Origin of the sequence: Alishewanella sp. BS5-314, from assembly GCF_025377695.1 — a bacterium.
Lineage (GTDB): Bacteria > Pseudomonadota > Gammaproteobacteria > Enterobacterales > Alteromonadaceae > Alishewanella > Alishewanella aestuarii.
The window spans coordinates 1,690,558-1,805,900 of record NZ_JACEHJ010000002.1 but is presented as its reverse complement, the minus strand read 5'-3'; the positions used below and the strand labels follow the sequence as shown (position 1 = coordinate 1,805,900).

The following is a 115,343-nucleotide window of genomic DNA, read 5'->3' as shown; positions in this document are numbered from 1 at the left end:
TGATATGGCGCGGCAGCTGGAAGATATGGGCTGTGATTCGATCTGTATTAAAGATATGGCTGGCCTGTTAAAACCCTATGACTGTGAAGAGCTGGTTACCCGGATCAAAGAATCGGTCAAGATCCCCCTGGCGATGCAATGCCACGCCACCACTGGCTTAAGTACGGCGACCTATCAAAAGGCGGTGGACGCCGGTATTGATATGCTCGACACCGCAATCTCGTCCATGAGTATGACCTATGGCCACAGCGCCACTGAAACCCTGGTTGCCATTACCGAAGGCACTGAGCGCGATACCGGTCTGAATATGGAATTATTGGCGGAAATCGCTGCCTACTTCCGCGATGTCAGAACCAAATATGCGCAGTTTGAGGGCTCGCTCAAAGGCGTCGATGCTCGTATTTTGTTGGCGCAGGTGCCAGGTGGCATGCTGACCAATATGGAAAGTCAGCTCAAAGAGCAGGGCGCACTGGAAAAGCTGGATGCGGTATTAAAGGAGATCCCGCGGGTACGCGAAGATCTGGGGTATATCCCGCTGGTGACACCCACCTCACAAATCGTTGGTACTCAGGCCGTATTGAATGTGCTGACCGGCGAGCGCTATAAGAGCATTACCAAAGAAACCGCCGGTGTGTTAAAAGGCGAATATGGCGCGACGCCAGCGCCGGTAAATACGGAGCTGCAGCAAAAAGTGCTGGCGGGTGGCAAGGCCATTACCTGCCGGCCGGCCGATGTGTTAACGCCAGAGTTGGATAAACTTACCGCCGAACTGACTGAACTGGCCAAGAGCGAGCAAATTGATTTAGCTGCGGCGCAAATTGATGATGTGTTGACCTATGCGCTGTTCCCGCAAGTTGGCCTGAAATTCCTGAAAAATCGTAATAATCCTGCCGCCTTTGAACCTGCTCCACAAGCTGCCAGCAGCAAGGCTGCCGCTACGCCGGCGGTAAAAGCTGCGCCTGCTGCCGTTCAGGGCCCTGCCAGCTATAGCGTGCGGGTTGATGGCAAGGTGTATGAAGTGGAAGTGGCACCCAGTGGCGAGCTGAGCAGTATCAAGCCAGTGGTATCAGAGAATATCCCGGGCAGTGCTTCGGTTACCGGTAGCACCACCTTAAATGCGCCCTTGGCCGGTAATATCTGGAAAGTCGTTACCAAAGCCGGTGCCGCGGTAAAACGTGGCGACGTGGTGATCATTATGGAAGCGATGAAGATGGAGACGGAAGTGCGGGCAGTAGCCGATGGTGTGGTAGCGAAAATTCATGTTGCTGCCGGAGATGCCGTGTCAAACGGCGATGTGCTGATCAGTTTTGACTAGGACAGCGTTAAGTAAGGATCGGAAATGGAAGCTTTGCAAACGCTGGTTGCCTCAACCGGCCTGGTGAATTTTAGCGCCGGCCAGGTGGTGATGATGCTGGTGGGTTTGATTTTGCTGTATCTGGCGATCGCCAAAGGCTTTGAACCGCTGTTATTAGTGCCTATTGGTTTTGGCGCTATCCTGACCAATATTCCGCTAGCCGGCATGGGTGAGCCTGGTGGCATCCTCTATCTGTTTTATGAAATGGGGATTGCCTCTGGCTTGTTTCCACTGCTGATCTTTCTGGGCGTAGGCGCTATGACCGACTTTGGCGCCCTGATTGCCAATCCGCGAACCATGTTTCTCGGCGCCGCCGCCCAGTTTGGCATCTTTGCCACCCTGTTTGGCGCCATCGCACTGAATTGGGTGCCGGGTTTAAGCTTTACCCTGAAAGAGGCCTCAGCTATCGCCATTATCGGCGGTGCTGACGGGCCAACGGCGATCTTTCTGGCCTCGCGGCTGGCGCCGGATCTATTGGGGGCTATTGCTGTAGCTGCCTATTCCTATATGGCACTGGTGCCGCTGATCCAGCCGCCTATTATGCGGGCCCTGACTACAGTAGAGGAGCGGAAGATCCAGATGACCCAGCTGCGGGTTGTCAGTAAGCGCGAGAAAATTGTGTTCCCGCTGTTACTGCTGATTCTGACCATTTTGTTGTTACCCACCGCAGCACCGTTAGTCGGGATGTTCTGTCTGGGCAACCTGATGAAAGAATGTGGTGTGGTCGACCGGCTCAGCAAAACGGCGCAAAACGAGCTGATTAATATTGTCACCATCTTCCTTGGTCTGGCAGTTGGCTCGCGCTTAAGTGCGGACAAGTTCCTGACCACGCAAACCCTTGGGATCCTGGTGCTGGGCATGGTGGCCTTTGCTATCGGTACTGCCGCTGGGGTATTGATGGCCAAGCTGATGAATAAGGTTTCCAAGCAGCCGATTAATCCGCTGATTGGTTCTGCCGGCGTGTCAGCTGTGCCGATGGCGGCAAGGGTATCGAATAAACTGGGGCTGGAAGCCGACCCACACAACTTCCTGTTGATGCATGCCATGGGACCCAATGTGGCCGGCGTTATAGGCTCTGCGGTCGCCGCCGGTATTTTGCTGGCGCTGGTAGGTTAGTCCGCCCAGTCTCATTGCCGAGTCATCTTGCATAAAACCAACAGCCCCGTTCCGGGGCTGTTGGTTTTTTACCTGGTGAGAATTTTAGGTTTTCTATTGCGCCAAGCCTTACCTGGCTGTGATGTCCTGACAGCCTGACATTATCAAATGTATGCTGCTGTCAGGTGATAATCAGGGTGCTGTTTGTATGCTGTCCGCTGTCTGGCGGGCAGCCAGATATTGTTGCTGCTGCTCAGCTAACTGGCTTAGCAGTCGGGTCGCATTCTGGCTAAATTGCTGCTTCGCCTGGCCGGTTAACGGTGTGGCCTGAGGTAACTTTACGGTACGCGGGTTGCGGTGCACCCCATCAACAATAAACTCATAATGCAGGTGGGCACCGGTAACCCGGCCGGTGGCACCTAAACGGCCAATGGTTTGGCCCTGGCGCACCCGTTGTCCGCTTTTCACGTCACGGCGGGATAAATGCAGATACTTGGTCACGATATTATTCGAGTGCTGAATAAACACATAGTGGCCGTTAAGCTCATTATAAGCCGAGTGCGTAACCCGGCCATCGCCGGCCGCCATAATGGGCGTGCCGACAGGCGCCACATAGTCAGTACCATTATGGGCCCGCACTGTACCTAATACCGGATGTAAACGGCGTGGATTAAAGTTGGAGCTGACATACTGGAAACTGACCGGTGCGCGTAAAAACGCCTGGCGCATACTCTGTCCATCCGGTTTGTAGTAGTTACCATCGGTATGCAGTACGGCCTGATAATGCTGTCCCTGATTGGTAAACTCTGCAGCCAGGATGGTGCCGCTCCCCAGCGGTTCGCCGTCCAGAAATTCTGCTTTTAACAACACGGCAAAATGATCGCCGGCGCGTAGATCCAGCGCAAAGTCAATGTCCCAGCCAAAGATCCCGGCCAGTTGCATAATCTGGCCTTCTGATAAACCCGCCGCTAATCCGGCCTGCCAGAAACTGTGACGAATTTCACCGGCCAGAAACTGTTGCTGCCGTTCGACCGGTTTACTGACTTCGTTGGCAACAAAGCTGCCATCGGGTTGGCGACTGATCTCCAGGCTTTGCAGCCGGTTGATGGCATAGCGTAGTTGCTGTAATTCACCGGTCTGATCCAGGCCGAATTCCAGTTGCTCGCCCGGAAATAAGCGGGTCAGGGTACGGGTTTGCCGGCCCAGATCGAGAATTTGTTGCATGCTTTGCTGGCTGGCACCGGCTTTACGGAACAAGGCCGATAAAATATCGCCGGATTGTACTGTTACGGTTTGCCAGTTTAACGCTGGTGCGGTGTTTTCGGGCTCGTTGGGCTCAGAGATAGCTGTTGCATTGCTGGCTGTAGTTGCATTAGCCGCGGTTGGTGCCTGGGCGCGCTGCACACTATCCCACTGTAATTTAATCACCGCATCCGGCGTATCACTATTGCGTGATGCCGATGCCTGCTCTGACGGGATCAACAAGATCAGGGCCAGTAAGACAGAAACCACAAGGATCAACAGACGGTGACGGGACGGAAGTTGTGAGACCAGTTGTTGCATCGGAAAACCCCCGCTTGCTGAAAATGCACAAAAACCGAGCATAAACCCTTTTTTTCGGTGATACCAGACTTTTCTGCGTTTCGTCATGGCGGAACATCAGCTAGAATGGCTGTTCTATGAGCGAAAAAGCAAGATTGCAGGAGTATAAAATGGCCGATTGGGCACAGGCATTAGCAGAGCTGAAACGCGGTTGCGAAGAAATTCTGCTGGAAGAAGAGCTAATTGCCAAATTAAAAGAAGGCAAGCCGCTAAAGATCAAGGCCGGCTTTGATCCCACCGCTCCTGATTTGCATTTAGGCCATACGGTACTGATTAATAAATTGCGGACTTTCCAGCAGCTGGGCCATGAGGTGATTTTCCTGATCGGTGACTTTACCGGCATGATTGGTGATCCAAGCGGTAAAAACGTGACCCGCAAGCCGCTAAGCCGCGAGGATGTGCTGGCAAACGCCGAAACCTACAAAGAACAAGTGTTTAAAATTCTTGATCCGGCGAAAACCCGGGTTGCCTTTAACTCGCAATGGATGGGCGAGTTGGGTGCAGCTGGCATGATTAAGCTGGCGTCGCGTCAGACGGTAGCGCGGATGCTGGAGCGCGACGATTTTAAAAAGCGCTTTGCTAACAACCAGTCGATCTCGATCCACGAGTTCCTCTATCCGCTGGTACAGGGCTGGGACTCAGTAGCATTAGAAGCCGATGTCGAGATGGGCGGCACCGATCAGCGCTTTAACCTGCTAATGGGCCGTGAGCTGCAAAAAGAAGAAGGTATGCGGCCGCAAACCGTGATGATGGTGCCGTTGCTGGAAGGTCTGGACGGCGTGCAGAAGATGTCCAAGTCGCTGGGCAACTATGTAGGCATTACTGATGCACCGAGCGAGATGTTCGGCAAAATTATGTCGATTTCTGACGATCTGATGTGGCGCTACTATGATTTGTTAAGTTTCCGGCCGTTAGCGGAAATCCAGCAGTTAAAGCAGGATGTGTTAGCCGGTGCCAACCCGCGCGATGTGAAGATTTTGCTGGCGAAAGAGATTATTGCCCGTTTCCATGATGAGTCGGCTGCCGAAGCGGCGCATCAGGATTTTATCCAGCGCTTTAGTAAAAATGCGTTACCGGATGATATTCCAGAGGTGGTGGTCAGCACTGACACTGCCAGTATGCCGATCGCCAATCTGTTAAAAGAAGCCGGCCTGGTCGACAGCACGTCAGAGGCGATCCGGATGATCAAGCAAGGCGCGGTTAAGTTAAACGGTGAACACAAGATTGATGATACCAAGCTGGAGATTGCTGCCGGCAGCAGTGAAATCTATCAGGTAGGAAAACGTAAGTTCGCCAAGGTTAGCTTACAAAAGGTGACCTAAGCATCTATTGCCGTCTGGCAGCTTGTGCTGCTGATATTCGCAGCAGCAAAACAGCCGGCAGTTTAACGACGCCGGCTGTTTGTTTTTTAGCGCCTGGCGCAGCAAACGTAAAGGGAGTGTTATGTTACGAGCAGTGATCTTTGCCGTCTGGGCGCTAGTTAGTCTGCATGCCTGTAGTCTGCTGCCGGATTATCATAGCCGGCCCTTAACTGATGCCGAGCAGCTGGTGATGGCGGGCCAGTACGGGCAACTGGTACTACAGTGGCCGGAACAACGCAGTGAACGGCTGGCGCTAAATAACAAAAGACGCTTTCTGGCTTATGCCGGTCAGGGCGAGTTGCTGATCGATCTGCAACAGGCGCAGGAGTTACAACTCAGGCTTAATCAGCAGCTGCTGACGCTCAAAGCCACCGCGCAACAACAACGGATTGATATTTCGAAGCTAACCCGTAATGGCGAGAACCGGCTGGAGTTGGTCAGTATCAAGCCGGCCAATGCACAGGTACAAATTCGCATCCCTTATCCGACATTACGCAGCGATCTGATCTCTTATGCCACCGCCTTTAGTGCCGTCGACCAGTTAATTGAGCAGGAGATCACTCAAGGCTTTCCCGGTGCTGTGCTGCTGGTGGTAAAGGATGGCGTGATTATTAAACACAGTGCCTATGGTTATGCCGAGCGCTATCAGGCAGATGGAACACTGCTTAGCCAGCCGCGGCTGATGCAAACCGATACGCTGTTTGATATCGCCTCTAACAGTAAAATGTATGCCACTAACTATGCACTGATGCGCCTGGTCAGTGAGGGTAAGCTGGATGTGACCAGGCCGGTGCAGCAATATTTGCCTGAGTATCAGGGCGATGGCCGGGAACAGCGTACGGTCAGCGATCTGCTGTACCACACTGCCGGCTATGCGCCCGAGGTACATTTTTTCCGCCCGGATAACCGCCATGGCCCGCAGTTCTATTCGTTAAATAAAGCCTATACCGAGCAGCTTATTCTGACTCAGGTCCCGTTTGCGACTGAGCGTGGCACAGCCGCAGTCTACAGTGATGTCGACTATATGCTACTCGGCATGCTAATTGAGCGACTTACTGGCCTGCCACTGGATCAGTATTTGCGTCAGCAGTTTTATTTACCGCTGGGGTTATCCCATACCCTATTTAATCCGCTACAACACGGCTTTAGCCGCGAGCAGATCGCCGCAACGGAGCTCGATGGTAACAGCCGTGGCGGTCGGGTTAGTTTTCCGGCCAACCGCCGCGGCGTGATTGTCGGTGAAGTGCACGACGAAAAAGCCTTTTATTCATTTCAGGGCGTGGCAGGCCATGCCGGTTTGTTTAGCACTGCGGCCGAATTGGCGCAGCTAATGGCGATATCTTTGCATGGCGGCGGTTACGGCTGGCAGCAATTTTTCACCCCGGCCACGCAAGCACAGTTTGTTGCACCGTCACCTTATGATCATCGTTTTGGACTAGGCTGGCGCACCGCAGTGCAGGGCGATTTAAACTGGCATTTTGGCGCTTATGCCAGTGACAGCGCCTATGGTCATACCGGCTGGACCGGCACTGCGACGGTGATCGATCCGGAGCATCAGTTGCTGGTGGTGCTGCTGACCAATAAGAAACATAGCCCTATTATCAATGACGGTGACAGCTATTATTTTAGCGGTGACCGCTTTGAAACTGGCCGCTATGGCTCTATTTTAACCTTGATTTATCAGGCTTTAGAGTAAAGGGATAGTGCATGTTTTTGATTGACCAGCTTATTTTGGTTGCAGCTGTACTGATTTTACTGGGTATTTTGTCCAGTAAGCTGTCGGCACGTTTGGGCTTACCTATGCTGGTACTGTTCTTATTGGTTGGCATGTTAGCCGGTGAAGAGGGCTTTGGCCGACTGGCCTTTAATAACCCGCAATTTGCGCATGCGGTCGGTACCATAGCACTGGCTTTTATTCTGTTCGACGGTGGTTTACAAACTCCCCTCAGTGCGGTGAAAAAGGTGTGGAAGCCTGCGTCGATTCTTGCGACCCTTGGGGTATTGGTGACGGCGCTGATCACCGGTGTGGCGGCCAGTTATATTCTGCCGATCAGCCCGCTGGAGGGCCTGCTCATCGGTGCTATTGTGGGGTCAACTGACGCGGCCGCAGTATTTTCACTTTTACGCAATGCCGGTATTAACCTGAATGAACGCCTGAAATCCACGCTGGAAATCGAAAGCGCCTCTAACGACCCGATGGCGATCTTCCTGACCGTTACGCTGCTGGAAGTGCTGGTAAATGGCTTAAAACCCGGTGTTGGTGTGTTACAGCTGTTCTTTTTACAAATGGGTGGCGGCGCTCTGGTTGGCCTATTGATTGGTTATCTGACGCTGCAGCTACTGCAACGGATCCAATTACAGGCCACAGGGCTCTATCCGGTATTGGTGGCGGCAGCCGGTCTTCTGGCCTTTGGTCTGGCAGCTAACCTTGGAGGCAGTGGTTTTTTAGCGATCTTTATTTGCGGGGTGTTAATCGGTAACAATAAATTCGCCTTTCAGAAAACCACCTTTTTATTCCACGACGGCCTGGCCTGGTTGAGTCAGATTATGATGTTCGTGATGTTGGGCTTGTTGATTAACCCCAGCTCTCTGTTGGATGTCTGGTGGCAGGGGCTGCTGATCGCAATAGTGTTGATCTTTGTCGCCCGGCCTCTGGCCGTGTTGCCGGTATTACCCTGGTTTGGCTTTTCACTGCGGCAGATGACCCTGGTGTCCTGGGTTGGGCTACGTGGCTCAGTGCCGATTATCCTGGCGATTTTTCCACTGATGTATGGCTTACCCGGAGCTGAGCTGATCTTTAATGCGGTGTTTTTCGTGGTATTGATTTCCGCCACCTTACAGGGTTCTACCCTGGCCTGGGTCGCGAAAAAACTGCAGCTGATTGAACCGGTACAACCGAAAGCTGCGGCAACCCTGGAAATTACCGCCCTGGGCGATGTCGATGCCGAAATTGTCGAGTATACCCTGTCAGCACAGTCGCGCGCGGCTAATCGTCGCCTGGCGCGGATGGCGTTGCCGGAGGGAGTGGTGGTCGCGATGATTACCCGCGACGAGCAGATCATCCCGCCGCGGGGTTCAACGGTGCTGCAAGCCGGCGACCATCTGTTTGTCGTGTTAAAGAAAGATTTTAAACCCATGTTAGAGCAAATCTTTGCCGAGCCTGGCTATATCCATCCGGCGTTGCCGGCCAGTTTGCGCTTAAAAGGCGCCAGCAAACTTAGTGATCTCGAATGGTGCTATAACCTGCAGCTGCCAGATCCTCGTAGCGAACTGAGTCTGGAACAGCTGTGCCGCGAGAAACTGGCTGGTAACATTGTGGCCGGAGCTGACTTTATGCTTGGTACGCAGCGGCTGGTGATAGAGGAGGTGGCGGCAGATCGCATTACCACAGTGCGGCTTGATAGCCAGTCAGTTAACAACTAAGGTTATTGCTAGCCAGATTTAAGCCAGAACTTTGTTAAAGATCAAGATTGCAGTTGGCTAAAGCCCGATAATACAACGATTACTGCAACAGAGAGACGATAATGAATTTCAAACTGATTATGGTGTTTGTTGATATTGATAAAACCGACAAGCTGTTAGATGTTGCGCGCGATGCCGGGGCGACCGGCGCCACCATTATCAGTAGTGCCCGCGGCGTTGGCTTAAATAAAACCATTGGCATTTTTGGCCTGGAGTTACTAAACCCGCGCGATGTCATTCTGGTGCTGGTTGAAGAGCGTCGTGCGGCGCATGTGCTGGACGAACTGGTACGCGTCGGCGGCCTGGACGAAAAGCTGGATACCGGCATTGCCATTATGTTGGATGTAGAAAAGGCGCTTGGCCTGACCGAACATATCAAAAAGCTGGAACAGCAAAAGCCGCTGGACGCCTGATAAGCAGCCGTTAGCGGCCGTATGCTAACTGAGTAGCCAATACACCACCGGCAGGGTCACTAAGCCAGCCAGAATACCAAAACCGATCACGCCGCTGACTAAGCGTGGCGCCAGACCTGCCATAATGGCGATAGCGCCGGCCGAAATCATTGGCGGCATCGCCGCCTGAAAGATACTGATTTGTACCGCCAAACCTTCCTGCCCCAGAGCGCGCCAAATTAGCCAGGCACTGATTGGCATCAAAGCCAGTTTGATGCAGAGTGCGCTAATCAGGGGTGACACTTCAGCTTTACTAAAGCGGAAACTGAGCTGAAAGCCAACCGCAATCATGACCACCGGTACCAGGGTCGCAGCCAGATTATCCACCAGTGATACTGCCAGTGGCGGCAGACTAAAATCTCGGATCAGCAAGCCAACGATCAACGCTATAAAGGACGGAAAACCAATAATCTTCAGCAAAATCGCCTTGGGTGTTGGCTTGGTCATTGTTGGGCTATAGATCGCCGCCACGATAGTGACATAGGTTGCCAGCGCAATAAAGGAACCAATCTGGTCATACACCACGGCATAAGGCATGGCAGTTTGGCCAAATAGTGCTTCGGTCATTGGGAAACCGAGGAAAGAGGTATTGCCCAGCGGCAGGATCACCAGCAAGGCACCGGTGACTTCGCGCGACCAGCCAAATAACCGGCTGAGTAGCAATACTGTGGCCACCACCACCAACAGCAGCAACCAGGGGGTGACAGCCGGGATTAACAGGGCAAAGGAGAACTCCAGCAACTTGATATTTTTCAGGATCAGCGCCGGTAATGCCACATAGAGCACATAGATATTCAGCACCAAACCACTGTTGTCCGGCATGGCGGGTAAACGGCGTAACAGCATGCCAATAAGCAAATAGGCCAATACCAGGTAAAAATTTTCCATCTTCTACTCGCTGTTGGTTAAAGGGGCTGAGCGCGAAATTAACTGTTCTTTAGCGGCTTTACTGAGTTGCTTGATTTGATACTCCGCTTTACTGGCGCTGGCGCGACAAGGGTAAGGCTGTTGATAAACCAATGTCAGTGGGCCCTTACCGCGCAACGACTTAGCACCACCGGCTAATTCGCCCCGATGTTGGCGCAGGCGCCGTACCGGGTCGGTACTAATGCCGGTATAAAGTTGCCCTTGTGCGGTACGGATCAGATAAAGATACCAGTCGGACACGGCATCATATCTCCGGCGCCGCCGCCCTGCTATAATAGCCGGCTGACACAGCTTGACGAAAAACTAGTTCGGAACATCGCATGCAATTTCAAACCCTGGCTCTGGCAGAGCCTATTCTACGTGTTTTAGCTGAGCAGGGCTATCAGGCTGCTACGCCAGTGCAGCAGCAAGCTATCCCGCCGATCCTCAGTGGCAAAGATGTGCTGGCTGGCGCCCAAACCGGTACCGGCAAAACGGCGGCTTTCACCTTACCATTGCTGCAACAACTGCTCAATGCGCCGAAAGTCTTACAACCGGCCCAAGTCAGAGTATTGGTGTTAACGCCCACCCGCGAGCTGGCGCAACAGGTATTTGAAAGTGTACAAACCTATAGTCGCTATTTGTCAGTGCGTAGTGCGGTATTTTATGGCGGGGTGTCAATACGGCCGCAATATGATGAGGCTGAGCAAGGGCTGGATATTCTGGTCGCCACGCCGGGGCGTTTAATTGATCATCTACATCAACAGACCATTGATTTAAGTCAGCTGGAAGTGCTGGTGCTGGATGAAGCAGACCGCATGCTGGATATGGGGTTTATTGTTGATATTAAACGCATTATGGCCAAGTTGCCGGCACAGCGGCAGACCCTGCTGTTTTCGGCGACCTATTCCAAAGAGATTAAAATTCTGGCCGATGAGCTGTTAAATAAGCCGGTATTAATAGAGGTGGCCACCGCCAACGCGACTGCCGATCGCGTCACCCAACAAGTTTATCTGGTCGATCGTCATCGCAAGCGCGAATTGATTTCGCATATGATTGGCATGCAAAACTGGCCGCAGGTGCTGATCTTTGTCCGCACCAAACACGGTGCCGACCGGCTGGCGAAACAACTGCAAAAAGACGGCCTGACCACAGCTGCGATCCATGGCGATAAGGCGCAGGGGGCAAGGCAACGTGCACTGGATGAATTTAAGCAGGGTAAGGTGCGGATTTTAGTTGCGACCGATATCGCTGCCCGTGGTTTGGATATCAGTGAGTTACCCTATGTGGTGAACTACGATCTGCCACAGGTTGCCGAGGACTATGTACACCGTATCGGCCGCACCGGGCGTGCTGGTTTAAGTGGCGTAGCGGTCACGCTGGTGGGGCCGGATGAACTCGGCGCTTTGCAGGATATTGAAAAACTGACCCAGCAGGTCCTGCCAACCCAGATCGTACCAGGTTATGAGCACGACCCAAGTTTTCAGCCACCAGAAGAACAGCTAGCGCGTAAACCCGGGCACAGACCCGGCGCACGGCAGGATGGCCCGGCGAAAAAGCAATCTGCCGGTAAACTGAAAGCCAAACTCAGAGCTAAAGCACTGGGTAAGGCCTAACGACAACACAGCGACACAACAGCTTCACAACAGCGGCAGCAGCGGGTGCGGCCGCTGCTGCTTATTCAATCAGACTCAGAATATCTGCCACCAGATCATCCATCGCCAACAGACCAACCAGCTTATTATCACTGGTTACCAGTAAGCGCTTCAGTTTATGCTGGCTCATCAGGGAGGCCGCATGTTTTACTGCCAGCCGTGGGCTAACGGTAATCGCGGGTTTTACGCAAACGTCATACACATTAATCAGGTCGATATCGCCTTCTTCGGCAACAATGGTTTTCAGTACATTGGTATAGGTAATCAGGCCATAGGCATCATGCTCGGCCTGACGGTCTACAACTAAGGATTTGATATTGTGCTTCTTCATTAAGCTGAGGGCTTCACGCAGGGTGCTAAAGGGTGAAATGGTAATCACATTTTTCACCATCAGATCCTGAACCAGTTTCACAGTCATCTTATTGCTCCTAATCCTGCTGCCGTAAATGTTGTTCAAACTTCATCACCTGCGCCATATCCAGACCGGTCAGATGGTCAATCGGTACAGTAAAGGCGATGCCGCGTGACTTGCCGTCCTGCACCAGTATCTGCTGCATCTGCTTCAGAATCGGCATTGACAGGTGCTTGGCGACGACCATCAGCAGCACCGACTGGCTACCCTCAAAGGTCATACCGAAGAAGGTTTTCTTCTCTTCGCCGCCAATGCCGCGGCCGGATAAAATGGTGATCCCGGTGGCACCCGCTGCCTTGGCATCATCTATAGCTTGTTGCTCCAGATCCTCTGGTGCAATGACCACTATGGCAGAAAATTTCACGCTGCTACACTCCTGACTTTACTGAGTTGTTCCACGACAATCGCATACATCATCACGGTGATAATCGGGAAAATAGAGGCAAAGGCGATCAGGCCAAAGCCATCAATTAATACATTGCGCCCTTCAATCGCCGTGGCCAGACCAATGCCCAGGGCGGTAACCAGCGGCACTGTCACTTCTGAGGTGGTCACGCCACCTAAATCAAAGGCCAGGGCAATAATATATTTCGGTGCCATGGCCGTAAGCAGTACGACGACAATATAACCGGCCATAATATAGTAGTGGATCGAATCACCGCTGATTATCCGGTATACGCCAATGCTGATGCCGATAGCCACACCCAGTGCCACTATCAGCCTGATCACTGAGCCTTTCAGTTTGCCCTTGGCGGCTTCTTCGGCCTGATTACCAATGGCGATTAATGCCGGTTCAGCCATGGTGGTGGCAAAACCAATCATAAAGGCAAATAACAGGATCAGGCTATTCATACCGCGATTAATCAGCTGCTCAGCCATCAAGGTGCCGACCGGAAATAAACCCAGCTTAAGCCCGAGCACAAAGGCATAAAGACCAAACAGCACCATGGCAAAACCCAAAGTCACCTTTAACGGGTTTGCCAGGGGTCTTTTCAGCACCAGATACTGGAATACCAACACCACCAAAATCATCGGCAAGATATCTTTGACCATAGTGGCCAGATCCAGCAGCACTTTTAACAGCCAGTGTGGCTGCGTTTCAGCGACCGCTGCGACTGTCGCAATGCCCGCACTGCTAAACTGATACACCCAGATGCCATAAAGTTGCACACTGATCATCGGTACCATCACCGCCAGCGCCACCAGGCCAAAGCCATCAGTAAGCGGATTTCGGCCTTTAATCGAGCTTGCCAGACCCAAACCCAATGCCGCGATAAGTGGTACTGTGACGATATTCGTCGTCACGCCGCCAGAGTCATACGCCAGACCAACAATTTCAGCCGGTGCGAAAAAGGTGACAGTAAGGACAATGATATAGCCGCCAATCATTAACCAATGGATCGGCCAGCCAAGGATAATTCGCAATACACCAATTGCCATCACCAAACCGACCGAGCTGGCGACAATCAGGCGCAGGGTCAGGCCATCGACCCGGCCTTCACTAATCAGCTGTGCTTGTTCGGCAACGGCAATTAGGGCCGGCTCGGCAATTACGGCGGCAAACCCAATAGCAAAACCAAAAAACATCAGTAACGGCAGCGAGCCTTTGCGGGCAAACTGGTTGGCAAGATTTTTACCGACCGGAAAAATACTCAGCTCCAACCCCATCAGAAACAGCGCTATGCCAACTGCCACCACCAGCAGGCCGATAATCATACTTAGCGGATTTGCCGGGATCGATTGAAAGACGCCTAGCTGGAAAATCAGCACCACCAGTACTATAGGTAACAGGTTTTTTAGAGCATGTACCAGTTGATGGAGAAAGGGTTGCAGCACCGGTTGTCCTTTTGGTTGGGCATATTAAGATTTAGCTTAACGTAAAGGTGTTAGCCTCGTCTAATGCAATAATCCGGCAGAGTTAGTTCCAGATCAAAAAATGGGTATTTGTGGCGCTATCAACCCGTTCTATATTAATAAGGTTAACTCATAGAGTAGCTTTTGCACATTTTGCCGGCTATCCATTAGCAGTAACAGCTCAAGCTGTTGCTGCCTGACATCGACCCGATAAAATAGCAGATTATGTTTATCCAACTGCCATTGCCGGTATTCGGTTAAGCCCAGCTTGAACAAGCGTTCGCTAATTGGCGCAATCAGTGGCTGCATGGGTAAAGTCGTGGCGATTTGCTCTTTAATGCCAGCCAGCGTTTGGTTCGCCAGTTCTGCGGAATACTTTTCGGTTAAAAATGCCTGCAACCTTTGCCGGGATAAACGAAACAGTGGCGAGGCGACCAGCTTGTAGCCACTAGTCAAAGGCTTGCTCCAGCGTTAACGTCTTATCTTGTAATGACTTTTCGGAAAGTTTTAATAATTTTAATAAAGCGAGGGTATCCTGCTGGAATTGATAATCCTGATAGGACTGCACCACAAAAGCCGGCTTACCGTTTTTGGTGATCAGTAGCTCTTCCTGTAGTTCCAGCGTATTGGCATGTTCTTTCAGGTAGGTGATGGTCTCAGTTTGCATTGGCAGTCCTTTAAAAGGCTTTTTTCAGACTGATTCAGCTTAGCAGAGCGTATTGCAATCGGCAAATAGCGAGCTAACTGCGATAGAGGGTTTTAATCAGATGAAAGCCAAACTGGGTTTTAACCGGCCCTTGCACACTTAACAGCGGCCCTTTAAAGACCGCATCATCAAAGGGCTTGACCATCTGGCCTTTACGAAATTCACCGAGGTCACCGCCTTTTTTACCAGACGGACACAATGAGTGTTGTTTTGCCAGTTTGCCAAAGTCGGCGCCTTGCTCCAGTTGCTTTTTCAGCTTTTCCGCTTGTTCGCGGCTTTTTACCAGAATATGTAAGGCGCAGGCTTTGGCCATGGTCGTTGCTCCCGCGATTAACCAGCAGGTTGCTGCTGGGTGATACAGTGAATATTACCGCCGCCAAGCAGGATTTCCCGGCCTGGTACCGTCACTACCTGATGCGCCGGGAACAGCTGCTGCAGGATCTCTGCTGCGACCTGATCGTTCGGATCATCAAAGGTGGGCAGAATTAAGCCGCCATTACATAAATAGAAATTAATGTAAGAGCCGGCCAGACGGGCATTGGCTTCGCGAGGGATCGCTGCCATTGACTGATCAACAGACGCATATTCTTCGGCTTTGGCGATAATCGGCGCCGGTACCGGCAGCTTATGCACCTTAATTTTGCGGCCTTTCGCATCGGTACTGGCTTCTAGATAATCCAGCGCCGCCTTGCTGCGGGCATACTGCGGATCGTTTTCATCGTCAGTCCAGGCTAACAACACTTCACCGGGTTTGACAAAGCAAGCCATATTGTCGACATGACCGTCAGTTTCATCATTAAAGATGCCGTCTTCCAGCCACAGCACTTTTTCAATGGCCAGATGCTCGCGCAGCACGGCTTCAATCTCTTCGCGGCTTAAATGCGGGTTGCGGTTGGCATTGAGCAAGCATTCAGCTGTGGTAAGCAGGGTGCCTTCACCATCGACATGAATAGCGCCACCCTCCAACACAAAGCCCTCGGTGCGGTAGCGCGGCAGCTGCTCAATGCCAAGAATTTTACTGGCAACCTGATCATCGCGATCCCAGGGGAAATACAGGCCGCCATTCAGGCCACCCCAGGCGTTAAAGGTCCAGTCCACGCCACGGACTTCCCCTTTGCCATTGGTAACAAAGGTCGGGCCGGTATCACGGCACCAGGCGTCATTGTTGGAAATTTCGACCACCCGGATTGGGAACTTGGTATTAGCCTGGCTTAGCTGGGCGTAGGCATTGGCATATTGTGCCGCCGATACGCCAACCGATACCGGTTCAAAGCCGGCGATGGCTTTAATTACGGTAACAAAGGCGGCTTGTGCCGGCTTGGCACCTAAACGCCAGCTGTCAGTGCGCTCCGGCCAAATCATCCAGGTTTGCTTATGCGGCGCCCATTCGGGCGGCATGCTAAAACCGTCTTGTTTTGGGGTAGAGGTTAGCGTTTGGCTCACTTGCTGTTCTCCGGATTGATTTTGCCGTCTTTGGTCAGCAGCGTATCGTAGATATCGATGCGACGGTCACGGAATACGCCCCAGGCGCGACGAATGGCGGCTACTTCGTCTAAATCAAAGGTATGGACCAGTACGGCTTCGTCAGTTTCGTTCGCTTCCTGTACCTTGGCACCGCTGTGGTCAGCAATAAAGGAGCTGCCATAGAAGGTAATGGAGAAATCGCCCTCGGTTTCAGTACCAATGCGGTTAGATACGATCACCGGCGTTAAGTTTGCCGCCGCATGACCCTGCTGCGTGCGCTGCCAGTGGTCACGGGAATTAATAGTGGCATCATGCGGCTCACTGCCAATGGCAGTGGGGTAGAAAATCAGCTCAGCGCCCAGCAGTGCCATACTACGGGCACACTCCGGGAACCACTGATCCCAGCAAATACCGACGCCCACTTTGGCATAACGGGTATTCCAGACTTTAAAACCGGTATCGCCCGGGGTGAAGTAGTATTTTTCGCTGTAACCCGGGCCATCCGGAATATGGCTCTTGCGGTAAATGCCCATATTGCTGCCATCGGCATCCAGCATCACCACAGTGTTGTACAGGCAGTTGCCGGCACGCTCATAAATGCTGATCGGCAGCACCACTGCCAGCTCTTTGGCAATCTTGGCAAAGTGTTTTACCGCCGGGTTTTCTTCTACCGGCACGGCAAAACCTAAATACTCAGGCTTTTGCTTTTGGCAGAAATAGTTACGTTCGAACAGTTCCTGTAACAGAATGATTTGTGCGCCCTGAGCCGCCGCCTGGCGCACCAGTTTTTCCGCGCGGGCGATATTTTCTTCGACATTCCAGCCACCAATCATCTGGGTAGCAGCAACCGTTACATTACGCATCAGATCTCTCCAAGTCAGCAGTGATAAGTCCGGTCTACAGGGTACCGGCGTATATAGCCGACATCAGCTTTGCCAGCATGTCGGCTATCGCTTTGCCGCCGCGGCGTAGCCGGGCAACAGGGCGCGCAAAATGCCGCATTTTCAGTCAGCCGTCAATCTTTTTTCGGCTTATTTGATCTGGCTGTTTTGCACGCTACAAAATTGTTGTTAACCTTAGCAAAATTTTACCGGAATTACTTGCCGCAGTGCGGGAAAAGCAGGACAAAAAGATGCAAAACCGAATAACCAGCGATGTGGTGATCAGCGGCGGCGGTATGGTCGGTGCAGCCCTGGCTGTTGCACTTAGTCGCTTAGGCTTGTCGATTACCGTGTTGGAGCGTCAGGCGCCAGCGCCGTTCGAGGCGCAAAGTGCTATTGATTTACGGGTGTCGTCGTTAAATCTGCGTTCCGAACGTTGGCTGACAGCACTCGGCGCCTGGCAAAACCTGCAGCAAATGCGGCTTTGCCCGTATCAATATTTACAGGCAGGCGAGGGCAAGGCGCAGCTGCGCTTTGCTGCCAGTGAAATTGGCGAGCGTCACCTTGGCCATATTGTCGAAAACAACCTGGTACAGCTGGCGCTGTGGCAGCAATTTGCTGAGCCAATCACGGTGCTGACTGATTGTGAAATTACTGCGCTCCAGCAAGACGAGCAGGGCGTGGAGCTAACACTCAACGATGGTCGTGAGCTGCAGTGCCAGTTATTAATTGGTGCCGATGGTGCTCAGTCTAAAGTGCGGCAGCTGGCACGCATCGGTACGGCCGGCTGGCAATATCAGCAAGCTTGTCTAGTGGCCTATGTCGATACACCCTATCCGCAGCAGGATATTACCTGGCAACAGTTTTACCCCAGTGGCCCGCGCGCTTTTCTACCCTTACCCGGCGCGCAGGCGTCTTTAGTCTGGTATGACGAAGCAGCCAAAGTTAAACAATTGGCGGCGTTAGGCACCAAAGCTTTAGAGCAGGCCTTTATTGATGCGTTCCCGCCAGAGCTTGGCGCCATTAAGTTAAAAGGCTCCGCCTGGTTTCCGCTGGCGCGGATGCAGGCACAGCAATATGTTAAGGGCCGGGTGGTATTAGCCGGCGATGCAGCGCATACCATTAATCCGCTGGCCGGTCAGGGGGTAAACTTGGGCTTTGCTGATGCGATGTTATTGGTTGAACAGCTGGCAGCGAATTTAAGCGCTGGCAAGTCCCTCACGGATGCGGATAGTTTACAGCAGTATCAGCGGCAGCGGCGTATGCAGAATACGCTGATGATGGGGGCGATGGATGTGATTTATCAGACCTTTAGCCGGGAATCAGCTCCGCTTTCGTTGTTGCGGCAGCAGGGGCTTAGGTTAGCGGCTAAGGCAGGGCTGGCGAAGCAGTTGTTAACTAAGTATGCCGTGGGGAATTCGGTGTTTTAGAAGATAGTTAGTTTCGCAGCGTTGAGTTTATAGCATCCGGCGGCAAGCACACCGTACAACTTTGACGGGACACGCTGTGAATACATCCCTGTACGCTTGCATTTTTCATCCCTGAAAAATACATTCCCTTACAAAGTGCACGGAATGCTTACCACCTCGTTTTATATCTGCTGTGTTCAAAGATGCTTTTCGTGACGTCTAACCGATGTCATTTAAGCCCTTAGCTGCGGTAGAATTTTCGTAACAGCAGCAGGGATGCTGCGGAGGCTGAAAGGGCACAGGGATGTGATCCTTGAAGCCGGTGGAGAAAATTACTACCCAGCTGAGGGCGTTACTCCGCTCTTGACGCTGAAAAATCTATATGTCTGCGAGTGGGCCATCGTGATGCTGTAAAATTTAGCCAAACACCAAAAAGCGAAAACCCGACACATGGTCAGGTTCTCTGAATAATGGCAGGGGCGGCTGGATTCGAACCAACGCATGGCGGGATCAAAACCCGCTGCCTTACCGCTTGGCTACGCCCCTACTGGGAATTCTGAGTTAATGGCAGGGGCGGCTGGATTCGAACCAACGCATGGCGGGATCAAAACCCGCTGCCTTACCGCTTGGCTACGCCCCTGCAGAAACTACAGCTACTTGTTTAGGATGGTGCGGAAGAAGAGACTCGAACTCTTACGCCTCGCGGCGCTGGAACCTAAATCCAGTGCGTCTACCAATTTCGCCACTTCCGCATGCATGAGAAAAGTAAAGTGGTGGCTACAGCGGGAATCGAACCTGCGACCCCAGCATTATGAGTGCTGTGCTCTAACCAGCTGAGCTATGTAGCCACGTAAACTTGTCCTAAGCAAGTGGCGCGTATTATGCTGATCTGAGGAAATAGCGTCAACCGTTTTTTTCGCATATTCCGGTTCTGTCTGCTTGTTTGCCGAATTTCTATGCAGTAGGGCTGGAATAGCGTGAAAAGCTTAGCAAAAGATGGCAAAAAGCCGGGTAAACCCGGCTCTTAATCAGTGCTTTGGTAACGAAAAAGCGCTTAGACGTTAAAGCGGAAATGCATCACATCGCCATCTTTAACGATGTAATCTTTACCTTCCAGACGCCATTTCCCGGCTTCTTTGGCACCGGCTTCACCGTTGTACTGCACGAAGTCATCGTAAGACACCACTTCCGCGCGGATAAAGCCTTTTTCAAAGTCAGTATGGATCACGCCAGCAGCTTGTGGTGCTGTGGCTCCGACAGCAACAGTCCAGGCCCGTACTTCTTTGACACCGGCCGTAAAGTAGGTGTGCAGGTTTAACAGTGAGTAACCACCGCGGATCACACGGTTCAGGCCTGGCTCTTCCAGCCCCATATCGGCCATAAACTCGGCTTTTTCTTCATCATCCAGCTCGGCGATTTCTGATTCGATAGCGGCACACACTGGTACTACGATGGCGCCTTCTTTGGCAGCGATGCCGCGCACTACATCCAGATGCGGGTTATTGTCAAAACCGTCTTCCAGTACGTTGGCAATATACATGGTTGGCTTAATGGTTAAGAAGTTCATATAGGCAATCAGTGCCTTTTCTTCTTTATCCAGCTCCAGCTGACGCAGCGTTAAACCGTTTTCCAGGTGGGCTTTTACTTTTTCCAACACTGCCAGTTCGGCTTTGGCGTCTTTATCGCCGCCTTTGGCTTTTTTCTGTACCCGTAAAATCGCACGTTCGGCACTGTCCATATCCGACAGCACCAGTTCCATATTAATGGTATCGATATCGTCAGCCGGGTCAATTTTTCCGGCAACATGGATAATATTTTCATCGTCAAAGCAGCGCACCACATGGCCGATAGCATCGGTTTCGCGGATATTGGCCAGGAATTTATTGCCTAAACCCTCGCCTTTAGACGCGCCCTTTACCAGGCCGGCGATATCGACGAATTCCATGGTGGTGGGGATTACGCGTTGTGGGTTAACGATTTGCGCCAGTTTATCCAACCGCAGATCCGGTACCGGGACCACACCGGTGTTTGGTTCAATGGTACAGAACGGGAAGTTAGCTGCTTCGATACCAGCCTTAGTTAAGGCGTTGAATAAAGTAGATTTGCCGACGTTAGGTAAACCTACGATGCCACATTTAAAACCCATGAATGTATCCTTTAATCTGCGGTGGGGCCAGCTTAGCTGGCCTGAAAGCTGTGTAAACGGCTCTGGGCTTTTACCAGACCGTCGCGTGCCAGTATAGCAAAGCAGGCAACAGCTTCCTCTATGCTCTGGTCGATCAGTTTTTGTTCGCTTGCGGGCGCCTTACCCAGCACAAAGCCAGTGACCTGATCTTTGTGGCCCGGATGGCCGATGCCTAAGCGCAAACGATAGAAATTCGGATTATTGCCCAGTTTGCTGGTGATATCGCGCAAGCCGTTATGACCGGCATGGCCACCGGCGAACTTGAATTTAGCACTGCCCGGCGGTAACGCCAGTTCATCATGTACTACCAGAATTTGCTCCGGCGCCAGTTTATAAAACTGTGCCATAGCTAGTACGGCTTTGCCGCTTAAATTCATATAGGTAGTCGGCACCAGGAGTTTGTATTCCTGCCCGGCCAGCATAAATTTGCCGGTCAGACCAAAAAATTTGGCTTCGGGTTTCAGATTACAGTGATAGGTGCGGGCAAGTTGCTCTACAAACCAGACACCGGCATTGTGCCGGGTGTATTGATATTCGGGGCCCGGATTACCCAGGCCCACGATTAACTGTACAGCAGGCTGAACAGTATCAGACATTACTCAGCGGCAGCGTCTTCAGCTTTACCAGCTGGCTTGTTCACAGAAACCACTGGCAGGTCATGACCTTCGCCTTTGGTTAACTGAACAAACTTAACGCCTTTTGGTGCTTTGATATCAGACAGGTGCAGGGTAACGCCTACAGCGACATCAGCCAGGTCAACTTCGATAAACTCTGGCAGATCCTGTGGTAAACAGGTGATTTCAACTTCGTTCAGACCGTGAACAACAACACCGCCTTTCTTCGCAGCAGCATCTTCGTTCAGGAAGTGTACCGGAACAGTAGTGTGCAGCTCATGGCCAGCTTCTACGCGTTGGAAGTCAACGTGCAGAATTTTTGGCTTGAACGGGTGACGTTGCATCGCTTTCACGATAGCTTTAACTTCTTCACCGCCAACGTTGATGGTCAGGATGTGAGAGTAGAAAGCTTCGAAGCTTTGTGCTTTTAACAGCTTAGCGTGATCTAAAGTGATAGACAGTGCTGGCTTATGACCACCGTAGATGATCGCTGGCACTTGGTCAGCATGACGCAGGCGGCGGCTCGCACCTTTCCCCAAGTCGTTGCGGACTTCTGCATTTAACGTGAAAATTGCATCAGACATGATGTACTCCAAAAATTAGAATTTGTTACGGCTTGCGACCAGCCATAACCTGTTGCCCGTTTAAAAGGCGCGACATCTTACCACCAGCGTCTGGTTGCTGCAAATAAAAGCTGTTGCCAATAAAAAAGGCAGGATAACCTGCCTTTTTCAACTTTAGCTTGCTGCTTAATCAAACATCGCCGAGATCGATTCTTCGTTACTGATACGGCGGATACACTCTGCGATCAGGTCACTTAACGTCAGCTGCCGTACTTTAGGAATGGCACGCATCGCCGCAGACAGTGGGATAGTATCGGTGACGATCAGCTCATCAATCACTGACTCACTGATAATCTCCGGCGCCCGGCCAGAGAAAACCGCATGGGTAGCATAGGCAAATACCCGCTTGGCGCCTTGTTCTTTCAGCGCTTCCGCTGCTTTACACAGGGTACCGCCGGTATCAATCATATCGTCAACAATAATACAGTCACGGTCTTTGACGTCACCGATAATATGCATCACCTGGGATACGTTGGCCTTTGGCCGGCGCTTATCGATAATCGCCAGGTCGGCATCATTCAACAGTTTGGCTACCGCACGGGCGCGCACTACACCACCGATGTCCGGCGATACCACCACCGGTGCTTCGAGGGCTTTTTTGCGCATATCGTCCAGCAGTACCGGCGTCGCGAATACATTGTCTACCGGCACATCAAAGAAGCCCTGAATTTGCTCAGCATGCAGGTCGACCGTTAATACCCGGTCCACGCCAACGCTGGATAAAAAGTCGGCGACTACTTTGGCGGTAATAGGTACCCGGGCTGAACGTACCCGACGATCCTGACGGGCATAACCAAAGTAAGGAATCACTGCTGTGATCCGGCCGGCTGACGCGCGACGTAAGGCGTCAACAATCACAATCAGTTCCATCAGATTGTCGTTAGTAGGGGCACAGGTAGACTGGATAATAAAGACGTCTGAACCGCGTACATTTTCGTTGATTTGCACACTGACTTCGCCATCACTGAAGCGACCGACAGCGGCGTCTCCCAGTTTGATGTAAAGACGGCTGGCGATTTTGTTGGCAAGATCTGGTATGGCGTTACCAGCGAAAACCTTCATGTCGGGCACGGTAGGATCCTCAGGGCAGTTGTGAGTCCGGTTTAATCATAAAAGCCGCTGTTGAGTATAGTTGCTGCCGGAAAAAATACTCCGGCAACGGCTAAACTGAATGGCGGCTCGAGTTGCTGTAAACTGTATCAGTTAAGGCCGCAAATAAAGGCGACGTATTAACCCCTCTGGCGATAAAGCCCCGACAGTTTGCCGGCAGGTTCGCTAGGGCATGCTGAGCACTGGCCGCGTCCGGAAATTCGGCGAACACACTGGCGCCAGTACCCGTCATTCGACACGGCGCATATTCTAGCAACCACTGTAAGGTTATTGCAACAATCGGATACAGCCGTTCGACCAGCGGCTGGCAGTCATTCTGCCATGGGCTGCTAAGTAGCTCTGCCAGGCCGATCTTAGGTGTATCTCTTTTTAAATCAATATGTTGGAATATTGCTGCCGTGCTGATATGACAAGCAGGTGTGACGACCAAATAGGTCTTTTCCGGCAGTGAAACCGGCTGTAAGTGCTCACCAACCCCTTCGGCAAAGGCCGTTTGGCCGTGCACAAAAACCGGCACGTCGGCACCCAGTTTCAGACCCAGTGCCGCCAGTTCTGCAGTAGTTAATTGCAGCTGCCATAACAGGTTAAGTGCATGCAAGGTGGTGGCCGCATCCGACGAGCCACCGCCCAGGCCGCCGCCCATTGGCAGGTGTTTTTCCAGCCGGATCTGACAACCGGCCGAGGCGCCCGCCAAAGGTTTTAATAACATGGCTGCGCGGTAAATCAGATTATCCTGCCCGGCCAGCTCGGCGATATCACAGCTTAAGCTAATTTCACCACTCTGATCCGGGGTAAAGTGCAGCACATCGCCGGTATCGAGCATTTGAAACAGCGTTTGTAGATTATGGTAGCCATCATCGCGGCGGCCGGTGATATGCAAAAATAAATTCAGCTTGGCCACAGCGGGTAAGGTCAGGGTCATAGCTGCCAGCTCCGGATCACCAGTCTGACCTGGGTATCGGCACTGTGTAGCTGCAATTGCCGGGGTAGAGATAAGGCATCATCAAAGAAACTGCGGTAGGTCAGTTGCCAGCGAATACCGGTGCTGTCGGTCAGGGTAAAACTTACCAGGCGGCCAGCGGCGTCGTATTGCAGGTTAGTTGCCGAGTCACCCGGCAGGCCGCGTAACCATAGCGCCATATCGTGCAGCGGAATAGACCAGCCAGCCAGTTGCCACAGTAAATTACTGGCGTCGGCCGCGTGATAGCGCTCGCCCCGCACCAACAGTTCGGTCAGTTCGCTACTGGCCGTCAGTTCAAACAGGCTGATACCCAGCATATTAGCCAGCCTTGCCTGATAAGCATTGGCATCCTGTTGTTGCCAGCGCAAATTGCCACTGACGGTTTCGGCCGGTGATTTAATACCAATCGAGGCCTGTACTGTAAAGTTGTGCATAGCCGACAGTTGCTGCTGTCGTTCGCTTTGTGGCAGTACCGTTTGGGTACCGGGTAAGGTCTTGGTGCTGGTACAGGCAGTGCTTAACAGGGCAATTGCTAACAGCGCTAACATTCTGAAGAGTGAACTCAAGCTATGGTCCTTTACGTTGGCTTATCTGCTTTTGCTTTTCTTAATTCGGGCTTTTTCGTACAATTCGCCCCCTATCCCGATATGATACAGGTGAACACCATTTTTGCACTAGGCATTAATCACAAAACGGCACCGGTGGCGCTGCGCGAGAAACTCGCCTTTGCGCCCGAGCAGGTACCGGATGCATTGCACCAGCTTGCCAGCAAGCTGGAGATTAGCGATGCGGTGATTTTGTCCACCTGTAACCGTACCGAACTGTATTTTAGCGGTGCTGCCGAGCAGGCTGAACAGGTGTTGCACTGGCTGGCTGGCTTTCATCAGTTACAGTTGACAGAGCTGCAGCAGCATCTGTATCTGTATCAACAGCAGGATGCGGTGAATCATTTAATGCGGGTGGCTGCCGGCTTAGATTCACTGGTGTTAGGTGAGCCGCAGATCCTGGGGCAGGTGAAGCAGGCCTATAATCAGTCACGTCAGGCCGGTACCATTAACCCACAATTTGAACGGCTGTTTCAAAAAACCTTTGCCGTCGCCAAGGCCGTACGCACCGAGACGGAGATCGGCGCTAACGCCGTGTCAGTCGCTTTCGCTGCCGTCAGCCTGGCAAAACAGATTTTCGGTAAGTTAGAACAGGTACGGGTGCTACTGATTGGTGCCGGCGAGACCATTGAACTGGTGGCCCGGCATTTAACAGAGCAGGGGGAAACCAGTCTGAGTGTGGCTAACCGCACCTATGAACGTGCCGAAGCTCTGGCGCGACAATTTAATGCGCAGGTGTTAACCCTGTCGCAGGTACCGGCCCGCTTGCATGAAGCCGATATCGTGATTTCTTCTACCGCCAGCACCTTGCCGATTGTTGGTAAAGGTATGGTTGAGCAGGCATTGAAGCAGCGGAAGCATAAGCCGATGTTTCTGGTCGATTTGGCGGTACCGCGGGATATCGAAGAGCAGGTTACGGAGCTGGAAGATGCCTATCTTTATACCGTAGACGATCTGCAAACCATAGTGGCGGAAAACCTGAATAACCGCCAGCAGGCGGCAGAGCAGGCCGGGGTGCTGGTACAAAGCGGCAGCGCTGAGTTTATGCAGTGGCTGCAATTACAGGATAAAGCCGATTGGCTACGTGATTACCGGCAGCGCTGCGAAGAAGTGAAAACCGAGTTATTGAGCCGGGCGCAAAAGCAACTGGCCGCCGGCCAGGAACCGGAAAAAGTGATGGCGGAACTGGCGAATAAACTTAGCAACCGCCTGATGCACAGCCCCACCCGGACTATCCGGCATTTATTACAGTCTGAGCAGCCAGAGTCGACAGAGCTGGTCAAACTCCTTATTGATTTATAAACAGGTTTTAATCCTAAAATGAAAGAATCGGTATACCGCAAGCTGGAAGGTTTGGTTGAGCGTTACGAAGAGGTCCAGGCGCTGTTAAGCGACGCCTCGGTGATTAGCGATCAAAAGCGCTTTCGCGAATTGTCCAAAGAATTCAGCCAGCTGGAAGAGTTAAGCAAGGCATTTCGTAGTTATCAGCAAGCGCAGGAAGACTTGCTGATGGCCGAAGAAATGCAAAAAGACAGCGATCCTGAGATGCGCGAAATGGCGCAGGAAGAATATAAACTGGCGAAAAGCCGCATTGAGCAGCTGGATACGGATTTGCAAATCCTGCTGCTGCCTAAGGATCCGAACGATAATAACAGCTGCTTTCTGGAGATCCGCGCCGGTGCCGGTGGTGACGAGGCGGCGATTTTTGCCGGCGATCTGTTCCGCATGTATAGCCGTTTTGCCGAGCGGCAGCGCTGGCGGGTGGAAATTGTCAGTGCCAATGAAGGCGAGCACGGTGGCTTTAAAGAGGTGATCGCCAGTGTGCAAGGCGAGGGCGTTTTCGGCACCCTGAAATTTGAATCCGGTGGTCACCGGGTGCAACGGGTACCCGCCACCGAATCGCAGGGCCGGGTACATACCTCGGCCTGTACTGTGGCCATTATGCCGGAAATCCCGGAAAGCGAAGCCATTGAGATCAATCCGGCCGATCTGAAAATTGATACCTACCGTGCCTCTGGCGCCGGTGGTCAGCACGTAAACCGTACCGACTCTGCTATCCGCATTACCCACTTACCGTCTGGCATCGTCGTTGAATGTCAGGATGAGCGCTCACAGCATAAAAACCGTGCCCGTGCGATGAGTGTGCTGGCGTCGCGCTTACAGGCGGCAGAAGATGAAAAGCGTCGGCTGGAAGAGCAAAGCACCCGCCGCTCATTAGTGGGCAGTGGCGACCGTTCAGAGCGGATCCGCACCTATAACTTCCCGCAAGGCCGTTTGACCGATCACCGGATCAACCTGACCATCTACCGCTTAAATGAAGTGATGGAAGGGGAGTTAGAGCAGGTGATTGAACCGCTGAAACACGAGCATCAGGCTGATCTGCTGGCGATGCTGGCTGATGAAAACCGCTGATGACCTTGCAGCAATGCGTGCAGCTACTGAGTCAGCAACTCGGGAGTCTGAGCGATAATCCGGCACAGGAAGCACGTTTATTGCTGTGCCATCTGCTGGGCTGCAAGCCCGGCTATCTGTATACCTACCCGGAGCGGGAAATCACTGCCGCTGAGCAGCAACAACTGCAACCGTTGGTGCAGCGGCGGCTGCAGGGAGAGCCTCTGGCCTATATCTTTGGGCATTGGCCCTTCTATGGTCTGGAGCTGGCTGTGGCACCCTGTACTCTGATCCCGCGGCCGGATACCGAAATATTGGTTGATCAGGCGCTGGCTCTGGATTTGCCACCACAGGCGCAGGTGTTAGATCTGGGTACCGGTACCGGCGCTATCGCTTTGGCACTGGCCGTCAACCGGCCACACTGGCAGCTAACCGGCGTTGATCTTAATCCGGATGCCGTTGCGCTGGCACAGCGTAATGCCGCTGCGCTGCAAAGCCGTAATAGTCGTTTTTTGCAAAGCAGCTGGTTTAGCGCCCTTAGCGGCCAGCGCTATGATCTTATCGTTAGTAATCCACCGTACATAGAAGCAGCCGATCCGCATCTGGCGGCACTGAGCTTTGAACCTCTGTCAGCCTTGGTGGCGGCAGAGCAGGGTCTGGCGGATCTGGCACAGATTATTGCCAGCGCGCCGGCATATTTACAGCCCGGTGGCTGGCTCTGGCTGGAGCACGGTTATAACCAGGCTGAGCAGGTACAGCAGTTACTCAGCGTTGGCGGATTCTCTCAGGTCAGTTCAGTGCGCGATTATGGTGGTAACTGGCGCATCAGTGGCGGTCAGTTCCTGCCTCGCGATAACTGAATAAAAATGTTAAATATTTTGACCTGACAAAAAATCCGGCTTATAACAGTAAGATAAGGTTGCCGGGAGCGTGTCATGTCCGATGAATTTTTGTTTGCTGCTGAGCCTGAAGAGCCGCATCAGGTCAGTAATGGTTGCTGGAAAGTCCTGATTGTTGACGATGAACCTGAGGTTCATGCCGTCACCCGGTTGGCGTTAAATGACTTTAGTTTTCAGCACAAAAAGCTGGAATTTATCAGCGCCTATTCCGGTGCCGAAGCCAAAAAAGTCTTGGCAGCCCAACCCGATATCGCGGTGGTGCTGCTGGATGTGGTGATGGAAACCGACGATGCCGGTTTATTGGTGGCCAGTTATATCCGCGAAACCCTGCATAACCATTTTGTGCGCATTATTCTGCGTACCGGCCAACCTGGTCAGGCACCGGAACGGCAGGTGATTGTTAATTACGATATTAATGATTACAAATCCAAAACCGAGCTGACCGCACAAAAGCTGTTTACCGTGATGATGTCGAGCTTAAGATCCTACCGCGATATTATCTCACTGGAACAAAGTCGGCAGGGGCTGGAGAAAATTATTAAAGCCTCGGTCGACCTGTTCTCATCGCACTCAATGGAGCAGTTTATTGACGGTGTGCTGCAACAGCTCACCTCAGTGCTCGGTTGTGATGAAGATGCCCTTATCGTTAGCTCATCCCTGGTTGCCGGCAACGTCCAGACTACCGACCCGCACGATCTGGTGGTGTTTGCCGGTCAGGGCGAGTTTGAAAGTAAAGAAGGAAAGCCCATTAAGGATGTGCTGGACCCAAGCTTACTGGAAGCCTTTGAGGCGGCGTTAACCACCAAGGATATTGTTTATCGCGATAACTATCTGGTGGCCTATTGCTGCAGTAAATTCACCCAGGGATCACTGCTTTATGTCTCAGGCTTGCCCGGCCCGGTTAATGAAACCCAGAAAAAGCTGATTGAACTGTTTGCGCAGAATGTCCAGGTGGCATATGAAAATGTGCAGCTGCAACATGAGGTGGAAGATACCCAGCGCGAAATCGTCTATCGCTTAAGTGAAGCGGTAGAAGTGCGTTCGGTCGAAACCGGCAACCATGTACGGCGTATTGCCTTTATTTGCTATGAACTGGCGAAAGCCTATGGTTTGTCGGATTTGGATGCCGAAAAACTGATGTTTGCTGCGCCGTTGCATGATGTCGGTAAAGTTGGCATCCCGGATACTATTTTAAATAAGCCAGCGCATCTGACAGACCAGGAATGGCAGGTGATGCAAACCCATGCCAGTATCGGTTACAACATTCTGAAAGGCTCCAAGCGCTCTATCGTACAGGCCGGCGCTATCATTGCCCGGGATCACCACGAGAAATGGGATGGAAGTGGTTATCCGGATGGTAAAAAAGGTGAAGATATTCATATCTATGCCCGGATCGCCGCCCTGGCTGATGTTTACGATGCGCTGCGCCACCGCCGCTGTTATAAAAATGCCTGGACTTTAGAGCAGGTACTGGCCGAAATAGAACAGCAGGCTGGTAAACAATTTGACCCCAAGTTGGTTGAAACTTTCAAAGTGATCGTACCCAAGCTGGAAGCAATATTACAAAAATACCCGGATGCGCATGACGCGGACGGGGTATAATCCGCAGCGAGTTAACCGAAACACGTGCAGCCGGTGCCGCTATCACTGGCCCGGCTGACACGCCGCATTTAGGATAGTTGTTATGTATATGGCGTTTAAACACCTGCATCTGTTACTGGTTGCGCTTAGCGTAGCCTTGCTTTGTCTGCGCTTTGCGCTGCGCGTCAGAGAGTCTGGTTTGTTACAGCAAAAATTCCTGAAAATTGCCCCGCATGTGGTGGATACGTTTTTATTATTATCAGCCGTCGCGCTGATGTTTACCATTCAGCAGTACCCCTTTGTTGATGCCTGGCTGACAGAAAAAGTACTGGCGCTGCTTGCCTATATCGCGCTGGGCTACTCGGCGTTAAAAGGCCGTACTGCGGCAATCCGCTGGTTGTCGTTCTTAGGTGCTTTAGGTTGGTTGGGGCTGATGGTGCGGGTTGCGCTGAGTAAAACACCGTTGTTTTTACCTCTTTAATGTTAATAGCGAACAGGTTGAATTATGTTGAATAAGGTGGTCCAGGTTGCCGGCATTGATGTCGCCAACGATAAGCCCTTTGTATTGTTTGGCGGTATGAATGTGCTGGAATCCCGTGACTTGGCACTGACCATTGCCGAGCATTATGTGCGGGTGTGCGAGAAATTACAGATCCCCTATGTGTTTAAAGCCTCCTTTGATAAGGCAAACCGCTCGTCGGTGCACTCTTATCGTGGTCCGGGTTTGGAAGAAGGGCTGCGGATTTTCGAAGAAATTAAGCACACCTTCAAGGTACCTTTGATTACCGATGTGCATGAGCCTTATCAGGCGGCGCCGGTGGCCGAGGTCGTTGATGTGATCCAGCTACCGGCTTTTCTGGCGCGGCAGACCGACTTAGTGGTCGCGATGGCAAAAACCGGTGCCGTGATTAACGTTAAAAAGCCACAATTTCTGGCACCGCATGAAATGCGGCATATTCTGAAAAAATTTCAGGAAGCCGGTAATGAGCAGGTCATTCTGTGTGAGCGTGGCTCTTGCTTTGGTTATAACAACCTGGTGGTCGATATGCTGGGTATGGACGAGATGAAGCAGTACGCACCGGTGATCTTTGATGCCACCCATGCCTTGCAAAAGCCGGGTGGTCGTGAGGATTCGGCTGATGGCCGGCGGGCGCAGGCGGCACAGCTGGCGCGCTCGGGTATGGCATTAGGCCTGGCCGGACTCTTTATTGAAGCGCATCCGGATCCAAATCAGGCAAAATGTGATGGCCCCTGTGCCTTGCCGTTGGCTAAGCTGGAGCCCTACCTGCAACAGATGCAGGCACTGGACCAGTTAATCAAAGCTTTTCCTGCCTTAGATACCTCGGCACGCTAGAGCAGCGCTATTTTAGCTGATTGGACCGCCACCATCAGGTGGCCGGTCCATAACGTTGCTCAATAAAAGCCACCACTTTGCGATATTCCTGTTGCACAGTGCCGAGTATTTCCCGTAATGCGGTCCAATCTGAAACTTCAGCGGCCTTTTCCAGTTGTAAACATTGTTCTGCCAGGGCATTGGCGCCGATACTTTTCGCCATCGCTTTGAGTTGATGTGCCAGACTGCGCAGTTCACTACGGTTACTATTACTCAACTCTGTTGTTGCCTGCTGCAACATTGGGCTGGCTTGCTGTGTGAAGTATTGCAGATACTCCTGATGTTTAAGCGGGGCATCACCCAGGAAACTGCTTAGTGTGGAGAACGATACCGGGCTGCTTTGTTCGGTATCCGGCTTCTTCTTGCTGCGCTCTGATGGTGCTGGCGCCTGATCCAGCGGTAACCAGCGCTGCATCACTGTCTGTAAGGTCTGCAGCTCAAGTGGCTTGGTGATATAGGCGTCCATACCGATGCTCAGACATTTTTGTTCTTCACCTTTCAGCGCATTAGCAGTGAGCGCAATAATACGGGTAAAATCAACATCATCAGGCCGTTGTAAGCCTTCTTTTCGGATCGCCTTGACCAGATCATAACCGCTCATATTCGGCATATGCAGATCGGTTAATAGCAGCGGGTAATGATAGCGGCGCCATTTCTCCAGGGCGATGGCGCCGTCATCAGCGACCTCTACGGCATAACCCAACGCATTCAACTGCTCAACAATCACCCGTTGATTCATCAGATTATCTTCAGCTAACAACACCAGCTTACCGGCTTGGCGGGCTTGTTCGATATCAGGAACAGACCCCTGATGCAGTGGTTGCTTATGCTGCGGCTGCAGTTGACGGGCTTTGCGACCAGTAATAATCAGAATGCCGTCCAGTAACTGACTGCGGCAAAGCGGGGCGCTATGCACATAAAACACATTGTCGAAGGTGGTGTCGGATAGCTCCAACTGATTGGTAATGACCACAAATTTTACACTTTGTAGCATCGGATGCGTGATGATCGTACTTAGCTCCCGCATCGAAATCTGTTCATAGGTCGCGTCCAGCAACCAAACTGCCTGTTGTTTCGCTGGTAAGGGTTTAAATTGCTCAGCCCGCTGCAGCAGAGCATCGACACTATTGGCGATCTGTAGCTCTGCGCCGCTATACAATAAATAGTCGGATAAATGTTGCTGATTATCACTGTCTTGCGTAAATAAGCAGATCACCAGATCGCTGAGACTGTCTTTTGATAAATAACTGGTCTCGTCTGAGCGACGCATTGGCAGCCTGACACTAAACTCGGTACCCTTACCAGGTTCGCTTTCTACCTGGATTTCACCATACATCAGCGCGGTCAAGCGCTGACAGATCGAGAGTCCGAGACCTGTACCACCAAACTTACGGGTGACTGAACCCTCAGCCTGATTAAATGGGTGGAAAACATAGTTGATTTGGCGCTGGGTCATGCCGCGGCCATTATCAGCAACTTTCAGTCTGACCTGAGTGAACTCCAGATTTTGTTCCAGCAATTCCGCACTAATTACCACCACACCGGTTTTCTCCGGTGTGGTTTCGGTAAATTTAATGGCGTTACCGGCCAGGTTGTACAAAATTTGCCGCAGTCGAACCGGATCACCAAGCAAGCCGTCAGGGATCCGCGGATCGATATACAGTTTTAAATCAATCTGCCGCTGGTAGGCGACTGACACCAGGATCCGGCCAACTGCTTCAATAATATCGGCCAGCGACACCGGTAATTTTTCCAGCTCCAGCTTGCCGGCTTCGATTTTCGAGAAGTCGAGAATATCATCAAGGATCCGCAGTAGTGAAAAAGACGACTCGCGAACAGTGTCTGTCATACGGAACTGTGAGGTGGACAGCTCGGTTTTACGCAGTAAATCGACAGTACCGATAATGCCATTCATCGGGGTGCGGATTTCATGGCTCATGGTCGCCAGGAAGGTCGACTTGGCGTCGTTAGCTTTTTCTGCCGCCAGTTTGGCGGTTTCCAGTGCGTCGGTGCGCTCTTTAATACGTTGTTCAACTTCTTGTTTTAACTGCTCAATATCCTGCTCTGACTGTTGCAGAGCTTGTTGACTTTGACCGAGTCGCCGGAACAGCGTATTCAGATGTTGTGCCAGCTCACCAATATCGTCTTGCTGCTGAGTATCCAGAGTGCCACTGTATTGCTGACGTTCCAGCATATCGCGACAGCCACTAACTAATGGCTGCAAGCGCAGGCGGAATTTTTGACTCAGCTGATAGCTCAGCGCCGCAACAAATAGCAAGGCGATTAGCACGCTTAAAGCAAAAGCGAATAACAGTGGCAGTACATTGTTTTCGGGTAACTGTCGGACATATACCATCACATAGCCGGGTAACTCGGGCAACAGCCGGTTAACCAGTAGTAATTGCTGTTGCTGACTGCTCTGGTTCGATAATTGCGGATTAGGCACAAAATTCGGTAAATTATCGGTATGCTGTAAGAGCTCCACCTGAGAACCCTGCAAACGGTACAGGTAAATAGCCCGGTTGCGGTCATTATTTCGGGCTTGTTGCAATAGTTGCTGTGCTGCAGCGTTATTATCCTGCTGCAGGGCCTGTTGCACTGCCTGACTCAGGATTTGTGTTTCGGCGGCCAGGCGCTGCAACTCTTCATCATGCCGTTGTGCCGCGGGTGCTTGGATCCAATACAGCACAAGTACCTGGATCACCAAACACAGGCTCACTACTGCGGCTAAGCGCCAGAAAACAGGTTTAATTACCGTTTTATTGCTCATTCCTATTCCGTAATCTGTTGTCAGCCAAGCACATAGCTCTGGTTTTAATCACGCTATCTTAACAAGTTTTCTAGTCCAAAAGCAGTACAAATTTTAAGGCTATGTCAGCGCTTTGGCTAACTAATAAGCTGTCGGTAGCCATTTCTAAAATATCTGTTGACTTGAGATCGCAAAATCCGTTTAATACGCGGCATTGCCCAGATAGCTCAGTCGGTAGAGCAGCGGATTGAAAATCCGCGTGTCGGTGGTTCGATTCCGCCTCTGGGCACCATCATTTTAGGATATGGTGCTAACGATATCCCAAAGCGTGTCGCAGCCGCTTTAGCTCAGTTGGTAGAGCAACTGACTTGTAATCAGTAGGTCATCCGTTCGACTCGGATAAGCGGCACCAACCAGTTTTGCCCAGATAGCTCAGTCGGTAGAGCAGCGGATTGAAAATCCGCGTGTCGGTGGTTCGATTCCGCCTCTGGGCACCATAAAACGCAAAAAGCCAGCTAAGAGCTGGCTTTTTGCGTTTTATAGCCAATACCAGCTCAACGCTGGTATTGGCTATCGTCTCCGGTATGCTTGCGTACCGGAGACGCGATCTGCGATACCAAAAAAGTCACCACACTATAGCGCCAACCGGTTCAGCTTCCCGTCTCCGGTATGCTCGCGTACCAAAGACGCCATCTGCGATACCAAAAAAGCCACCACACTAAGACGCCAACCGGTTCTGCCTCCCGTCTCCGATGCGCTCGGATATGCTTCCCGTCTCCGGTATGCTTGCGTACCTGAGACGCCATCTGCGATACCAAAAAAGCCACCACACCAAACCGCCAACCGGTTCTGCTTCCCGTCTCCGGTATGCTTGCGTACCAGAGACGCGATCTGCGATACCAAAAAGCCACCACACTATAGCGCTAACCGGTTCTGCTTCCCGTCTCCGGTATGCTTGCGTACCGGAGACGCCACCTGCGATATCCGAAAAAAAGACACCGCACCAAAACGCCAAACCGCTCTGCAACCCATCCACGTTAGCCAATAGAGATAAGAATGCAAAAATTCCCGTTCAGTGAAATAGGCAACAGGTTACTTCTTTGTTAAGCTCAGTGCGTTTTGCCAATAATCACAAGAATATCGGAGTCCACCTAAATGAAATATGCCGTTACCCTGCTGGCTGCTGCGGTGCTGACCGCTTGCGGCGGCCCGAAGCAAGAAGTGAAACCGGAGCAAACCGTGACTGTTACCCAACAGCAACAACAGCTGAATTACCCTGTTACCGCCAAAGGCGATGTGGTTGACACCTATTTTGGTACTCAGGTGGCTGATCCATACCGCTGGCTGGAAGATGATCGCAGCAGCGAAACCGAAGCCTGGGTGAAGGCGCAAAACCAGACTACCTTCGACTATTTAAAGCAGATCCCGTTTCGTGACCAAATCCGCGATAAACTGCAACAAGCCTGGAACTATGAGCGGGTAGGGGCGCCGTTTAAAGAGGGCGATTACACCTACTTCTATAAAAACGACGGCCTGCAGAACCAATTTGTACTGTACCGCCAGAAAGACGGTGGTGAGGTAGAGGTATTCCTGGATCCGAACACCTTTAGCGCCGATGGCACAACGTCGCTGGCCGATATCCGCTTCTCGCGTGATGGCAAACTAGCGGCTTACGCTATTTCAGAAGGCGGTAGCGACTGGCGTAAAGTTATAGTAATCGACACCGAAACCAAGCAGCAAATTGGCGATACCCTGACCGATATTAAATTCTCCGGTATTGCCTGGGTCGGTAACGACGGCTTCTTCTACTCCAGCTATGACAAACCGGATGGTAGCGAGCTGTCAGCCATGACCGATCAGCATAAGCTGTACTACCATAAGCTGGGCACACCACAGAGCGCAGATAAAGTAATTTTTGGTGCCACTGACGAGCAGAAGCACCGTTATGTTGGCGCCAGTGTGACTGAGGATGACCGCTATTTGTTAGTGTCAGCGGCGGTATCAACCTCTGGCAATAAGCTGTTTATCAAAGATTTAACTCAGCCGGATAGTGGCTTTGTTACCATTTTAGACGATACCAGCTCAGATACCGATCTGGTAGACAATGTTGGCGATACGCTGATCCTGGTGACCAACCGCAATGCCCCTAACCGTAAGGTGGTAAAGGTATCGGCTAAGGCACCACAGCCAGAAAACTGGCAGGATCTGATCCCGGAAACCGAACATGTACTGCGTATCAGCAGCGGTGCTGGCTTCCTGTTTGCCAACTATATTGTTGATGCCATTGCTAAGGTAAAACAGTATGACTACGACGGTAAGCTGGTACGTGATATTGCGCTGCCAGGTGTCGGTAGTGTCGGCGGCTTTGGCGGTAAAAAAGACGCCGATACGCTGTATTTTAGCTTTGCCAACTATATTACACCGGGCTCTATTTACGCCTTTGAGCCAAAGGCCGGCGCATCCAGCCTGTATAACCAGCCGAAAGTGAACTTCGACCCCAGCCGTTATGTGTCTGAGCAGGTGTTCTACACCTCGAAAGACGGCACCAAGGTACCGATGATTATCAGCTATCGCAAAGATTTAAAACGCGATGGCAGCAACCCAACCATTCTGTACGGTTATGGTGGCTTTAATATCAGCTTAACACCGTCATTCAGCGTGGCAAATGCCGTGTGGATGGAGCTGGGCGGTATTTATGCCGTGGCCAATATCCGTGGTGGTGGCGAGTACGGTAAAGAATGGCACCGTGCCGGTACCCAGCTGCAAAAGCAAAATGTATTTGATGACTTTATTGCCGCGGCCGAGTACCTGCAGACCGAAAAATACACCTCACCGGCTAAAACCGCGGTACGTGGTGGCTCGAATGGCGGCCTACTGGTAGGTGCGGTCATGACGCAGCGGCCAGAGCTGTTTGGCGTCGCCATTCCGCAAGTTGGTGTACTGGATATGCTGCGTTACCATACCTTTACTGCCGGCGCCGGTTGGGCATACGACTACGGCACCGCTGAGCAATCTGAGGACATGTTCAAATACTTACTGGGTTATTCACCGGTGCATAACGTGAAAGCCGGGGTTACCTATCCGGCTACGATGATCACGACGGCGGATCACGATGACCGCGTAGTGCCGGCGCACTCCTTTAAGTTTGCTGCCGAACTGCAGGACAAAGCCAGCAAGGCGACGCCGCAATTGATCCGGATTGATGTCAAAGCCGGTCACGGTGCCGGTATGCCGGTATCGATGGTGATTGATCAGGCCGCCGATATTTATAGCTTTACCCTGTTTAATATGGGTTACAGCAGCCTGCCGCAATAAGTGGCAGTAAAAGTACAAGGGCGCCTGCGGGCGCCCTTTGTTTTAGCTGAAATGATTGCCAAAAAAAATCAGACAGAGTAAGCTGCGTGCCCTTTTTAATTTATGGTTTCGCCACCACCTCTAATAGTGATCTAGCAGGTTTGGGAGTATCCAGATGGCAAAAGCAGTGATTTTAGTGCTCGACAGTTTCGGCATTGGCAGCGCGCCGGATGCGGATAAGTTTGGCGATAGCGGCGCCAATACCTTTGCCAGTATTGCCCGGGTATTTGCTGAGAAAAAGCAGCGCCCGTTGGCTATTCCTAACCTGACGGCACTGGGGCTGGCAAAGGCCGCCACCAGCGCGACACCCGGTTTATCGCTGGCTGTACCGCCAGCTACCCGTATTAGCGGCGCCTTTGGTTATGCCCGTGAACTGAGTAGCGGTAAAGATACGCCAAGCGGCCACTGGGAAATTGCCGGGGTACCGGTGTTATTCGACTGGGGCTATTTTACCGAGAAGACCAACAGTTTCCCGCCGCAGCTTATCGAGGAGTTATGCCGCCGTACCGGCGTTAGCGGTATTCTGGGTAACTGCCATGCGTCGGGGACCGATATTCTGGTCAAACTCGGTGATGAGCATATTAAAACCGGCATGCCGATCTGCTACACCTCAGCTGACAGTGTGTTTCAGGTTGCCGCCCATGAAGAGCATTTTGGTTTAACCCGCCTGCTGGAGTTTTGCCAGGTCGCGCGTGAGCTGCTGGACCCTTACAACATCGGCCGGGTGATTGCCCGCCCCTTTACCGGTGACAGCGCCCAAACCTATGCCCGCACCGGTAATCGCCGTGACTACTCGGTATTACCTCCGGCCCCGACGGTTCTGGATAAACTGGTTGCTGCCGGCGGCCAGGTAATCAGCATTGGCAAAATTGCCGATATTTACGCGCATCAGGGCATTAGTAAAAGCCTGAAAGCCACCGGCCTGCCAGCCTTAGTGGATACCACCTTAGCCCAGATGGCAACGCAAAGTGCGCAGAGTATTATTTTTACCAACCTGGTTGATTTTGATCAAAACTTTGGCCATCGCCGCGATCCTCTGGGTTATGGCGAAGCCTTAGAGTATTTCGACAGCCGCCTGCCGGAAATTTTACAGGCCTGCGACGATGACACCCTGGTATTACTGACTGCCGATCATGGTTGTGACCCAACCTGGCCGGGCACTGAGCACACCCGTGAATATGTACCTGTACTGTTGTATCGCCCGGGTATAGCGGAAGTCGATTTAGGTGAGCGGCAAAGCTTTGCCGATATGGGCCAGACCCTGGCTGACTTTTTCGGGCTGGATGCACTGGCATACGGCGACTCTTTTTTAGCACAATTACAGTAAGAGAACTTATGGCTACTCCACATATTAATGCGCCGGAAGGCGCCTTTGCTGAAACCGTTTTAATGCCTGGCGACCCGCTGCGTGCCAAGCATATTGCCGATACGTTTTTACAAGATGCGGTATGCGTGAATACCGTGCGCAATATGTTCGGTTACACCGGCACCTATCAGGGTAAAAAAGTCAGTGTGCTGGGCTCTGGCATGGGCGTGCCGTCAATGTCGATTTATGCCACTGAGTTAGTAAAATTCTACGGTGTAAAAAACATTATCCGCATTGGCTCCTGTGGTGCTTTGCCGCTGGATGTTAAAGTGCGGGATGTCGTCATTGGTATGGGTGCCAGCACCGACTCGATGGTTAACCGCAACCGCCTCGGCGGCCTGGACTTTGCTGCCATCGCCAGCTTTAGCCTGCTGGAAAAGGCGGTTGCCGCCGCCCGCGCTAAAGATATCAATGTGAAAGTGGGTAATGTATTTACCTCTGATCTGTTCTACAACCCAAGTGAAACCCTGTTTGATACGCTGGAAAAATACGGCGTACTGGCGGTGGAAATGGAAGCCGCTGGTCTTTATGGCGTCGCCGCCGAATACGGCATTAATGCGTTAGCGATTTTCACGGTAAGCGACCATATCCGCACCGGCGAAGCGTTAAGCGCCGAGCTGCGCCAAACCAGCTTTAACGAGATGGTTGAAGTGGCACTGGGCTGTTTGTAATTTACTGGGACTACGCGTTATGTCACTGACTACCAATAAAATGTTTTATGTGTCGTGGGAAGCCTTTCACCGCGCCACCAAAGAGCTGGCACGCCAGTTACTGGGCCAGAACTTTACCGCTATAGTGGCAGTAAGCCGCGGTGGCCTGGTACCGGCGGCGATTATCGCCCGCGAGCTGAATATCCGGGTGCTGGATAGCATCTGTGTGGCGAGCTACCAGCACGACAAGCAGGGTAGCCTGAGCGTGCTAAAAGATGCCTCGCTGGCCGACTCTGAGCAGCTGCTGATCGTCGATGATCTGGTCGATACCGGTGAAACGGCCAAAGCGCTGCGCGAGCGTTTCCCCAAAGCCCGTTTTGTTACCGTATACGCCAAACCACAGGGTAAGCCGCTGGTGGATAACTATGTTACCGATATCGAGCAGGATACCTGGATCCAGCTGCCATGGGATATGGAACTGGCCTACAGCAAGCCGCTGGCAGAGGAAGTATGAGCCCACAAAGCGTAACGCTAACGCTGCCGGATTGGATTAACGACGTGGTCGACTGGCAGCGCAGCTATCAGCACGATGACGAGAAAATGGCGTTAGCCATTGAGTTGTCACGGCAAAACGTACTGCGTGGCACCGGCGGCCCCTTTGGCAGCGCTATTTTTGACTGCGACAGCGGCAAACTGTTAAGTGTTGGCGTAAACCGGGTAATGCCGCTGCATAACTCCAGCGCCCATGGTGAGATGGTGGCCATTATGCTGGCCGAACAGGCGCTGCAAAGCTTTAGCCTGAACGCTGACGGTGTTAAACGCGAGTTGTTTACCTCCTGTGAACCGTGCGCCATGTGCTTGGGCGGCACCCTGTGGAGCGGCGTAAAACGGTTAGTTTGCGCCGCCACCGCCGAAGATGCCCGCGCTATTGGCTTTGACGAAGGCCCGGTATTTGAACCCAGCTACCAATATCTGCGCGACGCCGGCGTCGAAGTCGTGCGCCAGGTACAACGCAGCGCCGCCGCCCAGGTATTAAAAGACTACCTAAACCACGGCGGCACCATCTACAACGGCTAACGCCCACCAATCCCAACGCTAAACCACACCCGACTCCGGTACGCCAGCCGTACCGGAGTCGATCCTGCGATACCAAAAAGTACTCCAATCCCAACACTAAACCGCACCCCGACTCCGGTATGCGAGCGTACCGGAGTCGATCCTGCGATACCAAAATGCACCCCAATCCCAGACACTAAACCGGCCCCCCGACTCCGGTATGCCTGCGTACCGGAGTCGATTCTGCAATAGTAAGAAGTACACAAACGCTAGAATTAACTGAAAGTTAGCGATAAGCATCTGGCTATACCTAAGGGGTACATCACTGTCAAAACGACCCGGAAACGTAATTAACTTGTAAATATGCAAATAGCAAGGTTATAACCCGCTATCTACAGCGCTAAATTTACCCGAAATCAAAATAATTGATTTAACGCTATTTATTCGTTAGCGTAGTGTCAAAAGTTGAGATAGAAGGGCGTTTACACTGCGTGAAAGCAGGTGCGTTCTAAAGTAATAAGTTGTTATACCTTTTAGGGATTTAAGTGCATGAGTCAGGCTGAAGGAAATAAGCCCGTTGGTATTTATGTTACAAAAGGAATGAGAATAAACATTCCTAAAGGTGGCTTGCAAATAAGCGTTGATGAGAATGGAAAAACAAGCGGTCATTTGTCCTTTGAAGTGCTCATAGATGTCACTCAACATTGGCTATCCATTGCTTATGAGCATGTACTTGAAACAGAAGTTCATAGCAAAAATGTCATGCTTCATCATGAAGCTAATGATCCAATTTTAAAAGCTGAAGCAATGGAAAAAGAATTCCGCAGTGCAATGCAAGCTTGCACTTCTGCAGCTATAGCTATTGACGCTTTTTATGCAACCGTAAAGAATTACATTTCCATCCCTACAGCTTTAACTAAAGTATGGCGAGATAAAAGAACAGCAAGGTATAAACAGATTGCAGAGACTTTTAGGGTTGGTTTCAATATAAAACCTGAGCCAAGTAAAAATTTACGCCATATCCTTAAACAGGTTAATGAATGGCGTGACTTAGCTGTTCATCCGTCAGGCAGTTTTACCAAACCTATGTACCATCCTGATTTAAAGGTCGCTACTGAATGGCGCTTTGTTTATTACCGTTTTTTTAATGCTAAGAACCTTTACCGTGGATGTCTTAGTGTAATAAGTGCTTTGTGTGGTGTTGAAATTTCTAAAAATAAAAACTTGGAAAAATATTTAGTTGATACGAAGCCAAAAATTGAAGAACTTGTTCAAAAATACGAAGAAAAATACGGTTCAATGCATGAAAACGTATAACAAATTGCTTAATTTCGTTCCGGCCAGAAAAAGCATGGCCTCCACGGGACAGCCTACACTTCGTTTCGGCTGCCCATTAGCAAAGCGTTAAATGTCTATGATCGATCACGATAAATTCCGGACCTTAGTCAAGCAGCTTTACGCCACGGTCAATGATTTGGAGGCCATGTTCCCGGGTAGGCACTTCACCCCGGATGGCCATATGGTTGGCAGTTTAGGTGAATGCCTTGTGGCCGACGCCTATAATTTGGAGCTGAAGACAGCTTCCAACAAAGGCTATGACGCTGTCACCGAAACCGGCTTGGAAGTTGAGGTCAAGGCGACGCAATCCAACTCTGTTGCGTTCCGGAGTCAGCCTCAGCATACGATCATCATCAAGATCCTGCGTGACGGAACATTCGAAGAAATTTATAACGGGCCAGGAGCTCTTGTTTGGGATCAGTTTACAGGTAGACGGCTACCGAGTAATGGCCAGTTCCAAATCTCCCTCAACAAGCTCCGGCAACTCAATCAAACAGTGCCTCAATCTGACCGTGTGCCTAGAGCCATTTAACAATGCGCAGCACTACGCCGCCTGCGGCGGCGGGACGCTCGTAAGCTCGCGCCCGTGTGAGCTGCGTTAGCTAGGCGTTTTGGTATAAACAATAGGAGTAGTAGTTAAGTGACAGGGATTTGGGATATTTTAGGAGTTTTATTGGTGATTATCGCCTTTGTAATTCTGAATGAACTACTAGATTTGCCTGATTGGATGCGGTTGAATAAAAAAAGAGATGGGGTGCGTAAAGAGCTCGAAAAGCAAGTAACAAAGCTTCAGTCACAAGTTGAAGAACTTGAGCGAAAAGTCGATGAGCTTTCTAAATAAAGATAGAGCAGGCTTTGTTTTTTTAGTTTAGTTTTTACCGCTAACAAATTACTGCATCTGAAAAATTTACTCAGGAAATAAATGGAACTACATAACAAACGCCAGCATACTGCGCCTACGTCAGCAGGACTCACAATAATTTGCTACTTGTTTAGGCGTACATTATGTACTTTAAGGAGGAAATGGTTTGGCTGAATATTTTGGATTGTTTGTTCCTGTGCTGATTTTTATAGGCTTTTATCTATATATGCAGCTTGATGAGTATCGGCAGAGAATTCGCTTCTTAGAAGTCAAAATAAACGCGCTTATCAAGCATGCGGGTATTGAGTTTAACGATACTACTTTTGTGCCTGTTGAAGTGCACAATGCCATAAAAAACGGTCATCGGCTAAAAGCCATCAGGCTTTATCGCAAAATCACAGGCGCAGATTTAAAAGAGGCAACAGAAGTGGTGGATGTATTGCTCAAAAAATATAGCAATACACTTTTATGATGACCTTAGTTATGCAGACAGTTATGAAAATTTTATCCGGTATTGTCTTTATGATTGGCTTTTACGCGGTGATAACTTTTATCGAAGCCGTATCACTTAGGAATAGTTTTATAGGCATTACAAAGCCTGACGACGTTATTTGTTCCTTAGAGCCCGCTGCTAAAAGTCAGCATTGTGTTGAGTTAAAAACCTTAACTGATAAAATGCAAGTTATTAACGATAAAATTACCTTTCCCGAGGTCGTATACTGCAATATGTTTAAAGTTTTCAGTTTTAGCGAACTTGAGAGAACGTGTGCAAACTTCAGAGTAGCCGAAACGCTGTACGTAAAAATCATAGTATTAAAAGATGTAATAACAATCAGGTATAAAAACAACTAAGAAGGCGCGCGTGTTGCAGTGGCCTTCGCAGCTATTGTTAACAATTAAAGTTTATCATTAGCAAATAGCACACGCTGCAACCGCAAGCGGTGAACAGGTTTGCTTGCCAGGTCTGGAACGCTTGCATCGTTGGCAGAAAGCTTACGATAGGTGTTTTCGGCATTTAATTACTTAGGCGGGGCTTCTCGGGGGGAATTGAGTTTTGCCGGCAGCCGAATATTAAAGTATTTATATTTTTAGGTGCTTACATAGAAGATGCTGCTAAATCCAGACAAATTTCCTGCGCCTAATTTAAACAGTAAACTTTTATAAGGAAGTAAAAATGAAATGGGTAGTTTTAGCTGGTGTTTTCATGCTGACTGGCTGCAGTGTCACTACTAACCAACCTGCAACTGGGCACGCTGTTACAGCATCAGATACCATGGAGATTATCAGAAATGCGGCGGCCTCTGCACCAGCGGGAGTGACGGGCGAATATGTATTAAATATCAAAGCCGCCGGCAAACAAGGCCCTGTTGTGTATCTGAATACAGAACTCGACTATCGTGACCAACGCAACGTCACAGTTGCTTTGCACCCCAATATTATCCCGTTATTAAAAGCACAGTACGGTGTGACGCCGGAAGAGTTTTTTATCGGTAAAACAATACGGGTAAAAGGGGATGCACAACGCGTCAGAATTGACTTTATCAATGCTCAGCGTCAACCGTCAGGTAAATATTACTTTCAGACTCATATCCGGGTAGCAGATATTTCGCAAATCGAGGCGGTTAAGGAAGGCGTTTGATAAGGCGTATTACTCGCTGCTGGGAGCAACTCATATGGTTAGTTGCAAACCTTGGATGCGGAAACTTTTGCATCTGGAGAAACTTATGAAAACCTGGCTGTTGCTGGTCCTCTTTGGCTTTTCATGTTCAGCCATGGCAGAGAACCCGCCTCTTGATTGTCAGAACGCGATGAGTACGCTTGAGATGAATCGGTGCGCGAGCATGGCTTTAGACTCGGCAGAAGCAGAGCTGGCCAGATACCTGGCCGCCAGCTTAGCGCATAACGCAGATGATCTTGAGTTAGTTAATGCAATCAACGCCGCTCAAACGGACTGGCAGGCTTATCGGTTATCTCATTGCAATTCGGTCTACATGCAATGGCGCGACGGTTCAATTCGCGGTGTGATGGCACTTTCTTGCAAAACCCAGTTAACTAAGCAAAGAAGCCATGACATCTGGAAAAGCTTTTTAAGTTTTATGGATGGCACGCCAGCCATCTTACCGGAGCCCGACACATCACTTTAAAATTTAAAAAGGGATTTAAATGGATTTTAATGGTTTTATCTCAGAACAGACGATATCGCCTTTATCCAGCGCTACAATATTAGTATCCGTTACTTTATAAAATAGCAGGAGCTAATTATGTCATGGTTGGAGCGCAAGTGGTGTTGGAGCATGACGCTATCCTAATCCAGAGAAGCGTTTAATTTACGATTAGACATTCCGGATAAAGAGGCATTCTGCTGCTAATAAATACGGGGTGGTGGCAATATGTGGTGTTGTAGCCGCACTTGCCCATCCTGGCTGTATTGTATTGGGGCGCTTTATTTCAATCTGGGGTATGGCATTACGCAAATAGCGTGTCGCTAACCAGGCATTAGAGTAAAACTGTAAAAATATCTATAGTTATTAAAACTAATGTGTTGATTGGACGGAGGAACACAACGTGGCCACAACTGCGCAAACAACAACGGCTCCACCAAATATCAATATTACGGCAGAATACTTGCGGCTGATAGAGGGGGCCGGTAGATTACTTAATTATGCAATACATAGCCTTCAGCAGCGTAATAAATCCGGCACCGACGATTTGCAAATTTCAGCCGACTTAACCATTGCAAACTTAGTGTCTGTGCAGGCACAGACAGCTGTGTCCTATGCGGCGTCAAGGCTTGACCCTGTTTCAGTAGCTGCACTCGGATATGAGCTGCGCTATATTAACGCCAATCTTCCGAGTGACCACACGTTCCTCCTTACCGACGAAGCAAACCTGGACGCTGCAGAAGATGCAAAAACGGGAAAAGACAGTTTGGAAGACCTGCTCGGCAAGTGGTTACCGAAATGGCTGAAAAACTTGCTTAAGGTGCTCAATGAGCTGCTTTCTATCGCCTTCAAGGCTTAATAACCGGCTTATGCACGGGCGCTGTTCTGTCGGTTTTTTTGTGGTGATGACCACGAAAAATTCAGTCTGTACTCCGTTGCCCTGGCCTTACATTATGCAGCATGGAGACTATAACTTTGAAGCCCCGGATTTCTGTTATTACACTCGGCGTAGATAACCTGGAGAACGCGGTCAGGTTTTACCGCGACGGTCTCGGGTTGCCGACAGCAGGCATTGTTGGAAAGGAATTCGAGTATGGGGCTGTTGCGTTTTTCGATCTCAGTGCTGGTCTTAAACTGGCACTTTGGCCGAGACAGAGCCTTGCGCATGACTCGGGATTACCACTGCAACGTCAGAGTGCAACAGCATTTTCTATCGGGCACAATGTGATGTCTAAAGCCGAGGTTGATGCTGTCATGGTGCAAGCTGAACATGCAGGCGCCAACATTGTTAAAGCTGCAGCGTTAACGTTTTGGGGCGGTTACGCTGGCTATTTTCAGGATCTTGATGGCCATTTGTGGGAGGTTGTTTGGAATCCGCAGCTCCTGCCGGAGCAAGATGCCTAACAATCGGCTGTTATTGTCACAACAGCGCGCAGTTTATTCCTGGAGGAAAGTTGAAAAAAAGTTTTAAATTATCCCTGGCTGTCTTTTTAATCGCTGCATTGACTGCCTGTTCTCATAAAACGAAAAATGCCGTTGACTGGGATGTACTCCGACACGATATCGAGGCTTTAGCAACAGTGGCAACACGCTGTCTTGAGCAACAAACGACAAAATCTGATGCCTGCATTGATTTCGTCAGGCAGTACAAAGCTGGTGGTGCTGACAACATTAAAATATTTAGTGAAAATGCAACTGAGTTTCTGAAGCAAGATTTGGAAGCAGGGCTTGTCACCACGCAACATTTCATCGAGATTAGTAATGCATTTTTGTTCGTAGGCGGGTATCCAAAACCACAATAATTGGTTTTGGGGTTCCCCAAAGCAATATCGCGTTAACGTTTTTTGTGGTCATGCCGGGCATGGTTTCAGCATGATTGCTGCAGCCAATATCAATTCATAACCCGCTAGAGAATAAACCAGATGCTCACCAGACGAGATTTTTTACTTAGTTGCGCCGCCACAACAACCTTGCTGGCTATCCCGGCAATGGCGACTACGACTGCCGCCAATGTCGCTGCCACCGGCCTGCCAGCCCGCCGTTTTGATGCCGCCCAAAGGTTGCAGGCGCTTGAAGTAGGCCATGCCCGGCTGGGTGTGTGCTTGCTTGATACCGCAACCGGCGAAGTTAGCGGTAACCGCCTGGATGAATACTTTGCTATGTGCTCAACCTTTAAGCTGGCACTCGCCGCGGCCTATTTGCGCGAAGCGGATCAGGGCAGGCTGGATCTGGACGAAATACTGCCATATTCTGAAGCTGACCTGTTACCCTGGGCACCGGTAACGCGTGAACATCTGGCTAAAGGTGGTATGACTATCATAGCGCTGCTGCAAGCGGCCCAGCAGTTCAGCGATGGCGTTGCCGCCAATCTGCTGGTGAAACGCCTGGGTGGCCCCGCTGCGGTTACTGCTAAGTTCCGCGAAATGGGTGACATGATAACCCGGCTTGATCGCTATGAACCTGATCTTGGCTTAGTACTGTCGGCAGATCTGCGTGATACCACCACGCCGCGGGCGATGGCGCAGCTGGTGCAACGGATAACTACCGGTGAACTACTGCAACCAGACTCGCGACAGCGCCTGCTGCAATGGATGGAAAACACCAATACCGGCTCGAAACGGCTGCGTGCCGGGCTTCCTACCACCTGGCGTAGCGGTAATAAAACCGGAACCGGGCGGACCGAGGGCACGACCAATAAATATAATGATATCGCCATTACCTTTCCGCCGGGTCGTAGCCCAATTATCATCGCGGCGTATTTTGATAGTGGCGAATATACCGCGCAAATTGAAGATCGGCATCAGGCTGTTCTGGCTGAAGTGGGCCGGATCGCCGCCGAGTGGGCTTTGGCCTAGCTCGCGATACCAAACTAAACAGGAGTGTGTATGCGGTACTTTGTAGGGTGGGGCAGCTTGCTGCTTATTGTCAGTATGCAGGCGGGCTGTAGCAGCATTCCTGAGTGCCGCACTGTTACTCCTATTATTCAGGCCGGCGATCCTGTGATCACGGCGCTGGCCGCTGAACTGCAGCGTGAGCATCTGGCCGGTACTTTCGATGGCCTGGTGTTAGTCGCGCAAGGCGAACAGGTGGTTTTTAAAACTGCCTATGGCTGCGCCGATCGGGGCGGGGCTGTCGCAAATCAGTCGGCCGTGATCTCCGATATGGGCTCTATCGCAAAAACCTTTACCGCAGCGGCGGTGTTGCAGCTGGCGCAGAGCGGGCAGCTTAGCTTGTCTGATACCCTTGCACACTATTACCCCACGGCGCCTGAGGCCTTAAAGCCCATTACCATCCAACAACTGTTGGGGCATAGTAGCGGTTTAGATAACTTCCATAATGACTCTGACTTTGAGGTAATGGACAAGGCGCAAGCCGAAGCCCGTATCTTAGCATTACCGCTGCTTGCCAGGCCGGGTGAAAAAGTTGCTTACTCTAACGCTGGCTATACCTTGTTAGCGGCTATTGTTGAAACAGTAAGCGGGCAGCCGTTTCAAACCTATATTCAGCAGCAGCTGCTAACACCACTCCAGTTAGATAACACCGGTTTTTATCAGGATCGCCGGCTGGCGCAGGCTAACCTTGCCCGCGGTTACGGTGGTGATGCGCAGGGTAGCACCACCTATGAAAAAGGTCTTACCTGGGCACTGGTGGGGGCCGGGGGGATGGTTAGCTCCATCGATGATTTGCAGCGCTGGTCGATGGCCCTTAAACAAGGCAGTCTCTTTGCTGCCGGGGCACCTAATTTGGTATTTAGCCCGGCAAATGAACGCTGGCTGCTCGGTAGCCTGGCGCAGACAAGCAGCGGCGTCGAAGTGATTATCCAGATGGGCGGCAGCACTGACTATGGCTACACTGCCCTGATCCAGTTTATACCCGAACGGGATTTACTGCTGGTGCTGCTACTTAATGCGCATAACAACAAATATGCTAATGCTACCCATCATCGGCTAAGCAGAGAGCATATGTTACCTATTCTGCTTAGTCAGGCTGCACCTTTCACTGATATTTAAGTCGACAAGTTTTACGCTTTCACAGGAGCACAGGTTTGATGGATAGAATAACCGAGGCAGAAATAGCGACTAGCGTTAAAAAACATTACGGTATGACGCTACTGATAGCAATGGCGCCACTTATCTTTATGTTGCTGATTGGTTTCTTTGAGCAGATGGCACTTCATGTTATTCCTTTGCTGGCACCTATTACTGTAGTTGCCGCCGTATCCTATTTTGTCAAAAATGTTTTAACGGATCTATTTGCGAAATAGCCAGGCTAAGTTTTTGACTATGATTACCGCTATCGCAAAGTACCGGCGACAACACTTAGGATTAAGACTTAGGTTGCAGCTTAGTGGCAATAAACAGGGCTTCGACTTTTTCCCGCGCCCAGGGGGTTTTACGCAGAAATTTCAGGCTGCTTTTTACCGAGGGATCTTTTTTAAAGCAATTTAGATCAATCTGTCGGGCTAAGCCATCCCAACCATAGTGCGCGGCCAGTGCCGTGACAATCTGTTCCAGTGTTATGCCGTGTAGCGGATTATTGGCCTGGGTCATATTCGTTCCAAAAAAATAGCCACTCAAGGTGGCTATCTTAACAGTTCAGGTGGTATTACCAAAGCGCTGTTACAGCCGCTCTAATACGGCCTGGGTAAAGTCGGTGGTACCGAAGCTGCCGCCCAGATCGCGGGTAGTACGGTCGCCTGAGGCAATCACATCCCGCAGTGCGGTCAGGATTTTCTCGGCTTTATCTTTCATTTCCAGATATTCCAGCATCTGAATTGACGCCAGGATCACTGAGCTGGGGTTGGCCAGATTCTTACCGGCGATATCCGGCGCACTGCCGTGCACGGCTTCAAAAATCGCACAATCTTTGCCGATATTAGCGCCCGGTGCCATACCTAAGCCGCCGACTAAGCCAGCGCAAAGATCCGATAAAATATCGCCGAACAGGTTGGTTGTCACGATAACATCAAACTGCTGCGGATTCATCACCAGCTGCATACAGGTATTATCAACGATCATTTCCTGGGCTTCGATATCCGGATACTGCTGTGCCACTTCGCGCGCCGTTTTCAGGAATAAACCTGAGGTTGATTTCAGGATATTCGCCTTGTGTACGATGGTGACTTTTTTGCGCTTTTCACGGCGGGCTGTTTCAAAGGCAAATTCTGCAATGCGGCGCGCACCTTCTTTGGTAACAATGCTGGACGCCATCGCCGTTTGACCGTCTTCTGATACGGTCTGGCCGTGACCTGAGTACATCCCCTCGGTATTTTCCCGGATAGTGATAATGTCGATATTCTCGTAACGCGCCTTGGTGCCTTTAAAGGAAATCACCGGCCGTACGTTGGCGTACAGGTTGAATTTTTTGCGCAGCGTAACGTTAATTGAGGTAAAACCTTCACCTACCGGCGTAGTTAACGGGCCCTTTAAGGTAATTTTATTGCGGGCAATCGCATCCAGTGTCGCCTGTGGTAATAACTCACCGGTTTTTTCCAGTGCGGTTAAACCGGCATCGACATACTCGTAGTTAAAATCACAACCGGCCTTCTCTAATACCTGAATGGCGGCTTCAACAATACTTGGGCCAATGCCATCACCTTTGATGACGGTAATCGTTTGCTTACTCATGGGGATCCTTAGCTGCAACATTTTTTTAATTTATGGCCAGGCTGGCTGGCGCTGAACGGCAGGATTATAGCAAAAATGCCAGTTTGCAGCCAGATTATGCCAACCAGACTTTCGTCGGTTTGCGAATAAGCAATATAAATATGATGAATAGTAGTGGGTCAGAGTGAGCAGTGCGGATTGGCCGCCGCCAATAATTCTTGCTGCCAGAAGGCGATGGACGATTCTGGCAGTGCAAATAACTGCTGCAGTTGTTGTAACAACTGTGCTGTTGCCGGCTGGGCGTCGGGATAACGCAACAGACTAAAGCAAAGTTGCCAGCAACAGCGCAGGAAAAAGCCATGTTGACCACGGGCCTGCTGCCTGGCGTTATCCAGTGGCAGGTACTGGCATAAGGCCGCTTCGGCCCAGAAGGGGAGCTGATAATGATGCAGCAGAGCAGCACTTAGCCGTTGGCTGCGTTGTGGCTCCAATAAATACTGCTGCGCCAGCTCCGGCAGCAGCCAGCCTTGGTCCGTACAGCGGCTTAACGGCACCGCATTTAATGTTGGATGGTGCCACAGCGGCGCGCTTAAACAGGCTGCCAGTACGCCGGCCTGTTGTGGTGTCAGTGGCTGCGGTAAATAGCGCCCCAATAGCAACAGTGCCTCGAATAGCAATTGCTGTAAATCACGCAGAAACAGCTGCTGACTGCTGGCTTGTAGCTGCAGGTATTGCAGTAGTTCGGCGCGGGCCACGGCCAGCGGTAGCTGCTGTTGACCAAAGATCGCTAAGGCATGGCGCAGCCGGTGTACCAGTGTTTGCCGGCGGTTACTGTGGCTGGCGTTCTCAAGTAAATACTGTGCCAGCAGAGGTTGCTTTTGCAGCAACTGCACCTGGGCATCCAGATCCTGCGTATGCAGCCGCTGTAATACCGAATGTTCCAGTAACTGCTTCGGGGTTGGGATCACGGCTTCTGCCAGTGCCGGCATTTGGAGCCAGTCCAGCCAATGCTGAGGCAACAATACCGCAGGGGGTAATAACTCCAGCTCTTCGCGCGGCATTTTGTGCAGCTCAGTGGCACAGCGTTGTTGCTCCGGCCAATACTGCATGGTCAGAAAGTCGCTGTACTCGACCTGGCAAATCAGCCAGTAACGGCCAACCTGATCCCGGGCCAGCCGGCCACATAAATACAGTGCAGGTGCCAGTCTGGCCAGTTGATTTAGCTCCTGCAGCACCTGCTCTGACGGCGGGTCGAGGATCAGAGAGCTAATCACAGTAGACAGTGCCTGAGCCGAAGACGCCGCCGGTTGCACCGCTTGTGCCAGTTGTAATGCCAGAGTTAATAGCGGACTGTCATGATGCACTTGCCAGGGACGACGATGCTGTAGCTCGGTGTAGCTGCCAGCCAGGATACTGGTAGTAATGCCACCGACCTGTTGTTTTTTCAGTTTATTGGCCAATAACAAGGCGGCCGGCGCCTTAGCATTGCCGGTATAACAGGCCGCCAGTAAGCCGGCGGTACAGAGGGTATCACGACGCTGTGCCGGCCATTGCTTCAGGCGGGCCCATAACGCCAGCAACACCCAGCTTTTGACGGCTTGTGCGGCCGGCAGCGATGTCTCTGCCGGAATAAAAGAAAGTTGGGCGATGGCGGCAGCCGGTTGTACGCTGAGCAGCTCACAAAGTGTCTTATTGATCTCTGCCGCCTGGCGCAGGCATTGATGCAGGTCGTTGTCGGCAGGTTGGCGCAGCCGCTCACTGAGGGTACTGAGTTGCTGATAGGCGTTAAGCCAGTTAACTGCGACCGCTGACATCGGCTTTTGCTGCCTGATACTGGACTACGGCTGCTTCGCCCACCGCAACCAGTTGCCGGTCGACAAACAACAGGGCAGTGCACTCATCTGCGGTGGTAATGCCATCTGCCGCTTTGCGATGCGTGCGATAATAGAGTAACTGATAGATTTGTTGCTCGTTGCGAAAGGCTTCGGTGATATCCGGGCTACCCAGACGACTAATCAGCAGCTCCTGCCGCATGCTGGCATCAGGTTGCAGGCGGCCAATAAAGCGGGCATTAAAGGCTTCACGGTCCATCCAGTTCATTTGCGCCGGATCATCAGGATAAAAGCGCAATACGCTGTATGTCGCCAGCAAATATAGCAGCGCTCCGCCAATTAACAGCATTAACAACTTAAGTTTCATCCCGGTTCCTGTACCGACAAGCGGATATCTTGCAGATTAATTCCCAGTTCAAGGTTGGTTTGTAACGCCAGCACCTGGGTATAGAGCAGAATATCCTGTTTATGATCAATAATTTTCTGTTTCAGTTTTTTCGGGCAATCCGGATGCTGCAGTGCCTGATTTAAGCTGCTGCCCAACTGCATCAGTTCCTCTGCGCTTTTCGGCCCGATGCCAGCCACGCCGGGAATATTATTGGTGCTATCGCCCACCAGGCTCCACCAACTGACTAATTGCTCCGGAGCCACGCCAAATTTTTCTTTTACGCTGGCGACGCTGGCAAAGTGGCGGGCAAAGGCATCGTAAATCTGTACGCCCTGATTTAGCAGGGGCAAATAGCCTTTATCGGTTGAGACGATAATGGCTTCATGTTGATGTAAGCGCACCTTACAGGCGATAGTGGCAATCACATCATCGGCTTCATATTCATTTTGCTTAAAGCAGCGCAGCCCCAGCTGCTCGGTGTCTTGTTGTAACTCAGGCAACACTTCGGCCAGCAGTGCCGGCATCGGTTTGCGATTCGCTTTATAGCAAGGACAAAGCTGTTGCCGCCACTGGCTGCCGCCACCGTCAAATACCATCAGGCCATGACTGGGTTGCAGTTCCTGGCGTAACCGGGCAATAGCCTGCTTCAGCATCTGGCGGGTATTGCTTTGGATCTGCGCCCGGGTTGTGTCCGCGACATCCTCTGCCAGCGGCAAATAAGGGCGTTCCTGCACCGCATATAAGCGCCGGATCAGATTTAAGGCATCGATCAGCACAACCCTGGCCATATGTTAGCGCTCAATCCGGTAGCATGGCTCATATTTGCTGCCAGGCAGTTTCATCCGCCCCTGCTCAACAAAGGCCTGTAACAGATTATCCATCATTTGCATTAACCGCGGTTCACCTCTTAGGGTAAAGGGGCCATGTTGGCGGATTGCGCGAATGCCCTCATCTTTAACGTTACCAGCCACTATACCCGAGAAAGCGCGGCGTAAATTGGCTGCCAGCTTGGCTTTATCCTGATCCAGATGCAAGTCCAGTGCGGCCATATTCTGATGATTCGGGATAAAGGGTAGCTGAAATTCCGGCTGGATTTGCAGGGTCCAGTTAAAGTGGTAAGCATCCCCGACCGTCTTGCGATAGGTTCGCACCTCCTGACAGCCGGTTTTTAGCCGCTTCGCGACGGCTGCCGGGTCGTCGATAATGATTTCGAACAGATCTAAAGCGGCCTTACCCAGGGTTTGCTCGACAAAGTGGGCGATTTCGGTAAAGTAGGCCGCACTGCTGGCCGGGCCGGTCAGGATCACCGGCAACTGCTGTGCCTGATTGCGCTCGTCCAGCATAATGCCCAGCAGGTATAAAAGTTCTTCAGCCGTGCCGACGCCACCCGGAAAAATAATGATGCCATGTGCCACCCGGACAAAGGCTTCCAGCCGTTTTTCAATATCCGGCAGGATCACCAACTCGTTAACAATGGGGTTCGGCGGTTCGGCAGCAATAATACTTGGCTCAGTAAGGCCCAGATAACGACCGTTACGGATCCGTTGTTTGCTATGGCCAATGGTGGCGCCTTTCATCGGGCCTTTCATGGCGCCGGGGCCGCAACCGGTGCAAATATTCAGACCACGTAAACCCAGTTGATAGCCCACCTCTTTGGTGTAATCGTACTCCACTTCTTTAATCGAGTGGCCACCCCAACACACGATCATATTCGGCTCGCTGGTGGCATCGATGGCCCTGGCGTTACGCAGAATATCAAATACCGAATGCGTTAAGTGAACAGCATTGGTCAGATCCAGTGGGTTAGTATCTGCTATATGGCGGGTGTGGTAGAACAGAATATCACGCAAAACTGCGAACAGATGCTCGTGAATGCCTTTGATAATCTGGCCATCAACAAAGGCGCTCGCCGGCGGATTGTTCAGCTCAATCTTAATGCCGCGCTCGCGGCTGAGTAAGTTAATGGTAAAATCACGGTATTGGTCGTAGATCTCGGCAGAGCTGTCGGTTTCGCTGCCGACGTTCAGTACTGCCAGCGCACAATTTCTAAATAGCTGAAAGGTTTCCTGCTCGGTATTTTGTTGCAGGCGTTCAACTTCTAACTGTGATAATAGGTCCATAGCCCCTAAGGGGTTCAGATGCACTTGCATAATGAGTCTCCTCCGAAAAAGCGGTCTCTAGCGGGTGGCAACCCGATCGCGGCCAGCTTTTTTCGCTTGATAGAGTGCCTCGTCTGCCCGCTCGAAAGCGAGTTGCAGCGTATCACCAGTTTTAAGTTCAGTTACGCCAAAGGAAATGGTGATTGGCACCCGTTTGTTTTTAAATTTAAACGGGATCTGTTTGATTTTTTCCCGCAGTGCGTTTAGCGGTTCCAGCAAGTCTTGTAGTTTGGAATCCGGTAGCAGGATCACAAACTCTTCGCCACCGTAGCGGGCGATAAAATCGGTCTGCCGGATCGATTGTTGTAAGGTCTTGGCAATAATCTTCAGCGTTTTATCGCCAGCACTGTGCCCATAGTTGTCGTTAATGTTTTTAAAGTGATCGACATCGGCCAGCACAATACATAGCGGTGAGCCAAAACGCTGCCAGCGTTTGAATTCCAATTGTAAACGTTCGTCATAAGCGGCCCGGTTTGGGATCTCGGTCAGGCTATCGCGCAAACTACGGAAGGTTTGCTCGGCCAGCCGTTCGCGGAAGCTACTGGCTTCCAGTTCCAGTTCCCGCACCTTGGTTTCCATGGTGGCCAGTGTTAGCTGAATTTGCTGCCGTTGCTGCTCTTCAAGCAATTGCTTTTCCTGCAGCGATAGCGTCAGTTCATTCATCCGCTGGATCACCAGTTTTTTCAGTTGCTCCAGGTTTTCTGCCTGCTGACTTTGTTTACCCAAATGATCAATTTGCGCATCAATTTTCTGGTTTAGATTGCGTAATTTCTCGGCCAGTTTATCGGAGCCGAGCAAGGTAGCCTCTACAGCTTGTTGCACCCCGGTTAAGGCATCGTTTAAGCGCAACAGGAAGCCTTCAGCCGACAGCCGTTCTTCATTAATGCCGCGTACGATAATACCTATGGTGCGCAAGCAAGCATCTAACAGGGCTTCAACGCTGAGATTACCCAGTAAACTGCCTTTGATTTGTTCAACTTCAATGGCACCTTTACCGGCAAACGACAGTTCACTGAGCAGGTTGGTTAGTTCTAACGTGATCTGGCGGCAAATATGTGAGTAACGATCTTCATCGGCATCAGGTTGTTCAAGCTGTTGTTTTGCTTTTAAAGCCAGTTGGTATAGTTGCGTCAGATTACTGAGATGGGGCAAGAAAGCCTGTAAAGTGGCCGCTGGCTGTTCAACCTTGGTTAGTAATTGGCGCAGATCGCGGCGCAACTGATCCGGTAGGCCGCGTTGTTTTTGCAACAGCCGGCCCGCTTCGGTCAGTTCTGACTGCACTTGACGGATTTCCTGCTGCTGGCGCTGTTCTAACAGTTTAATCTGCTGACTGGTTTCTTCGATAAAAGGCAGTAGTTTTTCCAGATCAACACTTCGGGCGAGCTCAGCACGTAATTTGGCTAAGCGGTTGTCAAGATCAAGGTCGATACCTTTGCACAGATAAGATAAACGTTGCACAAATTGCGCTAAAAGTTGAAATTGCCGCTCGTAAGTTTGCTCCAGTGCTTTGCGCGCACCGATGGCATCCTGTAATTGCAGCTTCAGATCCGGCTGTTGGTTATTCATCTGCACTCGAAGTATTCAGAAAGTCCCTGATATTTCCAGTATATCTTGCCTTGGTGCGAATGTAATAGTATTCGCTGATAAAAGCGGGGCCTTTTTTGCGCAGAATCTGAAAATATCAATTCGCGATGAAAAACAGCGCCAATGGCGCTGTTTTTAAGCTGAGCTTGCTACGATTCTGACTTATTTTGTCAGATAGTACGGCAGCCAGCTGCTTTCTTCGGTAGAGGTAAGATGTAACATATTTCGGCTTCCCTGTTAGTCAGCGCCTGTTGGGACAGGCGCTGCTATTAGAGCAAAAAAAGCGCAAAAATGAAAGTGGTTGTGAAAGTTTACCTTTTGGCTTTCAGTTTTTAGCGGGGATTTTGCGGTTTTATGGTTAATGAAAGCAAAAAAGCACCTGAAAAAGGTGCTTTTTGTTGTGTTGCAACAGCTTGGGTTACAATTTATTGCCGGCTTAAGCGGATATTCGGCGGGCTATAAGGCTCACTGCTGCGTAGCGGGTTGATATCCAGGCCACCACGGCGGGTATAGCGGGCATATACCGCCAGAAAATCTGGTTTCGCCAGCTGCCAGATATCGTTGTAAATGCGCTCGACACATTGTTCGTGAAATTCGTTATGGCTGCGAAAGCTAATCAGATACTTTAGCAGCGCTTCGTGTGACAAGGCGGTGCCGCGGTAATGAATAAAGACGCTGGCCCAGTCTGGCTGCGAGGTGATCAAACAGTTCGATTTTAGTAGATGCGAGTGCAGCTTTTCTTCCACCTGACCCCGGGCGGGATCCAGTGCCAGCAACGCCGGCTGATATTGATACTGATCGACGCTGATGTCCAGCTCGTCCAGACAGACGCCCGGGATCCAGGTGGGCTGGAACGTCATGATCTCACTGACATTATGCAAGCTAACCTTGACTGTTTTACCGGCACAGGCCGACAGATCGCGTTGCATCGTCTGATAAACCTGACCGACGTCGGCAAAGCGGCTTTGATTAAAGCTGTTCAGGTACAGCTTAAATGACTTGGATTCAATCAGATTCGGTGAGTCGAACGGCACCACAAAGGTAGCCAGCGCCACCTGCGGTTTACCCTTGCTATTAAGCCACGACAGTTCATAACCATGCCAGATATCCTGCCCGACAAAGGGCAGTTGCTGACTAAGACCGATAGCCTCGCGGCCAAGACTGCGGGGAACAGCCTGTAACAGCGCAGCATCGTACTGATCAACATACTCAGTGATTTTGCCAAGACTGAGCTCGGCCAGAACGTCGGTGTGGCTTTTGGTCATTTCAGATTCTTTTTCGCTAGGTTTTTCGCTATCAGGCGTTTTTCGCTACAATGGGCTGATTTTAGCATAACCAACCCCGGGAGTAGAGGTGTCTGTCGAACAAGCTTACGCAAAATTTATCGAACAAAGTCTGGCCTGGCACAGTGCTCAAGGCATTGGCATGCAAACCTGGCGCGATCCGGCTCAGGTGTCGCCCTGTGAAGTGTCGCAGCTAAATGACGAGCAGGTAAGCTGGCAACCGGTACGACAGCAACCAGCCGCAGATTTTAGTAATGTGGAGCGGGCACTGGAGCTGGAACTGCACCCTGATATTAAAGCCTTTTACAGTAGCTGGTTTGGCGCCAATCTGGCAGCGGAGCATGCCAAAGGTAAGCTGGCATTATTAATGCCCTGGCATGCCGCCGATATTGCCCGCTTACAGGAAAATATTATCGGTCATATTTTGATGAAGCGTCGTTTACGTCAGCAGGAGACGGTGTTTTTTGCGGTAACCGATGACGAAAATATTATGCTGTCGGTGCTCAATAGCAGTGGCGAAGTGTTTCAGGAAAGTGTCGGCCAGGAGGTTAAGGTAAAGCTAGCCGACAATTTGACTGCCTTTCTGGCCGAGCTAAAGCCGCTGGCTTATTCGCCGCTGTTTGACTGACATTCCTAGGCGATATTCGACAACAACTGACAGTTGTCACAGCGAAAATCGAAGACTCCGGCTTGCGGCGTGGCTAAACGCCAGTTACCACCACAGCCGGGGCAGCATTTATCGGCTTCAGCCTGGCAATCGGCACTACTACCGCTATAGAGCGCATACCAAATCGGCCGCTGGTTTTGTTTGGCCAGTTGTGCCGCCAACTTCCGGCCCTGGCGGTTAAGTTTGCTCTGGTATTGCTGCAGACTGTTTTCAGCGGTTTTGTGCAGCACCCGATCTTGCTGCAGCTGAATTTCATCCAGCGCTTGGAACTGCAGCTGCCAGCGGATCAGCGCTTCATAATCGGCCGCTGCAGCTTTAAGCCAAAATAAGGGCACAGGTTGCAGCGTATTAGCGCAGCGCAGTGGCGAGCAGGTATCGGCATAGGTGGTAAAGAGCACCAGCTCAGCCGGCAGCGCTGTGACGGTTTGCTGTGACATCAGGTCCTGGCCCAGCAGTTGGCATTGCGGGTAACCCAGACCAGCGGCAGCCAGTTGTTGTTCTGCGGCCTTAACCCGGGCACTGGCGTGCTGACCGCTTAACGCATCCGCGGTTGGCAACACCAGCCGGCTGCAAAATGCTTCACCGGTAAAGGCGGTAGGAAACTCACGCCCCAACATCTGACCATTAAAAATCAAGGCTTCCAGATAGCGGCGAATGGCTTGCTCGGCCAGGCTAAACTCGGTATCGGCAATCAGCGTAAAGCGCAGCTCAGCCAGATACATCAGGGCGTTCCAATAGCTGTAATAGCCGATCGAGTTTTTGTTCTATCCGTGTCAGGCGGGTGCATAGCGGCTCTTCTGCTACGACGGGTGTTGTCTCGCCGCCCTGTGCCTCGTCTGCCGGCGGCAAGCCAGGATTATTGCGCCACTGCTGATAGGCGCTGAATAAATCCGGCCCTGCCAACTGTCCTGCCAAGCGGCCGCGTAACAATGCCAGATTGACGGTTTTACCCTCTTGTTGCAGTTGTCTGGCGGTGACTTGCACCAGTTGCAGCGCTTTGCTCATTCGTTTCGTCATTTTCGCTAAAATTTCGTTTAATTTAGCACTTTAGCCTGATGCTGAATAGCGGCGTTTTATTAAGGCTCTGTATTATATCGCTATTTTATTTTGGCCTTAGTTTTGCTTAGTTTGGCATTGTCGGTGCTAATAGCGCCAAAACAACAATAATTCAGGAGTTTTTATGTTTTCTGCTGCCGCCGTGCAAAAATTACTTATCGTTACTGCTGCCACCCTGGCATTATCTGGCTGTGTGGTTGCCATTGGTGATAAAACCGAAACCTCATCGGAAAGTGGCTGGCGTAAAACCCAGCAATTTAATCTGCAAACCATCAATCAACTGGCCTTGGGCGTGAGCAGTGAAGAGGTGCGCAATATGCTGGGGGCGCCGGATTTCACCGAGCTGTTTCAAAAAGATGGCCAGCAGGTGCAAGTTTTGTTTTATCGCACTCATCACCGGCACAGCGATGGTAAAACCACCAAAGACGAATGCACGCCTTTGGTGTTTAAAGATAACCGTTTAACCGGTTGGGGTGATAAGGCTTATCAATATCTGTAAGTTGCTTGTCAATGCCGGGGGCGCACGGAGGATTGGGCTTAATGCAGTAGGGTATTAAGCTCATCGATAACATCTGACCAGTCAGAATCGGCACGCCAACCCTCACGTAAAAAACTGGCCTGAGCGCTGTTCCAGAATGGCGCATCGGCCAGCGCCGTCCCAGCACTGATCTTATGCTGGCGCACAAAATCCTGGATCTGCTCTGGACTATTCTCCAGGCCCAACTGGTCAAACAGAGTACTTAGATCATGCAGACTAGTATCCATTTCGCTTCTCCGTTTACTTTATTGACTACACAAAGTATAGCTGAATTTATGGTAAAGAAATCGTGCTTGGCAAGCTTATCCGTGACTGCTATTGTGAATAAAAAAACAACAATAACAGGTGAGCGATGTTAGCCCAGGTCAGTCATATCGAACCCAGTCAATTAAAGGCCGCGCTATTAGGCGGTGAAGATCTTAAACTTGCCGCCTCGGTGCTGTACCAGTCTTATCACGATGATCCGCTGTTTATGGAAATCTTTCGCGCCGCAGAGCGGGAATATGAGGCACGGCTGCGCTCGGCGATCCGGGAAGAGCTCAGCACCTTTTGGCAGGCCGGGCAGCCGATTATTGGTTTGTTTCAGGGCGAACAACTGCTGGGCGTCGCCTGTGTGGTTGGCCCTGACTCCGGTATTGGCAGCAGCCGGCTTTGGCATTGGCGTCTGAAGATGTTGCTGACTGCGGGCCTACTGTCTACCAGGCAGATGCTAAATAAAGAAGAGAAAATTCATGCCGCGATGCCGGCTAAACGCTATCATATGCTGGCCTTTATTGCCGTGGTGCCAAAGTATCAGCATGCGGGTCTGGGGCATTACTTACTGGAGGCGGTTGACAGTCTGGTAGATGAAGATCCATCGTCTGCCGGCATCGGGGTTTTCGTGACCTTGCAAAAATATCAGGCGTTTTTTGCCGATGATCATTATCAACACGTCACGACACTGAGCTTTAATACCGTGCAGGGCAGTCTGATGTTCCGGTCACGGCAACAACATTAAGCGGGAGGCGATGCAGAAATTGTCAGCGCAACCATTCCAACGTTTTCAGGATTTTTACCCATTTTATCTGCGGGAGCATGCTAATCCGATCTGCCGGGCCTTGCACTATATTGGCAGTAGCCTGGTGTTACTGGTGCTGGCGTGGGTGATATTAAGCCAGCAGTGGCTCTGGCTTTGGAGCCTGCCGCTAATCGGCTATGGCTTTGCCTGGCTGGGTCATTTTGGCTTTGAACATAACAGGCCGGCTACCTTTAAGTATCCGTTTTATAGTCTGGCCGCCGATTGGGTGATGTATAAAGACTTTCTTACCGGGCAACTGGAGCGCAAACTCAAGGCCGCGCTGGCGCAGGCATAGGGTGTGGCACCGGATCAGGATGGGATCCGGTGGGGCGGCAGGTTAAAGGCTGCCAGATGCAAGCCACTTAAAACCAATTCAGCCTGATACCGGCTTTCGCCGTCAGCGCTAAAATCGACCTGATAGCAGGTGACAAAGCGCTGGCGTTGGCCGATTTTGCGAAAGCGATAGCAACTGCGACCACATTCCAGATACTGTAATTGATGCTGACGGCATAATTGGCGCGCTAACAGGATGGCGCGTTCGTCCTGTTTACGTTGCAACCAAAAGCCGTAACCGATAGTGATAACAATAAGTAAAAGTATAATACTGGTCATGAATACCTCTGTCCGGGGTAAAGCATAATGCTGGCGGTGCTGGCTTTTTACAAGGCTTTGGCTGCGACCCGGGCCGTTATTTGCTAAACTGCCAGCCCTGATTAGCCGCAGTCTGACCGCAAAAGGATGCTATGTCCCGGCAACAACTCCCGCTATTGTTACAGCAACTGGAAACTGAACTCAGAGCCGCAGCGCTATGGTCGGCCCAGCCGCCGGCGCCTTCAGCGCTGGCCAGTACCGCCCCTTTTTGCTGCGATACACTGCCTTTAGAGCAGTGGTTACAGTTTATCCTGATCCCAAGGCTGAGTGCTTTGTTAGACGGCAAGCTGCCACTACCCACTAAGGTCGCGATCCTGCCGCTGGCAGAACTTGTTTATGCAGAGCGTGCTCAGCAGCTAGGCGCTTTACTCAGCGTAATCCGGGAGATTGATCAGTGTCTGAATCAAGCCTGAGTCCGGTGCCAGCCGCTGCTGAACCGCTACTGACCATTCTGTATCAGGATCAGTACCTGGTGGCGGTGGATAAGCCCAGTGGCATGCTGGTACACCGCTCTTTTTTAGATAAACATGAGACCCGTTTTGTGCTGCAAAGCCTGCGCGATCAATTGGGGTGTCATGTGTATCCGGTGCACCGGCTGGATCGTCCCACCTCGGGTGTACTGGTATTTGCATTATCACCGGAGATTGCGCGGCTACTCAGTCAACAAATTGAAGCCAGGCAATGGCGCAAAGGGTATCTGGCAATAGTTCGGGGTGTGGTGAAAACGGCCGGTACCCTGGATTATCCGTTAAAAGAGCAGCTGGATGCGATTGCTGATAAACAGGCTCGTAGCGATAAAGCGGCGCAAAGTGCCGTAACCCGTTATTTACCGCTGCAGCAGGTCGAGTTGCCGTTTGCGGTGAGTCGTTATCCTACCAGCCGCTATAGTTTAGTGGCGCTGCAGCCGTTAACCGGCCGTAAGCATCAGCTGCGCCGTCATCTGGCGCATTTGCGCCATCCGATTGTCGGCGATACCAGCCATGGCGATGGCAAACACAACGCGTTCTTCCGCCAGCAATTTGATAGTGACCGCTTACTGCTTTGCGCTGTTATGTTGCAGCTGCCGCATCCGGTCAGCGGCGTAACGCTGCAGTTACAGGCTAGTCTGGCGGAGCTGGCTGCCTTGTGCCGGCGATTTGGCTGGCCGGATAACATCGCGTATTATCAACAGGTTTTTCAGCAATTTTTGGAGTAGGGTAGCATGCAAAAAATCGCCATTATGGTCGGTAGTGTGTACGGTGGCGCCGAGTATGTGGCCGAGCAGGCCGTGGAGTTATTGTCAAAAAAAGGCTATCAGGCCAGGTGGTTTCAGCCTCCAGAGCTGGATGCCGTGCAAGCCTTTGCTGCCGATTGCTGGTTAGTGATTACTTCGACCACCGGGCAGGGCGATATTCCGGATAATCTGTTTCCATTTTATGCCGACTGCCGCGATCGTTTTCCATTATTAACCGGCAAGCAGTTTGCGGTGATTGGTCTGGGTGACAGCAGCTATGGTGATACCTTCTGTGCCGCTGGCCGCCAGTGGTTTGAGTTGTTGACCGAACTGCAAGGCAGCCCGAAAGCCGAGATGCTGGAAATCGACGCCGGCGAAACTCTACAGGCTGAAGATGTCGCCTTACCTTGGTTAGCTGAGCAGTTCTAGCAATACTTATCCAGCTTACGATAGCTGCGCGCGCCTGGTGCCTGTAAGGCCGGGTCGTGTAGCTCGCTTAAGCGCTCACACCAGAGCGCGGTGGCGCCACAGACCGCAGCCGGCATCACCAGCAAATTCAGCACGGGCACCATACTACAGAGCGCAACCGCGCTGCCAAAAGACAGGCTCAGTAGGGGTTGCTGACGCATATTTTTACGCAGTTCAATAAAGGCCACCTGATGGTTATCGTAGGGATAATCCAGATACTGCAGGCTATAAAACCAGGCACTGCAGAAAAACCACACTAGGGTACCAACCACCGGAATAAACCAGCACAGGATAAACAGGACCACCAACCGAGGCAGCACATAACAGAGCTTTTGCCATTCCCGGCCCAGTGTGCGGCCCGCCTGCTGCAGAAATTGTTGCCAGTTGTTGTGCAGTGGTTTGCCGGTAAGCAGGGCTTCGGTTTTTTCACTCAGCAGGCCATTAAAGGGCGCGGCGATAAAATTGGCCAGCATGGTAAAGCTATAGGCAAAACTCAGTAGCAGTGACATGATACCCAGCGGGATCAGCAAATACTCCAGCCAGTGTAGCCAGGCCGGCAGCGCACTTTGCACCGCCGTAATCAGTTGCCGCAACAATTGCCACAGCCAATAAAAGGCGATGCTAAACAGCACGATATTAATTAACAGTGGGATCAGCACAAAACGCTTTAAGCCTTTCTGCTTTAATAACAGTAAGCCTTTTAAAAAATAGCCCATGTTGGATCCCGGTCAGTTACTTTGCTGCCAGTATAGCGCGACTGTCCCGCCAGTCACTTAAGCAAAAGGTAACAAGGTGTTGCTGCTTTAAGCTAAAGCAGTTACGGTAGTTCAATACGCTCTGGCAATAATAAGGATAGAGGATGTCCCGAAAAATAGTGTTTATTACAATTACCTTACTCCTGGGAGCCGGCCTGTGGTGGTACGGTGATACTGAACCTGACTTGCTGGCACAGCCGGAACCGCCAGCCGGGGCCGCGCCTGCTAAAGTTGTTGCAGCAGCCACGCCGCCGGGTGCCAACAGTGCCAATAGTGGTTTATTTACGGCGGCGACGCTGAGTCAGACGATGCTGGCACAACCTGAGCCAGAAGATAGTCTGACAAAAGACATTGCCGCACAGAACAAAACTGATACCGCACCCGTTTCAGCAGCGGATCAAGTTAGCTATTTTATCAGCCAGGCCCAGCAAAGCGGGGCTATCCCTTATCAGTTGGCAGAGCAGCTGGTGCAGCAGCCGGATTGGCAGCAATATGTTGGCGCGCTGGTACCGGACCATCAACTGGATTATACGTTAAAAGATGAGATCGAACAGGCGCTGTATCAGCAACTGGCTGCCAGCCAACAAGCTGGCGAGCTGCGGCATTTTAACTGTGGTGGCGGTTTCTGTTTTTTGGAATTGGGCGGAGAGAGCGAGCAACAGCTGGAGGATATCTTTCGGGCTGCGATTAAAACGCAGCGCGTGCGGGCGATCTTTAGCAGTTATCAGGCAGGAGAGTCTGACGGCCGCCTACGTATGGTATTTAGCTATACCGATGCGATCCCCGGTATTTCTGTGCCTAAAGCAACAAAATAAACAACAAGGCCGGCATTACTGCCGGCCCAGATAACAGTATTTAGGTTTAACTGTGCTGAGGTTTTAGTAGTTGCCTTAGCGCGGGGCAAAGGTCACTAACAACCACAGCACCGTCATCCCAATAGTAAAGATCACATACTCCAGCCGCTGCTCAAAGCGCTTTTCAGGATCCTCGCTGTTCGACGGAAAAACGATTAACACAGCGCAAATCAGCGCTGCCAGTAATAACAGCAGCTGCAGCGTAAACCACAGCGCCGGGCAAAGTACTGCTAACCAATTTGCCATCTTAATTACTCTTCAATACTGCGCAGCAGGGCATTAATGCCGACTTTGGCGCGGGTTTGGGCATCGACTTTTTTCACAATAATGGCGGCATACAGGCTGTGGCTGCCATCTTTAGCTGGAATAGTACCTGGTACCACTACGGCGCCGGCAGGTACCCGGCCATAGCTGATTTCGCCGGTTTCGCGATCGTAAATCCGCGTGCTCTGGCTAATATAGACACCCATTGACAGCACAGCGCCTTCTTCCACAATCACGCCTTCAACCACTTCAGATCGGGCACCGATAAAGCAGTTATCTTCGATAATGGTTGGATTCGCCTGCAGTGGCTCTAATACGCCACCGATACCGACACCACCAGAGAGGTGCACATTTTTACCAATTTGTGCACAGCTACCGACGGTGGCCCAGGTATCCACCATGGAACCTTCGCCGACATAGGCGCCAATATTGACGTATGACGGCATCACCACCACATTTTTACCGATATAGCTGCCGCGACGCACTGCGGCTGGCGGCACAATTCTTACACCATCAGCGCGGAACTGCGCATCGGTGTAGCCGGCATATTTCATTGGTACTTTGTCGAAGAAGCGGTTTTCGGCACCGTCCATTACTTCGTTATCGTTGATCCGGAATGACAGTAACACTGCCTTTTTCAGCCATTGATGGACCACCCACTCGCCGGCAATTTTCTCGGCGACACGGGCGCTGCCGTTGTCCAGCATGCTTAGCACCTGCTCCACCGCCTGTTTGACTTCGGCGCTGACTGTTTTCGGCGTAATGTCGGCACGCTGTTCAAATGCGGTTTCAATAATGCTTTTTAAATCAGACATTCGTTACTTAACCTTCTGTTTGCTGTGAGAGTTGTGCAATCAGGCTGCGTTTTAACTCGCTTTGCTGCTCGGCGGTTAATGCATCATCTGCTGCGTTGGATATTAAGAAAAAGTCTTCGGCACGCTCGCCAATAGTAGTAATTTTTGCGGCATGGATATTGACCCCGCACTGTTGAAATACCTGGCCAAGATCGCAAAGCAGGCCTGGTGTATCCAGCGCGGCGATTTCCAGCATGGTGCGGTGTTTGGTATTACCGGGTAAAAACACCACCTTGGGTGGCACATTAAACTGGCGCATCTGGCGTGACAGCCGCGGCTTTTGCCGTGAAAAATCCGGTTTGCCGGCAATAAACTGCTCCAGCGCCTTCTTGATACTTTGCTGGCGGCTGGGCGAGGTCACCGCTTCACCGTTTTGCTCCAGTACCACAAAGGTATCCATGGCAAAGCCATCTTTATTGGTCATAATCTGGGCGTCGTAAATATTTACCTTTTTACTGTCTAAAGCCGCCACCATCCGCGCAAACAGGCCAGCCTGGTCGCGGGTATAAACAAACACCTGGGTGCCGCCTTTAATCGGCGCTTTACTGACCAGCACCAGGGGTTCATTGGGATCTTTGTGCCGCAGAATATGTTCGGTGTGCCAGACAATTTGCTTTGGGCTGTAACGGGCAAAATAATCGGCTTTGATCCGGCTCCACAACTGTAGGATCTCACTTTCGATAAAGCTTTGTTTGATCAGCAGTGGCAGGGCTTCGGCCTGATTTTCACGGATCAGATCGCGCAGATCCATCGGTTTTTCCAAACCGCGGCGGAAGGCTTTCTGGGTCGCTAAAAACAGTTCGCGTAACAGTGAGCCTTTCCAGTCGTTCCACAAATTATCATTGGTGGCGCGGATGTCAGCTAGGGTCAGGCAATACAAATAATTGAGCCGGGTTTCATCGCGCACCTTTTCGGCAAATTCGGCCACCACCTGCGGGTCATGAATATCGCGGCGCTGTGCCGTCACCGACATTAACAGATGGTTTTCGACTAACCAGGCAATCAGCTTGCTGTCAAAGTCACTGAGTTTATGCAGCTTGGCAAACTCGCGCACATCCATGGCGCCCAGTTCGGAGTGATCGCCGCCGCGGCCTTTAGCAATATCGTGGAAGATGCCGGCGAGGTACAGCAGCTCCGGTTTCTCCATTTTTTTGACAATATCGGAGCAGAGCGGAAATTCGCTGTCATGCTCTGGCAAGCTGTACTTATACAGGTTTTTTAACAGCCGGTGCGTATGTTCATCCACGGTGTAGGCATGAAACAAGTCAAACTGCATCTGGCCTTCGATATTACGCCACTGTGGCAGATAAGCGGCCAGAATGCCGTAGCGGTGCATCAGGGTAATGGCTTTGTCCATGCCGCGCGGGTGGCGCAGTAGTGCCAGAAACAACTGGCGACAGGCTTCATAATCCTGCAGGTCACCCATCAAACGCCGCCGCACCTGGCGGATAAGCCGGATGGTCGTCGAGTGTACGCCGGTAATATTGGAGTTATTGGCAATATGCCAGAATAGCCGCAGTAAATTATCGCGTTTGGCAAAGACCGCATTATCACTGGCTTTAATCAGATGGCCATGTAATTCAAAGTAATCGTCCAGTTGACTGACTTTAACTTTTTGCTGCGAATTCAGAATGCTGCCTTCAAAGTGTTGTAACAGCATTTCGTTCAGTTCGCTAACCCGCTGTACGGTGCGGAAAAACCGCTTCATCATCCGTTCGACTGAGGCCTTACCATCGGCACCAAAACCCAGCCGTTCGGCGGCAGCTGGCTGATAATCGAACAGGATCCTGTTTTCGTTACGGCCAGCTTCCAGATGCAGTGCAAAACGCATTTGCCACAGATAAGCTTCACACTCCATCAATTCCTGATATTCATCTTCCGTCAGGTACTGATAGGCCACCAGCTCGCGCATGGTACGGGTATTAAAGTGTTTCTTGGCAACCCAACCGATGGTCTGGATATCACGCAGTCCGCCCGGGTTGGCTTTCAGATTCGGTTCCAGGTTATAGGCGGTGCCATGATACTGGGCATGGCGCTGTTGCTGTTCATGTCGTTTCGCCTGAAAAAACGCCTGACTGGTCCAGAAACTCTCACTCATCGCGGCTTCGTGCAACTCGTTAAACAGTTGCTTATTGCCAGTGAGCAGTCGCATTTCCAGCAAATTGGTGGCAATGGTAATGTCTTCTTTGCCCAGACTCAGGGTTTCTTTTAGGGTGCGGACACTGTGGCCGACTTCCAGCCGCAGATCCCACAGCAGTGTAATAAAGCGGCCGATGGCTTCGTGCTGCGCGCTGCCGGGCCTTTTTTCGACCAGCAGTAATAAATCGATATCGGAATAGGGATGCAGCTCGCCACGGCCATAACCGCCAACGGCCAGCAGGCTGATACTTTTATCTTTTGCCAGATCGCAATATTGCCACAGCTGCAGCAGTACTTCGTCGACAAAGCGGGCGCGGGCTTTGACCAGCGCATTAATTGGCTGGCTGTGAAAGGCGCGGGCCTGAAATTCCTGAAACTCAGCGAAGTGCTTTTTATAGGCATCCAGGGAGTACCGCTCGGGCAGGGGGCGGTTAAAACTTAAGACCTGACTCAAGAGGAACTCCTTCTGCTGTGTTTTGTTAGATTACTCTGCGGTAACAATCCGGTCGATGGTGTCATCGCTGCGTAGCGTTAAAATTTCGCAACCGGTATCGGTTACCAGAATGGTATGTTCAAACTGGGCGGATAAACTGCGGTCCTTGGTGACGACTGTCCAGCCATCTTTTAACAGCTTGCTGTGACGGGCACCGGCATTAATCATCGGCTCAATGGTTAAACACATGCCACTCTTTAACACCTCACCGGTTCCCGGCTTGCCATAGTGCAGCACCTGTGGTTCTTCATGGAACACGGCACCGATACCATGGCCGCAATATTCACGTACTATCGAGTAGCTATGTTTTTCGGCATGTTGTTGGATCACATGGCCAATATCACCCAAGCGGGCGCCGTCTTTGACTTTCTTAATCCCAAGGTACATCGCCTCCTGGGTGATACGGATCAAGCGCTCAGCCAGGATGCTCGGTTTGCCTACCACAAACATCTTAGAGGTATCACCGTGATAGCCATCTTTAATCACGGTGATATCGATATTGATAATATCGCCGTCTTTTAGCACCTTGTCGCCAGGGATACCGTGACAGATCACATGGTTTACCGAGGTACAGATCGATTTTGGAAAACCGTGGTAGTTTAATGGTGCCGGTACAGCCTGCTGCACATTAACAATATAGTCATGGCAGATAGTATTCAGCTCGTCGGTAGTGACACCGGCTTTAACATGGGGTTCGATCATTTCCAGCACTTCGGCGGCCAAACGACCTGCAATGCGCATTTTTTCTATTTCGGCCGGAGTTTTAATCGGTGCTGTCATGCTTGTTCTCTCTAACTTATCGCGCGGATATCGCCGTGCATCTTGAAATCCATTGGCGCTAAACTGCTGTTTATTTGCCCATCAGATTGTATTTAATACGGCATTATGGTATAAAGCGCGCCGCAATTTCGCAAATGGCATTGTACCCTAACTTAGCGCCGGAGTGCTGTAGCTTTACAGAATTTCTGGTTATAAGTGAGTCGTTTTTGACGTTAGCAAACTGCAAAACACTTAATTAAACAACACACATGCATCGACACGTATTCCGGGGTGCCTGGTGAAAACCGGGTCGGCATATGGGATGCATGGAGGCCTAACCCCTAAACAGGAAAATTATCATGGCAAAAGTTTCAATGCGCGACATGCTCCAGGCGGGCGTACACTTCGGTCACCAAACCCGTTACTGGAACCCAAAAATGAAGCCATTCATTTTCGGCGCCCGTAACCGTGTACATATCATCAACCTGGAACAAACTGTTCCAATGATGAATGACGCCCTGGCTTTCATTCAGCAAGTATCAGCGAAAAAGGGCAAGATCCTGTTCGTAGGTACCAAGCGCGCTGCCTCAGAAGCGATCAAAGAAGCCGCAGTTAAAGTTGACCAGTTCTACGTAAACCACCGCTGGTTAGGTGGTATGCTGACTAACTGGAAAACTGTTCGTCAGTCAATCAAGCGTTTAAAAGACCTGGAAGCACAAAGCCAGGACGGTACTTTCGACAAGCTGACCAAGAAAGAAGCTTTAGACCGTACCCGTGAGATGGACAAGCTGGAAAAGAGCTTAGGCGGTATCAAAGAGATGGGCGGCTTACCGGACGTACTGTTCGTTATCGACGCTGACCACGAGCATATCGCGATCAAAGAAGCCAACAACCTGGGTATTCCGGTAGTAGCTATTGTAGATACTAACTCAGATCCTAAAGGTGTTGACTACGTAATCCCTGGTAACGACGACGCTATCCGCGCTATCCAGTTATATCTGGGCGCTGTTGGCCAGGCGATCCAGGAAGGTCGTGACAAAACCATCGAAGTCCAGGCTGAAGCCGAAGCCTTCGTTGAAGCAGAATAATTATTCTGTCATCAGCCGGGTGTAAGCTCGGCTGAGATTCAGGATCACTTTGCAACAGGGGCGTCTCGCCCCTGTTTGTCTGAACTAAATTACGAGGAAGCTCCCATGGCTGTAACTGCCGCATTAGTAAAAGAATTACGCGAGCGCACTGGCGCTGGCATGATGGATTGTAAAAAAGCGCTGGAAGAAACCGCAGGTGATATCGAAGCGGCAATCGACGCTATGCGTAAAAGCGGCTTAGCCAAGGCTGCCAAGAAAGCCGGCCGTATCGCTGCTGAAGGCGTGGTATTAACCCGCGTTGCTAACGGTGTTGGTCTGGCGATTGAATTTAACTGCGAAACTGACTTCGTAGCCCGTGACACCAGCTTCCTGGCCTTTGCCAATAGCGTTGCTGATCTGGCCCAGGCTCAGAACATCGACAACGTTGAAGCCCTGTTAGCCGCTGATCTGAACGGTACTTCTGTGGAAGATACCCGTGCTACTCTGGTAGCCAAAATCGGTGAAAACATCAACGTACGTCGCATTGCCAAAGTTGAAGGCGCGGTGATTGGCCAGTATATCCACTCTGGCCGCATTGGTGTATTAGCTGTGCTGGAAGGTGGTAACGAAGATATCGCTAAAGACGTAGCAATGCACGTTGCAGCGAATAACCCAGGTTATGTTAACCCGGAAGACGTATCTGCCGAAGTGGTAGAGCGTGAGCGTCAAATCCAGGTTGAAATCGCAGTTAACTCAGGCAAGCCACAAGAAATCGCTGAGAAAATGGTTGCCGGCCGGATGACCAAGTTCACTGGCGAAGTGAGCTTAACTGGCCAGCCATTCGTGAAAGATCCGTCAATCACCACTGGCGAATTCCTGAAGCAAAATGGCGCGAAAGCCATTTCTTTCATTCGTCTGGAAGTAGGCGAAGGTATTGAGAAGAAAGAAGAAGACTTCGCAGCTGAAGTTGCGGCTCAGATCGCTGCTGCTAAGAAGTAATTTGCGCTTTAGCAAATGGCGTAAAAACGCTAAAATAACCGCGACCTAAGTCGCGGTTTTTTTTTGCCCGGCTCGCATACACCCAAAAGCCTTGCAGATCCGGGTAGCCAACACCCCCGCCTTTGCAAGGAAAAAGGGTATAACTGCATAACAACACCAACAGCACTAGGGGTAACCATGAGTATCAATCCAAAACCAATGTATCGGCGCATCCTGTTAAAACTCAGTGGCGAGGCCCTGATGGGGGATGAGGGCTTTGGTATCGATCCTAAGGTGTTGGATCGGATGGCTCAGGAAATCAAAGAATTAGTCGAACTGGGCGTGCAGGTCGGTATCGTCATTGGTGGCGGTAATATCTTTCGTGGCGAAGGTTTAGCCAAAGCCGGTATGAACCGTGTTGTCGGCGACCATATGGGCATGTTGGCTACCGTAATGAACGGCCTGGCGATGCGTGATGCCCTGCACCGGGCTTATGTCAACGCGCGGATGATGAGCGCCATCCCATTAAACGGCGTCTGTGATGCCTATAGCTGGGCTGAGGCCATCAGTTTATTAAAATCGGGCCGGGTAGTCATTTTCTCCGCCGGTACCGGTAATCCGTTCTTTACTACGGATTCAGCTGCCTGTTTACGCGGTATCGAGATTGAAGCCGATGCAGTTTTAAAAGCCACCAAGGTGGACGGCGTTTATTCTGCGGATCCGGTAAAGGATCCTGCCGCGACGCTATACAGCCAACTGACCTATAACGAGGTATTGGATAAAGAACTGAAGGTCATGGATCTGGCAGCCTTTACTCTGGCACGCGACCATAATCTGCAAATTCGCGTCTTTAATATGAACAAACCTGGCGCGCTGAAGCGGGTGATTATGGGTGAGGCCGAAGGCACAACCATCGACCATCAGGAAAATTTACAGTAAACTAGCCGACCTGAGGATACCCAAGGTATCAAAGCTGGATAAATAAAAGGATAACGATCGTGATTAACGACATTATTGCTGATGCAAAAGTCCGGATGGATAAAAGCGTAGAAGCGCTGAAAAGCCAACTTACTAAGGTTCGCACTGGCCGGGCCCACCCCAGCTTGCTGGATGGTATTCAAGTGTCGTACTACGGCGCTGACACCCCGTTACGCCAGGTTGCTAACGTGTCGATTGAGGACTCTCGTACGCTGGCTATCACCGTATTTGATAAAAGCCTGACCCAGGCAGTAGAAAAAGCCATTATGGCCTCGAATCTGGGGTTAAATCCGATGTCAGCCGGTACCGTAATCCGGGTACCCTTACCACCGCTGACCGAGGAGCGTCGTAAAGATCTGGTCAAGCTGGTACGTGGTGAAGCGGAAGGTGGCCGGGTTGCAGTGCGTAATATTCGTCGTGATGCCAATGCTGACTTTAAAGCCTTACTGAAAGATAAAGAAATCAGTGAAGATGATGAGCGTAAAGCTGCAGATGAAATCCAAAAACTGACTGATATCTTTGTAAAGAAAATCGATGAAGTGTTAGCGGAAAAAGAGCGGGAGCTGATGGAAGTCTGATTGCAGACTTCTGTTGCTACTGTTTGATTGAGTACACTAAGAAGCGCCGTGCCAGTTCTACTTCGCGGCGCTTTTTGTTAGTAGCAGGCTGAACTCTGCCAGATGGCAACTGACTAAGCTTTTTATGGCATTATTCTTACACAGGTTTTACGGATGACGGCAGTACCCCAGCTGAAACAGCAAAATTTGCCACAACATGTGGCCATTATCATGGATGGCAATGGGCGTTGGGCCGAGCGGCAGGGTAAGCCGCGGGTCTGGGGTCATAAAAAAGGTGTGGAAGCGGTACGGCGCAGTGTCAGTTTTTGCCGCGAGCTGGGCATCCAGTCACTGACATTATTTGCCTTTAGCAGTGAGAACTGGCGGCGGCCGGAAGATGAAGTCAGTACGCTGATGCAGCTGTTTTTAATGGTGTTGCAGAAAGAAGTCAAAGCCCTGCACAAGCATAATATCCGGTTAAAAATAATTGGTGATTTATCGGCATTTAGCGATAAGCTGGTACAAAGTATCCGCAAGGCAGAGCAGTTGACGGCGGCAAATACCGCCATGACGCTGAATATTGCGGCTAATTATGGTGGGCGCTGGGATATCGTCGCAGCCAGCCGAAAATTGGCGGAGCAGGTACAAAGCGGCACTTTGCAGCCAGCGCAAATTAATGAGCAGCTACTGGGTAGCCAGATGCAAATGGCGGAGCAACCGGAGCTGGATCTGTTGATCCGTACCGGTGGCGATTTACGCATCAGTAACTTTTTGCTGTGGCAGGCCGCTTATGCGGAGCTGTGGTTTACCGAAACCTTATGGCCGGATTTTGATCAGCAGGTATTCTCTGAAGCCATTGCCGCCTATATCAACCGGGAGCGCCGCTTTGGCTGTACTGGTGCCCAGATCCGTGAGCTTGCCGCTATCAATAATAATAAAGGATAAGCATATTGTTTAAACAACGTCTGATAACAGCCCTGATCCTGGCGCCACTGGCGCTGGCAGCGGTATTTTATCTGCCCCTGTATTTATTCGCTGCCGTGTTGTCTGCAGCCTTTTTACTCGGTGCCTGGGAGTGGAGTGGTTTTTGTGGCTTGGCCAATAAACGTAGCCGGGCACTGTATGTGGTATTAACCGCCGCGCTAATGGCCTTGTTTTATGCCGTAACGCCACTTGGTCCCAACCAACTGGTGCTACATAACCTGCCGTTATTTTCAATTTTAATGCTTGGTGCCGCCTGGTGGTTACTGGCGATTGTGCTGGTATTAACCTTTCCGGCTAGTCAGCGGCTGTGGGCCAGCAGTGATTGGCGTCGCGCGCTAATGGGCTGGTGTACCTTGTTGCCGGCTTGGGCTGCATTGTTATATATCCGCGGTCTTGGTTACGAGCAGTCCTCTTTCTATGGTGCCTGGTTGATTTTCGCGTTACTGGGCCTGGTATGGGCCGCCGATATCGGTGGCTATCTGGTCGGTAAGCCCTTTGGTAAAACTAAGTTGTTGCCGAAAGTCAGCCCCGGTAAAACGCTGGAAGGTATGCTTGGCGGTCTTGGTTTTGTACTCTTGGTGCTGACGGCGTTACTGGTCTGGCGTGACTGGCCCGGCGTAAGCTGGCACTGGTATCTGGCTGCTATAGCGCTAACGGTATTGTCGGTATTTGGCGATCTGAGTGAGAGTATGTTTAAACGGGTGGCGGGTAAAAAGGACAGCGGTGCTTTTTTACCGGGACACGGTGGAATTTTGGATCGTATCGACAGCTTAACCGCCACAGCACCACTTTATGCGTTATTGCTGGCGTTTCTGGGTAACCAATTTTTATGAAGCAGTTGGTGATTCTGGGCGCAACCGGCTCTATCGGCTGCAGTACCTTATCGGTAGTCGCGGCACACCCGGATAAATTTCAGGTGCTGGCTCTGACGGCGGCGACCGCAGTCGATAAGCTATTCGAGCAGTGTCTGGCAGTAAAACCGCGTTTTGCGGCGATGCAGGATGACCAGGCTGCAGCTGAGCTAAAATTCCGCTTGCAACAAGCCGGGCTGACAACAGAAGTGTTATCGGGTACTGCCGGTTTAACGGCACTGGCGGCGCATCCGGACGCCGATATCGTGATGGCCGCTATTGTCGGTGCGGCCGGCCTGCTTCCAACCCTGGCGGCAGTTGAAGCCGGCAAAAAGGTTTTGCTGGCCAATAAAGAAGCGCTGGTGATGAGCGGTGGCCTCTTTATGGCCAAGGTGGCGCAGCATGGCGCAACCTTGCTGCCAATTGACAGCGAACATAATGCGATCTTTCAATGCTTACCGCCGGCACTGCAACAAGCGGCCAGCCAGGGCCAGTTAGCTGAGCATGGTATTAGCCGTTTGCTGCTTACCGGCAGTGGCGGCCCCTTTTTAACCCGGCCGTTGGACAGTTTCGCCGCTATTACGCCGGCGGAAGCGGTAGCGCATCCGAACTGGAGTATGGGCCAGAAGATTTCGGTTGATAGTGCCACCATGATGAATAAGGGGCTGGAGTTTATTGAAGCGCGCTGGTTATTCAACTGTGCGCCGCAAGATATCCAGGTGGTGATCCACCCGCAAAGCATTATTCACTCTATGGTGCAGTACAGTGACGGTTCAGTGCTGGCGCAGCTGGGACAACCGGATATGCGCACTCCTATCGCGCATGCTCTGGCCTACCCACAGCGGATCAGTAGTCCGGTTCCAGCACTGGACTTTAGTAAGTTGGCGGCCTTTACCTTTACCGAACCCGAGCCGGCGCGTTATCCCAATCTGTATCTGGCAATCGATGCCTGTGCCGCCGGACAGGGGGCGACCACAGCGCTGAATGCCGCCAATGAAGAAGCGGTAGCGGCTTTCTTACAGGGACAGTTGGCCTTTAACCGCATTAGTGAGGTTAATCAGCGCTGTCTGGCAGAATTTGCGCACTATGACGCTCAGTGTCTGGATGCTATATTGGCGGTTGATCAACAAAGCCGTGCCTTTGCCCGTGCGCTAATAGGAAAGTTCTGATGTCTGCGTTGTTGTGGAACCTGCTCAGTTTTGTCGTTGCCCTCGGTGTATTGGTTACCGTACATGAGTTCGGTCATTTTTGGGTGGCACGCAAAAACGGTGTACTGGTAAAACGTTTTTCGATTGGTTTTGGCAAGGCGTTATTTAGCTGGCGCGATCGTCAGGGCACTGAATTTGTGATAGCGGCTATTCCGCTGGGCGGCTATGTGCGGATGCTGGACGAGCGGATTGATCCGGTATTACCGCAATTTCGGGATCTGGCATTTAATCATAAAACAGTGCGGCAACGGATGGCGATTATCGCGGCCGGCCCAGGCGCAAACTTTATTTTTGCGATCTTTTTGTTGTGGTTGATGTATCTGATTGGCGTACCGGAAGTGAAACCGGTATTGGCAGGCGCAGCGCCGCAATCTATCGCTTATCAGGCCGGGGTAAGACCGGACGAACAAATCCTGGCGATTAATGGCCGGACAGTACGGGATATCCGCAGCGCCAATCTGTTACTGGTTGAGCAGTTAGGGCGGCCGCAAATCCGCTTGCAACTGCAGCAGCGCCAGACGCTGGCTGAGCGCGAACTGGTATTAGATACCCGCAACTGGCAATTTAATCCCGATCAACAATCGGTGTTTCAAAGTCTTGGCTTAAAGATGCTGTTGCCGGAGGCGACAACGACCCTAGCGCAGATCGCACCTGATTCTGCCGCCGAGCGCGCTGGTCTGCAAGCTGGCGATACGATACTTGCTATTGATGGTGAGACCATAAGCGAATGGTCGCAGCTGGAGCAACGGATCCGCAATAGTGCGGAGCGCGAGTTAGTGTTGCAAATTAGTCGTGCCGGCGAGCTGTTGGAACTGCGGGCGGTACCGCAGTTAACCACAGCGGCAGATGGCTTTAGTCAGGGTTTGTTAGGGGTCGTGCCTCAGGTATCGCCCTGGCCTGAGGGGCTGCTCTATACCCAACGTTATGGCATACTGGCTGCTATTGGCGAAGGCGTTGCTCAAACCTGGCAGTTGACGCGCCTAAGCTTTGCGATGATTGGTAAGCTGCTTACCGGCGATGTGTCGGTGAAGCATCTGAGCGGTCCTATTTCAATAGCGCAGGGGGCGGGCACTACGGCCAGTATCGGTTTAATTGCTTTCCTGTCCTTTATGGCACTGATCAGTGTCAACCTGGCGGTTATCAATTTATTGCCGCTGCCTATTTTGGATGGCGGCCATTTAATGTATCTTGTGGTGGAACTAATACGCGGTAAACCTGTCTCTGAGAGAGCGCAGGAAATAGGTTTTCGCTTCGGTGCTTTAGTCCTGCTGATGTTAATGGGAATTGCGCTGCTCAACGATATTTCTCGTTTGTAATAAACTAATCATAAGTAGTTCAAATAATGACAATTAAGCGATTAGTAGCTGCGATCTTGCTTGCTACAGGCAGCCACTCAGTGTTTGCTGAAGAATCTTTTACGGTACAGGACATTCAGGTCGAAGGTCTGCAACGCGTTGCCTTGGGTGCGGCGCTAAATAATTTGCCTTTTACCATCGGTGACACCGTCAGCGACTATACCCTGTCCCGCAGTATCCGCACGCTTTACAGTGCGGGTCACTTTGATGATATCCGGGTATTTCGTGATGGTAACACCGTCATTTACCGTCTGCGTGAACGGCCTACTATCAATAATATCGAGTTCAAAGGGAACAAAGATATTAAGGATGAACAGCTAACAGAAAGCTTAACCGGTAACCGTATCATAGTGGGAGAGCCACTGGATAAGACGATTCTGCGTAATATCGAGAATGGTTTAACCGAGTTTTACCATGGCGTCGGTAAGTATCAGGCCAAGGTTGAAGTTAAGGTGAATTACCTGCCACGGAACCGGGTAAATCTGACTTTCGAGTTTGAAGAAGGTGATGCGGCCTCAGTACGCCAGATTAATATCGTCGGTAACAATATTTTCAGTAATGAAGAGTTGTTAAGCGTTGTTGAATCGAAGCAGGATATGCCCTGGTGGCGGTTCTGGACTTCCGACCGCTATCAAAAACAAACGCTGCAGGGCGATATCGAAAAAATTAACAGCTACTACCTGGATCGCGGTTATCTGCGTTTTGGCGTCGAGTCGTCTCAGGTCGCTGTCAGCCCCGATAAAACCTCAGTCTATGTCACACTCAACGTTACCGAAGGCGAGCAGTACAATATCAGTGATATTAACTTTGTCGGTGATTTGATTGGCCAGGAAGAAATTATCCGCGCCATAGTGCCGTTACAAAAAGGCCAACTGTATAACGGTGCCTTGGTGACCTTTACTGAAGAGAATATTGCCCGGGTACTGGCGCGCTTTGGTTATGCCAATTCGCGGGTCCGTACTATTCCAAATATCAACGACGATACTAAAGAGGTCGCCCTGACAATTAGCGTCGATCCAGGTAAGCGGGTCTATGTCAGACGGATCGATGTTAAAGGTAACGCCAGCACCAAAGATGAAGTTATTCGCCGTGAACTGCGGCAGATGGAAGGTGCCTGGTTATCAAATGATGCGCTGGAGTTATCAAAAGAGCGGATCCAACGCCTGATGTACATCGAGAAAGTGGATTTTGCCACCACTCCGGTACCAGGTGTTGATGACTTGGTAGATATCGGCTTTACCATTAAAGAACAGCCATCAGGTAGTTTTAATGCCGGTATCTCCTACGGTAGCTTCCAGGGTTTGTCGTTCCAGGTGGGCGTGGAGCAAAACAACTTCTTTGGTTCGGGTAATGCTGCTGGTATTAGCTTAAGCACTAACAAATACCAGAAGGGTGTCAGTTTATCTTTTACCGACCCGTATTTTACGCTGGATGGTGTCAGCCTGGGTGGCCAGTTATTCTATTCTGATGTGGACTACACCCGTGCCTCGTCTAACCTCGAAGCCTATAATCAGCGTCGTTACGGCGTTGGTGCCAATATTGGTTATCCGATCAATGAATATAACCGTTTAAATTTTGGCGGTAATGTCTCGGTAAACAAGATTAACTCGATTAACGAGTACGATCAGTTACGGCATTTCCGTGCGGTATTGCTGGATGCGCGCAATCCGGATGGCGGTTATAACTTCACTAACTATGAGCTAAGCGCTGGCTGGTTACATAGTACGCTGAACCGGGGCTTGTTCCCTACCTCAGGACGCATGGTAAATCTGACGTTGCGTGCGACGACGCCGAACTCGGATCTGCAGTACTACAAAACCATGTTCGAAGCGCAGCAATATATTCCGCTAAGTCGTGATCATCAATGGTCTTTCCGTACCAAGTTAGAACTGGGTTATGGTCAGGGCTATGGTAGCAAGAATGGCTATGACTTCACGCTGCCATTTACTGAGAATTTCTATGGTGGTGGTCAGAATATCCGTGGCTTTGAAAGCCGGATTATCGGGCCGCGGGCTATTTTCCGCTCCGCAACCTTTGTACCCGGGGTACCGGATCCTATTGGTGGTGGCAGCAGCTTCCCAACTGATCCGCAAAACGACACCTATAATGTGTCGACCCGGTCAATTGGTGGCAATGCGATGGCGATGTTAACACTGGAGTTAATTACGCCGACGCCATTTTTGAAAGAGGAAAATCGCAATTCAGTACGTACCAGTATTTTCATCGATGCCGGTAATGTCTGGGATACAGAATTTGATATTAATCGCTATGCCAATTTGGTACAGTTGCGTAGTGAAAACAGCCGTGAGCCTTTGCTTGTGGATTATTCTGATCCTAGTCTGATCCGCGCCACGGCGGGGGTTTCGGTACAATGGATTTCGCCAATGGGCCCTCTCACCTTCAGCCTGGCGAAGATCATCAAAAAGTACGAAGGCGATTTACAAGAAAACTTTAGTTTCAATATCGGTACAACATTCTAAAACATGACGGGAATCAAGATGTTTAACAGTAATTTATTTAAGTCTGCAGTCTTCGTAGTCGCGACAATGTTAGCTGCTGGCAGCCTGCAAGCAAAAGAAGTAAAAATCGGTTTCGTTGATGTACAGGCGGTTGCCGCCAGCATCCCGCAATCACAGCAAGTACAGGAAACTATCCGTACTGAATTCGCCGCGCGGATTGAACAAGTTAACAAGCTGGAACGTGATATCAATTTCAATATGGAAAAGGCGCGTCGTGACGGCCCAACCATGAGCGAAAAGCAACAGCAAGAACTGGCAGAAGCTATCAACAAGCAGCGTCAGCAATACGAAGAACTGGCCCGCCCATTGGATGAGCAAATTCGTCAGCGTCAGAACGAAGAGCGCAATCGTATTCTGGGTCTGATCAAAACCGCTATTGATGCTGTCGCTGAGCGCGAGAAATTCGATGTGGTATTAAACGCCAATGCTGCGGTGTATGCGAAACCAGAATATGACCTGTCTGAAAAAGTTATTCAGCAGGTTGGCAGAGCGAACTAAACTGTGATTTTATTATCTGTCTTAGCTGAAAAGCTGAACGCAGAGCTGATTGGAAACGCCGCTTGCGGCGTTTCTGCTGTTGCGTCCCTGGAAAATGCCGCAGCAGGTGAACTCAGTTTTCTGTCAAATAGTAAGTATCGTCCTTTTCTGTCCGAAACCAATGCCACTGCGGTTTTGATAAAAGCCGACGATGTGCCCTTTGTTGCGCCTGGCGTTAATGTGTTAGTGGTTGCCGATCCGTACGTTGCCTTTGCTAAGGCGGCGCAGTTATTGGATACCACGCCGGCCAGCGCGCAAACAGGTATTCACCCGACGGCCGTTATCGACCCCAGTGCCCACATTGCTGCTGATGCCGCCATCGGTGCCAAGGCCGTTATCTCAGCACAGGCGGTCATTGGTGCCGGTGCGCAGATTGGTGCCGGTTGCTTTATCGGTGAAGGGGCCGAGATTGGTGCCGCGACCAAAGTGTGGGCCAATGTTGCTATCTATCATCGTGTTAAGATTGGCCAGCGTTGCGTGATCCAAAGTGGTGCCGTGATCGGTGCCGATGGCTTTGGTTTTGCCAATGAACGTGGCCGCTGGCTAAAAATTCCACAGACCGGTTCGGTTCGGATCGGTGATGATTGTGAAATTGGCGCCAACACCTGTATCGACCGTGGCGCTATTGAAGATACGCTAATTGGCAATAATGTGATTATCGATAACCTCTGCCAAATTGCCCATAACGTGAAGATTGGTGACCATACAGCTATCGCTGGTTGTACCACTGTTGCCGGCAGTACTACTATCGGCCGATACTGTATAATAGGCGGCGCTGCCGTCATTAACGGTCATATTGAAATTTGTGATGGTGCCCAGGTTTCCGGTATGGCGATGTTAATGAAACCGGTAACAGAAAAAGGCGTCTATACTTCAGGTTTACCAGCCACGACCAATGCCGAATGGCGTCGTAACACGGCGAAATTACGGCAGATTGATCAGCTGTATCAGCGGGTTAAACAACTAGAAAAACAATTTGCAGCCAGTGGTGAAGACACCCCTGCTGCCACAGAGGATTAATTTTGGCTAATCAACTTAATAGCCTGGATATTCAGGAAATTATGGCATTGTTGCCGCATCGTTATCCGTTTTTGTTAATTGATAAAGTGCTGGATTATACGCCGGGTGAAAGTCTGACCGCGGTGAAAAATGTCACCATGAATGAGCCGGTATTTACCGGGCATTTCCCGGGGATGCCAATTTTCCCGGGCGTACTGATTCTGGAAGCCCTGGCGCAAGCTACCGGTATTCTGGGTTTTAAAACCGTCACAGAGCGTAGCGACAACGAGCTGTATTTGTTTGCGGCCATTGATGAAGCGCGCTTTAAAAAGCCGGTAGTACCAGGTGATACCATGATCCTGGAAGTGAAGTTCCTGAAGGAGCGGCGGAACATGTGGAAATTCTATGGCGAAGCCAAGGTCGACGGCCAGGTAGTGTGCTGCGCTGAACTGATGTGTGCCAGAAGAGAGATGTAACGTGATCCATGCTACCGCGGTAATTGAAGCAAGCGCTAAAATTGGTCAGAACGTAAAGATCGGGCCCTTTTGTTATGTCGGCCATGATGTCGAACTGGGTGATGACTGTGTATTAGAATCGCATGTCGCCATCAAAGGACCGTCAAAGATTGGTAAAGGTAATCACTTTTATCAATTTGCCAGTATTGGTGAAGCCTGTCAGGATAAAAAATATAAGGGTGAGCCAACGGAGTTAGTGATTGGCGACTATAACGTATTCCGTGAGGGCTGTTCGGTGCACCGCGGTACAGTGCAGGATAAAGGCCAGACCATCATCGGAAGCCATAACCTGTTTATGAATACCACCCATGTCGCGCATGACTGTGTGATTGGCAGTCATGTTATTTTTGCCAGTGGCGCTCAGGCGGCCGGTCATGTGCATATTGGTGATTGGGCGATCTTAGGTGGCATGACCGGCGTGCATCAGTTTGTGCATATCGGTGCCCACAGTTTCTGCGGTGGTGGCTCTATTGTATTAAAAGATGTGCCGCCTTACCTGATGGTGCATGGTTCACCCTGCGTACCGGCGGGTATGAATACTGAGGGCTTAAAGCGCCGCGGTTTTAGCGCTGAAGTGCTGTTAGAACTGCGCCGGGCCTATAAAGAAGTCTATCGTAAAGGCCAGACGGTACCTGAAGCTTTAGCTGCCTTAGCGGATAAAGCGGCAGAGTTCCCAGAGCTAAAAGTCTTTACCGATTTTATTGCCAATGCCAGCCGTGGTATTGTGCGTTAACGCTTAATGTAGCTTAGAAAGCGCGCTTTAATGGCGCGTTTTTTATTTGAAGGTTTAACTCGCCGTCACGAGCCGTTAAGATAGCAAACCTTTCTAAGAATAATAGCGTGACGCTTAGCACAGAACTCAGGAAAAGACCGCCGGATGATGGTTCAACAGACACCCCCGTTAAAAATTGCGCTGATTGCCGGTGAGCATTCCGGAGATATTCTCGGTGCCGATTTGATTACAGCGCTAAAACAGCGCTACCCGGATGCAGAGTTTTTTGGTATTGGCGGCCCGCGGATGCAGGCACTCGGCTTTCGGGCCTTGTTCGAAATGGAAGAGCTGGCGGTGATGGGGTTGGTCGAAGTATTGGGCCGGCTCAGACGCTTGCTGCAAATTAAGAAAGACATCACAGCCGCTATTCTGGCTGAGCAACCCGCAGTATTTATAGGTATCGATGCACCGGACTTTAATCTGCCGGTCGAGTTGGCATTAAAGCAACAAGGCATTAAAACCGTGCATTATGTCAGCCCCTCGGTCTGGGCCTGGCGCCATAAACGGATTTTTAAAATTGCCAAAGCCACCAATATGGTGTTATCGCTACTACCCTTTGAAAAAGCCTTTTACGACCGCTATCAGGTGCCTTGTACCTTTGTCGGCCATACCCTTGCTGACAGCATGCCGCTAACGGTAGATAAAACCGCGGCCAAAGCCGAATTAGGACTAGATCCGTTAAGGCCAGTGCTGGCTATTATGCCAGGCAGCCGGACTAATGAAATCAAACTGCTGGCGCCGGATTTTCTCAAGGCTGCGGCTTTACTGCAGCAACAAAATCCACAGTTACAGCTGGTGACCAATATGGTCACCGCCGAAAAAGCGACGCTTTGGCAAAGTATTAAAACTCAGGTGGCGCCTGAGCTTAAGATCAGCGAATTTACCGGCCAGGCGAGGCAGGTATTACTGGCCGCAGACAGCACCTTTATTGCGTCCGGCACCGCGACTTTAGAAGCCATGTTAGCAAAATGCGCGATGGTAGTGGGGTATCGCACCAACTGGCTAACCTATCAGATCGCTAAGCGACTGGTGAAGTTGCAGCATGTTAGCCTGCCAAATTTACTGGCTGGACGTGAGCTGGTAACTGAACTGCTACAGGATGCCTTAACGGTACCGGCCTTGCTGCAGGCGATGCAACCGCTGGTCGCGGGTGCACCAGAGGCTTTGCTGGCCGAATATCAGCACCTACATCAGGTATTGCGGCAGAATGCCAGTCAGGTTGCCGCCGCAACCATCGCTGAGGTGATGGCGCCATGAGTTATCAAAGGCCCGACGTTAAGTTAATCGCTGGTGTCGATGAAGTAGGGCGCGGCCCTTTGATTGGTGCTGTGGTGACGGCAGCAGTGATTCTGGATCCGGCACAGCCGATCCAGGGATTAACTGACTCGAAAAAACTGACCGAGAAAAAGCGTCTGCTCCTTGCTGAAGAAATTAAAGCCAAGGCGCTGTGCTGGGCGTTGGGCCGGGCCGAGCCGGCGGAAATCGACCAGCTAAATATCCTGCATGCCACCATGTTGGCGATGCAGCGCGCAGTGGCCGCTTTGGCGATCCAGCCAGAGTGGGTGCTGATTGATGGTAATCGTTGTCCGGCGCTTGCGATGCCGTCCAGTGCCGTCGTCAAAGGTGATAGTCTGGTAGCGGAAATCAGTGCCGCCTCGATTCTGGCCAAGGTAGCGCGCGACCAGGAAATGGCCGACTTGGATCAGCTGTACCCACAGTTTGGTTTTGCCGCCCATAAAGGTTATCCAACTGCGGCACACCTGCAAGCCATTAGCGAACATGGCATTTTGCCGGCGCACCGGCGCAGCTTTAAACCGGTGCGGCTGATCGCCGAGCAGCTGGAGGCCAGTCGCTGATGAGTGAACCGCGTTTTATCCATTTACGGGTACATAGCGACTTTTCAATGGTCGATGGCCTGGCCAAAACGAAACCTATTATCAAAGCTGCGGCAGCGCAGGGGATGCCCGCTCTGGCACTAACCGATCAGATGAACTTCTGCGGTCTGGTGCGTTTTTACAGTACCGCGCATGAAGCGGGTATCAAACCGATTATTGGCGTCGATTGCTGGGTGCTACATCCGCTGTTCCCGGGTGAAAGCAGCCGGTTGCTGCTATTAGCAGCGGATAATGCCGGTTATCAGAATTTAACCCAGCTGATATCTAAAGCTTATTTGCGTGGCCATGTCGATGGCAAGCCACAGCTGGAGCATGACTGGCTGGCCGAGCACAGTAGCGGCATTATTGTATTATCCGGTGGCAAAGATGGCCCACTGGGCAAAGCCTTACTAAAAGAAAACCCGCACAGTGTCAGAGCGCTGGTGGATTTTTATCAGCAGTATTTTCCTGAGCGGTTCTATCTGGAGCTGATACGCACTAATCGCCCGGATGAAGAGCGTTATTTACAAAAGGCGGTGCTACTGGCCGAGGCTGAGCAGTTGCCGGTGGTGGCGACCAACGAAGTCGTATTTTTAAAGCCGGAAGACTTTGCCGCCCATGATATTCGGGTGGCTATTCATGATGGCTTTACGCTGGATGATAAGCGCCGGCCAAAAAATTACTCTGCTGAACAGTACCTACGCAGCAGCGAGGAGATGGCGGAGCTGTTTGCCGATCTGCCGGAAGCGCTGGAAAACAGCGTGGAAATTGCCAAACGCTGTAATGTCACCATCCGGCTCGGCGAATACTTCCTGCCGGCCTTTCCAACCGGCGGCTTGTCGGATGCCGATTATCTGGTCCTGAAATCACGTGAGGGCCTGGAGCAGCGCTTATTACAGCTGTTTCCGGATGAGCAAATCAGGGCGGCGCGGCGTGGCGAATACGACGAGCGGCTACAGATTGAACTCGATGTGATTAACCAGATGGGCTTTCCCGGCTACTTCCTGGTGGTAATGGAGTTTATTCAGTGGAGTAAGGATAATGATATTCCGGTAGGCCCTGGGCGGGGTTCCGGTGCTGGCTCGCTGGTGGCTTATGCGCTAAAGATCACGGATTTGGATCCGCTCGAGTTTGACCTGCTATTCGAACGTTTTTTAAACCCGGAGCGGGTGTCGATGCCGGACTTCGACGTCGATTTCTGTATGGATCGCCGCGATGAGGTGATCGATCACGTCGCCGAGCTGTATGGCCGCGAAGCGGTATCACAGATTATTACGTTCGGTACCATGGCAGCCAAGGCGGTGATCCGCGATGTTGGCCGGGTACTGGGTCACCCTTATGGCTTTGTCGATCGCATTTCAAAATTAATTCCACCAACGCCCGGCATGACGCTGGAGCAAGCCTTTAAAGAAGAGCCACGCCTGCCCGAGCTGTATGACTCGGATGAAGAAGTCCGCGATCTGATTGATATGGCGCGCCGGCTGGAAGGTGTAACCCGTAATGCCGGTAAGCATGCTGGTGGTGTGGTGATAGCCCCGACCAAGATTACTGATTTTTCACCGCTGTATTGCGACGAGCATGGTCAGAACCCGGTTACCCAGTTTGATAAAAACGATGTGGAATATGCCGGCCTGGTAAAATTCGACTTCCTCGGCCTGCGCACCCTGACCATTTTGCAGTGGGCGGTGAATATGGCCAATGCCCGGCTGCGCAAGGAAGGCAAGCCGCTGGTCGATATCAACAGCATCCCGTTGCAGGATAGCAAAAGCTATCAGATGCTGATGCGGGCCGATACCACAGCGGTATTTCAGCTGGAATCGCGTGGCATGAAGGATCTGATCCGCCGCCTGCAGCCGGACTGCTTCGAAGATATGATTGCTCTGGTGGCATTATTCCGGCCGGGGCCGCTGCAATCGGGCATGGTAGATAACTTTATCGACCGTAAACGCGGCCGTGAAGAAATCTCCTATCCGGATGCGACCTGGCAGCATGAGTCGTTAAAACCGATTCTGGAACCGACCTACGGTATTATCCTGTATCAGGAACAGGTAATGCAGATCGCCCAGGTGTTGTCCGGCTATTCGCTTGGTGGTGCCGACTTATTACGCCGCGCTATGGGTAAGAAAAAGCCGGAGGAAATGGCCAAGCAGCGCGATACCTTCCGCGATGGGGCGGTACAAAACGGTATTGATCCCGAGCTGGCGATGAAAATCTTCGATTTGGTAGAGAAGTTCGCCGGTTATGGCTTTAACAAGTCACACTCGGCTGCCTATGCACTGGTATCCTACCAAACGCTATGGATGAAAGCGCATTACCCAGCCGAGTTTATGGCGGCGGTGATGTCGGCAGATATGGACAATACCGACAAGATCGTGACCCTGGTTGATGAGTGTGAGCGGATGCAGCTGACACTGATCCCGCCGGATGTCAATACCGGCCAGTACAAGTTTACCGTTAACGAGCAGGGACATATTGTTTATGGTATCGGCGCCATTAAAGGTGTCGGTGAAGGCCCGATTGAAGCCATTATTGAAGCGCGTAATCAGCATGGTAGCTTTAGCGACCTGTTTGATTTCTGCGCCAAGGTCGATTTAAAGCGGCTGAACAAAAGAGTGATGGAAAAATTGATCCTGTCCGGCGCCATGGACCGCCTCGGCCCGCCACTGGCTAAAGGTCAGCACGCCGGTCCGCAGCGCGCTATTTTGATGGCCAATCTGGAAGAGGCGATGCGGGCGGCGGAGCAACATGCCAAGGCGCAGGCGGTAGGGCAGGACGACCTGTTTGGCTTATTAGCAGCAGATACTGACACCAGCAGCAGTAGCTATAAGCTGGTACCGCTGTGGCCGGATGAAATTTGGCTGGATGGCGAGCGGGAGACGCTGGGCTTATATTTAACCGGCCATCCGATCAATCGCTATCGCGACGAGCTAAAGCATTACGTGAACTGCCGGCTGGTTGAATTGCAGCCTACCAAGAAAGATCAAAGCATTCAGGTAGCTGGCCTGGTAGTGTCGGTGCGGGTGATGATTAACAAAAAGGGCCGGCGCTGGGCTATTGTGACACTGGATGATAAGTCGGCACGGCTGGATGTGCGCTTTTTCCCGGAACAGCTGGAAAGCTTTGAACATCTGCTGCAAAAAGACCGCATTTTAGTGGTAACCGGACAGGTCAGCTTTGATGATTTTAATGGTGGCCTTACAATGTCCGGCCGCGATGTCAGCGAAATTACCGCTATGCGCGAAAAATCGCTGAAATCTCTGAATATCACTGTACAATCGCAGCAGATAGACCAGAATTATCTGCAAAAGTTACAAGACGCGCTGGCGGAGTATCGTGCCGGTACAGTACCGGTTTATCTTTGGTACCAGCGTGAGGAAGGGCAGGTTAGACTGCAGTTAGGGACAGCCTGGTGGGTGACGCCCGCCGACGCTTTGTTGCATCAGCTTAAGCAGCTGGCGACAATAGAATTGGAATTTAACTAATTTAGGTAGTGATAGTCGATGATGCTGAATTATTTAGAGTTTGAGCAACCGATTGCCGAACTGGAAGCAAAAATAGACGAATTACGCAATGTCAGTCGCAATGGCGATTATGATCTTGGGTTAGAAGAAGAGATTAACAAACTAAAAGAAAAAAGCCTGACGCTAACCAAAAAAATCTTCTCTGAGTTAGGAGCCTGGCAAATTGCCCAGTTGGCGCGCCATCCACGCCGCCCCTATACCTTTGATTATATCGCGCATATGTTCAGCGACTTTGATGAACTCTGCGGTGACCGCGCCTTTGCTAACGACAATGCCATTGTCGGTGGTACTGCCCGCTTAGGTGAGCAGGCGGTGATGGTGATTGGCCATCAGAAAGGTCGCGATACCAAAGAGAAGATCCGCCGCAATTTTGGTATGCCCCGCCCCGAGGGTTATCGTAAAGCACTACGCTTAATGGAAATGGCCGAGCGCTTTAAGTTGCCGATTATTACCTTTATCGATACGCCGGGTGCTTATCCGGGCATTGGTGCCGAAGAGCGCGGCCAATCCGAAGCCATCGCCCGTAACCTGAAAGTGATGGCTGGCCTGAAAGTGCCGGTGATCTGTACCGTGGTCGGCGAAGGCGGCTCGGGTGGCGCTTTAGCCATTGGCGTTGGTGATAAGGTCAATATGCTGCAGTTCAGCACCTATTCGGTGATTTCACCGGAAGGCTGTGCCTCTATTCTGTGGAAGAGTGCCGAAAAAGCGCCATTGGCTGCTGATGCGATGGGCATTACTGCAGATCGTTTGAAAGAGCTGAAACTGATTGATGAAGTCATTGCCGAGCCACTGGGCGGCGCCCACCGCTCGCCGGAGCAAATGGCGGCAACGTTAAAAACAGCTCTGGTGCGCGATCTGGAAAAACTGCAAAAATTGAGCACCAAAGAGCTGCTGGAAAAGCGTTACCAGCGACTGATGTCTTACGGTTACTGCTAAGGCTGAGGCCCTTGTCTGACCTTTCAGACTTGCAGCTGGCGCTGCAGCAACTGCTGCGGCGCTACGCTCCCCGCCAACTGACGCTGGCCTACAGCGGCGGTTTGGACTCTCAACTGTTACTGCATTTACTGGTTGCCCCCTGCCAGACTCTCGGTATTACCCTGACCGCGGTGCATATTCATCATGGCATCAGTCGCCATGCCGATGCCTGGGCTGAGTTTTGCCAGCAGCAATGCCAAAAGCTCGGCGTCAACTTTAAGTTGCATTGGGTACAACTACAAGGCCGCAGCGCTCTGGAGCAACAGGCCAGAGATGCCCGTTATCAGGTCCTCACTGACTATGTGACTGCGCGCGATAGCGCCCTGGTGACGGCGCATCATGCCAATGATCAACTGGAAACCTTATTGCTGGCGTTAAAGCGTGGTGCTGGCCTGGCTGGTATGGCCGGTATGGCAGAAAGCCGCCCTTTCGGTAAGGGATTACTGCTAAGACCCTGGCTTAACTTTTCCCGGCAGCAGCTAGAGCATGTCGCCCGGGCTTTGCAGTTGAGTTGGGTGGAAGATGAGAGTAATCAAAGCGCTGAATTTGACCGGAATTTTTTAAGGCTTGAGGTGATCCCCAAGCTTAGCGAGCGCTGGCCAGCTCTTATTACCACCAGTGCCAGGACCAGTCAGCATTTGCAGCAGGCGCTTGAGTTAGCCGATTACTATACCGAACGGGCTTTGGCTGACTGTGCAACCCCTGATTACCTCGATTTACAGCAACTGGCGTTACAGCCGGCGTTGCAGCAGGATCTGTTACTTAGAAAATGGCTGGCTCGCACTGGCCTTAACCCATCAGCTCAATGGTTAAGCACACTGAAACAGCAAGTAATAGCAGCCAGAGAAGATGCTCAACCTTGTTTAATGTTGGGATGCTGGCAGTTGCGACGTTTCCAGCAGCGCTTATATCTGCTGCCTGAGTTGCCTGTCGTGCCAAAAGACTATACGCCGTCTTTGCATTGTGGACAGCGGCTGCTGTTACCGGCGGCCCTGGGTGAGCTGAGCTGTCAGTTACAGCCAGAACAAGGAGCTTTGCCGGCGGCGGGAACTGCCTTTCAGTTAGCCTTTGGCAGCTTAAGCCAGACATTTAAACCGGTTAACCAACCGGGCAAGCCGTTAAAACAATGGTTTAAGTTGTGGCAGGTGCCGCCGTGGCAGCGACAGCGGATCCCGCTATTGCTGCAAGGTGGAGAGTTACAAGTAGTAGCCGGTTATCAAAGTAGTGTTGCGGCGAGTGCAGCTAGCTGCTGGATCAACTGGCAGCAGCCAGGCTAGCGCTCACTTTGTTGATGCCGGAGCGTGGCTGGCTCAGCCCTTTCACGCTCAGCCTTTCTGCCGCCACCTTGCCTTTGCCTGTGGTTTTCGCCTGATACAGGGCTTCGTCGGCCTGATGAAACAGGTCGCGTTCCTGTTGTTCGGCAGCAAGCCATGCCAGACCAATGCTACAGCCAACCTGATGCAGGTTTAGCAGTGGATGCTGGTTGATTTTCTGTTGTAAGCGGCAAGCGATCAACTCGGCATGGTCTGCGTCCTGATCCTGTAACAACAGCGCGAATTCATCACCACCAAAGCGGAATAAGCTATCGGTAGCGCGCAGCGTTTCACGCATACAATCGGCAACAGCCAGCAGCACCTGATCGCCGGTACTGTGACCAGAGAGATCATTAACCTGCTTAAAGTTATCCAGATCCAGTAATAGCAGCGCAAATGGCTGTTGATGACGCTTTGCCAATTGAATGGCTTTGCTGTAGCTATCGTCAAAAAATCGTCTGTTGCCGAGCCCGGTCAAGGGATCTTTCAGTGCCATTTGCTGTAAGCGGTTGACCAACAGCGCATTGCGTAGCGCATAGAGCCATTCAGATTCCAGCAGCAGCAACTGCCGTTGCACCAGTGAGCTAAACGGATGATTGCTTTGATAACTAAGCTGTCCCAGCAAGTGTTGCTCGAGCTGCAGTTCAGTGTGGTATTGATGCTGACCGGCCATTGAGCCGGCCGCGGCAAAATGCCCCTGTGCTGTTCTGAGGTTTAATGCAGTGATCGGTAGGATCCGGCTGGCATGCATAGCAAAAATATCCAGCTGTTGCTGCAGATCCAACGTAGTTTGCAACTGACTGATCAAGCTAATGGCACCGGTATCGGTTAACTCATGTAACTGACTATCCAATGCTAAATCGGCACCGCTGAAGTTAAAACCTGCTGTATCTTGCCACATTGCTGTTTCTGCCTGAGAACCTATCATAGGCAAGCTAAAGCAATATTTAGACCATTATTTTAAGTTATTGATATTAAACTTTTTTAAAGGCTCGTCGGCAGTGAGCGTCAAGTTTTTGCCGCTGCTAAAGTCCCTGGCGCGGCTAAAAACGGCAAAATTTGGTCAAGTTGCTGCAGGCCGTCCTGATAGCCGAGTTCAATCAGACGCCTGGTGTATTTCTGTTCAAACAGCAGATAACTGACCATACTGGAATCTGAATGCTGTCTGATACCACAGGCCCGTAACAGGGTACGGATTGCCATCGGCAGACAAAGGAAATACTCACTGGCCAGCTGATTAAAGTTTTGGCTTGGGTTTAGCAGTAAACTCTGCACCGGCTTGAGCTCAGTTGCAATCTGGTGCTGTTGCAGCAGTTCAACTGTTTTATTGATCCTTTGCATCCGCTCAATATCGGAATTCAGGGTATCGGTAAATACGGTATCCAGCAGATGACCGGCAATAGTAGCCAGATCCGGATGGTGTAAGTGCCGATCTGCCGGTTCAGTAGGGCGCGGATCATCGACCCCGATAATCAGAATTTTGTCAGCACCTAAGTGGATCGGGGCACTGAGCGGCGCCAGTTGATTTACCGAGCCATCGCCAAAATATTGCTGATGGATCCGCACCGAAGGAAAAATCAGCGGTATCGCTGCCGAGGCCATCAGATGATGGATCCCCAACAGCGTGCGCTGGCCACATCTTTTCGCCCGCCGCCAGTCGGTGGCGCGATCGGATTGAAAAAAAGTGATGGAGTCGCCGTTGTTATAGCAGGAAGCTGTTACGGCCAAGCTCGATAAATGCCCGCGCATAATATTACGATCAATTCTTGGCAGATCCAGGATCCGATGCAATAACTGCTTTAACGGCCGGTTGTCCAGTAAACTAACCGGCTTTTTATTGGCATAGTCGGCCTGGAAAGCACTGTATAAATTGCGGGCCTGATGCAACAGCAGGTGCCAGTAATCCGCATAATAAACCTGCTGAGTATGGAAGTTACGCCAGACGGACTCAATTTTCTTTACGCCGAGATGAAAGCAGGAGGCGTAACAACCCAGGCCCGCAACATTAAGGGCACCGGCTGAGGTGCCACACAATATTTTAAAGGGTAGCGGGCTACTGCGCGGGTAGGCGCTGGCAATGGCTTTTAATACCCCTACCTGATAAGCGGCTCTGGCTCCGCCGCCGGTAAGCAACAATGCCGTTTTACTCTCGGTTGACACTTTGGCGTCTGACATAAAGGCCTTTAATGATAAACGCGAAGGAACTTTTTTACGCTCCGGTGTTCTTGGTTTAATATATCGCTGATTTAGCAAGATATTGCAATTGCGACTTTGCTATTGCCAACAATTTTCTCAACCTGCGGGTAACCGTTATGACAAAACAAGCGACTGCGCAATCCTTTTACTATGCAGGTCTGGCTGCGGTAGCACTGGTAATAGTGCTTGCGGTCTGGCTGTTATTTCGCGACAGCTCACCGGTAACGGAGCCAGCGCCCTTGCCGCCGGTGATTCTACCTGAAATCGTTGAAGCTACTCCTCTGCCTGAGCAGCCCGTTACTCTCACTGAGCCAGAAGCAGGACCCGCGGTTACGGATGAACCCGAAAGTGTACAGCCGGAGCAGACGCCGCCTGCACCTTTACCACTGCTGGACGAATCGGATACCGAGCTTGGCCAGGCGCTACTGGCACTGAACTGGAAAGCCGGTTTAGCAGGCCTATTTAATCGCGAAGAGATGATCCGTAATTTTGTGGTGACGGTGGACAATGTGGCGCAGGGGCGTTTGGTCGCCGGCCACCCGGTATTGGCAAAACCCGCCGATGGTTACAAGGTGCAGCAACTCGGCGATGATCGTTATGTTACTGCTGCGGATAACACCTTACGCTATGAGCCTTACCTTCAGCTATTGGAAAGCGTGCCGGCCCGGCAAATCCTGGCGTTAAAACGTCGCTATCAGCCGTTATTGGACGAGGCGTTCGCCGAGTTAGGGTACCCTGATCTGACCTTTGATCAGCGCTTACGGCAGGCAATTAGCGTTTTATTAAGCACGCCTGAGGTCAAACCCGGCGCTGAGTTAAGCCGGCCTTCGGTGATGTTTACCTATGCTGATCCGGCACTGGAAAAGCTGCCGGAAGCACAAAAACAGGTGCTGCGCCTATCGCCGCAGCAACAGCAGCGCTTTAAAGCCTTATTACGCACTTATCAGCAGGCGCTGGGCAATTAGTTGCGGCAGTATACTGTGAGCAGAGTAGGCCTTGCTGCTTTTCTGAGCAAGGCCCTCAGCTTAAGTGTAACAGCCCTTGCATTGCCTCGACCATTTGCGGATAATGCGCGCCTGTCATCACGACAGTTCAATGGTAGCTCCATTGGTCCTCTCGCAATACTAGTAGGCGAACCTGGTCAGGTCCGGAAGGAAGCAGCCATAGTTTATGATGTATGTGCCGGGATGTGGCTGGTGGGGCTGCCACCCAAACAGCCCACTGTATACCAGGTTGTCACTTCTAGGGTTGATGATCTAAAAATTCTCTGGCCCGCTTTACCGCTTCTTTTACCCGCATCATCATTTCAAAGCGTTCACTTTGCGGCAGATAAAACGCCATATCCACTTCAAAGCGAATATAACGCGGTGGCAGCAGATTTAAACTGATACAACAAAGATCGGCCAGATATTCGGCGTCCTTGTCTTGCTCCAGGCCTAATTCCACAATATGGTCCAGCACCAGTTTTTCATAATAGTTGTGAATATCATCATCGAGTTTCATAGCTAACTCCGGTCATAATGTTGTTTAAGCATAATCAGCTTGCCGGCAAAACGCCACAGAAAGATTGTGTTAGGTCAGGGCCTTGTTACAATGCCGCGGTCAAGGTCATCAGGTAACATAAAAATGCAAAAAAATACCACCCCCTGTTATTACGGCGATTATCTGCAGCTGGATAAAATCCTGACTGCTCAGGCGCCGGAAAGTGCCCGTTATGGCCAGGAAGCACATGACGAAACCCTGTTTATTATTGTGCATCAGGTGTATGAACTCTGGTTTAAGCAGATTCTGCATGAGTTAAAGGCTGTGATGGCAGTATTTGCTGAGGCAGAAGTCAAAGATCAGCAACTGACCGGCATAGTGCATAAACTAAAGCGTATTATCAGTATTCAACAATTACTGAATCAACAAATTGCGGTACTGGAAACCATGACACCGCAGGATTTTATGGCGTTTCGCGATTATTTGGTGCCGGCCTCGGGCTTCCAGAGCATTCAGTTTAAGATGCTGGAAATTGGCCTGGGTTTAAAAAGCGAGTATCGCATCGATTTTGATAAGAACTCCTTCTATAGCCGCCTAAAACAGGCAGACCGGGAGTTTTTACAGCAGCTGGAACAAGCGCCAAGTCTGTTTGAGCGGATTGAAAAATGGCTGGAGCGGATGCCGTTTTTGCAGTTTGATGATTTCAGCTTCTGGCAGATGTATCAACAGGCTACTGAGCAGATGCTGCAGCAGGACCAGGCTATCGTTGAGCAGATTGAGCAAATTGCAGAATCTGAACGGCAACTGCAACTGGCCGAGATCGGCCGCACCCGGGAAAAGTTTGCCGCCTTACTGGATGCCGATAAATATCAGCAGTTACAGCAAGAGGGCAGTTTTCGGCTCAGCCAAAAGGCCATGCTGTCGGCACTATTTATTAAACTCTATCAGGAAGAGCCGTTGTTTAACCTGCCGTTTCAGTTATTGACTTGCTTAACGGAAATTGATGAACAGCTGACCATCTGGCGTTATAAGCATGCGATGATGGTGCAGCGCATGCTGGGCAGTAAAATTGGCACCGGTGGTTCTTCCGGCCATGACTACCTAAAGCGTACCACGGAGAAAAACCGGATCTTTACCGATCTCTTTACCATGGCTACCTTTTTATTGCCCAAGTCGGCGTTGCCGGAATTACCGCTGAGTATTAAACGCCAGCTAGGTTTCTATTTCGCGCCACAGCGCTGAGCCCTGAACGGCAAAGGCGGCTTTAAACAACTGCAGGTGCACCTGAGTCAGCGCCTGCAGATCGCGTTGATAGCCGCCACCTATCACTGCGGCGACCGGAATACCGGCGTCATGACAACGTTGCAATACCAGCGTATCGCGTGCCAATACTCCGGCGGTGCTGATATTTAGCAGGCCCAGGTCATCCTGGCGGTGAATATCGACGCCGGCATCATAGAGCACTAGCTCCGGTTGATACCAACGCAGTAAGGTATCCAGGCTCTGGCTTACGGCTTCTAGATAAGTCTTATCGGTGCAGTCCCGCTCCAGGCCGATATCCCAGTCTGAGCGTTGTTTGCGCGCCGGGAAATTCTTTTCACAGTGCAGTGACGCGGTAATAATGCCGCTGTTATCGGCAAACAGTGCTGCGCTGCCATCGCCCTGATGTACATCACAATCAAATATCAGAATCGGCCCGATGCCGCGCTGTTGTATGCTAAGGGCAGCAAAGGCCAAATCATTAAATAAGCAAAAGCCACTGCCCTCAGCATAAAAGGCATGGTGATAGCCGCCGCTTAAATGTAGTGCCAAACCCTGCTCCAATGCCAGCTCAGCGCAAAGTAAGGTGCCACCCAGCGAGGTCAGTGAACGTGTAATCAGCTCTGGCGACCACGGAAAGCCAATCCGGCGCATTGCCCTGGCATCAAGGGTGCCGTGACACAGGGCGTTGACATAGGCCGGCTCATGTAAAAGCTCTAGCGCTTGCGCTTTAATAGCTTGTGGCAGATAAAACGCGCGCTGCGGCACGCCCAGCGCGAGCAGTCGCTGATATAGGGTGCGGTATTTGCCAATCGGATAACGATGGTTTGCTGGTAGCGTTAGTTCACTGTAGCAAGGGTGGTAGATCAATGGCGGTAGCTGGGCAGACATTAGCTTTTCCCGCTTTCCAGTTGCTGGATCTGCTGCTCCACTTCATCGATGGCGCGCCGGCAACGGCCGAGGCGGGCCTGTAGCTGTAATTGCTTAGTAGTGCCTTCCTGACTCTGATCTTGTGCCGCCAGGCGCAGCATATCCTGTAACCGGCTTTCAAATTGCTGATAGTCGGATAATTGCTGATACAGTTGTTGGCTGCTGGCGCTTAGTTGCTGTACCACGGCTTTACTGCGCTGCTTTAGGGTTTTAGCATGTTTTTGCCGCACCGGACTATTCACAAAGGCGCGTAGCAGCGCCTCAATTTGTTGTTGCAAGCGTTCGGTTAGCCGCTGTCTGGCGGCGGCCGATAACTGCTGCCCTTGTTCAGTTAAATGCGCCAGATGACGCTGGCTTTGTGCCACATAATCAGCCAGGTAAGGCGAGTGCACGCTAAACAAGGCGGAATCAAACCAGTGTTGAGGTTTACCTGCTGCCGGTTGCCGATCTAACTCACTGGCCTGTTGCCACAGCTGCTGTAGCTGCTGCGCCAGCCGGGCCAGCTGCGCCTTTGATAAGGTGCTCATCCGCCGTTACTCCAGGCTTGCCAGGCCAGACGCACCGCTATGGCGATCACCACGCAGATAAATACCGGCCGGATAAACTTGCTGCCAAAGCGGATCGCCGAGTGAGCGCCCAGATAAGCCCCCAGCATCAGACACAGCCCCATGGCAATACCGAGGGTAAAATGCACATGTCCCAGCACGATAAAGGCCGCCAGCGAAAAACCGTTACTGACAAAGTTCATGGTACGGGCGACGCCACTGGTTAGCAGCAGATTAATTTTATATAGCGCCATAGTCGACACCATCCAGAACGCACCGGCGCCGGGGCCGGCGACGCCATCATAAAAACCCAGCGTCAGGCCCTGTGCCCGTTGTTGCCAGTACAGTTTTGGCCCGGGTTTGGGTAGTGTCAGGCGGTCATCCGGCTGCATCCGGTTAAACAGGGTATAGATGGCGGCAAACAGGATCAGTAACGGCAGGATCTTTTCTAACAGCGCGGTACTGAGTTGATCGACCACCAGTGTGCCGAGCAGGGCACCGATGGCGGTAAAGACTAAACTGTTGCGCCAGTAATGTGGGTTAAATAGCTGCTTACGATAATAGGTTAAGGAGGCGGTAAAGGAGCCAAAGGTTGCCGCCAGTTTGTTAGTGCCCAGTACCACATGCGGCGGTAAACCGGCCGTCAGCAGGGCTGGTACCGTCAATAAACCACCGCCACCGGCAATGGCATCAATATAGCCGGCGATAAAGGCGACACCACAGAGCAGTAATAAGAGTTCAAAGGTCAGATTCAGATCCACAAGCAAGGCCAGGTCCTGTTAGGTTTACTGCTGCAACAGTCAGTATTGAATGGTTCGGCGAAACGGCGGCAGCGTATCCAGCATAGCCTTGCCATAGCTTTTAGTCACCAGCCGCCGGTCCAGGATCACGATACGACCGTGATCCTGCTCTTGTCGCAGCAGTCTACCACAAGCTTGTACCAGTTTCTTCGCAGTTGCCGGTAAACTCTGTTGTAAAAACGCATTGCCGCCGCGGGCGCTAATCGCCTCGCTTTGGGCTGCCTCCAGCGGCGAGGTCGGCACCGCAAACGGCAGCTTGGTGATAATCAGGTTAGTCAGCAACTTGCCCGGCAGATCCAGACCTTCGGCAAAGCTTTGGGTGCCGAATAAAATACTGCTGCCACCGGCCTGTACCTTTTCCTGATGCAGCTGCAACAGGGCCTGTCGTGAGGCTTCCCCCTGTACCAGTATCGAAAAACCGCTGCTACGCAGCGCACTGGCGACTTCCTGCATCTGCCAGTAAGAGGCAAACAGCACCAGTGTGCCAGCGGGGTGATCCAGATAACCTGGTAATAAACGGATTAGCTCCTGGCTAAAGGTTGGATCGGTCGGCTCACAGCGGGTAGGAGGTAAAATAATTTCCGCTTGCTCGGCATAGGCAAAGGGCGAGTCGACCTGTAAACACTGCAGTGCGTCGAAGTCCAGTAAGCCCAGCTCGCGTTTGGCATGTTCAAAGCTGTTCAGTAGCCTGAGTGTGGCTGAGCAGAGCACCACGGCAAAGGCCGGCTGAAATAATAACTGTTGTAGCTTGTAACTGACACTCAGCGGGCAGGCATGTAAATACAGCGGGCTCTGCGCACTGGTGCGGCTTAGCCAGCGTGCCTGGCTGGCAATGTCTTTTTGTGGTTGCGCCAGCAGTTGCCACAGTTGTTGTTGTTGCTCGAGCCTTAAGCGCAGGCTGGCCAGTTCATGGATCAGCTGCGGTTGGCTGCGCAGCAATTTCGGTTGCTCGGTCAGTTGTTGTTGTAATTCGTTAAGTAGCCGCTCTGTGGTCGTTAAGGCTTTATTGCTGGTTTCTGCCAAGGGTTCGGCCTGTTGCTGCCATAGCCGCGGTAGGGCCGCATGCGGAAAGCGGTACTCTGTTTGCTCAGCTTGATTAAACCACTGCGGTAAAAAGTCTTTTAAACTGCGTTCAACAGGTTTAAGCGCAGCGGCAAAGTCACTGAGTAAGTCATCTAACTTTAACAGGTCTTTTAAGCTACGCTCGGTCAACAGCCCTTGCAGCACCTGCAGTTGCTTGCGGGCCTTCTCCAGCCAGGCTTGTTGCTGGCTTAACTGGGCGCTGGCGCTGAGTAAGTCCCGGCCGCAATCAGCCAGATGATGGGCTTCGTCTATCACATAGATGCAGTCTTCCGCTGCCGGTAACACCGCATTACCTGCCAGCAGATCGGACAACAGCAGGCTATGATTTACCACCAGCACGTCTGAATCAGCAATTTCTGCGCGGGCCAGATGAAAGGGACACTGCAGATGTTGCCGTTGTTGCTTATGACAGATATGGGCATCGGCCTGTAACTGTTGCCACAGTGAATCCGGCACTGCTTCGGTTAGCGTATCGCGATCGCCCAACCAGCGACGGTGTTGCCAGTCACTAAGCAGCCGTTGTAACAAGGCCTGCTGGGCCGCATCCGGGCAAAAATCGGCATCGGCAAATAAGGTGGGTTGCTCAATTAATTGCTGTAAGCGTTCAATACAGGCATAGCGCTGGCGGCCTTTAACCAGGGTAAAGTTAAACTGCAGGCTGCTGTGTGTCAGAAAAAACGGCAAATCCTTATTCACCAGCTGTTCCTGCAGTGCCACTGTCGCGGTGGCAATGACCAGCTTTTTGTTATGGGCCAGCGCATAGGGTAGGCTACCCAAAATATAGGCCAGAGATTTACCGGTGCCGGTACCGGCTTCAATTAAACCTAAACGTTGTTGCCGGTGGTAGTCGCCGGCAATAATTTTGCTGATCTCGGCAATTAGCTTATTTTGCGCGGGGCGTGCCCGGTAACCCGGTAAGTGTTGGCGTAAATTTTGATGGCAAAGCCGGATTTGCTGTTTCAGTTGCTCACTAAGCATAGGCTGTATATCTTTACAGTTTTGCCAAGTTTACCCTGCTTTGGCCGCAGTGACTAGTCGTCAGTTATTGTCACTTTGCCGTGCGCATGATGAGAAAATGAGCAATTGCTCGGTGGTAAGAGCAGTTTTTTATAGTAAGAAATAGTTTACATTTAAAATCAGGCATTCGGCAGTGTTGCTGGTTTTTTATGCGGTTTGGGGCTGGTTGCGGTCAGGTTTTCGGTAAATTGCCGCTGAATTTACGCGAAATGCTAGCTTCTTGTAAAACTTCCGATCTTTTATGGCTGCCGCTGCGGATAGCTTTCGCTCTGTGATGACCAGTATTTATGCAAATTGTTCCGTAAAAGCGGTTGACCCTGCGGAAAAATTGCGTTTATTATCAGGACGCGTTACTCGGGGTCAGTTTCAGTTAATAAGAAATAACCCCGTCTTAAATCCAGTAACTGAAAAACAGAATCACTCAATGTGGTCCAGGGAGAAATACATGTACTCGAATAATAAATTAAGCAAGGCTGTGCGCTTAGCCATCGCTTTCGGTGCCGCTTCAGCGTTCGCCGGTACTGCTGTTGCACAAGACGCACAGCAGGAAGAAGAAGCCGCTAAAGTTGAGCGGATTGAAGTAACAGGTTCACGTATCAAACGTACGGACCTGGAAGGTGCGTTACCAGTAACGGTTATCGATCGTGAAATGATCGATATGTCTGGTCAGCTGTCGGTATCAGACTTACTGCGCGGCACTACCTTCAACTCAACCGGTTCTTTCCGTCCACAATCAGGTAGCTCTGCCCAAGGCACCGCTTCAATCAACCTGCGTGGTTTAGGCTCTGACCGTACTCTGGTGCTGGTCGACGGCCGTCGTCTGCCAAAATCACCTTCAACTGGTGATAGCCAGGATTTGAACTCTATTCCTATCGGTGCGGTAGAGCGGATTGAAATTCTGTCAGACGGTGCATCTGCGATGTACGGTTCTGATGCAATGGGTGGTGTAGTTAACATCATTACCCGTAAAGACTTTAACGGCGTTGAGTTTAACGTCAGCATGGGTGAAGCTTCTGTTCCGAAAGAAGGTGGCGACACTGAAAGCGGTTCAGTAGTATTTGGTTCATCTAATGCCAAAACCAGCCTGATTGGTGGTGTGTCTTGGAACAAACGCGACATCGTATTTGAACGCGATTACCCGTGGGTAGTACCAGGCAGCTCTGTTTATGGTAACAACTGGATCAACGCAGACTTTACCGGTAACTTCTCTGCTATTCCAGGTGGCTGTTCTGAAGAAAACTTTATCGCTACGACAATCTCTGGCGAGCCACGTTGTCAGTACAACTTCAACGCCACTAACGCTAACGAAGCTTCTACCCGCAACGAATCTATGTTCGTTAAAGCCCGTCATCAGGTGACTGACGACTGGCAAGTGTATATGAATGCATCTGCAACCAAGTCTGCTTCTTTCGGTCGTTATGCTCCGGCTCCGGACTGGGCACCAGTATCTGCGACCAGCGTAAACAACCCAACCAACCCGAACGCCTGGTTCTACAACCCGGCTAACCCGAATGCCGTGCCATTTAACCCGGCAATCGGCGCACCACGTGAAATCGAAATTTACCACCGTTACGCCGCCTTAGGTAACCGTGATGGTTACGTAAATAACGAAGGTTCTGACTTCCTGGTTGGTGCTCAAGGTATGTTAGGCAATGTAGATCTTGACTTCGGTGTACGTCGTAACCGCAGCAAGACCTATGATATCGGCTACAACTATATCGTACGTTCTACCGCCTGGGATTATATCGAACGCGGTATCTATGACTTACAGCGTCCAAGTGCGAACGACGAAGATGTGCTGAATGCGATGAAAGCCACTATTTCTCGTATTTCATTCTTTAACCAGGACGAAGCCTATATCAGCGGTTCTTTCGATATGTTCGAAGTTGGCGCCGGTATGGTTCAGGGTGTTCTGGGTGCCGAATACCGTAAAGAAGACTATCAGGATCAGTATGACTCGCTGTCAGAAGCTGGCCAGATTGGTGGTTCAGCCGGTAACTCAGCTGGTGGTGACCGTAGCGTGAAATCAGCCTTCTTCGAAACGCTGGTACCAATTCTGGATAACCTGGAAATGTCGTTAGCTGGCCGTTACGACAAATACTCAGATTACGGTAATGACTTCGCACCAAAAGTGTCTTTCCGTTTTGAGCCAATGGACGGTCTGGTAATGCGTGCATCTTGGGGCCAGGGTTTCCGTGCTCCAACGCTGCCAATCCTGACGCAGAAGACGACCTTCTCTGCGGTATCGGTTAACGATGCGCAGACTTGTGCTGTATTAGGTTCTTGTCCGGTTCAGGTTGACACCTTTATCCGTGCTAACCCTAACCTGAGCTCAGAGCAATCTGACCAGTACACTGTGGGTCTGGCTTATCAGCCAACTGACTGGTTGAACTTCTCAGTTGACTACTGGAATACTAAGATCACCAACAAGATCACCTATTTCGGTCCTTCTACAATCCTGGAGCGTTTAGCTGCCGGTGATTCACTGCCAGCTGGTATCGGTATTACCCGTCGTCAGAACGGTTCTATCAGCGAAGTTCTGGCCGGTTATGGTAACGAGGGTGAAGTTAACACTGATGGTATCGACCTCAACGCCCGCACCAACTTTGACTTCGGTGCTTTCGGTCGTCTGAACCAGAACCTGCAAATTGCCTACACTCGTAACTATGACGAGGGTGGCCGTAATTTCGTGAAAGATCCTGGCTTCCCGCAGATGCGTGCAACCTTACAGAACGTGTATGTGTTCGGTGACATCGATGTGGCCTACAACCTGAACCTGATCGGCAATAGCTTCCGCTGTGGTTTGGGTCAGACTCCAGGTGGTGCTGCTAACCGTAACGGTTGTGTGAACTCAGCTAACGCCCCACGTGATGGTAACTGGGGTACCTATGTGACGCACGATCTGCAAGTTAGCTACAACCTGCCTTGGGATGGTAAGATCACTGTTGGTGCTCTGAACATTTTCGAGAAGTTACCTTCACTGCGCCCATACGACGGTCGTGATTATAACTTCGACCTGTATGATGGTTGGGGTCGTCAAACCTACGTACGTTACAGCCAGTCTTTCTAAGGTTGTAACCCTAAGTTAAAAAGGCGGGCATAGCCCGCCTTTTTTTATCTGTGCAAAACAGGAGTAACAATGGAACACTGGACAGCATACTGGCAAGCAACCACTAGTCTGAACAGTTTTGCTGAGGGCGAAGCGGCAACAGGTTATCAGGGGGAGCTGGCGCATTTTTGGCAGACGCAGTTGGCAGATTTGCCTAATGACGCTTTGATTGCTGATCTGGGCACTGGTAATGGTGCTCTGGCGCTGTTGCTCGCCGAGCAGAGGCTGTTACAGCAGAAAGAATGGCGTATTCTGGCGCTGGATGCGGCGGCAATCCGGCCACAAGCAGGTTTGGCCCAGCAACCCCGTTATGCAGAGTTGGCAGCAACAATCCGCTTTTACCCACAGATAGCGATGGAACAGTTACCTTTTGCCAGAAAAAGTATGGATTTATTAGTCAGTCAGTTTGCACTGGAATACAGTAAGTTAGAGCTTAGCCTGGCCGAAGCGGTGCGGGTATTAAAGCCTGGTGGCCGCTTGGTAGCGATCATGCATAGCCACGAGACAGCTCTGGCAAAAGACAGTGCGTTGGCGTTATCGGTGATGACAGCACTTAATGCTGGCAACGGTATCCTTGACCGGATCCAACAGCTATTGCAATTGGTCACTCACCTATATGCTCAGCAGCAGCTACCAGAGCATAACGCCGGGTTTATACAGGCTAACCGTCAGCTATTAACGCAGGTTAAGCAATATCAGCAGCAACTCTCTGTGGCGGAGCTGGACTGGTTTCAGTATCTGTTTGCACCCTTTGCGGCACTATTGTTCCAGCCTAAAGCAGAAAACAACCAACAATTTTTGCTACTCAGACAACAACTGAACTACTACCGGCAACGACTGGCCGATCAACAAGCCGCTTGTATTACACCGCTTCGTCGGCAGTTAATAGATCAGTTAATGCAACAGCTGGGCTGGCAAACTTCCTGGCAGGAACTCAGGGTCGAGAGAGAGCTCTTTGGCCTCAGCCTAACCAGTTTTGCTTGCTAACGCTCGGGCTAAATGTAACTAAACTGAAAATTTCATGCTATAGTGATGCTGTTTTTTTCGCGTTAACGGAGTAACTAAGGTGTATCTAGTCAGATTAATGTTTTTAGCGCTGATGTCGCTGTTGTTTGTACCCACCAGCCATAGCGCCACTATTCCAACCAGTCATTTTTTTGAACATGCCAAAGTGCGCAATATGAAATTGTCGCCTGATGGCAGACAGGTAGCCTTCAGCTATGAAGAAGGTTCTGAAGTCCGGTTGGCGGTGATGCAACTCGCTAATATGCAAGTCAGAAGCAGCTTTACCTTTGGTGACAATAAGCATGTGCTGAATTTTCACTGGGCCAATAACGAGCGTATTCTGATGGAGGTGGCGGAAATCACCGGCAATCTGGTGACGATGCAAGGCACGGCAGTCGATCTATATGCCGCCAATGCCGATGGCAGTCGCCGTAATCTGATTTTTAAAACCGAATTATCCACCTATAACATTCTGCATTTATTACCTGAGCAAGCTGACCGGATCCTGATTGGCAAATACCATTGGGCGGAAAAAAGCGGTATGCGCGCTTTTACGCTGGATATTAACCGTGGTACTGAGCGCTTTTTAGATGACCAACCCCCCGGCGTCGTCGCCAGCTTGATGGCTGATAACAGTGGTGTGTTGCGGATGGGCGTGGAGTTTATCGAAGGCAAAGAGTTTGATGACAATAAAACGGTATTGCATATCAAACAGCAGGGGCAATGGCAACGTCTGGAGCTGCCGGCAAAGCGGCTGAATCCGATAGTGCAACCACTAGGCTTTAACGCTGATAATACCATTGCGTACTTTATTTCTAATTTCGATATAGCAGAGGGCGATCGTCACGGCTTATTCGCCTATCACTTTAATGAGCGGCAACTGGAGTTAGTGGCGCGCCATGATTATGCCGATATCAATGGCCGTTCACTGGCTCATGATGGCGAGTTACTGGCGGTTGATTATGTCGCTGGTATTGCCGAACATGAATTTATTACCGCCTCGCACCCCGGCGCCTTATTACTGGCAGGATTAAAGAATGCTTTTGCCGGCCAAAAAGTAACTATTACCTCTTTTGACCGCAAGGGGCAGCTGGCGCTGTTTCATGTTAGCGCAGACCGCAACCCGGGCGAATTCTATCTCTACGATCTGCAAAAAAAGCAGGCGCGTTACCTGGCATCAGTTAAACCCAACCTAAAAGCGGAGCAACTGGTAGCAATGCAACCAGTATCACTGGCCGCCAGAGATGGCTTAACTTTGCATGGTTACCTGACCTTACCGCAAGGCAAAGATAAGAAGCTGCCACTAATTTTAAATGTGCATGGTGGTCCTTATGGCCCTTACGATAGCTGGGGTTTTAATGCTGAAGCACAGTTTTTTGCGCATCATGGCTATGCCACCCTGCAGGTAAACTTTCGCGGTTCAGGTGGCTATGGTGACGACTTTCAGCGTGCCGGTCGTTTGCAATGGGGCCGGGCAATGCAGGATGATTTAGCCGATGCCGTACGCTGGGCGGTAGCACAGGGCATTGCTGATCCGAGACGAATTTGTATCTATGGTGGCAGCTATGGTGGCTATGCCGCAGTATGGGGTGTGATTAAGGATCCAGAGTTGTATCGCTGCGCAGTCGGTTATGTGGGCGTCTATGATATGCCGCTGTTTTTCAAAGGTGACGGTTCGGACGCCAGTCGTAGCCGCAATATCGGCCAGTATCTGCGCTCTCATGTTGGTGAAGGACAGGAGTATTTACAGAGTATTTCCCCGGTGCATCATGTAGATAAAATTCAGGTGCCGCTGTTAATTGTGCATGGTTCCAAGGATGTGCGGGTGCCGATAGTACATGCCAATAATTTGCGCCGCGCGCTGGATCAGGCTGGTAAGCCTTATCAGTGGTTGGTGAAAGAGGATGGTCATGGCTTCTATCAGCTCGCAAACCGGGTAGAGCTATACGACACCATGTTGGCGTTTTTTAATCAACATTTGAGTGTGCCTGCGGCCGCTGAGCAAGCTGCTGAATAATTAGCTTGACATTTCTGCTATTTTGGTGTTGCGGCGTTTTTAACGCCGCTTACCTGTCTAAATTTAAGCCTGACCCTTAATTAGAAAAAAAGTTTCAGCTTTGCGACTAATAACTTCGGTTTAGGCTTGACCCGATTTTTTTTTGCTGCATATTATTAACTGTCTTTGCCCGAATGAAAATTTGGGTAATTCAAAACACGTCTTTCTCAGGGATGTGTCTGCCAACAAAAAAGAATGAGATAGTCCGAAGAGCTATCCAGGGAGTTAACATATGTTCACCAATAACAAGCTAAATAAGGCCGTGCGGCTGGCTATGATGTTTGGTGCTGCCTCAACGCTGGCATTTGCTGGCGCTGTTGCCGCCCAGGAAACGTCTGATAAAGAAGACGAATCTGCTAAAAAAGATGAAAAAGCCGAACGTATTCAGGTTGTCGGTTCCCGTATCCGTACTGATGGTTTGGATAGCGCTACACCAATCACGGTAATCAGTGCTGAGCTGGCCAGAGATCAGGGTTTAAATACGCTGGGCGAATTACTGCGTACCTCTACTATTGCTGCCGGCTCCAGTCAGTTGATCTCTGCTTTATCAGTAGGTTTTGTTACTGCCGGTGGTGCTGGTAACGAATCGATTTCGATGCGTGGTCTGGGTGCGAACCGTACTCTGGTATTACTAAATGGCCGTCGCGCTGGCCCAGCCGGTACCCGTGGTCAGGTTGCTGCCTTTGACGTTAACTCTATTCCACTGTCAGCGGTAGAGCGGATCGAAGTATTAAAAGACGGTGCATCTTCGCTGTACGGTTCTGATGCAGTAGCTGGTGTTGTTAATATCATCACTAAAAAAGGTGATGAAACCAATATTACGGTAAACCTGGATCAGCCATTTGAAAGCGGTGGCGAAAACTACCGTGTTAACGCGACCTACGGTAGAACCTTTGACCGGGGTTCGTTCCGCGCTGTAGCCGACTATCAACTACGCAGTGAGCTTGCGCGTGGCGATCGCGATTTCTTTGCCTGTCCACAGCGCTTATTCTTAGACGCAACTACCGGTGAGCGGACCGATCCTATCGACCCGCGGACTGGCGATTATCACTGTAATGCGCTGCAATACGGTGTGTGGGTGCAAACCCGTAACAATACTAACCCACTACCAAGTAACTTCCGTACTGGTGTTAAAGCGCAATACGACTATGATGGTTTTTTTGCCGCCAATAACCGTCCAACTTTCGCCAGTCTGATTACCGCACCTGGCCCGGGTAATATTACCGTACCAGCTGGTTTCTACCCGGTATCTTATGATAAAGAAACCGATGGTTGGGCTGATGCGGATCACCCATTCCAGGATCGCCAGTCAATGATCCCGGAAACCAAAGTCGGCTCGATCTTCTTAATGGGTAACTACGACTTTACAGATAATGTATCTGGTTATTCAGAGTTTATTTTTAGCCGTCGTAATACTGTAACCAACAGCTTCCGCCAGTTCTGGAACAACGAAATGGCCGCGACCGGTTATATCAATCCGGGCGTAGTGCCAGGTTGGGGTGGTAGCCAGCGTATCGGTTTTATGTCTGTAGCAATGACTGACCATTCTGGTGTGGATACAACAGTTGATTACTCGCGTTACGTATTCGGCTTTGAAGGCTCAATCGGCGACTGGAACTGGGATGTCTCTTACCAAAACAGTTATAACCGCGGTGACTACGATACCAAGGTTATTCTGTTTGATGCCATGTTAATGGCGCAAAATGCGGTTAACGGCGGCCCTTGTGTGGGTCAGAATTCACCGGTTTCTGGTAAGCCTTGTACTTTAGTTGACTGGTTAGGCCCGGATCATATCAACGGTAATCAATCGCAGGCGGTTAAAGACTTCCTGTTTGATGTTGATAATGGTTCGACCTCATACCGTCAACAAACCTTTGATGGTTACTTCACTGGTGAGCTCTTTGAATTACCAGCCGGTTTTGTAAGTACCGCTTTCGGTGCTTCATTACAGAAAGATGAAATTAATGACGTACCTGGTAAAGCTACACTGGCTAATAACCTGTGGGGTTCAACCGGTGCCGGTATTACCGCCGGTAGCGCGAGCACCAAAGCTGTGTACGGTGAAATCTTCGTTCCGGTATTGCGTGATCTGCCAATGGTTGAAAGCTTTGACCTGACAGCCTCTGCGCGTTGGACTGATGTGTCTACCTATGGTAGCGATACCACCTACAAAGTATCTGCCAACTGGGTAATTGGGCATGGTTTCCAGCTGCGGGCATCACGTGGTTCATCTTTCCGCGCGCCAGCCTTGTTTGAACTGTATTTACAGAACCAGACCGGCTTCCTGGCACAGTCTAATGACCCGTGCTTAAACTGGTCAGGCCGTTTAGCGGAAGGTACCATTGATCCACGTATTGCCGCGAACTGTGAGGCAGGCGGTGTACCAGCTACCTACGTAACAGCAGGTAGTTCAATGACTTCTGTTACCGGTGGTGGCGCCGGTCAACTGGCCGCTGAAACCTCAGTATCAAAAGGTATTGGCTTGGTGTGGAAGAGCCCGGAAAGTGTATGGGGCTTCTCAGCAGATTACTATGACGTAGTAATTGATAACCAGGTGAACAATATCGGTGGTGGTACTGTACTGGGCTTGTGTTACCGTTCAGAGAACTTCCCGAATGATCCATTCTGTAGTCAGTTTACCCGTCGCACTGGTGCAAACGGTGACTGGGGTATTGCAGAAGTACGTGGTGGTTATGTCAACGTATCTCAGCAAAGCGTTCGTGGTGCTGACTTTATGGCTACCTTCGAAGATGATTTCTCTTTCGGTCGTCTGCGTCTGCGTTTAGATCATACCGTACAGTTAGAGCGTTCATTTAAGCAGTTCCCGGATAGTGTCCCATCTACTTATGTGGGTGATATCGGTGAACCTAAGCATGTTGGAACCTTATCAGCGACCTTAAGCCGTGATGGCTGGCGTTATACCTGGAATACCCGTTATGTTGCTGCAACAGACGACTATAAGTATTTCGCTAACGGCAACCGCACCACTTATCGTGGTCAGGCTTCAACCTTTATCGCAGAAACACCGACTTATATCCTGCACTCGGCATCTGTTCAGACAGATTTCCAGGGCTTCGATGTAACCTTCGGTATTGCCAACCTGTTTGATAAAGAGCCGCCAAAAGGTTCTCCAGCTGGCGTACGTACCGCTGGTAATGCGATCCTGTACTCTCAGTACGATTTCTACGGTCGCAGAGCCTTCCTGAACGTGTCTTATAACTTCTAATTGTTATAAGCTGATGTTCAGCAGCTAATAAGCCCCGGCGTTATGCCGGGGCTTTTCTTTGTGTTGAATTCGCGTTGTTGCTTTTCAAAGCAGGCAAAATTCATTACCATAGGCGCCGGTTTTGATGTAGATCAACTTGTAGGCGGTAAAGCAGTATGGCTGATGAAAACTTTAAAGACAGCTTCAACCTGAAGCAGTTAATATTATTTGTTATTTGTTTCGCTGGCCTGTTATGTCTGGCCCCAATTGTCCGCTGGTTTCAGTTACTATCTTAAAAGTAACGCTACGCCGGGTATCAGCCGCCACCGAGGCGGCTTTTTTGTCTGTATTGATTTAAGGGTTTATGCATGGACTACCAACAGCTTGCAACCGAACTAAAGGCCGTGATTAAAACGGTAGAAAATTATCCGAAACCGGGCATTACCTTTCGCGATGTTACCAGCCTGATGCAGGATGGCCCCAGCTTTAAAAAGGTCATTGATGCCTTTGTTGCCCGCTATCAGGCTGCCGGTATTACGAAAATTATCGGTACTGAGTCGCGCGGCTTTATTTTTGGTGCCCCGCTGGCTTATGCGCTGGGTGTGGCCTTTGTGCCGGTGCGCAAGCCTGGTAAGTTACCGCGGGAGCGTATTTCTCAGGCTTATTCGCTGGAGTACGGCGAAGATGCGCTGGAACTGCATGCTGATGCTATCGTCGCTGGCGACAAGGTATTGCTGGTCGATGACTTGCTGGCTACCGGTGGGACCATTGATGCTACTGTGCAGCTGGTACGGCGCCTGGGTGGTACTGTGACTGATGCCGCCTTTGTTATTGCCTTGCCGGAGCTCGGCGGCGTAGCGCGCTTAGAAAAGCTGGGCTTAAGCCTGTGTAGTTTGGTTGAGTATCACGGCGAATAGCGGTAGGCTAGCGCTACCTAACAGCGATACAGGATGCCGGCATGAGTTATCAGGTTCTGGCCAGAAAATGGCGGCCGCGCCAGTTTAGTGAGTTGGTTGGTCAGCAGCATGTAAAAACTGCGCTGGCGAACGCCCTTAGCAGTGCACGTTTGCACCATGCCTACTTATTTACCGGCACCCGGGGTGTCGGTAAAACCACCATTGCCCGTATCTTTGCCAAAAGTCTGAACTGTGAAACCGGCATTACCGCCACCCCTTGTGGCCAGTGTAGTACTTGTTTAGAGATTGATGCCGGCAACTATGTTGATTTGATGGAAATTGATGCCGCATCCCGCACCAAGGTCGAGGATACCCGCGACTTGCTGGATAATGTGCAATACGCACCCAGCCGCGGCCGTTATAAAGTCTATCTGATTGACGAAGTGCATATGCTGTCACGTCACAGCTTTAATGCCTTATTAAAAACGCTGGAAGAGCCGCCACCACACGTTAAGTTTTTACTTGCCACGACGGATCCACAAAAGCTGCCGGTGACGGTACTGTCACGTTGTTTGCAGTTTAGTTTAAAGGCGCTCACCGTCGCGCAAATTCAGCAGCATCTGGCGGCGGTTCTGAGTGCCGAAGATTTACCCTTTGATGACACTGCGCTGCAATTGTTAGCCAAGGCGGCCAAAGGCAGCCTGCGCGATTCGTTAAGCCTGACCGATCAGGCTATTGCGCTCGGTAACGGTGAGGTCAGGTTGCAGCCGGTGCGGGAGATGTTGGGGCTGTTAGATACCAGCTGGGCAGTGCAGTTACTGCAAAGCCTGCTCACGGCCGATTTAGCAGCACTGCAACACAGTTTACAGCAGCTGTTAAGCCAGCAGGCGGATTATCTGCAAGTGCTGGACGATGTGTTAAGCCTGTTGCATCTGACCGCTCTGAGTCAGTTACAGCCGGCCTTGGCTGAGCACAGTGATTATCCGGATGCGGTGCACCAGTTTGCCGCCAGCCAAAGCCCGGAAGCCATCCAACTGTATTATCAATTGCTGTTAAGTGGCAAAAAAGATCTGCCTTACGCGCCTGAGCCAGCGATAGGCCTGGAAATGGCGCTGTTACGCACCCTGGCTTTTGTGCCGGCGGCGCAAGGCGGTCAGCCGCCAGTGCTAACCGAAAATAAGGCATTAAGCCCACTGCGGCCCGCTACGGAGTCGTCTGTGGTGACAACGGTCGCGCCAACGCCGGTTCAGCCGGCACCGCCCACAGCCGCTGAGCCCCTAACCAGTGTGATGCCGGCTGATACCAACCCAGCAACACCACTTCAGCCGCAGCCTGCTGCAGTGATTGCTGAGACAGCGACAGCTGTCAGTGCAGATGACGCCCCTACAGCAGCGACCTCCGCAATTGATCCGGTTACCGCCCGTATTATGGCCAGACGTGGTGTAGTGGTACCTGGTACTCTGGCAGCACAGGAGACTGCGGCAAAAAAGTCTGAGCGCCAGGCGGCGCCGGAGTCCAACCCAATCACGGATACCGCTGCAGGCAGTGCCGCAACTCAGGCCAGTAGCCAGCTGGCAGCTGTGCTAAAGCCACAACAGCCACAGCCACAGCAGCACGCACAGCCTGAACCCGATAATTGGCTACCATCTGATGTTGAGTATGCGGCACCGGTTGAGGTTAGTGCGCCCGCTGACTACCGTTTTGCTGAGGGCAGTGAGTCGCAACAGGCAGCTTATTACGCACGGCAAGATGAGCAAGCGGATGCACAATTTGCCGACGATGCCGATACACAAGCCGCACTTAGCGAGGGCTGGTGGCAGGCACAGCATTTTGACAGCTTGCCAGCAGCCGATAGTGATGTGCTGGATGAGCAACGTTTTTCTATTCGTTTTGCGGCCCAGGTCGACGCCTGGGCGCGGCTGATTGAACAGCTGGAGCTGGGAGGGCTGCTGCGGCTTTATTTGCTGAATAGTGCACTTAGTCAGCAGGAGCAACAGGTATTACTGACAGTGGCCCGGCATCAGCAACATCTGGATAACCCGACGTTTCGTACTAAGGTGTATCAGGCGATAGCGCCGGTATTTGCGCCGGGTTTTCAACTTGATATTCAGTATCAGGACGAGGTGCCGACATCACCGCTGGCGATCCAACAGCGGATTGAGCTGGAGCGCAAGGACTATGTCAGCCGTTTATTACAGCAGGATCCGCATATTCAGGCGATACAGCTGCGTTTTGCCGCTGAGCTGCAACTGGACACCCTAGAGGTGAATTAACCTTGTAATTTGGACGCTGAGTCATTATCTTGTCGCCAACTTTGGCAGATTAACTTTAGAGATTAACAGAGAGAGCTGATTATGTTTAAAGGCGGTATGGGCAATATGCTCAAACAAGCACAGGCCATGCAGGAAAAGATGCAAAAGATGCAGGCTGAAGTGGCCAATATGGAAGTGACCGGTGAATCGGGTGCCGGCCTGGTGAAGGTCACTATGACCGGTAACCATAACGTTCGCCGCGTCAGTATTGATGACAGCCTGATGAGCGATGATAAAGAAATGCTGGAAGATCTGATCGCGGCTGCGTTAAATGATGCCGTGCGTCGGGTTGAAGAAAATAATAAAGAACAAATGGCCAAGATCACCGGCGGCTTACAATTGCCACCGGGCATGAAGCTGCCGTTCTAAGCATTATGGCTAAGCTCCCGCCGCTGTTACAGCAGCTGATTGACGCATTGCGTGTGCTACCCGGTGTTGGGCCCAAGTCTGCCCAACGCATGGCGTTGCAGCTGCTGGAGCGTAACCGCAGTGGTGGTGCCCGGCTCGGTGCAGCCCTGAGTGCAGCCATGACCGGGATTGGGCAGTGTCAACAATGCCGCACCTTTAGCGAACAGGCACTGTGCAGTATTTGTAGTGATCCGCGACGGGCTAATGCAGAAACGCTGTGTATTGTTGGCTCGGCCGCTGATCAATTGGCAATCGAGCAAACCGGACAGTTTCAGGGCCGCTACTTTGTGCTAATGGGCTATTTATCGCCGCTCGATGGCATAGGCCCGGAGCAACTTGGTCTTGATTTACTGGCCAAGCAACTGGCCAGTGGCGGCATCACTGAGGTGATTTTAGCCACCAATCCGACGGTCGAAGGGGAAGCCACGGCGTTTTATATTGCTGAGCTGTGTCAGCAATATCAGTGTACCGTCACCCGCCTGGCGCAAGGCTTGCCGGTCGGCGGTGAGCTGGAATATATCGACGGTTCTACCCTAGCGCATGCCTTATCCGGGCGTAAACGTTTTTAATCAGCGCTTTTAATCCACTCTTGAAATCATCCTGAATACCCCCATATCTGGTGCTGTTATCGGCGCGCCGCGCCGTCTTTTTGTCTCGTTATACCTATAGAGGACCCCAAGATGAGTGAGACCACTGCCAACGCTGCTGGCCAGAAGCAAACTCATGGCTTTCAGGCAGAAGTAAAACAACTTTTGCAGCTGATGATCCATTCGCTGTATTCCAATAAAGAAATCTTCCTGCGTGAATTGGTATCCAATGCCTCGGATGCTGCCGACAAGCTGCGCTTTTTAGCTTTATCAGACAGTAGCTTATATGGTGATGATGGCGAGTTGCGGGTAAGAATCAGCCTGGATGAGCAGGCGCGCACCCTGACCATTAGCGATAACGGTATCGGTATGGATGAGGCCGACGTCATTGCCCATTTGGGTACAATCGCCAAATCCGGCACCAAAGAGTTTTTCTCCCAGCTGTCAGGTGATCAGAGCAAAGACTCCAAGTTAATCGGTCAGTTTGGCGTGGGCTTCTATTCTGCTTTTATCGTAGCGGATAAAGTTACGGTGCGTACCCGTAAGGCCGGTCTGCCGGCAGATAGCGCCGTAGAGTGGGAGTCGGCCGGCGAGGGTGACTACACCATTAGCAAGATCAATAAAGCCAGTCGCGGTACCGAGATCGTGCTGCACCTGCGTGATGGCGAGGATGAGTTCCTAAGTCGCTGGAAAGTTGAAAGTATCGTCACTAAGTATTCAGATCATATCTCGATTCCGGTAGAAATGTGGCAGGAAGGCACGCCGGAGCGTGAAGAAGACGGCGAAACAATCCCGGCGACCGAAGGTCACTGGCAGGCAGTGAATAAGGCCACAGCACTGTGGACCCGTGATAAGTCAGAAATCACTGACGACGAGTACAAAGAGTTCTATAAGCATATTTCCCATGACTGGAGCGAACCATTAAGCTGGAGCCATAACAAGGTTGAGGGTAACAACAACTACACCAGCCTGTTGTATGTGCCGAAGAAAGCGCCCTTTGATATGTGGAACCGCGAAGCCAAGCATGGTTTGAAGCTCTATGTTCAGCGCGTCTTTATTATGGATGATGCCGAGCAGTTTATGCCAAGCTATCTGCGCTTTATCAAGGGTGTACTGGATTCCAGCGATCTGCCGCTGAACGTATCGCGTGAAATTCTGCAGGATACCAAGGTCAGTCAGAGCCTGCGCAAGGGCTGTAGTAGCCGCGCGCTGAAAATGCTGGAGAAGCTGGCCAAAGACAGCGAGCAGTATCAGCTGTTCTGGAATGAGTTTGGTCAGGTGCTAAAAGAGGGCCCGGCAGAAGATTTCGCCAATAAAGAGCAAATTGCCGCCTTACTGCGTTTTGCCTCAACCCATAACGACAGCAGTGTGCAAAACGTGGCACTGACCGACTACGTCAGCCGGATGAAAGAAGGCCAGGACGAGATTTATTTCCTGGTCGCGGACAGCTATGAAGCGGCGAAACACAGCCCACATCTGGAAGTGTTCCGCAAGAAGGGGCTGGAAGTATTACTGTTATCCGATCGCATCGACGAGTGGCTGATGCAGCATCTGCCGGAGTTCGACGGTAAGAAGTTCCGCTCTGTTGCCAAAGGTGGTTTGGACTTGTCGAAGCTGGATGATGAGCAAACCAAAGAAGAGCAGAAGAAAACCGAAGAAGCCTTTGCCTCAGTGTTAGAGCGCTTTAAAAAGGCGCTGGGTGAGCAGGTTAAAGATGTTAAGGTTAGCCATCGTTTAACCGACAGCCCGGCCTGTGTGGTGACCGATGAGTTTGATATGAGCACTCAGATGATTAAGCTGATGGAGTCGGTAGGGCAGAAGGTGCCAGAGGTGAAACCGATTTTTGAGCTGAATCCGGAGCATCAACTGGTGAAACATATCGCCGACGAGCAGGACGAAAGTCGCTTCCAGCAATGGGCGGAAGTGCTGTTTGAACAGGCGTTACTGGCCGAGCGTGGCAGCCTGAAAAACCCGGCCAGCTTTGTCACCCGCTTAAACAGCCTGTTACTATCTTTGGCTAAATAAGCGCTGCTAATCACTAAAAAGGGCTGGCTTGACCAGCCTTTTTTTATATCTATTACTAAAAATTATTCTATATCATTTAATTACTGTGCGTCCTGTCTATACTTTATAACGATAACATCATAATGACGGACAGGTGAACTATGCAGCAGTTATGGCAACGTCTTGGCTTTGGCGGCCGTTTAACCCTTAGCATGATTTCATTATTTCTGGCAGCTATTTTGTTGCTGACCAGCTTACTCTTTATTCGCTATCAGGAATCACAAACCCAGGGTGTCGTCAGCTCACTGCAAAG

Annotated in this window: 111 protein-coding genes, 7 tRNA genes and 1 other RNA gene (2 of these 119 only partly in view); 73 read left to right on the top strand and 46 right to left on the bottom strand. The window is 51.1% G+C overall.

The features are described from left to right. Positions 1-1,315, top strand: partial view of a sodium-extruding oxaloacetate decarboxylase subunit alpha gene (oadA, locus tag H1D31_RS12870; RefSeq protein WP_261259247.1) — the 3' portion only. The gene continues 473 nt to the left of window position 1, outside the view; 1,315 of the gene's 1,788 nt are visible here — the last part of the coding sequence; its start codon lies beyond the left edge, outside the window; it ends in the stop codon at positions 1,313-1,315. 24 nt (positions 1,316-1,339) lie between these two features. Further along, a complete protein-coding gene (locus H1D31_RS12865) occupies positions 1,340-2,470 on the top strand; it encodes a sodium ion-translocating decarboxylase subunit beta (RefSeq protein WP_008607302.1) in 1,131 nt (376 codons plus the stop codon). Between the two features lie 171 nt (positions 2,471-2,641). Here H1D31_RS12865 and H1D31_RS12860 read toward each other — a convergent pair whose 3' ends face one another. After that, positions 2,642-4,012: a peptidoglycan DD-metalloendopeptidase family protein gene (locus tag H1D31_RS12860; protein WP_065954529.1), complete on the bottom strand. Its 1,371-nt coding sequence runs from the start codon at positions 4,010-4,012 to the stop codon at positions 2,642-2,644. Positions 4,013-4,161: 149 nt separating this feature from the next. On the opposite strand from H1D31_RS12860, the gene tyrS reads away from it, so the two are divergent. The 4 genes from tyrS to H1D31_RS12840 all read left to right on the top strand — a co-directional run bounded on the left by tyrS (position 4,162) and on the right by H1D31_RS12840 (position 9,287). Further along, positions 4,162-5,373, top strand: a complete 1,212-nt coding sequence (gene tyrS, locus H1D31_RS12855) for a tyrosine--tRNA ligase (protein WP_261259246.1) — start codon at positions 4,162-4,164, stop codon at positions 5,371-5,373. Between the two features lie 121 nt (positions 5,374-5,494). Next, positions 5,495-7,108 (top strand): penicillin binding protein PBP4B, encoded by a 1,614-nt coding sequence (pbp4b, locus tag H1D31_RS12850; protein WP_261259245.1) that lies wholly within the window; start codon positions 5,495-5,497, stop codon positions 7,106-7,108. Positions 7,109-7,119: 11 nt separating this feature from the next. Next, positions 7,120-8,835, top strand: coding sequence for a potassium/proton antiporter (locus tag H1D31_RS12845; protein WP_261259244.1), 1,716 nt, complete (start codon positions 7,120-7,122; stop codon positions 8,833-8,835). Positions 8,836-8,936: 101 nt separating this feature from the next. Further along, entirely contained in the window at positions 8,937-9,287 is a 351-nt protein-coding gene (locus H1D31_RS12840) for a P-II family nitrogen regulator (RefSeq protein WP_261259241.1), read from the top strand. Between the two features lie 24 nt (positions 9,288-9,311). Here H1D31_RS12840 and H1D31_RS12835 read toward each other — a convergent pair whose 3' ends face one another. Then, the gene (locus H1D31_RS12835) at positions 9,312-10,214 is read right to left on the bottom strand and encodes an AEC family transporter (protein WP_008607307.1); all 903 of its coding nucleotides are present in this window, start codon (positions 10,212-10,214) and stop codon (positions 9,312-9,314) included. 3 nt (positions 10,215-10,217) lie between these two features. Further along, positions 10,218-10,493, bottom strand: a complete 276-nt coding sequence (locus H1D31_RS12830) for a GIY-YIG nuclease family protein (RefSeq protein ID WP_065954527.1) — start codon at positions 10,491-10,493, stop codon at positions 10,218-10,220. An 80-nt stretch (positions 10,494-10,573) separates the two neighbouring features. Here H1D31_RS12830 and H1D31_RS12825 point away from each other — a divergent pair, with 80 nt between their 5' ends. Next, complete coding sequence (locus H1D31_RS12825) at positions 10,574-11,848, top strand: DEAD/DEAH box helicase (protein ID WP_261259240.1); 1,275 nt, start codon at positions 10,574-10,576, stop codon at positions 11,846-11,848. 61 nt (positions 11,849-11,909) lie between these two features. On the opposite strand, the gene H1D31_RS12820 is transcribed toward H1D31_RS12825, so the two are convergent. The 8 genes from H1D31_RS12820 to aguB form a co-directional block, all read right to left on the bottom strand. Continuing rightward, positions 11,910-12,305, bottom strand: a complete 396-nt coding sequence (locus H1D31_RS12820; protein ID WP_261259239.1) for a CBS domain-containing protein — start codon at positions 12,303-12,305, stop codon at positions 11,910-11,912. 10 nt (positions 12,306-12,315) lie between these two features. Then, on the bottom strand, positions 12,316-12,663 hold the full coding sequence (locus tag H1D31_RS12815) for a P-II family nitrogen regulator (protein ID WP_261259238.1): 348 nt from the start codon (positions 12,661-12,663) through the stop codon (positions 12,316-12,318). Continuing rightward, a complete protein-coding gene (locus H1D31_RS17360; protein ID WP_409976782.1) occupies positions 12,660-14,135 on the bottom strand; it encodes a DUF1538 domain-containing protein in 1,476 nt (491 codons plus the stop codon). The genes H1D31_RS12815 and H1D31_RS17360 overlap by 4 nt, the downstream gene beginning before the upstream one ends. 129 nt (positions 14,136-14,264) lie before the next feature. Further along, complete coding sequence (locus H1D31_RS12800) at positions 14,265-14,609, bottom strand: hypothetical protein (protein WP_261259237.1); 345 nt, start codon at positions 14,607-14,609, stop codon at positions 14,265-14,267. Next, positions 14,602-14,820 carry a type II toxin-antitoxin system Phd/YefM family antitoxin gene (locus H1D31_RS12795; protein WP_261259236.1) on the bottom strand — a complete coding sequence of 73 codons (219 nt, stop codon included), beginning with the start codon at positions 14,818-14,820 and terminating at the stop codon, positions 14,602-14,604. Before H1D31_RS12795 ends, H1D31_RS12800 begins: the two co-directional genes overlap by 8 nt. 73 nt (positions 14,821-14,893) lie before the next feature. Continuing rightward, the gene (gene ppiC, locus H1D31_RS12790) at positions 14,894-15,172 is read right to left on the bottom strand and encodes a peptidylprolyl isomerase PpiC (RefSeq protein ID WP_008607313.1); all 279 of its coding nucleotides are present in this window, start codon (positions 15,170-15,172) and stop codon (positions 14,894-14,896) included. A 17-nt stretch (positions 15,173-15,189) separates the two neighbouring features. Continuing rightward, positions 15,190-16,302: an agmatine deiminase gene (aguA, locus tag H1D31_RS12785; RefSeq protein WP_261259234.1), complete on the bottom strand. Its 1,113-nt coding sequence runs from the start codon at positions 16,300-16,302 to the stop codon at positions 15,190-15,192. Further along, positions 16,299-17,189: an N-carbamoylputrescine amidase gene (aguB, locus tag H1D31_RS12780; RefSeq protein ID WP_314733007.1), complete on the bottom strand. Its 891-nt coding sequence runs from the start codon at positions 17,187-17,189 to the stop codon at positions 16,299-16,301. Before aguB ends, aguA begins: the two co-directional genes overlap by 4 nt. 266 nt (positions 17,190-17,455) lie before the next feature. Between aguB and H1D31_RS12775 the strand changes: the two genes are divergently transcribed. Beyond that, complete coding sequence (locus H1D31_RS12775) at positions 17,456-18,634, top strand: FAD-dependent oxidoreductase (protein WP_261259232.1); 1,179 nt, start codon at positions 17,456-17,458, stop codon at positions 18,632-18,634. Between the two features lie 450 nt (positions 18,635-19,084). On the opposite strand, the gene H1D31_RS12770 is transcribed toward H1D31_RS12775, so the two are convergent. The 10 genes from H1D31_RS12770 to lolB all read right to left on the bottom strand — a co-directional run bounded on the left by H1D31_RS12770 (position 19,085) and on the right by lolB (position 24,672). Continuing rightward, positions 19,085-19,159: transfer RNA gene (locus H1D31_RS12770), tRNA-Gln, on the bottom strand. A 19-nt stretch (positions 19,160-19,178) separates the two neighbouring features. Next, a tRNA-Gln gene (locus H1D31_RS12765) sits at positions 19,179-19,253 on the bottom strand. Between the two features lie 27 nt (positions 19,254-19,280). Beyond that, positions 19,281-19,365: transfer RNA gene (locus H1D31_RS12760), tRNA-Leu, on the bottom strand. Between the two features lie 19 nt (positions 19,366-19,384). Further along, positions 19,385-19,461: transfer RNA gene (locus H1D31_RS12755), tRNA-Met, on the bottom strand. Positions 19,462-19,667: 206 nt separating this feature from the next. Further along, positions 19,668-20,759, bottom strand: coding sequence for a redox-regulated ATPase YchF (gene ychF, locus H1D31_RS12750; RefSeq protein ID WP_008607321.1), 1,092 nt, complete (start codon positions 20,757-20,759; stop codon positions 19,668-19,670). Between the two features lie 32 nt (positions 20,760-20,791). Further along, positions 20,792-21,394: an aminoacyl-tRNA hydrolase gene (pth, locus tag H1D31_RS12745; RefSeq protein ID WP_008607322.1), complete on the bottom strand. Its 603-nt coding sequence runs from the start codon at positions 21,392-21,394 to the stop codon at positions 20,792-20,794. Continuing rightward, complete coding sequence (locus H1D31_RS12740; protein ID WP_261259231.1) at positions 21,394-21,996, bottom strand: 50S ribosomal protein L25/general stress protein Ctc; 603 nt, start codon at positions 21,994-21,996, stop codon at positions 21,394-21,396. Before H1D31_RS12740 ends, pth begins: the two co-directional genes overlap by 1 nt. A 165-nt stretch (positions 21,997-22,161) precedes the next feature. Then, on the bottom strand, positions 22,162-23,106 hold the full coding sequence (locus H1D31_RS12735; protein ID WP_008951343.1) for a ribose-phosphate pyrophosphokinase: 945 nt from the start codon (positions 23,104-23,106) through the stop codon (positions 22,162-22,164). A gap of 91 nt (positions 23,107-23,197) precedes the next feature. Continuing rightward, complete coding sequence (ispE, locus tag H1D31_RS12730) at positions 23,198-24,067, bottom strand: 4-(cytidine 5'-diphospho)-2-C-methyl-D-erythritol kinase (protein ID WP_261259230.1); 870 nt, start codon at positions 24,065-24,067, stop codon at positions 23,198-23,200. Continuing rightward, complete coding sequence (lolB, locus tag H1D31_RS12725; RefSeq protein ID WP_261259229.1) at positions 24,064-24,672, bottom strand: lipoprotein insertase outer membrane protein LolB; 609 nt, start codon at positions 24,670-24,672, stop codon at positions 24,064-24,066. The genes ispE and lolB overlap by 4 nt, the downstream gene beginning before the upstream one ends. A gap of 81 nt (positions 24,673-24,753) precedes the next feature. Here lolB and hemA point away from each other — a divergent pair, with 81 nt between their 5' ends. From hemA to kdsA, 6 genes are all read left to right on the top strand, one after another. Beyond that, the gene (gene hemA / locus H1D31_RS12720; protein ID WP_261260092.1) at positions 24,754-26,013 is read left to right on the top strand and encodes a glutamyl-tRNA reductase; all 1,260 of its coding nucleotides are present in this window, start codon (positions 24,754-24,756) and stop codon (positions 26,011-26,013) included. An 18-nt stretch (positions 26,014-26,031) separates the two neighbouring features. Further along, positions 26,032-27,123 (top strand): peptide chain release factor 1, encoded by a 1,092-nt coding sequence (gene prfA / locus H1D31_RS12715; protein ID WP_008607334.1) that lies wholly within the window; start codon positions 26,032-26,034, stop codon positions 27,121-27,123. Continuing rightward, entirely contained in the window at positions 27,123-27,962 is an 840-nt protein-coding gene (gene prmC, locus H1D31_RS12710; protein ID WP_261259228.1) for a peptide chain release factor N(5)-glutamine methyltransferase, read from the top strand. Before prfA ends, prmC begins: the two co-directional genes overlap by 1 nt. A 75-nt stretch (positions 27,963-28,037) precedes the next feature. Continuing rightward, positions 28,038-29,603, top strand: coding sequence for a DUF3369 domain-containing protein (locus tag H1D31_RS12705; protein ID WP_261259227.1), 1,566 nt, complete (start codon positions 28,038-28,040; stop codon positions 29,601-29,603). An 82-nt stretch (positions 29,604-29,685) separates the two neighbouring features. Beyond that, the gene (locus H1D31_RS12700; protein ID WP_008607337.1) at positions 29,686-30,063 is read left to right on the top strand and encodes a SirB2 family protein; all 378 of its coding nucleotides are present in this window, start codon (positions 29,686-29,688) and stop codon (positions 30,061-30,063) included. Between the two features lie 24 nt (positions 30,064-30,087). After that, entirely contained in the window at positions 30,088-30,936 is an 849-nt protein-coding gene (gene kdsA, locus H1D31_RS12695) for a 3-deoxy-8-phosphooctulonate synthase (RefSeq protein ID WP_065954519.1), read from the top strand. A gap of 34 nt (positions 30,937-30,970) precedes the next feature. Here the strand turns inward: kdsA and H1D31_RS12690 are convergent, their stop codons facing one another. After that, complete coding sequence (locus H1D31_RS12690) at positions 30,971-33,745, bottom strand: hybrid sensor histidine kinase/response regulator (RefSeq protein WP_261259226.1); 2,775 nt, start codon at positions 33,743-33,745, stop codon at positions 30,971-30,973. Positions 33,746-33,940: 195 nt separating this feature from the next. On the opposite strand from H1D31_RS12690, the gene H1D31_RS12685 reads away from it, so the two are divergent. From H1D31_RS12685 to H1D31_RS12590, 20 genes are all read left to right on the top strand, one after another. Next, positions 33,941-34,016: transfer RNA gene (locus H1D31_RS12685), tRNA-Phe, on the top strand. A gap of 44 nt (positions 34,017-34,060) precedes the next feature. Then, positions 34,061-34,136 (top strand) — tRNA-Thr (locus H1D31_RS12680). A gap of 9 nt (positions 34,137-34,145) precedes the next feature. Continuing rightward, positions 34,146-34,221: transfer RNA gene (locus H1D31_RS12675), tRNA-Phe, on the top strand. 658 nt (positions 34,222-34,879) lie between these two features. Then, positions 34,880-37,039, top strand: a complete 2,160-nt coding sequence (locus H1D31_RS12670) for a prolyl oligopeptidase family serine peptidase (RefSeq protein ID WP_065954517.1) — start codon at positions 34,880-34,882, stop codon at positions 37,037-37,039. Positions 37,040-37,193: 154 nt separating this feature from the next. After that, positions 37,194-38,405 carry a phosphopentomutase gene (locus tag H1D31_RS12665; protein WP_261259225.1) on the top strand — a complete coding sequence of 404 codons (1,212 nt, stop codon included), beginning with the start codon at positions 37,194-37,196 and terminating at the stop codon, positions 38,403-38,405. 8 nt (positions 38,406-38,413) lie between these two features. Next, the gene (gene deoD, locus H1D31_RS12660) at positions 38,414-39,115 is read left to right on the top strand and encodes a purine-nucleoside phosphorylase (RefSeq protein ID WP_261259224.1); all 702 of its coding nucleotides are present in this window, start codon (positions 38,414-38,416) and stop codon (positions 39,113-39,115) included. 19 nt (positions 39,116-39,134) lie between these two features. Beyond that, positions 39,135-39,608, top strand: a complete 474-nt coding sequence (gene gpt, locus H1D31_RS12655; protein WP_008607347.1) for a xanthine phosphoribosyltransferase — start codon at positions 39,135-39,137, stop codon at positions 39,606-39,608. Further along, on the top strand, positions 39,605-40,171 hold the full coding sequence (locus tag H1D31_RS12650; RefSeq protein WP_008607349.1) for a nucleoside deaminase: 567 nt from the start codon (positions 39,605-39,607) through the stop codon (positions 40,169-40,171). Before gpt ends, H1D31_RS12650 begins: the two co-directional genes overlap by 4 nt. Positions 40,172-40,699: 528 nt before the next feature. Continuing rightward, entirely contained in the window at positions 40,700-41,467 is a 768-nt protein-coding gene (locus tag H1D31_RS12645; RefSeq protein ID WP_261259222.1) for a hypothetical protein, read from the top strand. A gap of 91 nt (positions 41,468-41,558) precedes the next feature. Further along, positions 41,559-42,020, top strand: a complete 462-nt coding sequence (locus tag H1D31_RS12640) for a DUF6998 domain-containing protein (RefSeq protein ID WP_261259221.1) — start codon at positions 41,559-41,561, stop codon at positions 42,018-42,020. A 108-nt stretch (positions 42,021-42,128) separates the two neighbouring features. Beyond that, positions 42,129-42,329 carry a hypothetical protein gene (locus tag H1D31_RS12635; protein WP_261259220.1) on the top strand — a complete coding sequence of 67 codons (201 nt, stop codon included), beginning with the start codon at positions 42,129-42,131 and terminating at the stop codon, positions 42,327-42,329. Positions 42,330-42,516: 187 nt separating this feature from the next. Further along, on the top strand, positions 42,517-42,822 hold the full coding sequence (locus tag H1D31_RS12630) for a hypothetical protein (protein WP_261259219.1): 306 nt from the start codon (positions 42,517-42,519) through the stop codon (positions 42,820-42,822). A 702-nt stretch (positions 42,823-43,524) separates the two neighbouring features. After that, the gene (locus H1D31_RS12625; protein ID WP_261259218.1) at positions 43,525-43,989 is read left to right on the top strand and encodes a hypothetical protein; all 465 of its coding nucleotides are present in this window, start codon (positions 43,525-43,527) and stop codon (positions 43,987-43,989) included. 85 nt (positions 43,990-44,074) lie between these two features. After that, positions 44,075-44,494 carry a lysozyme inhibitor LprI family protein gene (locus H1D31_RS12620; protein WP_261259217.1) on the top strand — a complete coding sequence of 140 codons (420 nt, stop codon included), beginning with the start codon at positions 44,075-44,077 and terminating at the stop codon, positions 44,492-44,494. Between the two features lie 421 nt (positions 44,495-44,915). Next, positions 44,916-45,371 (top strand): hypothetical protein, encoded by a 456-nt coding sequence (locus H1D31_RS12615; RefSeq protein ID WP_008951366.1) that lies wholly within the window; start codon positions 44,916-44,918, stop codon positions 45,369-45,371. Between the two features lie 116 nt (positions 45,372-45,487). Further along, positions 45,488-45,916 (top strand): VOC family protein, encoded by a 429-nt coding sequence (locus H1D31_RS12610; RefSeq protein WP_261259216.1) that lies wholly within the window; start codon positions 45,488-45,490, stop codon positions 45,914-45,916. A 50-nt stretch (positions 45,917-45,966) separates the two neighbouring features. Next, the gene (locus H1D31_RS12605) at positions 45,967-46,314 is read left to right on the top strand and encodes a hypothetical protein (protein WP_261259215.1); all 348 of its coding nucleotides are present in this window, start codon (positions 45,967-45,969) and stop codon (positions 46,312-46,314) included. Between the two features lie 120 nt (positions 46,315-46,434). Then, complete coding sequence (bla, locus tag H1D31_RS12600; protein ID WP_261259214.1) at positions 46,435-47,367, top strand: class A beta-lactamase; 933 nt, start codon at positions 46,435-46,437, stop codon at positions 47,365-47,367. 30 nt (positions 47,368-47,397) lie between these two features. After that, a complete protein-coding gene (locus H1D31_RS12595; protein ID WP_261259213.1) occupies positions 47,398-48,522 on the top strand; it encodes a serine hydrolase domain-containing protein in 1,125 nt (374 codons plus the stop codon). A 38-nt stretch (positions 48,523-48,560) separates the two neighbouring features. Continuing rightward, positions 48,561-48,776: a hypothetical protein gene (locus tag H1D31_RS12590; protein WP_261259212.1), complete on the top strand. Its 216-nt coding sequence runs from the start codon at positions 48,561-48,563 to the stop codon at positions 48,774-48,776. Between the two features lie 61 nt (positions 48,777-48,837). Here H1D31_RS12590 and H1D31_RS12585 read toward each other — a convergent pair whose 3' ends face one another. The 8 genes from H1D31_RS12585 to queF all read right to left on the bottom strand — a co-directional run bounded on the left by H1D31_RS12585 (position 48,838) and on the right by queF (position 57,346). Then, complete coding sequence (locus H1D31_RS12585) at positions 48,838-49,062, bottom strand: VF530 family protein (protein ID WP_261259211.1); 225 nt, start codon at positions 49,060-49,062, stop codon at positions 48,838-48,840. A gap of 69 nt (positions 49,063-49,131) precedes the next feature. Further along, positions 49,132-50,139 carry an isocitrate dehydrogenase gene (locus tag H1D31_RS12580; RefSeq protein ID WP_008984290.1) on the bottom strand — a complete coding sequence of 336 codons (1,008 nt, stop codon included), beginning with the start codon at positions 50,137-50,139 and terminating at the stop codon, positions 49,132-49,134. A gap of 158 nt (positions 50,140-50,297) precedes the next feature. Next, a complete protein-coding gene (locus H1D31_RS12575) occupies positions 50,298-51,932 on the bottom strand; it encodes a hypothetical protein (RefSeq protein WP_261259210.1) in 1,635 nt (544 codons plus the stop codon). Then, positions 51,913-52,317 (bottom strand): DUF3192 domain-containing protein, encoded by a 405-nt coding sequence (locus H1D31_RS12570; protein ID WP_261259208.1) that lies wholly within the window; start codon positions 52,315-52,317, stop codon positions 51,913-51,915. The genes H1D31_RS12575 and H1D31_RS12570 overlap by 20 nt, the downstream gene beginning before the upstream one ends. Next, complete coding sequence (xni, locus tag H1D31_RS12565) at positions 52,314-53,126, bottom strand: flap endonuclease Xni (RefSeq protein ID WP_261259207.1); 813 nt, start codon at positions 53,124-53,126, stop codon at positions 52,314-52,316. The genes H1D31_RS12570 and xni overlap by 4 nt, the downstream gene beginning before the upstream one ends. A 3-nt stretch (positions 53,127-53,129) precedes the next feature. Continuing rightward, the gene (gene ppnN / locus H1D31_RS12560; protein ID WP_261259206.1) at positions 53,130-54,488 is read right to left on the bottom strand and encodes a nucleotide 5'-monophosphate nucleosidase PpnN; all 1,359 of its coding nucleotides are present in this window, start codon (positions 54,486-54,488) and stop codon (positions 53,130-53,132) included. A 27-nt stretch (positions 54,489-54,515) separates the two neighbouring features. Then, complete coding sequence (locus H1D31_RS12555; RefSeq protein ID WP_261259205.1) at positions 54,516-56,063, bottom strand: GGDEF domain-containing protein; 1,548 nt, start codon at positions 56,061-56,063, stop codon at positions 54,516-54,518. Between the two features lie 443 nt (positions 56,064-56,506). Then, complete coding sequence (queF, locus tag H1D31_RS12550; protein ID WP_261259204.1) at positions 56,507-57,346, bottom strand: NADPH-dependent 7-cyano-7-deazaguanine reductase QueF; 840 nt, start codon at positions 57,344-57,346, stop codon at positions 56,507-56,509. A gap of 88 nt (positions 57,347-57,434) precedes the next feature. Between queF and syd the strand changes: the two genes are divergently transcribed. Further along, complete coding sequence (syd, locus tag H1D31_RS12545) at positions 57,435-57,992, top strand: SecY-interacting protein (RefSeq protein WP_261259203.1); 558 nt, start codon at positions 57,435-57,437, stop codon at positions 57,990-57,992. Positions 57,993-57,997: 5 nt separating this feature from the next. Here syd and H1D31_RS12540 read toward each other — a convergent pair whose 3' ends face one another. Beyond that, the gene (locus H1D31_RS12540) at positions 57,998-58,753 is read right to left on the bottom strand and encodes a Zn-ribbon-containing protein (RefSeq protein ID WP_261259202.1); all 756 of its coding nucleotides are present in this window, start codon (positions 58,751-58,753) and stop codon (positions 57,998-58,000) included. Continuing rightward, positions 58,740-59,036: a hypothetical protein gene (locus H1D31_RS12535; RefSeq protein ID WP_261259201.1), complete on the bottom strand. Its 297-nt coding sequence runs from the start codon at positions 59,034-59,036 to the stop codon at positions 58,740-58,742. The genes H1D31_RS12540 and H1D31_RS12535 overlap by 14 nt, the downstream gene beginning before the upstream one ends. A 175-nt stretch (positions 59,037-59,211) precedes the next feature. Here H1D31_RS12535 and H1D31_RS12530 point away from each other — a divergent pair, with 175 nt between their 5' ends. After that, positions 59,212-59,586, top strand: coding sequence for a DUF3192 domain-containing protein (locus H1D31_RS12530; RefSeq protein WP_008951383.1), 375 nt, complete (start codon positions 59,212-59,214; stop codon positions 59,584-59,586). 38 nt (positions 59,587-59,624) lie between these two features. On the opposite strand, the gene H1D31_RS12525 is transcribed toward H1D31_RS12530, so the two are convergent. After that, entirely contained in the window at positions 59,625-59,852 is a 228-nt protein-coding gene (locus H1D31_RS12525; RefSeq protein ID WP_261259200.1) for a DUF2789 domain-containing protein, read from the bottom strand. A 125-nt stretch (positions 59,853-59,977) separates the two neighbouring features. On the opposite strand from H1D31_RS12525, the gene H1D31_RS12520 reads away from it, so the two are divergent. Both H1D31_RS12520 and H1D31_RS12515 read left to right on the top strand, forming a co-directional pair. Then, the gene (locus H1D31_RS12520) at positions 59,978-60,622 is read left to right on the top strand and encodes a GNAT family N-acetyltransferase (protein WP_008607379.1); all 645 of its coding nucleotides are present in this window, start codon (positions 59,978-59,980) and stop codon (positions 60,620-60,622) included. Between the two features lie 10 nt (positions 60,623-60,632). After that, positions 60,633-60,977, top strand: a complete 345-nt coding sequence (locus H1D31_RS12515) for a DUF962 domain-containing protein (RefSeq protein ID WP_261259199.1) — start codon at positions 60,633-60,635, stop codon at positions 60,975-60,977. A gap of 14 nt (positions 60,978-60,991) precedes the next feature. Here H1D31_RS12515 and H1D31_RS12510 read toward each other — a convergent pair whose 3' ends face one another. Further along, positions 60,992-61,294 (bottom strand): DUF3301 domain-containing protein, encoded by a 303-nt coding sequence (locus tag H1D31_RS12510; protein ID WP_008607383.1) that lies wholly within the window; start codon positions 61,292-61,294, stop codon positions 60,992-60,994. A gap of 131 nt (positions 61,295-61,425) precedes the next feature. On the opposite strand from H1D31_RS12510, the gene H1D31_RS12505 reads away from it, so the two are divergent. From H1D31_RS12505 to H1D31_RS12495, 3 genes are read left to right on the top strand one after another with little or no spacing between them, the layout of a single operon-like run. After that, a complete protein-coding gene (locus H1D31_RS12505; RefSeq protein ID WP_261259198.1) occupies positions 61,426-61,746 on the top strand; it encodes a YqcC family protein in 321 nt (106 codons plus the stop codon). After that, the gene (gene truC, locus H1D31_RS12500; RefSeq protein ID WP_261259197.1) at positions 61,728-62,528 is read left to right on the top strand and encodes a tRNA pseudouridine(65) synthase TruC; all 801 of its coding nucleotides are present in this window, start codon (positions 61,728-61,730) and stop codon (positions 62,526-62,528) included. The genes H1D31_RS12505 and truC overlap by 19 nt, the downstream gene beginning before the upstream one ends. Positions 62,529-62,534: 6 nt before the next feature. Beyond that, a complete protein-coding gene (locus tag H1D31_RS12495) occupies positions 62,535-62,975 on the top strand; it encodes a flavodoxin (RefSeq protein ID WP_261259196.1) in 441 nt (146 codons plus the stop codon). Here H1D31_RS12495 and cysZ read toward each other — a convergent pair. Then, a complete protein-coding gene (gene cysZ, locus H1D31_RS12490) occupies positions 62,972-63,730 on the bottom strand; it encodes a sulfate transporter CysZ (RefSeq protein WP_261259195.1) in 759 nt (252 codons plus the stop codon). The two genes, H1D31_RS12495 and cysZ, sit on opposite strands and share 4 nt — an antisense overlap. A gap of 143 nt (positions 63,731-63,873) precedes the next feature. On the opposite strand from cysZ, the gene H1D31_RS12485 reads away from it, so the two are divergent. Then, a complete protein-coding gene (locus H1D31_RS12485; protein WP_261259194.1) occupies positions 63,874-64,584 on the top strand; it encodes a hypothetical protein in 711 nt (236 codons plus the stop codon). A 75-nt stretch (positions 64,585-64,659) separates the two neighbouring features. Here the strand turns inward: H1D31_RS12485 and H1D31_RS12480 are convergent, their stop codons facing one another. Genes H1D31_RS12480 through map form a run of 4 tightly spaced genes read right to left on the bottom strand, consistent with a single transcriptional unit; the run spans position 64,660 to position 69,153 of the window. Continuing rightward, the gene (locus tag H1D31_RS12480; protein ID WP_261259193.1) at positions 64,660-64,869 is read right to left on the bottom strand and encodes a hypothetical protein; all 210 of its coding nucleotides are present in this window, start codon (positions 64,867-64,869) and stop codon (positions 64,660-64,662) included. A 5-nt stretch (positions 64,870-64,874) separates the two neighbouring features. Next, positions 64,875-65,702 (bottom strand): 2,3,4,5-tetrahydropyridine-2,6-dicarboxylate N-succinyltransferase, encoded by an 828-nt coding sequence (gene dapD, locus H1D31_RS12475; RefSeq protein ID WP_261259192.1) that lies wholly within the window; start codon positions 65,700-65,702, stop codon positions 64,875-64,877. A gap of 7 nt (positions 65,703-65,709) precedes the next feature. Beyond that, positions 65,710-68,334 carry a [protein-PII] uridylyltransferase gene (gene glnD, locus H1D31_RS12470; RefSeq protein ID WP_261259191.1) on the bottom strand — a complete coding sequence of 875 codons (2,625 nt, stop codon included), beginning with the start codon at positions 68,332-68,334 and terminating at the stop codon, positions 65,710-65,712. A gap of 30 nt (positions 68,335-68,364) precedes the next feature. Beyond that, a complete protein-coding gene (gene map / locus H1D31_RS12465; RefSeq protein ID WP_008951391.1) occupies positions 68,365-69,153 on the bottom strand; it encodes a type I methionyl aminopeptidase in 789 nt (262 codons plus the stop codon). 338 nt (positions 69,154-69,491) lie between these two features. Here map and rpsB point away from each other — a divergent pair, with 338 nt between their 5' ends. The 18 genes from rpsB (at position 69,492) to tilS (ending at position 90,099) form a co-directional block, all read left to right on the top strand. After that, positions 69,492-70,220 carry a 30S ribosomal protein S2 gene (gene rpsB, locus H1D31_RS12460; protein WP_008607395.1) on the top strand — a complete coding sequence of 243 codons (729 nt, stop codon included), beginning with the start codon at positions 69,492-69,494 and terminating at the stop codon, positions 70,218-70,220. 105 nt (positions 70,221-70,325) lie between these two features. Further along, a complete protein-coding gene (gene tsf / locus H1D31_RS12455; RefSeq protein ID WP_008607397.1) occupies positions 70,326-71,198 on the top strand; it encodes a translation elongation factor Ts in 873 nt (290 codons plus the stop codon). A gap of 177 nt (positions 71,199-71,375) precedes the next feature. Next, a complete protein-coding gene (pyrH, locus tag H1D31_RS12450; protein WP_008607399.1) occupies positions 71,376-72,116 on the top strand; it encodes a UMP kinase in 741 nt (246 codons plus the stop codon). Between the two features lie 59 nt (positions 72,117-72,175). Beyond that, positions 72,176-72,733 (top strand): ribosome recycling factor, encoded by a 558-nt coding sequence (gene frr, locus H1D31_RS12445; protein WP_008607400.1) that lies wholly within the window; start codon positions 72,176-72,178, stop codon positions 72,731-72,733. A 153-nt stretch (positions 72,734-72,886) separates the two neighbouring features. Further along, positions 72,887-73,657: a polyprenyl diphosphate synthase gene (gene uppS, locus H1D31_RS12440; RefSeq protein ID WP_008607401.1), complete on the top strand. Its 771-nt coding sequence runs from the start codon at positions 72,887-72,889 to the stop codon at positions 73,655-73,657. A 5-nt stretch (positions 73,658-73,662) separates the two neighbouring features. Further along, positions 73,663-74,529: a phosphatidate cytidylyltransferase gene (locus H1D31_RS12435; protein WP_261259188.1), complete on the top strand. Its 867-nt coding sequence runs from the start codon at positions 73,663-73,665 to the stop codon at positions 74,527-74,529. Beyond that, entirely contained in the window at positions 74,526-75,716 is a 1,191-nt protein-coding gene (gene ispC, locus H1D31_RS12430) for a 1-deoxy-D-xylulose-5-phosphate reductoisomerase (protein ID WP_261259187.1), read from the top strand. Before H1D31_RS12435 ends, ispC begins: the two co-directional genes overlap by 4 nt. Next, positions 75,716-77,071 (top strand): sigma E protease regulator RseP, encoded by a 1,356-nt coding sequence (gene rseP / locus H1D31_RS12425; RefSeq protein ID WP_261259186.1) that lies wholly within the window; start codon positions 75,716-75,718, stop codon positions 77,069-77,071. The genes ispC and rseP overlap by 1 nt, the downstream gene beginning before the upstream one ends. 26 nt (positions 77,072-77,097) lie before the next feature. Then, positions 77,098-79,590, top strand: a complete 2,493-nt coding sequence (gene bamA / locus H1D31_RS12420) for an outer membrane protein assembly factor BamA (RefSeq protein ID WP_261259185.1) — start codon at positions 77,098-77,100, stop codon at positions 79,588-79,590. Between the two features lie 18 nt (positions 79,591-79,608). Continuing rightward, positions 79,609-80,127: an OmpH family outer membrane protein gene (locus H1D31_RS12415; protein ID WP_008607406.1), complete on the top strand. Its 519-nt coding sequence runs from the start codon at positions 79,609-79,611 to the stop codon at positions 80,125-80,127. A gap of 3 nt (positions 80,128-80,130) precedes the next feature. Beyond that, the gene (gene lpxD / locus H1D31_RS12410; protein WP_065955543.1) at positions 80,131-81,186 is read left to right on the top strand and encodes a UDP-3-O-(3-hydroxymyristoyl)glucosamine N-acyltransferase; all 1,056 of its coding nucleotides are present in this window, start codon (positions 80,131-80,133) and stop codon (positions 81,184-81,186) included. Positions 81,187-81,188: 2 nt separating this feature from the next. After that, positions 81,189-81,641, top strand: a complete 453-nt coding sequence (fabZ, locus tag H1D31_RS12405; protein WP_008607408.1) for a 3-hydroxyacyl-ACP dehydratase FabZ — start codon at positions 81,189-81,191, stop codon at positions 81,639-81,641. Between the two features lies 1 nt (position 81,642). Then, positions 81,643-82,413, top strand: a complete 771-nt coding sequence (lpxA, locus tag H1D31_RS12400) for an acyl-ACP--UDP-N-acetylglucosamine O-acyltransferase (protein ID WP_065955542.1) — start codon at positions 81,643-81,645, stop codon at positions 82,411-82,413. A 144-nt stretch (positions 82,414-82,557) separates the two neighbouring features. Continuing rightward, positions 82,558-83,709, top strand: a complete 1,152-nt coding sequence (gene lpxB, locus H1D31_RS12395) for a lipid-A-disaccharide synthase (protein WP_261259183.1) — start codon at positions 82,558-82,560, stop codon at positions 83,707-83,709. Further along, positions 83,706-84,308 carry a ribonuclease HII gene (rnhB, locus tag H1D31_RS12390; RefSeq protein ID WP_261259182.1) on the top strand — a complete coding sequence of 201 codons (603 nt, stop codon included), beginning with the start codon at positions 83,706-83,708 and terminating at the stop codon, positions 84,306-84,308. Before lpxB ends, rnhB begins: the two co-directional genes overlap by 4 nt. Beyond that, positions 84,308-87,808 carry a DNA polymerase III subunit alpha gene (gene dnaE, locus H1D31_RS12385; RefSeq protein WP_261259181.1) on the top strand — a complete coding sequence of 1,167 codons (3,501 nt, stop codon included), beginning with the start codon at positions 84,308-84,310 and terminating at the stop codon, positions 87,806-87,808. The genes rnhB and dnaE overlap by 1 nt, the downstream gene beginning before the upstream one ends. A gap of 18 nt (positions 87,809-87,826) precedes the next feature. Continuing rightward, positions 87,827-88,783, top strand: a complete 957-nt coding sequence (gene accA / locus H1D31_RS12380) for an acetyl-CoA carboxylase carboxyl transferase subunit alpha (RefSeq protein ID WP_008607413.1) — start codon at positions 87,827-87,829, stop codon at positions 88,781-88,783. Between the two features lie 11 nt (positions 88,784-88,794). Beyond that, complete coding sequence (gene tilS / locus H1D31_RS12375; RefSeq protein WP_261259180.1) at positions 88,795-90,099, top strand: tRNA lysidine(34) synthetase TilS; 1,305 nt, start codon at positions 88,795-88,797, stop codon at positions 90,097-90,099. On the opposite strand, the gene H1D31_RS12370 is transcribed toward tilS, so the two are convergent. Then, positions 90,077-91,036, bottom strand: a complete 960-nt coding sequence (locus H1D31_RS12370) for a GGDEF domain-containing protein (RefSeq protein ID WP_261259179.1) — start codon at positions 91,034-91,036, stop codon at positions 90,077-90,079. The two genes, tilS and H1D31_RS12370, sit on opposite strands and share 23 nt — an antisense overlap. A 107-nt stretch (positions 91,037-91,143) precedes the next feature. Further along, the gene (locus H1D31_RS12365) at positions 91,144-92,310 is read right to left on the bottom strand and encodes a patatin-like phospholipase family protein (protein WP_261259178.1); all 1,167 of its coding nucleotides are present in this window, start codon (positions 92,308-92,310) and stop codon (positions 91,144-91,146) included. 137 nt (positions 92,311-92,447) lie between these two features. Here H1D31_RS12365 and H1D31_RS12360 point away from each other — a divergent pair, with 137 nt between their 5' ends. Both H1D31_RS12360 and ffs read left to right on the top strand, forming a co-directional pair. Then, positions 92,448-93,296, top strand: coding sequence for a DUF3014 domain-containing protein (locus H1D31_RS12360; protein WP_261259177.1), 849 nt, complete (start codon positions 92,448-92,450; stop codon positions 93,294-93,296). 140 nt (positions 93,297-93,436) lie between these two features. Continuing rightward, positions 93,437-93,533, top strand: an RNA gene (gene ffs, locus H1D31_RS12355) — signal recognition particle sRNA small type. A 40-nt stretch (positions 93,534-93,573) separates the two neighbouring features. On the opposite strand, the gene H1D31_RS12350 is transcribed toward ffs, so the two are convergent. Beyond that, positions 93,574-93,834, bottom strand: a complete 261-nt coding sequence (locus H1D31_RS12350; protein WP_008607418.1) for a late competence development ComFB family protein — start codon at positions 93,832-93,834, stop codon at positions 93,574-93,576. 123 nt (positions 93,835-93,957) lie between these two features. Between H1D31_RS12350 and H1D31_RS12345 the strand changes: the two genes are divergently transcribed. Further along, entirely contained in the window at positions 93,958-95,055 is a 1,098-nt protein-coding gene (locus H1D31_RS12345; RefSeq protein WP_008951409.1) for a tryptophan 2,3-dioxygenase family protein, read from the top strand. Here the strand turns inward: H1D31_RS12345 and H1D31_RS12340 are convergent. The 4 genes from H1D31_RS12340 to dinG are packed head-to-tail and all read right to left on the bottom strand — an operon-like array spanning position 95,026 to position 99,409. Then, positions 95,026-95,964, bottom strand: a complete 939-nt coding sequence (locus tag H1D31_RS12340) for a histone deacetylase (RefSeq protein WP_261259175.1) — start codon at positions 95,962-95,964, stop codon at positions 95,026-95,028. The two genes, H1D31_RS12345 and H1D31_RS12340, sit on opposite strands and share 30 nt — an antisense overlap. Continuing rightward, on the bottom strand, positions 95,964-96,530 hold the full coding sequence (locus H1D31_RS12335) for a primosomal replication protein (protein WP_261259174.1): 567 nt from the start codon (positions 96,528-96,530) through the stop codon (positions 95,964-95,966). Before H1D31_RS12335 ends, H1D31_RS12340 begins: the two co-directional genes overlap by 1 nt. Further along, positions 96,527-97,315 (bottom strand): sulfite exporter TauE/SafE family protein, encoded by a 789-nt coding sequence (locus tag H1D31_RS12330; protein WP_261259173.1) that lies wholly within the window; start codon positions 97,313-97,315, stop codon positions 96,527-96,529. The genes H1D31_RS12335 and H1D31_RS12330 overlap by 4 nt, the downstream gene beginning before the upstream one ends. A gap of 33 nt (positions 97,316-97,348) precedes the next feature. Continuing rightward, the gene (gene dinG / locus H1D31_RS12325; protein WP_261259172.1) at positions 97,349-99,409 is read right to left on the bottom strand and encodes an ATP-dependent DNA helicase DinG; all 2,061 of its coding nucleotides are present in this window, start codon (positions 99,407-99,409) and stop codon (positions 97,349-97,351) included. Positions 99,410-99,893: 484 nt separating this feature from the next. Here dinG and H1D31_RS12320 point away from each other — a divergent pair, with 484 nt between their 5' ends. The 10 genes from H1D31_RS12320 to H1D31_RS12275 form a co-directional block, all read left to right on the top strand. Continuing rightward, complete coding sequence (locus H1D31_RS12320; RefSeq protein WP_261259171.1) at positions 99,894-102,518, top strand: TonB-dependent receptor plug domain-containing protein; 2,625 nt, start codon at positions 99,894-99,896, stop codon at positions 102,516-102,518. A gap of 69 nt (positions 102,519-102,587) precedes the next feature. Then, a complete protein-coding gene (locus H1D31_RS12315) occupies positions 102,588-103,544 on the top strand; it encodes a class I SAM-dependent methyltransferase (RefSeq protein WP_261259170.1) in 957 nt (318 codons plus the stop codon). Positions 103,545-103,623: 79 nt separating this feature from the next. Next, on the top strand, positions 103,624-105,579 hold the full coding sequence (locus H1D31_RS12310; protein WP_261259169.1) for an alpha/beta hydrolase family protein: 1,956 nt from the start codon (positions 103,624-103,626) through the stop codon (positions 105,577-105,579). A gap of 271 nt (positions 105,580-105,850) precedes the next feature. Further along, positions 105,851-108,844, top strand: coding sequence for a TonB-dependent receptor domain-containing protein (locus tag H1D31_RS12305; protein WP_261259168.1), 2,994 nt, complete (start codon positions 105,851-105,853; stop codon positions 108,842-108,844). Positions 108,845-109,191: 347 nt separating this feature from the next. Then, the gene (apt, locus tag H1D31_RS12300) at positions 109,192-109,740 is read left to right on the top strand and encodes an adenine phosphoribosyltransferase (RefSeq protein ID WP_261259167.1); all 549 of its coding nucleotides are present in this window, start codon (positions 109,192-109,194) and stop codon (positions 109,738-109,740) included. Positions 109,741-109,781: 41 nt separating this feature from the next. Beyond that, the gene (gene dnaX, locus H1D31_RS12295; protein WP_261259166.1) at positions 109,782-111,992 is read left to right on the top strand and encodes a DNA polymerase III subunit gamma/tau; all 2,211 of its coding nucleotides are present in this window, start codon (positions 109,782-109,784) and stop codon (positions 111,990-111,992) included. Positions 111,993-112,073: 81 nt separating this feature from the next. Beyond that, entirely contained in the window at positions 112,074-112,400 is a 327-nt protein-coding gene (locus H1D31_RS12290) for a YbaB/EbfC family nucleoid-associated protein (protein WP_008951421.1), read from the top strand. 5 nt (positions 112,401-112,405) lie between these two features. Further along, a complete protein-coding gene (recR, locus tag H1D31_RS12285) occupies positions 112,406-113,008 on the top strand; it encodes a recombination mediator RecR (RefSeq protein ID WP_008951422.1) in 603 nt (200 codons plus the stop codon). A 111-nt stretch (positions 113,009-113,119) separates the two neighbouring features. Beyond that, positions 113,120-115,051 (top strand): molecular chaperone HtpG, encoded by a 1,932-nt coding sequence (gene htpG / locus H1D31_RS12280; protein WP_261259165.1) that lies wholly within the window; start codon positions 113,120-113,122, stop codon positions 115,049-115,051. A gap of 140 nt (positions 115,052-115,191) precedes the next feature. Further along, positions 115,192-115,343, top strand: partial view of a methyl-accepting chemotaxis protein gene (locus tag H1D31_RS12275; protein WP_261259164.1) — the beginning only. 1,777 nt of this gene lie beyond the right edge of the window; 152 of the gene's 1,929 nt are visible here — the first part of the coding sequence; its start codon is at positions 115,192-115,194; its stop codon lies off the right edge, out of view.

Coding starts and splice junctions, on each gene's coding strand:
- gpt (WP_008607347.1), top strand. CDS start 39,135: ATGTCACTGACTACCAATAAAATGTTTTATGTGTCGTGGGAAGCCTTT.
- apt (WP_261259167.1), top strand. CDS start 109,192: ATGGACTACCAACAGCTTGCAACCGAACTAAAGGCCGTGATTAAAACG.
- tsf (WP_008607397.1), top strand. CDS start 70,326: ATGGCTGTAACTGCCGCATTAGTAAAAGAATTACGCGAGCGCACTGGC.
- H1D31_RS12845 (WP_261259244.1), top strand. CDS start 7,120: ATGTTTTTGATTGACCAGCTTATTTTGGTTGCAGCTGTACTGATTTTA.
- H1D31_RS12345 (WP_008951409.1), top strand. CDS start 93,958: ATGCAAAAAAATACCACCCCCTGTTATTACGGCGATTATCTGCAGCTG.
- H1D31_RS12740 (WP_261259231.1), bottom strand. CDS start 21,996: ATGTCTGATGCAATTTTCACGTTAAATGCAGAAGTCCGCAACGACTTG.
- H1D31_RS12595 (WP_261259213.1), top strand. CDS start 47,398: ATGCGGTACTTTGTAGGGTGGGGCAGCTTGCTGCTTATTGTCAGTATG.
- H1D31_RS12840 (WP_261259241.1), top strand. CDS start 8,937: ATGAATTTCAAACTGATTATGGTGTTTGTTGATATTGATAAAACCGAC.
- H1D31_RS12505 (WP_261259198.1), top strand. CDS start 61,426: ATGTCCCGGCAACAACTCCCGCTATTGTTACAGCAACTGGAAACTGAA.
- dinG (WP_261259172.1), bottom strand. CDS start 99,409: ATGCTTAGTGAGCAACTGAAACAGCAAATCCGGCTTTGCCATCAAAAT.
- H1D31_RS12340 (WP_261259175.1), bottom strand. CDS start 95,964: ATGTCTGCCCAGCTACCGCCATTGATCTACCACCCTTGCTACAGTGAA.
- H1D31_RS12860 (WP_065954529.1), bottom strand. CDS start 4,012: ATGCAACAACTGGTCTCACAACTTCCGTCCCGTCACCGTCTGTTGATC.
- hemA (WP_261260092.1), top strand. CDS start 24,754: ATGATACAGGTGAACACCATTTTTGCACTAGGCATTAATCACAAAACG.
- H1D31_RS12620 (WP_261259217.1), top strand. CDS start 44,075: ATGAAAACCTGGCTGTTGCTGGTCCTCTTTGGCTTTTCATGTTCAGCC.
- H1D31_RS12865 (WP_008607302.1), top strand. CDS start 1,340: ATGGAAGCTTTGCAAACGCTGGTTGCCTCAACCGGCCTGGTGAATTTT.
- ispC (WP_261259187.1), top strand. CDS start 74,526: ATGAAGCAGTTGGTGATTCTGGGCGCAACCGGCTCTATCGGCTGCAGT.
- H1D31_RS12825 (WP_261259240.1), top strand. CDS start 10,574: ATGCAATTTCAAACCCTGGCTCTGGCAGAGCCTATTCTACGTGTTTTA.
- recR (WP_008951422.1), top strand. CDS start 112,406: ATGGCTAAGCTCCCGCCGCTGTTACAGCAGCTGATTGACGCATTGCGT.
- H1D31_RS12665 (WP_261259225.1), top strand. CDS start 37,194: ATGGCAAAAGCAGTGATTTTAGTGCTCGACAGTTTCGGCATTGGCAGC.
- H1D31_RS12795 (WP_261259236.1), bottom strand. CDS start 14,820: ATGCAAACTGAGACCATCACCTACCTGAAAGAACATGCCAATACGCTG.
- lpxB (WP_261259183.1), top strand. CDS start 82,558: ATGATGGTTCAACAGACACCCCCGTTAAAAATTGCGCTGATTGCCGGT.
- H1D31_RS12645 (WP_261259222.1), top strand. CDS start 40,700: ATGAGTCAGGCTGAAGGAAATAAGCCCGTTGGTATTTATGTTACAAAA.
- H1D31_RS12525 (WP_261259200.1), bottom strand. CDS start 59,852: ATGGATACTAGTCTGCATGATCTAAGTACTCTGTTTGACCAGTTGGGC.
- deoD (WP_261259224.1), top strand. CDS start 38,414: ATGGCTACTCCACATATTAATGCGCCGGAAGGCGCCTTTGCTGAAACC.
- H1D31_RS12590 (WP_261259212.1), top strand. CDS start 48,561: ATGGATAGAATAACCGAGGCAGAAATAGCGACTAGCGTTAAAAAACAT.
- rseP (WP_261259186.1), top strand. CDS start 75,716: ATGTCTGCGTTGTTGTGGAACCTGCTCAGTTTTGTCGTTGCCCTCGGT.
- H1D31_RS12540 (WP_261259202.1), bottom strand. CDS start 58,753: ATGTATCTGGCTGAGCTGCGCTTTACGCTGATTGCCGATACCGAGTTT.
- H1D31_RS12820 (WP_261259239.1), bottom strand. CDS start 12,305: ATGACTGTGAAACTGGTTCAGGATCTGATGGTGAAAAATGTGATTACC.
- H1D31_RS12305 (WP_261259168.1), top strand. CDS start 105,851: ATGTTCACCAATAACAAGCTAAATAAGGCCGTGCGGCTGGCTATGATG.
- cysZ (WP_261259195.1), bottom strand. CDS start 63,730: ATGGGCTATTTTTTAAAAGGCTTACTGTTATTAAAGCAGAAAGGCTTA.
- H1D31_RS12530 (WP_008951383.1), top strand. CDS start 59,212: ATGTTTTCTGCTGCCGCCGTGCAAAAATTACTTATCGTTACTGCTGCC.
- H1D31_RS12555 (WP_261259205.1), bottom strand. CDS start 56,063: ATGAATAACCAACAGCCGGATCTGAAGCTGCAATTACAGGATGCCATC.
- H1D31_RS12650 (WP_008607349.1), top strand. CDS start 39,605: ATGAGCCCACAAAGCGTAACGCTAACGCTGCCGGATTGGATTAACGAC.
- H1D31_RS12775 (WP_261259232.1), top strand. CDS start 17,456: ATGCAAAACCGAATAACCAGCGATGTGGTGATCAGCGGCGGCGGTATG.
- uppS (WP_008607401.1), top strand. CDS start 72,887: ATGACGGCAGTACCCCAGCTGAAACAGCAAAATTTGCCACAACATGTG.
- H1D31_RS12535 (WP_261259201.1), bottom strand. CDS start 59,036: ATGAGCAAAGCGCTGCAACTGGTGCAAGTCACCGCCAGACAACTGCAA.
- ppiC (WP_008607313.1), bottom strand. CDS start 15,172: ATGGCCAAAGCCTGCGCCTTACATATTCTGGTAAAAAGCCGCGAACAA.
- H1D31_RS12570 (WP_261259208.1), bottom strand. CDS start 52,317: ATGAAACTTAAGTTGTTAATGCTGTTAATTGGCGGAGCGCTGCTATAT.
- ychF (WP_008607321.1), bottom strand. CDS start 20,759: ATGGGTTTTAAATGTGGCATCGTAGGTTTACCTAACGTCGGCAAATCT.
- H1D31_RS12320 (WP_261259171.1), top strand. CDS start 99,894: ATGTACTCGAATAATAAATTAAGCAAGGCTGTGCGCTTAGCCATCGCT.
- htpG (WP_261259165.1), top strand. CDS start 113,120: ATGAGTGAGACCACTGCCAACGCTGCTGGCCAGAAGCAAACTCATGGC.
- H1D31_RS12575 (WP_261259210.1), bottom strand. CDS start 51,932: ATGTCAGCGGTCGCAGTTAACTGGCTTAACGCCTATCAGCAACTCAGT.
- H1D31_RS12335 (WP_261259174.1), bottom strand. CDS start 96,530: ATGAGCACCTTATCAAAGGCGCAGCTGGCCCGGCTGGCGCAGCAGCTA.
- queF (WP_261259204.1), bottom strand. CDS start 57,346: ATGACCAAAAGCCACACCGACGTTCTGGCCGAGCTCAGTCTTGGCAAA.
- H1D31_RS12370 (WP_261259179.1), bottom strand. CDS start 91,036: ATGTGGCAAGATACAGCAGGTTTTAACTTCAGCGGTGCCGATTTAGCA.
- prmC (WP_261259228.1), top strand. CDS start 27,123: ATGACCTTGCAGCAATGCGTGCAGCTACTGAGTCAGCAACTCGGGAGT.
- H1D31_RS12640 (WP_261259221.1), top strand. CDS start 41,559: ATGTCTATGATCGATCACGATAAATTCCGGACCTTAGTCAAGCAGCTT.
- kdsA (WP_065954519.1), top strand. CDS start 30,088: ATGTTGAATAAGGTGGTCCAGGTTGCCGGCATTGATGTCGCCAACGAT.
- H1D31_RS12625 (WP_261259218.1), top strand. CDS start 43,525: ATGAAATGGGTAGTTTTAGCTGGTGTTTTCATGCTGACTGGCTGCAGT.
- H1D31_RS12290 (WP_008951421.1), top strand. CDS start 112,074: ATGTTTAAAGGCGGTATGGGCAATATGCTCAAACAAGCACAGGCCATG.
- dnaX (WP_261259166.1), top strand. CDS start 109,782: ATGAGTTATCAGGTTCTGGCCAGAAAATGGCGGCCGCGCCAGTTTAGT.
- H1D31_RS12585 (WP_261259211.1), bottom strand. CDS start 49,062: ATGACCCAGGCCAATAATCCGCTACACGGCATAACACTGGAACAGATT.
- H1D31_RS12510 (WP_008607383.1), bottom strand. CDS start 61,294: ATGACCAGTATTATACTTTTACTTATTGTTATCACTATCGGTTACGGC.
- bamA (WP_261259185.1), top strand. CDS start 77,098: ATGACAATTAAGCGATTAGTAGCTGCGATCTTGCTTGCTACAGGCAGC.
- pth (WP_008607322.1), bottom strand. CDS start 21,394: ATGTCTGATACTGTTCAGCCTGCTGTACAGTTAATCGTGGGCCTGGGT.
- bla (WP_261259214.1), top strand. CDS start 46,435: ATGCTCACCAGACGAGATTTTTTACTTAGTTGCGCCGCCACAACAACC.
- H1D31_RS12480 (WP_261259193.1), bottom strand. CDS start 64,869: ATGGCAAATTGGTTAGCAGTACTTTGCCCGGCGCTGTGGTTTACGCTG.
- H1D31_RS12485 (WP_261259194.1), top strand. CDS start 63,874: ATGTCCCGAAAAATAGTGTTTATTACAATTACCTTACTCCTGGGAGCC.
- H1D31_RS12690 (WP_261259226.1), bottom strand. CDS start 33,745: ATGAGCAATAAAACGGTAATTAAACCTGTTTTCTGGCGCTTAGCCGCA.
- H1D31_RS12705 (WP_261259227.1), top strand. CDS start 28,038: ATGTCCGATGAATTTTTGTTTGCTGCTGAGCCTGAAGAGCCGCATCAG.
- H1D31_RS12700 (WP_008607337.1), top strand. CDS start 29,686: ATGTATATGGCGTTTAAACACCTGCATCTGTTACTGGTTGCGCTTAGC.
- H1D31_RS12835 (WP_008607307.1), bottom strand. CDS start 10,214: ATGGAAAATTTTTACCTGGTATTGGCCTATTTGCTTATTGGCATGCTG.
- H1D31_RS12495 (WP_261259196.1), top strand. CDS start 62,535: ATGCAAAAAATCGCCATTATGGTCGGTAGTGTGTACGGTGGCGCCGAG.
- tyrS (WP_261259246.1), top strand. CDS start 4,162: ATGGCCGATTGGGCACAGGCATTAGCAGAGCTGAAACGCGGTTGCGAA.
- xni (WP_261259207.1), bottom strand. CDS start 53,126: ATGGCCAGGGTTGTGCTGATCGATGCCTTAAATCTGATCCGGCGCTTA.
- map (WP_008951391.1), bottom strand. CDS start 69,153: ATGACAGCACCGATTAAAACTCCGGCCGAAATAGAAAAAATGCGCATT.
- H1D31_RS12365 (WP_261259178.1), bottom strand. CDS start 92,310: ATGTCAGACGCCAAAGTGTCAACCGAGAGTAAAACGGCATTGTTGCTT.
- pyrH (WP_008607399.1), top strand. CDS start 71,376: ATGAGTATCAATCCAAAACCAATGTATCGGCGCATCCTGTTAAAACTC.
- H1D31_RS12360 (WP_261259177.1), top strand. CDS start 92,448: ATGACAAAACAAGCGACTGCGCAATCCTTTTACTATGCAGGTCTGGCT.
- ispE (WP_261259230.1), bottom strand. CDS start 24,067: ATGACCCTGACCTTACCCGCTGTGGCCAAGCTGAATTTATTTTTGCAT.
- H1D31_RS12520 (WP_008607379.1), top strand. CDS start 59,978: ATGTTAGCCCAGGTCAGTCATATCGAACCCAGTCAATTAAAGGCCGCG.
- H1D31_RS12315 (WP_261259170.1), top strand. CDS start 102,588: ATGGAACACTGGACAGCATACTGGCAAGCAACCACTAGTCTGAACAGT.
- H1D31_RS12415 (WP_008607406.1), top strand. CDS start 79,609: ATGTTTAACAGTAATTTATTTAAGTCTGCAGTCTTCGTAGTCGCGACA.
- dnaE (WP_261259181.1), top strand. CDS start 84,308: ATGAGTGAACCGCGTTTTATCCATTTACGGGTACATAGCGACTTTTCA.
- H1D31_RS12580 (WP_008984290.1), bottom strand. CDS start 50,139: ATGAGTAAGCAAACGATTACCGTCATCAAAGGTGATGGCATTGGCCCA.
- rnhB (WP_261259182.1), top strand. CDS start 83,706: ATGAGTTATCAAAGGCCCGACGTTAAGTTAATCGCTGGTGTCGATGAA.
- rpsB (WP_008607395.1), top strand. CDS start 69,492: ATGGCAAAAGTTTCAATGCGCGACATGCTCCAGGCGGGCGTACACTTC.
- ppnN (WP_261259206.1), bottom strand. CDS start 54,488: ATGCAAGTGCATCTGAACCCCTTAGGGGCTATGGACCTATTATCACAG.
- accA (WP_008607413.1), top strand. CDS start 87,827: ATGATGCTGAATTATTTAGAGTTTGAGCAACCGATTGCCGAACTGGAA.
- H1D31_RS12515 (WP_261259199.1), top strand. CDS start 60,633: ATGCAGAAATTGTCAGCGCAACCATTCCAACGTTTTCAGGATTTTTAC.
- H1D31_RS12670 (WP_065954517.1), top strand. CDS start 34,880: ATGAAATATGCCGTTACCCTGCTGGCTGCTGCGGTGCTGACCGCTTGC.
- pbp4b (WP_261259245.1), top strand. CDS start 5,495: ATGTTACGAGCAGTGATCTTTGCCGTCTGGGCGCTAGTTAGTCTGCAT.
- dapD (WP_261259192.1), bottom strand. CDS start 65,702: ATGTCTGATTTAAAAAGCATTATTGAAACCGCATTTGAACAGCGTGCC.
- prfA (WP_008607334.1), top strand. CDS start 26,032: ATGAAAGAATCGGTATACCGCAAGCTGGAAGGTTTGGTTGAGCGTTAC.
- H1D31_RS12350 (WP_008607418.1), bottom strand. CDS start 93,834: ATGAAACTCGATGATGATATTCACAACTATTATGAAAAACTGGTGCTG.